General features: G+C 58.8%; 114 protein-coding genes and 3 tRNA genes (2 of these 117 cut by a window edge). 49 read left to right on the forward strand and 68 right to left on the reverse strand.

Features of this window, described 5'->3' with window-relative positions; all coding sequences use genetic code 11:
* From WFP06_RS10300 to WFP06_RS10330, 7 genes are all read right to left on the reverse strand, one after another.
* On the reverse strand, positions 1–270 hold the 5' end (the start) of the coding sequence (locus WFP06_RS10300; protein WP_336987080.1) for an RpiB/LacA/LacB family sugar-phosphate isomerase. It extends 363 nt beyond the left edge of the window; the window shows 270 of its 633 coding nt (coding positions 1–270); the start codon lies at positions 268–270; its stop codon lies beyond the left edge, outside the window.
* A 129-nt stretch (positions 271–399) separates the two neighbouring features.
* Complete coding sequence (locus tag WFP06_RS10305) at positions 400–1,422, reverse strand: LacI family DNA-binding transcriptional regulator (protein ID WP_336987081.1); 1,023 nt, start codon at positions 1,420–1,422, stop codon at positions 400–402.
* A 59-nt stretch (positions 1,423–1,481) separates the two neighbouring features.
* Positions 1,482–2,759, reverse strand: a complete 1,278-nt coding sequence (locus tag WFP06_RS10310; protein WP_336987082.1) for a TRAP transporter large permease — start codon at positions 2,757–2,759, stop codon at positions 1,482–1,484.
* The gene (locus WFP06_RS10315) at positions 2,759–3,232 is read right to left on the reverse strand and encodes a TRAP transporter small permease (protein ID WP_336987083.1); all 474 of its coding nucleotides are present in this window, start codon (positions 3,230–3,232) and stop codon (positions 2,759–2,761) included. Before WFP06_RS10315 ends, WFP06_RS10310 begins: the two co-directional genes overlap by 1 nt.
* Positions 3,232–4,257 (reverse strand): TRAP transporter substrate-binding protein, encoded by a 1,026-nt coding sequence (locus WFP06_RS10320; protein WP_336987084.1) that lies wholly within the window; start codon positions 4,255–4,257, stop codon positions 3,232–3,234. The genes WFP06_RS10315 and WFP06_RS10320 overlap by 1 nt, the downstream gene beginning before the upstream one ends.
* Positions 4,257–5,021 (reverse strand): 2-keto-4-pentenoate hydratase, encoded by a 765-nt coding sequence (locus WFP06_RS10325; protein WP_336987085.1) that lies wholly within the window; start codon positions 5,019–5,021, stop codon positions 4,257–4,259. Before WFP06_RS10325 ends, WFP06_RS10320 begins: the two co-directional genes overlap by 1 nt.
* A gap of 40 nt (positions 5,022–5,061) precedes the next feature.
* Entirely contained in the window at positions 5,062–8,115 is a 3,054-nt protein-coding gene (locus WFP06_RS10330) for a TonB-dependent receptor (protein ID WP_336987086.1), read from the reverse strand.
* Positions 8,116–8,293: 178 nt separating this feature from the next.
* Here WFP06_RS10330 and WFP06_RS10335 point away from each other — a divergent pair, with 178 nt between their 5' ends.
* The 3 genes from WFP06_RS10335 to WFP06_RS10345 all read left to right on the forward strand — a co-directional run bounded on the left by WFP06_RS10335 (position 8,294) and on the right by WFP06_RS10345 (position 11,757).
* Complete coding sequence (locus tag WFP06_RS10335; protein ID WP_336987087.1) at positions 8,294–9,943, forward strand: right-handed parallel beta-helix repeat-containing protein; 1,650 nt, start codon at positions 8,294–8,296, stop codon at positions 9,941–9,943.
* A 130-nt stretch (positions 9,944–10,073) separates the two neighbouring features.
* Complete coding sequence (locus WFP06_RS10340; protein ID WP_336987088.1) at positions 10,074–11,237, forward strand: serpin family protein; 1,164 nt, start codon at positions 10,074–10,076, stop codon at positions 11,235–11,237.
* A gap of 52 nt (positions 11,238–11,289) precedes the next feature.
* Positions 11,290–11,757: a potassium channel family protein gene (locus WFP06_RS10345; RefSeq protein WP_336987089.1), complete on the forward strand. Its 468-nt coding sequence runs from the start codon at positions 11,290–11,292 to the stop codon at positions 11,755–11,757.
* A gap of 21 nt (positions 11,758–11,778) precedes the next feature.
* On the opposite strand, the gene WFP06_RS10350 is transcribed toward WFP06_RS10345, so the two are convergent.
* From WFP06_RS10350 to WFP06_RS10375, 6 genes are all read right to left on the reverse strand, one after another.
* On the reverse strand, positions 11,779–13,593 hold the full coding sequence (locus tag WFP06_RS10350; RefSeq protein WP_336987090.1) for a hypothetical protein: 1,815 nt from the start codon (positions 13,591–13,593) through the stop codon (positions 11,779–11,781).
* Positions 13,593–15,764: an NAD(P)-binding protein gene (locus WFP06_RS10355; RefSeq protein ID WP_336987091.1), complete on the reverse strand. Its 2,172-nt coding sequence runs from the start codon at positions 15,762–15,764 to the stop codon at positions 13,593–13,595. Before WFP06_RS10355 ends, WFP06_RS10350 begins: the two co-directional genes overlap by 1 nt.
* Positions 15,765–15,789: 25 nt before the next feature.
* Positions 15,790–17,445 carry a TIR domain-containing protein gene (locus WFP06_RS10360; protein ID WP_336987092.1) on the reverse strand — a complete coding sequence of 552 codons (1,656 nt, stop codon included), beginning with the start codon at positions 17,443–17,445 and terminating at the stop codon, positions 15,790–15,792.
* Between the two features lie 369 nt (positions 17,446–17,814).
* Complete coding sequence (locus WFP06_RS10365) at positions 17,815–18,792, reverse strand: winged helix-turn-helix transcriptional regulator (RefSeq protein WP_336987093.1); 978 nt, start codon at positions 18,790–18,792, stop codon at positions 17,815–17,817.
* Between the two features lie 22 nt (positions 18,793–18,814).
* A complete protein-coding gene (locus WFP06_RS10370; protein WP_336987094.1) occupies positions 18,815–20,185 on the reverse strand; it encodes a serine hydrolase domain-containing protein in 1,371 nt (456 codons plus the stop codon).
* Between the two features lie 3 nt (positions 20,186–20,188).
* Complete coding sequence (locus tag WFP06_RS10375) at positions 20,189–22,516, reverse strand: TonB-dependent receptor (RefSeq protein WP_336987095.1); 2,328 nt, start codon at positions 22,514–22,516, stop codon at positions 20,189–20,191.
* A 139-nt stretch (positions 22,517–22,655) separates the two neighbouring features.
* On the opposite strand from WFP06_RS10375, the gene WFP06_RS10380 reads away from it, so the two are divergent.
* The 4 genes from WFP06_RS10380 to WFP06_RS10395 are packed head-to-tail and all read left to right on the forward strand — an operon-like array spanning position 22,656 to position 28,034.
* Positions 22,656–23,621 carry an NAD(P)H-dependent flavin oxidoreductase gene (locus WFP06_RS10380; RefSeq protein ID WP_336987096.1) on the forward strand — a complete coding sequence of 322 codons (966 nt, stop codon included), beginning with the start codon at positions 22,656–22,658 and terminating at the stop codon, positions 23,619–23,621.
* Entirely contained in the window at positions 23,611–25,107 is a 1,497-nt protein-coding gene (locus WFP06_RS10385; protein WP_336987097.1) for a carotenoid oxygenase family protein, read from the forward strand. The genes WFP06_RS10380 and WFP06_RS10385 overlap by 11 nt, the downstream gene beginning before the upstream one ends.
* A gap of 1 nt (position 25,108) precedes the next feature.
* A complete protein-coding gene (locus WFP06_RS10390; protein WP_336987098.1) occupies positions 25,109–26,803 on the forward strand; it encodes a class I adenylate-forming enzyme family protein in 1,695 nt (564 codons plus the stop codon).
* 1 nt (position 26,804) lies between these two features.
* Positions 26,805–28,034, forward strand: a complete 1,230-nt coding sequence (locus WFP06_RS10395; RefSeq protein ID WP_336987099.1) for an acetyl-CoA acetyltransferase — start codon at positions 26,805–26,807, stop codon at positions 28,032–28,034.
* Positions 28,035–28,109: 75 nt separating this feature from the next.
* On the opposite strand, the gene WFP06_RS10400 is transcribed toward WFP06_RS10395, so the two are convergent.
* Positions 28,110–28,199 (reverse strand) — tRNA-Ser (locus tag WFP06_RS10400).
* A gap of 159 nt (positions 28,200–28,358) precedes the next feature.
* Between WFP06_RS10400 and hspQ the strand changes: the two genes are divergently transcribed.
* Complete coding sequence (gene hspQ, locus WFP06_RS10405) at positions 28,359–28,739, forward strand: heat shock protein HspQ (protein WP_336987679.1); 381 nt, start codon at positions 28,359–28,361, stop codon at positions 28,737–28,739.
* Between the two features lie 33 nt (positions 28,740–28,772).
* Here hspQ and WFP06_RS10410 read toward each other — a convergent pair whose 3' ends face one another.
* On the reverse strand, positions 28,773–29,663 hold the full coding sequence (locus WFP06_RS10410) for an ABC transporter permease (protein ID WP_336987100.1): 891 nt from the start codon (positions 29,661–29,663) through the stop codon (positions 28,773–28,775).
* Positions 29,664–29,775: 112 nt separating this feature from the next.
* Here WFP06_RS10410 and WFP06_RS10415 point away from each other — a divergent pair, with 112 nt between their 5' ends.
* The gene (locus WFP06_RS10415; protein WP_336987101.1) at positions 29,776–30,474 is read left to right on the forward strand and encodes a GcrA family cell cycle regulator; all 699 of its coding nucleotides are present in this window, start codon (positions 29,776–29,778) and stop codon (positions 30,472–30,474) included.
* Between the two features lie 104 nt (positions 30,475–30,578).
* Positions 30,579–31,103, forward strand: coding sequence for a DUF1993 domain-containing protein (locus WFP06_RS10420; RefSeq protein ID WP_336987102.1), 525 nt, complete (start codon positions 30,579–30,581; stop codon positions 31,101–31,103).
* Here the strand turns inward: WFP06_RS10420 and WFP06_RS10425 are convergent.
* The 6 genes from WFP06_RS10425 to WFP06_RS10450 all read right to left on the reverse strand — a co-directional run bounded on the left by WFP06_RS10425 (position 31,100) and on the right by WFP06_RS10450 (position 38,287).
* Positions 31,100–31,780 carry a spermidine synthase family protein gene (locus tag WFP06_RS10425; RefSeq protein WP_336987103.1) on the reverse strand — a complete coding sequence of 227 codons (681 nt, stop codon included), beginning with the start codon at positions 31,778–31,780 and terminating at the stop codon, positions 31,100–31,102. The two genes, WFP06_RS10420 and WFP06_RS10425, sit on opposite strands and share 4 nt — an antisense overlap.
* A gap of 7 nt (positions 31,781–31,787) precedes the next feature.
* Positions 31,788–32,837, reverse strand: a complete 1,050-nt coding sequence (locus WFP06_RS10430; RefSeq protein WP_336987104.1) for a succinylglutamate desuccinylase/aspartoacylase family protein — start codon at positions 32,835–32,837, stop codon at positions 31,788–31,790.
* A gap of 151 nt (positions 32,838–32,988) precedes the next feature.
* Positions 32,989–35,328 (reverse strand): polyribonucleotide nucleotidyltransferase, encoded by a 2,340-nt coding sequence (gene pnp / locus WFP06_RS10435; protein ID WP_336987105.1) that lies wholly within the window; start codon positions 35,326–35,328, stop codon positions 32,989–32,991.
* 185 nt (positions 35,329–35,513) lie between these two features.
* Positions 35,514–35,783: a 30S ribosomal protein S15 gene (rpsO, locus tag WFP06_RS10440; protein ID WP_114521810.1), complete on the reverse strand. Its 270-nt coding sequence runs from the start codon at positions 35,781–35,783 to the stop codon at positions 35,514–35,516.
* Positions 35,784–35,788: 5 nt separating this feature from the next.
* On the reverse strand, positions 35,789–36,790 hold the full coding sequence (truB, locus tag WFP06_RS10445; protein WP_336987106.1) for a tRNA pseudouridine(55) synthase TruB: 1,002 nt from the start codon (positions 36,788–36,790) through the stop codon (positions 35,789–35,791).
* A gap of 42 nt (positions 36,791–36,832) precedes the next feature.
* Positions 36,833–38,287, reverse strand: coding sequence for an SLC5 family protein (locus tag WFP06_RS10450; RefSeq protein WP_336987107.1), 1,455 nt, complete (start codon positions 38,285–38,287; stop codon positions 36,833–36,835).
* Positions 38,288–38,460: 173 nt separating this feature from the next.
* Between WFP06_RS10450 and WFP06_RS10455 the strand changes: the two genes are divergently transcribed.
* The 4 genes from WFP06_RS10455 to galK are packed head-to-tail and all read left to right on the forward strand — an operon-like array spanning position 38,461 to position 44,254.
* On the forward strand, positions 38,461–40,626 hold the full coding sequence (locus WFP06_RS10455) for an alpha-galactosidase (protein WP_336987108.1): 2,166 nt from the start codon (positions 38,461–38,463) through the stop codon (positions 40,624–40,626).
* Entirely contained in the window at positions 40,619–42,130 is a 1,512-nt protein-coding gene (gene glpD, locus WFP06_RS10460) for a glycerol-3-phosphate dehydrogenase (protein WP_336987109.1), read from the forward strand. Before WFP06_RS10455 ends, glpD begins: the two co-directional genes overlap by 8 nt.
* The gene (locus WFP06_RS10465) at positions 42,130–43,209 is read left to right on the forward strand and encodes a galactose-1-phosphate uridylyltransferase (RefSeq protein WP_336987110.1); all 1,080 of its coding nucleotides are present in this window, start codon (positions 42,130–42,132) and stop codon (positions 43,207–43,209) included. The genes glpD and WFP06_RS10465 overlap by 1 nt, the downstream gene beginning before the upstream one ends.
* 1 nt (position 43,210) lies before the next feature.
* Entirely contained in the window at positions 43,211–44,254 is a 1,044-nt protein-coding gene (gene galK / locus WFP06_RS10470) for a galactokinase (protein ID WP_336987111.1), read from the forward strand.
* Here the strand turns inward: galK and WFP06_RS10475 are convergent.
* Genes WFP06_RS10475 through WFP06_RS10485 form a run of 3 tightly spaced genes read right to left on the reverse strand, consistent with a single transcriptional unit; the run spans position 44,251 to position 46,089 of the window.
* Positions 44,251–44,940: a site-2 protease family protein gene (locus tag WFP06_RS10475; protein WP_336987112.1), complete on the reverse strand. Its 690-nt coding sequence runs from the start codon at positions 44,938–44,940 to the stop codon at positions 44,251–44,253. The genes galK and WFP06_RS10475 overlap by 4 nt on opposite strands.
* A 29-nt stretch (positions 44,941–44,969) precedes the next feature.
* Positions 44,970–45,518, reverse strand: coding sequence for a GNAT family N-acetyltransferase (locus WFP06_RS10480; RefSeq protein WP_336987113.1), 549 nt, complete (start codon positions 45,516–45,518; stop codon positions 44,970–44,972).
* Entirely contained in the window at positions 45,511–46,089 is a 579-nt protein-coding gene (locus tag WFP06_RS10485) for a thymidine kinase (protein WP_336987114.1), read from the reverse strand. The genes WFP06_RS10480 and WFP06_RS10485 overlap by 8 nt, the downstream gene beginning before the upstream one ends.
* Before the next feature lie 108 nt (positions 46,090–46,197).
* Here WFP06_RS10485 and WFP06_RS10490 point away from each other — a divergent pair, with 108 nt between their 5' ends.
* Positions 46,198–46,764: a YceI family protein gene (locus tag WFP06_RS10490; RefSeq protein ID WP_336987115.1), complete on the forward strand. Its 567-nt coding sequence runs from the start codon at positions 46,198–46,200 to the stop codon at positions 46,762–46,764.
* 5 nt (positions 46,765–46,769) lie between these two features.
* Here the strand turns inward: WFP06_RS10490 and rbfA are convergent, their stop codons facing one another.
* From rbfA to pspF, 7 genes are all read right to left on the reverse strand, one after another.
* Positions 46,770–47,168: a 30S ribosome-binding factor RbfA gene (gene rbfA, locus WFP06_RS10495; RefSeq protein ID WP_336987116.1), complete on the reverse strand. Its 399-nt coding sequence runs from the start codon at positions 47,166–47,168 to the stop codon at positions 46,770–46,772.
* Positions 47,168–47,728 carry a DUF1697 domain-containing protein gene (locus WFP06_RS10500; RefSeq protein ID WP_336987117.1) on the reverse strand — a complete coding sequence of 187 codons (561 nt, stop codon included), beginning with the start codon at positions 47,726–47,728 and terminating at the stop codon, positions 47,168–47,170. Before WFP06_RS10500 ends, rbfA begins: the two co-directional genes overlap by 1 nt.
* Positions 47,729–47,822: 94 nt before the next feature.
* Entirely contained in the window at positions 47,823–50,360 is a 2,538-nt protein-coding gene (infB, locus tag WFP06_RS10505) for a translation initiation factor IF-2 (RefSeq protein ID WP_336987118.1), read from the reverse strand.
* Positions 50,361–50,383: 23 nt separating this feature from the next.
* A complete protein-coding gene (locus WFP06_RS10510; protein ID WP_336987119.1) occupies positions 50,384–51,121 on the reverse strand; it encodes a DUF448 domain-containing protein in 738 nt (245 codons plus the stop codon).
* A complete protein-coding gene (gene nusA / locus WFP06_RS10515) occupies positions 51,102–52,760 on the reverse strand; it encodes a transcription termination factor NusA (protein ID WP_336987120.1) in 1,659 nt (552 codons plus the stop codon). Before nusA ends, WFP06_RS10510 begins: the two co-directional genes overlap by 20 nt.
* A gap of 4 nt (positions 52,761–52,764) precedes the next feature.
* The gene (gene rimP / locus WFP06_RS10520) at positions 52,765–53,334 is read right to left on the reverse strand and encodes a ribosome maturation protein RimP (protein WP_336987121.1); all 570 of its coding nucleotides are present in this window, start codon (positions 53,332–53,334) and stop codon (positions 52,765–52,767) included.
* 139 nt (positions 53,335–53,473) lie between these two features.
* Entirely contained in the window at positions 53,474–54,520 is a 1,047-nt protein-coding gene (gene pspF / locus WFP06_RS10525; RefSeq protein ID WP_336987122.1) for a phage shock protein operon transcriptional activator, read from the reverse strand.
* A 153-nt stretch (positions 54,521–54,673) separates the two neighbouring features.
* Between pspF and WFP06_RS10530 the strand changes: the two genes are divergently transcribed.
* From WFP06_RS10530 to WFP06_RS10575, 10 genes are all read left to right on the forward strand, one after another.
* The gene (locus tag WFP06_RS10530) at positions 54,674–54,844 is read left to right on the forward strand and encodes a hypothetical protein (protein WP_336987123.1); all 171 of its coding nucleotides are present in this window, start codon (positions 54,674–54,676) and stop codon (positions 54,842–54,844) included.
* A gap of 140 nt (positions 54,845–54,984) precedes the next feature.
* The gene (gene pspA / locus WFP06_RS10535; RefSeq protein WP_336987680.1) at positions 54,985–55,773 is read left to right on the forward strand and encodes a phage shock protein PspA; all 789 of its coding nucleotides are present in this window, start codon (positions 54,985–54,987) and stop codon (positions 55,771–55,773) included.
* Positions 55,774–55,777: 4 nt separating this feature from the next.
* Complete coding sequence (gene pspB, locus WFP06_RS10540; protein ID WP_336987124.1) at positions 55,778–56,077, forward strand: envelope stress response membrane protein PspB; 300 nt, start codon at positions 55,778–55,780, stop codon at positions 56,075–56,077.
* A complete protein-coding gene (gene pspC, locus WFP06_RS10545) occupies positions 56,074–56,457 on the forward strand; it encodes an envelope stress response membrane protein PspC (RefSeq protein ID WP_336987125.1) in 384 nt (127 codons plus the stop codon). The genes pspB and pspC overlap by 4 nt, the downstream gene beginning before the upstream one ends.
* A gap of 23 nt (positions 56,458–56,480) precedes the next feature.
* The gene (locus WFP06_RS10550; protein WP_419716224.1) at positions 56,481–56,804 is read left to right on the forward strand and encodes a hypothetical protein; all 324 of its coding nucleotides are present in this window, start codon (positions 56,481–56,483) and stop codon (positions 56,802–56,804) included.
* Entirely contained in the window at positions 56,804–57,109 is a 306-nt protein-coding gene (locus WFP06_RS10555; protein WP_336987126.1) for a hypothetical protein, read from the forward strand. Before WFP06_RS10550 ends, WFP06_RS10555 begins: the two co-directional genes overlap by 1 nt.
* A complete protein-coding gene (locus tag WFP06_RS10560) occupies positions 57,106–57,354 on the forward strand; it encodes a hypothetical protein (RefSeq protein ID WP_336987127.1) in 249 nt (82 codons plus the stop codon). Before WFP06_RS10555 ends, WFP06_RS10560 begins: the two co-directional genes overlap by 4 nt.
* Before the next feature lie 33 nt (positions 57,355–57,387).
* Positions 57,388–57,636 (forward strand): hypothetical protein, encoded by a 249-nt coding sequence (locus WFP06_RS10565; protein ID WP_336987128.1) that lies wholly within the window; start codon positions 57,388–57,390, stop codon positions 57,634–57,636.
* A gap of 25 nt (positions 57,637–57,661) precedes the next feature.
* Positions 57,662–58,069: a SufE family protein gene (locus WFP06_RS10570; RefSeq protein WP_336987129.1), complete on the forward strand. Its 408-nt coding sequence runs from the start codon at positions 57,662–57,664 to the stop codon at positions 58,067–58,069.
* Positions 58,070–58,171: 102 nt separating this feature from the next.
* On the forward strand, positions 58,172–58,573 hold the full coding sequence (locus WFP06_RS10575) for a hypothetical protein (protein ID WP_336987130.1): 402 nt from the start codon (positions 58,172–58,174) through the stop codon (positions 58,571–58,573).
* A 19-nt stretch (positions 58,574–58,592) separates the two neighbouring features.
* Here WFP06_RS10575 and WFP06_RS10580 read toward each other — a convergent pair whose 3' ends face one another.
* Genes WFP06_RS10580 through WFP06_RS10590 form a run of 3 tightly spaced genes read right to left on the reverse strand, consistent with a single transcriptional unit; the run spans position 58,593 to position 60,318 of the window.
* Complete coding sequence (locus WFP06_RS10580; protein ID WP_336987131.1) at positions 58,593–59,096, reverse strand: sterol desaturase family protein; 504 nt, start codon at positions 59,094–59,096, stop codon at positions 58,593–58,595.
* Positions 59,093–59,866 carry a fatty acid desaturase gene (locus WFP06_RS10585; protein ID WP_336987132.1) on the reverse strand — a complete coding sequence of 258 codons (774 nt, stop codon included), beginning with the start codon at positions 59,864–59,866 and terminating at the stop codon, positions 59,093–59,095. Before WFP06_RS10585 ends, WFP06_RS10580 begins: the two co-directional genes overlap by 4 nt.
* Before the next feature lie 50 nt (positions 59,867–59,916).
* Positions 59,917–60,318 (reverse strand): acyl-CoA thioesterase, encoded by a 402-nt coding sequence (locus WFP06_RS10590; RefSeq protein ID WP_336987133.1) that lies wholly within the window; start codon positions 60,316–60,318, stop codon positions 59,917–59,919.
* A 100-nt stretch (positions 60,319–60,418) separates the two neighbouring features.
* On the opposite strand from WFP06_RS10590, the gene leuC reads away from it, so the two are divergent.
* From leuC to WFP06_RS10630, 8 genes are all read left to right on the forward strand, one after another.
* Positions 60,419–61,858 carry a 3-isopropylmalate dehydratase large subunit gene (leuC, locus tag WFP06_RS10595; protein ID WP_336987134.1) on the forward strand — a complete coding sequence of 480 codons (1,440 nt, stop codon included), beginning with the start codon at positions 60,419–60,421 and terminating at the stop codon, positions 61,856–61,858.
* Positions 61,859–61,907: 49 nt separating this feature from the next.
* Positions 61,908–62,072, forward strand: coding sequence for an isopropylmalate isomerase (locus WFP06_RS10600; RefSeq protein ID WP_336987135.1), 165 nt, complete (start codon positions 61,908–61,910; stop codon positions 62,070–62,072).
* Complete coding sequence (gene leuD, locus WFP06_RS10605; RefSeq protein WP_336987136.1) at positions 62,072–62,686, forward strand: 3-isopropylmalate dehydratase small subunit; 615 nt, start codon at positions 62,072–62,074, stop codon at positions 62,684–62,686. Before WFP06_RS10600 ends, leuD begins: the two co-directional genes overlap by 1 nt.
* A complete protein-coding gene (locus WFP06_RS10610) occupies positions 62,683–63,684 on the forward strand; it encodes an NADPH:quinone oxidoreductase family protein (protein ID WP_336987137.1) in 1,002 nt (333 codons plus the stop codon). The genes leuD and WFP06_RS10610 overlap by 4 nt, the downstream gene beginning before the upstream one ends.
* A gap of 55 nt (positions 63,685–63,739) precedes the next feature.
* A complete protein-coding gene (locus WFP06_RS10615) occupies positions 63,740–64,063 on the forward strand; it encodes a DUF1476 domain-containing protein (protein ID WP_336987138.1) in 324 nt (107 codons plus the stop codon).
* A gap of 4 nt (positions 64,064–64,067) precedes the next feature.
* Positions 64,068–64,310: a BolA family transcriptional regulator gene (locus WFP06_RS10620; protein WP_336987139.1), complete on the forward strand. Its 243-nt coding sequence runs from the start codon at positions 64,068–64,070 to the stop codon at positions 64,308–64,310.
* 24 nt (positions 64,311–64,334) lie between these two features.
* Positions 64,335–64,664, forward strand: a complete 330-nt coding sequence (grxD, locus tag WFP06_RS10625; protein ID WP_336987140.1) for a Grx4 family monothiol glutaredoxin — start codon at positions 64,335–64,337, stop codon at positions 64,662–64,664.
* Between the two features lie 304 nt (positions 64,665–64,968).
* The gene (locus tag WFP06_RS10630; RefSeq protein ID WP_336987141.1) at positions 64,969–65,754 is read left to right on the forward strand and encodes an NUDIX hydrolase; all 786 of its coding nucleotides are present in this window, start codon (positions 64,969–64,971) and stop codon (positions 65,752–65,754) included.
* A 1-nt stretch (position 65,755) separates the two neighbouring features.
* Here the strand turns inward: WFP06_RS10630 and WFP06_RS10635 are convergent.
* Positions 65,756–65,832, reverse strand: a tRNA-Arg gene (locus WFP06_RS10635).
* Between the two features lie 59 nt (positions 65,833–65,891).
* Here WFP06_RS10635 and WFP06_RS10640 point away from each other — a divergent pair.
* Entirely contained in the window at positions 65,892–66,632 is a 741-nt protein-coding gene (locus WFP06_RS10640) for a queuosine precursor transporter (protein ID WP_336987142.1), read from the forward strand.
* Here the strand turns inward: WFP06_RS10640 and WFP06_RS10645 are convergent.
* The 5 genes from WFP06_RS10645 to WFP06_RS10665 all read right to left on the reverse strand — a co-directional run bounded on the left by WFP06_RS10645 (position 66,629) and on the right by WFP06_RS10665 (position 73,156).
* Positions 66,629–67,519, reverse strand: coding sequence for an HpcH/HpaI aldolase/citrate lyase family protein (locus tag WFP06_RS10645; RefSeq protein ID WP_336987143.1), 891 nt, complete (start codon positions 67,517–67,519; stop codon positions 66,629–66,631). The two genes, WFP06_RS10640 and WFP06_RS10645, sit on opposite strands and share 4 nt — an antisense overlap.
* Complete coding sequence (locus WFP06_RS10650) at positions 67,516–67,971, reverse strand: MaoC family dehydratase (RefSeq protein WP_336987144.1); 456 nt, start codon at positions 67,969–67,971, stop codon at positions 67,516–67,518. Before WFP06_RS10650 ends, WFP06_RS10645 begins: the two co-directional genes overlap by 4 nt.
* Before the next feature lie 89 nt (positions 67,972–68,060).
* Positions 68,061–69,383: an alkaline phosphatase PhoX gene (locus WFP06_RS10655; RefSeq protein WP_336987145.1), complete on the reverse strand. Its 1,323-nt coding sequence runs from the start codon at positions 69,381–69,383 to the stop codon at positions 68,061–68,063.
* Positions 69,384–69,471: 88 nt separating this feature from the next.
* Entirely contained in the window at positions 69,472–70,971 is a 1,500-nt protein-coding gene (locus tag WFP06_RS10660; protein WP_336987146.1) for a Ppx/GppA phosphatase family protein, read from the reverse strand.
* The gene (locus tag WFP06_RS10665; protein WP_336987147.1) at positions 70,961–73,156 is read right to left on the reverse strand and encodes an RNA degradosome polyphosphate kinase; all 2,196 of its coding nucleotides are present in this window, start codon (positions 73,154–73,156) and stop codon (positions 70,961–70,963) included. The genes WFP06_RS10660 and WFP06_RS10665 overlap by 11 nt, the downstream gene beginning before the upstream one ends.
* Positions 73,157–73,298: 142 nt before the next feature.
* Here WFP06_RS10665 and WFP06_RS10670 point away from each other — a divergent pair, with 142 nt between their 5' ends.
* A complete protein-coding gene (locus WFP06_RS10670) occupies positions 73,299–74,330 on the forward strand; it encodes a LacI family DNA-binding transcriptional regulator (RefSeq protein WP_336987148.1) in 1,032 nt (343 codons plus the stop codon).
* Positions 74,331–74,451: 121 nt separating this feature from the next.
* Here the strand turns inward: WFP06_RS10670 and WFP06_RS10675 are convergent.
* A tRNA-Ser gene (locus WFP06_RS10675) sits at positions 74,452–74,539 on the reverse strand.
* 83 nt (positions 74,540–74,622) lie between these two features.
* Between WFP06_RS10675 and WFP06_RS10680 the strand changes: the two genes are divergently transcribed.
* On the forward strand, positions 74,623–75,585 hold the full coding sequence (locus tag WFP06_RS10680) for a peptidylprolyl isomerase (RefSeq protein WP_336987149.1): 963 nt from the start codon (positions 74,623–74,625) through the stop codon (positions 75,583–75,585).
* A gap of 133 nt (positions 75,586–75,718) precedes the next feature.
* Here WFP06_RS10680 and WFP06_RS10685 read toward each other — a convergent pair whose 3' ends face one another.
* From WFP06_RS10685 to hemF, 4 genes are all read right to left on the reverse strand, one after another.
* On the reverse strand, positions 75,719–76,084 hold the full coding sequence (locus WFP06_RS10685; protein WP_336987150.1) for a VOC family protein: 366 nt from the start codon (positions 76,082–76,084) through the stop codon (positions 75,719–75,721).
* Positions 76,084–78,174, reverse strand: coding sequence for a RelA/SpoT family protein (locus WFP06_RS10690; RefSeq protein WP_336987151.1), 2,091 nt, complete (start codon positions 78,172–78,174; stop codon positions 76,084–76,086). The genes WFP06_RS10685 and WFP06_RS10690 overlap by 1 nt, the downstream gene beginning before the upstream one ends.
* A gap of 67 nt (positions 78,175–78,241) precedes the next feature.
* Positions 78,242–80,134 carry a M1 family metallopeptidase gene (locus WFP06_RS10695; RefSeq protein WP_336987152.1) on the reverse strand — a complete coding sequence of 631 codons (1,893 nt, stop codon included), beginning with the start codon at positions 80,132–80,134 and terminating at the stop codon, positions 78,242–78,244.
* Positions 80,135–80,196: 62 nt separating this feature from the next.
* On the reverse strand, positions 80,197–81,054 hold the full coding sequence (gene hemF, locus WFP06_RS10700; RefSeq protein ID WP_336987153.1) for an oxygen-dependent coproporphyrinogen oxidase: 858 nt from the start codon (positions 81,052–81,054) through the stop codon (positions 80,197–80,199).
* Between the two features lie 46 nt (positions 81,055–81,100).
* Here hemF and pdeM point away from each other — a divergent pair, with 46 nt between their 5' ends.
* Together pdeM and infC are read left to right on the forward strand one after the other, a co-directional pair.
* Positions 81,101–81,802 carry a ligase-associated DNA damage response endonuclease PdeM gene (gene pdeM, locus WFP06_RS10705; RefSeq protein ID WP_336987154.1) on the forward strand — a complete coding sequence of 234 codons (702 nt, stop codon included), beginning with the start codon at positions 81,101–81,103 and terminating at the stop codon, positions 81,800–81,802.
* A gap of 107 nt (positions 81,803–81,909) precedes the next feature.
* The gene (gene infC / locus WFP06_RS10710; protein ID WP_336987155.1) at positions 81,910–82,428 is read left to right on the forward strand and encodes a translation initiation factor IF-3; all 519 of its coding nucleotides are present in this window, start codon (positions 81,910–81,912) and stop codon (positions 82,426–82,428) included.
* Positions 82,429–82,498: 70 nt separating this feature from the next.
* Here the strand turns inward: infC and WFP06_RS10715 are convergent, their stop codons facing one another.
* Positions 82,499–83,149: a hypothetical protein gene (locus WFP06_RS10715; RefSeq protein WP_336987156.1), complete on the reverse strand. Its 651-nt coding sequence runs from the start codon at positions 83,147–83,149 to the stop codon at positions 82,499–82,501.
* Between the two features lie 125 nt (positions 83,150–83,274).
* Between WFP06_RS10715 and WFP06_RS10720 the strand changes: the two genes are divergently transcribed.
* Positions 83,275–84,723 (forward strand): SLC13 family permease, encoded by a 1,449-nt coding sequence (locus WFP06_RS10720; protein ID WP_336987157.1) that lies wholly within the window; start codon positions 83,275–83,277, stop codon positions 84,721–84,723.
* A 160-nt stretch (positions 84,724–84,883) separates the two neighbouring features.
* Complete coding sequence (locus WFP06_RS10725) at positions 84,884–86,194, forward strand: cystathionine gamma-synthase family protein (RefSeq protein ID WP_336987158.1); 1,311 nt, start codon at positions 84,884–84,886, stop codon at positions 86,192–86,194.
* A gap of 55 nt (positions 86,195–86,249) precedes the next feature.
* Here the strand turns inward: WFP06_RS10725 and WFP06_RS10730 are convergent, their stop codons facing one another.
* A complete protein-coding gene (locus WFP06_RS10730; RefSeq protein WP_336987159.1) occupies positions 86,250–86,783 on the reverse strand; it encodes a J domain-containing protein in 534 nt (177 codons plus the stop codon).
* A 156-nt stretch (positions 86,784–86,939) separates the two neighbouring features.
* Here WFP06_RS10730 and WFP06_RS10735 point away from each other — a divergent pair, with 156 nt between their 5' ends.
* Positions 86,940–87,095, forward strand: coding sequence for a hypothetical protein (locus WFP06_RS10735; protein ID WP_336987160.1), 156 nt, complete (start codon positions 86,940–86,942; stop codon positions 87,093–87,095).
* Position 87,096: 1 nt separating this feature from the next.
* On the opposite strand, the gene pal is transcribed toward WFP06_RS10735, so the two are convergent.
* The 14 genes from pal to hisB form a co-directional block, all read right to left on the reverse strand.
* A complete protein-coding gene (gene pal, locus WFP06_RS10740; RefSeq protein ID WP_336987161.1) occupies positions 87,097–87,615 on the reverse strand; it encodes a peptidoglycan-associated lipoprotein Pal in 519 nt (172 codons plus the stop codon).
* A 55-nt stretch (positions 87,616–87,670) separates the two neighbouring features.
* Positions 87,671–89,041: a Tol-Pal system beta propeller repeat protein TolB gene (tolB, locus tag WFP06_RS10745; RefSeq protein ID WP_419716247.1), complete on the reverse strand. Its 1,371-nt coding sequence runs from the start codon at positions 89,039–89,041 to the stop codon at positions 87,671–87,673.
* Positions 89,042–89,053: 12 nt separating this feature from the next.
* Positions 89,054–89,920 (reverse strand): energy transducer TonB, encoded by an 867-nt coding sequence (locus tag WFP06_RS10750; protein ID WP_336987163.1) that lies wholly within the window; start codon positions 89,918–89,920, stop codon positions 89,054–89,056.
* A 12-nt stretch (positions 89,921–89,932) separates the two neighbouring features.
* The gene (locus WFP06_RS10755) at positions 89,933–90,379 is read right to left on the reverse strand and encodes an ExbD/TolR family protein (protein ID WP_336987164.1); all 447 of its coding nucleotides are present in this window, start codon (positions 90,377–90,379) and stop codon (positions 89,933–89,935) included.
* Complete coding sequence (tolQ, locus tag WFP06_RS10760; RefSeq protein WP_336987165.1) at positions 90,379–91,083, reverse strand: protein TolQ; 705 nt, start codon at positions 91,081–91,083, stop codon at positions 90,379–90,381. The genes WFP06_RS10755 and tolQ overlap by 1 nt, the downstream gene beginning before the upstream one ends.
* A complete protein-coding gene (locus WFP06_RS10765; protein ID WP_336987166.1) occupies positions 91,083–91,538 on the reverse strand; it encodes a YbgC/FadM family acyl-CoA thioesterase in 456 nt (151 codons plus the stop codon). The genes tolQ and WFP06_RS10765 overlap by 1 nt, the downstream gene beginning before the upstream one ends.
* Positions 91,539–91,622: 84 nt before the next feature.
* Positions 91,623–92,000, reverse strand: a complete 378-nt coding sequence (locus WFP06_RS10770; RefSeq protein ID WP_336987167.1) for an HIT domain-containing protein — start codon at positions 91,998–92,000, stop codon at positions 91,623–91,625.
* On the reverse strand, positions 92,000–92,326 hold the full coding sequence (locus WFP06_RS10775; RefSeq protein WP_419716225.1) for a phosphoribosyl-ATP diphosphatase: 327 nt from the start codon (positions 92,324–92,326) through the stop codon (positions 92,000–92,002). Before WFP06_RS10775 ends, WFP06_RS10770 begins: the two co-directional genes overlap by 1 nt.
* Before the next feature lie 29 nt (positions 92,327–92,355).
* On the reverse strand, positions 92,356–92,523 hold the full coding sequence (locus tag WFP06_RS10780) for a PEP-CTERM sorting domain-containing protein (protein WP_336987168.1): 168 nt from the start codon (positions 92,521–92,523) through the stop codon (positions 92,356–92,358).
* A gap of 75 nt (positions 92,524–92,598) precedes the next feature.
* Entirely contained in the window at positions 92,599–93,357 is a 759-nt protein-coding gene (hisF, locus tag WFP06_RS10785) for an imidazole glycerol phosphate synthase subunit HisF (RefSeq protein ID WP_336987169.1), read from the reverse strand.
* Positions 93,354–93,641 (reverse strand): hypothetical protein, encoded by a 288-nt coding sequence (locus WFP06_RS10790; RefSeq protein ID WP_336987170.1) that lies wholly within the window; start codon positions 93,639–93,641, stop codon positions 93,354–93,356. The genes hisF and WFP06_RS10790 overlap by 4 nt, the downstream gene beginning before the upstream one ends.
* Positions 93,638–94,381: a 1-(5-phosphoribosyl)-5-[(5-phosphoribosylamino)methylideneamino]imidazole-4-carboxamide isomerase gene (hisA, locus tag WFP06_RS10795; protein ID WP_336987171.1), complete on the reverse strand. Its 744-nt coding sequence runs from the start codon at positions 94,379–94,381 to the stop codon at positions 93,638–93,640. Before hisA ends, WFP06_RS10790 begins: the two co-directional genes overlap by 4 nt.
* A 13-nt stretch (positions 94,382–94,394) precedes the next feature.
* On the reverse strand, positions 94,395–95,021 hold the full coding sequence (gene hisH / locus WFP06_RS10800) for an imidazole glycerol phosphate synthase subunit HisH (protein WP_336987172.1): 627 nt from the start codon (positions 95,019–95,021) through the stop codon (positions 94,395–94,397).
* On the reverse strand, positions 95,014–95,607 hold the full coding sequence (gene hisB / locus WFP06_RS10805; RefSeq protein WP_336987683.1) for an imidazoleglycerol-phosphate dehydratase HisB: 594 nt from the start codon (positions 95,605–95,607) through the stop codon (positions 95,014–95,016). Before hisB ends, hisH begins: the two co-directional genes overlap by 8 nt.
* A 115-nt stretch (positions 95,608–95,722) precedes the next feature.
* Here hisB and WFP06_RS10810 point away from each other — a divergent pair, with 115 nt between their 5' ends.
* The 3 genes from WFP06_RS10810 to gmk all read left to right on the forward strand — a co-directional run bounded on the left by WFP06_RS10810 (position 95,723) and on the right by gmk (position 97,395).
* Positions 95,723–96,226, forward strand: a complete 504-nt coding sequence (locus tag WFP06_RS10810) for an SspB family protein (protein WP_336987173.1) — start codon at positions 95,723–95,725, stop codon at positions 96,224–96,226.
* Positions 96,227–96,281: 55 nt separating this feature from the next.
* The gene (locus WFP06_RS10815; RefSeq protein WP_336987174.1) at positions 96,282–96,692 is read left to right on the forward strand and encodes a hypothetical protein; all 411 of its coding nucleotides are present in this window, start codon (positions 96,282–96,284) and stop codon (positions 96,690–96,692) included.
* A 67-nt stretch (positions 96,693–96,759) separates the two neighbouring features.
* A complete protein-coding gene (gene gmk, locus WFP06_RS10820) occupies positions 96,760–97,395 on the forward strand; it encodes a guanylate kinase (RefSeq protein WP_336987175.1) in 636 nt (211 codons plus the stop codon).
* Positions 97,396–97,517: 122 nt separating this feature from the next.
* Here gmk and WFP06_RS10825 read toward each other — a convergent pair whose 3' ends face one another.
* From WFP06_RS10825 to WFP06_RS10850, 6 genes are all read right to left on the reverse strand, one after another.
* Positions 97,518–97,889: a response regulator gene (locus WFP06_RS10825; RefSeq protein ID WP_336987176.1), complete on the reverse strand. Its 372-nt coding sequence runs from the start codon at positions 97,887–97,889 to the stop codon at positions 97,518–97,520.
* Between the two features lie 5 nt (positions 97,890–97,894).
* Positions 97,895–98,974, reverse strand: coding sequence for a sensor histidine kinase (locus WFP06_RS10830; RefSeq protein WP_336987177.1), 1,080 nt, complete (start codon positions 98,972–98,974; stop codon positions 97,895–97,897).
* Between the two features lie 380 nt (positions 98,975–99,354).
* Positions 99,355–100,236 (reverse strand): alpha/beta hydrolase, encoded by an 882-nt coding sequence (locus WFP06_RS10835; protein WP_336987178.1) that lies wholly within the window; start codon positions 100,234–100,236, stop codon positions 99,355–99,357.
* Positions 100,237–100,243: 7 nt separating this feature from the next.
* Positions 100,244–101,047 (reverse strand): SDR family NAD(P)-dependent oxidoreductase, encoded by an 804-nt coding sequence (locus WFP06_RS10840; protein ID WP_336987684.1) that lies wholly within the window; start codon positions 101,045–101,047, stop codon positions 100,244–100,246.
* Between the two features lie 14 nt (positions 101,048–101,061).
* Positions 101,062–102,201, reverse strand: coding sequence for an acyl-CoA dehydrogenase family protein (locus WFP06_RS10845; RefSeq protein WP_336987179.1), 1,140 nt, complete (start codon positions 102,199–102,201; stop codon positions 101,062–101,064).
* 3 nt (positions 102,202–102,204) lie between these two features.
* Positions 102,205–103,368 (reverse strand): acyl-CoA dehydrogenase family protein, encoded by a 1,164-nt coding sequence (locus tag WFP06_RS10850; protein WP_336987180.1) that lies wholly within the window; start codon positions 103,366–103,368, stop codon positions 102,205–102,207.
* A 271-nt stretch (positions 103,369–103,639) separates the two neighbouring features.
* On the opposite strand from WFP06_RS10850, the gene WFP06_RS10855 reads away from it, so the two are divergent.
* The 4 genes from WFP06_RS10855 (at position 103,640) to WFP06_RS10870 (ending at position 108,643) form a co-directional block, all read left to right on the forward strand.
* Positions 103,640–105,091, forward strand: coding sequence for an MFS transporter (locus WFP06_RS10855; RefSeq protein ID WP_336987181.1), 1,452 nt, complete (start codon positions 103,640–103,642; stop codon positions 105,089–105,091).
* Between the two features lie 119 nt (positions 105,092–105,210).
* Positions 105,211–106,467 carry an acyl-CoA dehydrogenase family protein gene (locus WFP06_RS10860; RefSeq protein WP_336987182.1) on the forward strand — a complete coding sequence of 419 codons (1,257 nt, stop codon included), beginning with the start codon at positions 105,211–105,213 and terminating at the stop codon, positions 106,465–106,467.
* A 12-nt stretch (positions 106,468–106,479) separates the two neighbouring features.
* The gene (locus tag WFP06_RS10865; RefSeq protein ID WP_336987183.1) at positions 106,480–107,565 is read left to right on the forward strand and encodes a Zn-dependent alcohol dehydrogenase; all 1,086 of its coding nucleotides are present in this window, start codon (positions 106,480–106,482) and stop codon (positions 107,563–107,565) included.
* 10 nt (positions 107,566–107,575) lie between these two features.
* On the forward strand, positions 107,576–108,643 hold the full coding sequence (locus tag WFP06_RS10870) for a phosphotransferase family protein (RefSeq protein ID WP_336987184.1): 1,068 nt from the start codon (positions 107,576–107,578) through the stop codon (positions 108,641–108,643).
* On the opposite strand, the gene WFP06_RS10875 is transcribed toward WFP06_RS10870, so the two are convergent.
* Positions 108,640–110,982 carry a S8 family peptidase gene (locus tag WFP06_RS10875; protein WP_336987185.1) on the reverse strand — a complete coding sequence of 781 codons (2,343 nt, stop codon included), beginning with the start codon at positions 110,980–110,982 and terminating at the stop codon, positions 108,640–108,642. The genes WFP06_RS10870 and WFP06_RS10875 overlap by 4 nt on opposite strands.
* A gap of 204 nt (positions 110,983–111,186) precedes the next feature.
* Here WFP06_RS10875 and dapD point away from each other — a divergent pair, with 204 nt between their 5' ends.
* Positions 111,187–112,005, forward strand: the 5' portion of a protein-coding gene (dapD, locus tag WFP06_RS10880; RefSeq protein WP_336987186.1) for a 2,3,4,5-tetrahydropyridine-2,6-dicarboxylate N-succinyltransferase. The gene runs 21 nt beyond the window's last position; only the first 819 of its 840 coding nucleotides appear in the window; it begins with the start codon at positions 111,187–111,189; its stop codon lies off the right edge, out of view.

The raw sequence follows: 112,005 nt of genomic DNA on the forward strand, positions 1-112,005 counted from the left end.
ACAAAACACGCCTGGCATGGCATTGCAGGCGAGCATCGAGCCCATGCCCGTGCCGCATCCACTGACCACAAAGTCCGCTGCTCCGGAATTGATCAGGATGCCGCTCAGCAAACCGACCATATTGTAGGTCAGTTGCGCTTCATCTTCTGCGCTGAACATGCCGTAATTGAAAATCTGGTATCCAAGCGGCTCGGCTACTGACTTGAGTGCGTCGTGAATGATGCCATTCTTGGAGGCCTGGCTGTTCTCGTTAATTAGTGCAATTTTCATAGCTACCCACTCTCTGCCTCGATGTCGCAGCAGCCAGAGCGGCGCAGCGTCCCAAATTGACTTCGGCATTTAGGTAACCGGTGTCATTTAGCGATGCAAGTGCTGTTTTGGTCTGCTCCCCGCCTATGATCAATCGTCTGCCGGAGGTCCGACAGAATCGCGCTTGATCAGCTCTGACGGGAACAATGATTCCTGCATGGGAGGATCATCCGGTTGCATCATCAGCTTTAGCGCAGCGATCCGTCCCATCTCGGCGATTGGCCATCTGACTGTCGTCAACGCGGGCCAGACATGGCTCGACATCGGGGTGTCGTCAAAGCCTACGATCGAAAGTCCACTCGGCACATCGATGCCTTTGCTGCGGGCCGCTATGAGTACGCCGATCGCCATCTCGTCATTGGAGGCGAAAATTGCTGTCGGGGGAGAGGGTTTTTCAAGCAATTTCAGCGCGGCTTCCACACCGGACTCGTAGGAGTAGCGGCCTTGCTCGATCAGATCCGGGACGACTTCCAGACCCGCCTCTTCAAGCGCATCCTCGTAACCTTTGCGCCGCTCGAGCGCAGAGCGCGAATTCCTGCGCCCCTCGATCAGGGCAATCCGCTTGTGACCACGCTCGGTGATGTATTTGACCGCCTGCCGCACCGCCTCACGGTCATTGGACATTACCAATTGCTCGGGTTTGTCGATCTCGGCTGACGCCATCCGGACATAACGCGCGCCGAATTCGCGGCAGACATTCGCCAATCCATCATCTTCTGAAATCGGAGGCAACAAAACGACACCATAAGGGCGTTGACGCTCGAGAAAGTCGCGCAGATCCTGCTGTATCGAAGGCGAATTACGATTAACCGGCTGAACCATCAGCCCAAAGCTCGTGCCTTCGAGCGCTTCGAGTATTCCTTGCTGAACATTCACCAGAAACTGCGCGTTGGGATTGTCGTGCACGGCCGCAATGATGAAATTGCGCCGCAACGCCAGAGCGCGTGCCTGAGGGTTGGGGACAAAGCCGATTTCCTCGATCACCGCTTCCACATGTTTGCGAGTCTTGTAACTGAGCAGTGACGATTTGTTTATGACCCGGCTGACGGTTTTCTTGGAAACATCGGCAAGGCGCGCGACATCATTGATCGTTGGTTTGCCGTTCTGCACCATTATTCAGTCCCCGATTGTATGTGCCACCCCCTTAAGCGAAACTACTTGCGAAACGAAAGTCAGAATGCCGCCGGAAGTGCAAGCGAGAGCGATGGTACAAAGGTGATTAGCACCAATGCCGCCAACAATGTGAGGTAAAAGGGCCAGATCGTGCGGATCATCGCGGGTATGCCTATCTTGCCGACTGCAGAGCCTACGAACAGCACAGACCCTACTGGCGGCGTCACAAGCCCAATCCCCAGGTTCAGCATCAGGACTATCCCGAAATGCACCGGATCCACTCCGCTAGTCATCGCGACTGGCAAGAAGATGGGCGTAGTGATGACGATCAGTGGCGCCATATCCATAAAGGTGCCCAGCGCGAGCAGCATGATATTGATGATTATCAATGTCATGACCGGGTTGTCTGTCATGACGCCGATCAGACTGGCCAGTTCGGCGGGCACTTCGAGCAAGGCCAGCGCAAAGCCGAAAGCCGTCGCCGCTGCGATTACGAACAGCACCATCGATGCGGTCCGAACCGATATCTGCGCGGCCTGGATGAAGCCTGTCCAACCAAGGCTGCGGTACACAAAGGTGCCGACAAGCGCGGTGTAGATCACGGCGACGGCGGAGCTTTCGGTCGGCGTGAAAAATCCGCTTAAGATACCGCCCATGATGATGACCCCGGTCAATAGGCCGGGAATGGCGAGAACGAAGGCCATGAACAGCGCGCGCCAGCCAGGAAAATGCCCCTTGGGCAAACCTCTGCGGCGGGCAACCAGCCAAGCGGTCAGCATGAGCATCATGCCGGTCAGAAGACCCGGAATTACTCCTGCCAGAAACAGATCGCCGATCGAAACCCCGATACCCGAAGCGGCAGAATAGATGATCATATTGTGCGAAGGGGGGATAAGCAGTCCGACGATGGCTGCAGTTACAGTCACGTTAACCGCGTAATCCTTGGGATAGCCCTTTTCCTCCATGAGCGGCACCATGGTCGAACCGATCGCCGAAGCGCTGGCGATGGCAGAGCCTGACACGGCTCCAAACATCATCGATGCGCCCACATTGACCAGACCCAGTCCGCCGCGCACCCTGCCCAACGCAGCGTCGGCCACGCGGACAAGCCGCTCCGCAATTCCCGATCGGTACATCAAGTCGCCGGCAAAGATGAAGAACGGGATCGCCATCAGAGTGAATACGCTAATTCCGGCCGCCATACGCTGCACCGCGACCACCAACGGAATGTCGATCACAACGAATGCGGCAAGCGCCGCGCCGAACAATGCAAATGCAACCGGAACACCGAGCAGAAGCAGCAACGTCAAAACGCCGAACAGGACGAGAATTTCCATTATACGTCCTGATTTTCATCAGGGCCGGCTATGGCGCCTTGCCGCAGATGATTGAGCGCGAACAATGCGATTAACAACCCGCATAACGGAATGGGAATGTAGGCAAGCCCGCGGCTGATACCCAGCACCGGAATAGTATGGTCGCGCACCAACCAGGAGAGCTGCGCCCCGTAAACAAGCAAAATGATACCACCGCCCGCAACCAGCAGTTGGATCACGTTTCGGACCAGATGCGCGTTTGCATCAGAAAGCTGGCTTTCGAACAACGAGATGCGGATATGAAAGCCTTCGTAAACGCCGGCAGCGGCAGCAAAGAACACATACCAGATCATCAGGATAAGCGCGGTTTGTTCGGACCAGGATGGGCTCGCATCAAGGACAAACCGGCCAAACACTTGCCAACCGATAATGGCCGTCATCAATATAAGACCCGCAGCGCCTAGCTTGATAAGAAGATCTGAGATCTGCCGCATTACTTGCCCCGTTTGCGCATAGACAGAATCTGGTCGACCAGCTCCTGCTCGCGCGGCGTGTCGATAAAGTCGGCCCACATGACCATCATCGCTTCGGTAAAAGGAGCAGGATCAACTTCGTTTACTTCAACCCCTGATGCGAGCACGATCTTCATGCTTTTGGCAACCTGGGCATCCCATAATTGCCGCATATACGGGACTGACAACTTGGCTGCCTCGCGTATGAGTTGCTGGTCTGCTGCGGTCTGTTTGTCCCAGCTTATCTTGGACATCACAAACATTTCTGGCGAGAGCAGGTGGCGCGTCAGACTGTAATAGCGCGCGACTTCAAAATGCTTTCCGCTTTCAAACGACGGCCAGTTGTTCTCCGCCCCGTCGATTACCCCTTGGGCAAGCGCCTGATACACCTCGTCGAGCGGCATCGGGGTCGCGTCGGCTCCAAGCGATTTGATCATCGCGACATGCAGATCAGAGCCCGGGACACGCAGCTTAAGCCCCGCCATATCGGCGGGTGTGTTAATCGGGCCGCGCGTATTATAAAATGATCGCGCACCAGAATCGTAAAAACACAATCCGATCAATCCATGCGGTTCAAGCGAAGCAAGTATTTCGTCGCCGATCGGACCATCCATGCTGGCCCGCATATGCCCGGTCGATTCAAACAGGAACGGCAGTGCCGGAACACGCGTAAGCGGTTCGATGGAATTGAGCGGTGCAAGGTTTACGCGGTTAAAATCGAGCCCGCCAAAGGTCGCAATTTCCAGCGTGTCGCGCTCGTTGCCAAGCTGACCGCCTGCATACATCTTGAGGCCCAAGCGGCCGCCCGTCCGCTCGCTCAGGATTTCGCCAAAGCGAATGACAGCCTGCACTGTTGGATAGCCAAGCACATGGGTGTCGGTCGCGGTCAGCAGGCTGGAGAAACGCCCTTGGCATGCCGCCAGCATTGCCAGCGAACCGCTCAGTACCATGCGCCGCGACAGGGTGAGCCCACCGCCTTTGCTGATCGCGCCTGCTGCGCTGTCCATCAGCTTGCTGTTGCCGTGTGGAGCGTGACCGAAAAGGACCCGTATCTGCCAAAAGAAATGCTGGAACTCGCGCCCGGTCCGGCCTCATGAATTCCCGTAATCGCGCCGGTCGAAATATAGGTGCCGGCTGTCACCTCGATACCTTTTTCCTTCCCGTGGGACAGTAGAAATTCGACCGTTTTTTCAGCAGCCCGAGCAAAATTGCCAAGCTCGCGCGAACCGACCGTTTCATCGTTGATAAGGCATTCGACCACGATCGGCGCCACGGCTTGATCGCGCCAATCGAGAATTTCCGGCCCGACAATCATGCCGTTATTATTGCCAAAATCGCAGATAACCGCAATCGGCCCGATTTCATTGATGGCAGGCAAAGGGCTGCTTGCGATCTCTGCACCGATGAACAACCTGTCCTGCGCGCGTTTCTCGCCTAATTGCAGAATCAATTCCGGTTCAATCGCAGCAAATCCGCCCGAAAATACGGGTATGGCGACGCAGGCACCGTTGGTTACATATTTCACCGATCGGGCAAAAATAGGACCGACCAGATGGGTCTCGCCGAAAATGTCGATGAAATCGGACGGGACCCCGCCAACCTTCCAGCCGGCAACTTCGTCAGGCCAACTCTCGCGGGAGAGTTGCTGGATTGCATAGGCATCGGCGAAGTTTTCCGGAAGCGTCCCGGGAAAGCAGGGTAGCGCTGTGGCCGCTCGCCTCGCCCCGACAAGAATGCGAGAAATTTCGCGCAATCTGTCACGAGCAGCCATTGTCGGTGCCTCCATACTTACCTCGCCGATCCCAGTCTCATCAGAACCTGACGGTCGCTCCAAGAGTGATCCGGCGATCCGGCAGCCCCTGGAAGCAGAATTGCGCTCCGTCATTCACACAGAATTGCTGAATGTCGTTCTTCAGCAGGTTCACGCCTTCGATGCCTACATTGATGTTATCTGTGACGTCATAGGTAACGCTGGCGTTCAGCTGGCCGCGCGGTGAAGTGACCGTGGAGAAGCCAAGGGTACTACCAATCGATGCGCCACCTGCTGTATCCAGCGTGCGGAATGCATCACGCCAGGTGTAGCGCGCGCGCGCCGACAAACCGTACTTTTCATAGAACAACGTCACGTTATACGCGTTCTTCGAGAAGTCGAGCAGGCCCTGTGGTGCGAAGAAAGGTCCGGTCAGACCGCTGCTCGATTCAAGGATATCCGTACCGCGAGCGGAAGATGTCTGGAGACCTTCGCCGCCGCTGAACTCCTGATACGTGTAGTTCGCAATCAAGCCAAAGCCGGATGCGAAGCCCAGCGTATCCTCGAAGCTCGAGAGATCATACTGGAACGCGACTTCGATACCCTTTTGCTTGGTGGTTGCGCTATCATTGGTTTGCGTAAGGAGATCGACACAGATACCCTGCTCGGACACCCCCGTAACAAAAACGCCCTGATCGGCGATCGGGTTGAAAATACCACCACCTTCGCATGGCGGTGTGATGTCTTTCAAACCACTTGAGCCACCGGGAGTGACCTCTGCCTCATTAAGCGTTGTGACGAAAATATTCGTCCGTTCCTTGTAGAAAGCACCGACGCTCAACACCGCTGCCGGGGCGAAATACCAAGACAGCGAAGCATCAAACGACGTTACCGTTTCCGGCGCGAGGTTCGGATTGCCTACTCTTACCGGCGCAGTCGAGCTGGTGCCGAAAGATACCGACGAAGACAGCGCATTGAAGTCAGGCCGGTTGAGATCTTCGCTCCAGCTACCGCGTAAGACCAGATCATCGCTCAGATCGACGGCCACATTGAAACGCGGGAGAAATTCCTGATAAATACCGCGACTCACTACGGAATCGATCGTTCCGTCAGGGAATACGGTATTACCTACCGACTGGATTTCCGTGCTTACCCACCGCGCGCCAAGATTACCGCGTACGGGACCGAATTCAAAGTTGGCTTGGCCATAAACAGCGTGCGTCGTCTCGCCAATATCGAAGAACGCATCTGCCGCATTTGATGGCTCGCCTATTACAACCCCGTTGGGTGTTTGTGCGAAGGCCGCCTGAATAGCGGCAAAAGTGCCTTCGGGATCGTTGAACGCCCGATCGGGATCAATCAGCAAGAAGTTACGGAACGCCAAGCCTCTTCCATCAGCGTCAGCAAAATTGCTCGGCCCCGCAACAAGGAGGTCAGAGAATTGCGAGCCGTTCGGACTATCAAACAGCAGGCTGAACCCGCGGTTCGTGCCGATATCGTTGAATGTGCTGGAACGCTTCGCATAACGATAACCTGCATCAAACGAAGTGATGAAACCGGCAATGTCTTCCACATCAAGTGAGAAATCCACCCGTCCGGCATTTTCGGAGTTCTCGACCGTGTTCCGCCCGATCGTCACCGCATCCAGAACCACATTATTGGGATCTAGCAGTTGCGCCTCAGTTGGCGCAAATGGCGAATCGAAGTTGATGCCGAATGTCAGCGAACCGCCTGTAAGGTCGTACCGGAAAGGCACGGCATTATCGTTGCTTGTGTTTCTCGTCGGATTGCCATTGGCATCCAGCCGGTCAAGCGGTGCATTGGGGTTGATGAAGTTGAGCGTAGTGCTCAGGTTGGGGTTCACTGTGTTGGCGACCGTTCGCGAAAGTTCGACCCGCGTGGACAAACGTCCTGTCTCGAACTCGGTGCCAAGGATATACACTTCGCTCTTCGTGAGACGCGCACCTGTATCGCTTGAAAAACGCAAATTCGGATCGTCATCATCTGTAGCAAGATTTGGTTCGATAACACCGGTCAGCGCGGCTTGGATGCTGCCAAGCTCTACGCCGCCGAGCGAGCCGTAATCGATGGTCTCGAATGTGTCGGGAACATTGTTGAAAAGAACAGAGCTGACGCCCGACGCCTGGATGCGATAGCTGTCTTGCGCACGCGTCTGATCATTGTAGATCGTATCGAAATAGATCCGCACATTTTCAGACGGTGCCCACTCAAGTGTACCGGCGAAGTTGATCGTTTCGTACTCGAAATTCTCCTGCTCCTGATTGAGAAACTGAATTCCGATATAGTCGAAGGCCGGGCCGGGGTTGCCTGCGGAATCGACCCCGGCACCCTGCCTGACAAGCGTATCGCGATCGACGCGCGGACGGAATGACGTTGCTTCCTGCTCGGTATAACTACCGGACAACACGACGCCCAACTCACCTCCGCCGAGCGGCCAGACATTGCCTAGACTGAGCGCGACACGCGGCGAATAGGAGCCGGACAGTTCGCTGTATTCACCTTGGACACGCGCGACGATCAGCGGATCGGTCAGATTAAGCGGACGGATTGTCCGCAGGTTGATAGTACCGCCTACAGACCCTTCGATGGTTTTGGCGGTTGGCGATTTGGTCACTTCCAGCGATGAGATGATGGCAGCATTGACATCTTCAAAATTGATCCCGCCGCGGCCCGTGCCCGAACCCACGGTCCCGACGCCGTTGATTTCGGTACGGTTATCGTTGGTGCCGCGAATTTGAACTCCGGACCCGACACCGGCACGCCGGGTGATTTGAACGCCTGGGATGTTCTCCAGAACTTCGGCCAGGTTTTGATCGGGCAGCTTACCGATGTCTTCCGCCTGAATGATTTCGACGAGGCTGTCGGCACTGCGCTTTTCATTCAAAGAACTGGCGAGCGAACCACGAATACCGGTAACGACGATGACATCGCCATCGCTTTGCGTCTCTACCGAAGCACCGCGATCCTGCACTGTATCCTGCGCGAGCGCGACACCGGGCAGGCCGAGCGAAATTGTCGATGCCAGCAATGCGTAGCGCATTTTTGCAAAGCGCATGTCAGATTTTGATGCCGAACGATCAGCAAATGAAGTCATGGTTCTCTCCCTAGATTCCGCACATTTTTACTATACGGCCGGCTTATTGACACCGGTTACCTTAATAATTGACACCGGTGCCATTGAAGGTCAATACCCACTGTGAAAAAGTTGAAAAGAATGTGCGAGGGTGAGCAGAATGGCATTTTTGCGTATTGATTTTATGGCCTTGGGCTGCATGACAGCTGTGCTTTTGGGGACACACACCGCAGTTGTTGCGCAAGAAATGCCGCGCATTGTTGCCGATGAAGCCGTTGCGAACCAACATCCTCTCCCCGACTTTTCCTATGCCGGCTACGGGTTTGGCACGGAGCCCATTCCGCACGTCGATCATGTCCTTGAAGTCGCCGATTACGGTGCGATACCCGATGATGGCAAAGATGATAGCGCGGCGCTGATTGCAGCGCTTGCTGCAGCGCATGAACTGGATGGGCCCGTTCGCGTCCAGCTGCGGCAAGGCCGCTACATCTTGACCGAGATATTGTGGATCGAGAAAAGCGGGATCGTCCTGTCGGGTATAGGATCGGGCGATAACGGCACACAGATTTTCATGCCTCGTCCGCTCAACCAGATTGACGATGACGGTGCACTCACCGAGATACGTGAATATCTGAAGGAAAACGACAAGTACGAGCGTCAGCCGGACGCCAATCTCGACGTTCTGTTTTCTGAATATAGCTGGAGTGCAGGCTTTATCTGGGTGCGTTATCCAGGGGGCCGCCACGCGACATACAAAGAAAGTTATGACCGGCCAATCGAGACTGTCAGCCAGATCACTGCCGGCAGCCAGTTCGAACAAAGACTGATCGTTTCGCAACCCGACAAGTTGAAAGTCGGCGATGTGATGCAGATCAATTGGCACAACCGGCAAGGTCCGGGGGGCGCGCTGATTAAATCATTATACGGCGAGACTGATCTGCAAGTCGGTAGCCGCCACTGGGAAAAACCGGACCGCCCGCTGGTGCGTCAGGCAACCCGCATCGAAGCAATCGACGGTAATACCGTCACCATTGCCGATCCACTGCTGCATGATATCAATGCAGAGCTACCTGCATATCTTGCCCGCTGGGATCACCTGACCGATGTCGGTATTCAGGATCTTGCTCTCACATTCCCGGAAAACCCGTATTTCGGGCATCATAACGAAGCCGGCTTCAACGGCGTGTACTTCACTGGCGTTCACAACGGCTGGATCCGGAATGTCAGGATCAGCGAATCCGATGCTGGTATCCTGACCGACGATGCCGCCAACGTGACAATTGCCAACGTTGTGACCGATGGCAAGCACAAGGCGCATTACGCCGTCCATGTTGGCAATGTGCACAATTTGCTGGTCGATGGGCTGACCGTTTTCAACCCGACCGAGCATACTTTCAGTTTCAACACGCAGGCAACCAAATCAGTCTACAAGGACTCGGTCGCATGGCACCAGCCAACTCTTGATCAACATGCCGGTGCCAACCATCAGAACCTTTATGACGGCCTGACAGTCCATGTCGTCGCAGACCAGTCCAGCGCCGATGGCAAGCCCATGTATGATCTCTTCAAGGCTGGCGGCGCGGGCTATTGGAACCCGGGCCATGGCCGATACAACACAACCTGGAACCTCAAGGTGATAGCTGAAGGCAATGTTGCGCCCGATAGCCCGCTTGTTTTGCTCGCCGGATCAGAAGGCCCGGACGCACGGGTTGTAGGCCTGCATGGTAACCGCAAGATCCAACTCGATTTCCGTCCCGAGCCTTATGCCGAAATGTTAGGCAAGGAACTTACGAACATTCCCTCGCTTTATAATTACCAGCTAGGCAAACGTATCAAGCAAGGGCGCTGAGCCATCGATGGCAACCAGTACGCGCCTGATGCGTAGTATGGTTATGAGATATTCGATCATTGGATTGTTTGGACTTGCGACAGCTGCCTGTTCTCAGAACGCAAGTGAAATTCCGGCAGAGCCGGCGCCCGTGGCATCATCCCTATATGCATATGACGCCGGCGATCCCCTGGGTTTATGGCCGCAGCTTGCGGATGGCGCGGCGACTGACGAAAATATCGTGTACTCCCCCATCAGCACCGCGCAAGCGCTCGGACTGGTTCATCTGGGGGCGCAAGGGCAAACCGCCCGCCAGATTGAAGCATTTCTTGACACTGGTCCCGGCGATGCAGCCGACCGTAGTCTGGCGGCCCAGCGCGAGCAGCTGATGCCCATGGCGGGATCGCGCGTGCGCGTAAAAATCAGCAATGCCCTTTTCCTCTCCGACGATTTCAACTTCCGTGCTGCCTATACACAAGGCGCACTATCGCTTTACGCGGCAGAAACCATGACGGTCGATTTTGACGATCGCCCCGCAGACGCTGCCGCCGCCATGAACCGCTGGGCAGATCGCGCCACCGAAGGCCTGATCGCGCAAGTAACCGAACCTGCCGCAATCAAACGGGATGCTGCTGCATATCTGATTAACGCAACCTTCTTCGAAGGCGCCTGGTCTGACCGCTTCACCAAGATCGAGGCCAGCAAATTCCTGTTTGGCGACGGGGAAGTACGGCCGTTCAAAATGATGAGCCGGGAAGGGTACTACGCCACTGCCCGAAGTGGGGGATGGAAGGGTGTGCGTCTGCCGTATGGTGAACAACGATACGCGCTTGATCTGATGTTGCCCGAACAGCGACTTTCAACCCTGCCAGTAATATCGCCCGCGCAGATAAGTGCGTTGGGGGAAGCCCTCGGCGCTGCCGGGAAAAAACCCGTCAGGCCGATCATCCCTCGCTTCCAAGCATCAATGCGGCGCGATCTGATACCGCCATTGTCTGCCGTAGGCCTGTCACTTCCTTTTGATCGAGACCGCGCCGATCTGACAGCGATGATCGAACCGGGCGGGCCACGGCTATTTATCGACGACGCGTTCCAGATGGCCAAGCTGGAAGTATTCGAAACCGGCACACGCGCCGCAGCGGTAACGGTTATGGTCCCAAGGCCGATTAGTGTGCCGCCGCCGTTCGAAGGCGAGGATTTTCGCGTGGACCGACCATTCCTTTTCGCATTGCGCGATCTTGAAACCGGCGCGGTGCTGTTCTTCGGGCGGATCATGAGTCCGGAAGCCTATACCGGATCAGCCGACTTGTCCTGATAGCGGGCATCAAACTTTTCTCGCCAGTATTTCACTATTCGGTTATCGGTCGGTGGCTGAAATTTTGGAGATCGAGCAAGTGATCACGATTATCGCTGCGTTGGTATTGGTGGCATTGACTATTGCGGTTCATTACGAGGTGCTTCGCTTTACTTCGCAGCGGGTCGCACACATCAAGATTCCTCCGCGCTGGCGGATCATCGTAATTCTGGTTGCAGCCATGATTTCGCACCTGGTTCATGTATCGATCTACGCATTTGCGTTTCTCTGGCTGGAAAACCTGGCCGGCGTGGGATCGATCGACGGACCCGCAGGTCACGATTTCAGCGACGCCTTCTATTTTTCGATCACCAGCTATACGACGCTGGGCATCGGCGATCTGTTCCCCACCGGCGATCTGCGATTGCTGAGCGGTATCGAGGCGCTCAACGGGCTGGTGATGGTGGGATGGACCGCGTCGATGACGTATCTCTACATGGAAAAATTCTGGCATCTGCGAGACACCCGGCCGGGCCGTTGAGGCACACAAATGTTTGCCGGTTCAGCCTGGCAGGCTGAGGGGCCTCGTTTGATAACTCGATTTCCATTGCTGAACGTCGGATAGCATTATTTCTCCCAAACGATGCAATCTCTGCGATAGCCTTGTATAGCCGAGCGGCTCGCGCTCGATGGCAATTTTCAACTGGCCCAACCGCCTGTCAAACGCATCGGACCGATCCGCTGTGACGGCGAAATCGCCTTGCATGCGAATACCATAGAGCGAAGCGGCAAGCGCCGGAAGTAATGCGGTCGCGAATGTGACCATTTCGGTAATCCCGACCCCTGCGATACTTCCAGGATTTCCGCTGACCGCTTTCAGGCCCAGCCAGACAAGGCAGGCAATAATCGTCAAGGCGAATAGCCCGTCGCCGATCAGGTGTAACCGATGATCCGCCGCCTTCATGGCGCGGTGCGTGCGCCTATGGTACTGGATTTGCTCGTCGAGCAATTCTATCGCGGCCTCCCGGACACGCTCCATGTATTTCCGGTCGCAGGTTCCCTCGGCCAACCCCATTTCGCGTGCGCTGGCCCTGCTATACCAGCTAATCCAGCCCGGCATTCGCGTCCCGTCCTCGGCATCGCGCAGCGACAGTTTGCCAAGCATGGCAGGCAGCACAAGCAGGCGAAGCCTTTCGGCAAGGTGCCGGTGATCCAGCCATGCCTGATGCCACCCTCGCTGGTTGGCCTGATGGGTGTTTACGATGATGGTGAAAATCACTGCGAGCTCCGCAGCGATCAGAAACGTTTTCCCTGCAGGCCAAAGCAGGCCGAACAGCGCAAGGAACACCGCGAGCGCAGCCAGCACGAAATTCCGGATGAAGCTGCTGCGGAAACGAAGCGCAAACCTGTCTGCATCGGCATCCGCGATTGCAAACCGTCGCAGGAACGGGCCGGACATGAATGCCCCGAACTTGCCGCGCCCCTTGGTCGCGGCGAGCAGGGGTTCCATATTCGCTGAACATTCTTCGGTCGTCGGGCCGCGGAAGCGCGTGTTGGCAAGTCGTTTTACCCCGGCAGCAACGAGCAGCAGTGGCCAGGAAAAACCGCGGCTTCGTACAGATCGGTGTTCGTTGAGGAATGCCGCCAGTCCCTTGGCTTCTAAGCCGGCCTGTGGCGGCGAAACCAGCGCTTCGATCAGCGAAGACAACGCGTTCATGGCATCAGTCCGTCCAGTTCCGCCCAGCGATGGGCGGTCAGGGACAACATCCTCCACTCCGCTCCAGATGAGTTGAGGCGGCTGTGCTCCCGACGGGCGAATATGGATGACCGGCATATGCTCGGCTACAGCCTCCGCAATGACTGCGGGCGTGCCGCCGCGGCCACGCGCTTCATCACCGTCCCATATGGCAATCAGGATATCGGACTGGGCGATGACCAACTGCCCGACGATTTCGAACGCCTCGTCCTGCGAAATACCGGGGGCATCAAGCCGCAGGTTGGATTGGGCGCCCTGCAGAAGACATTGCGCAGCCGTCCATTCGCCTTTCGTAAAACCGGTTTTATACTCGTCCTCATTCATGGGCAGGACGACAGCGAGCGGGATGCCATTGGCAACCGCTGCCTCCGATCCGATGGTATCCGCGCCTGCCGCCAGCGGAGTGACGAGCTCGATCAGCGGTTCCTCTGCGGAAAAAACCGCCGTGTTCTGGCTGTGAATTTCGTGCACCTGCTCCTTCGCAGCTGCGAAGATCCGGCTGCACTCGGTCCGGATCGCCTCGTAATGCGCGGTGTCCAGCCGGGGCGGCCTGTGTCCCGTTATTCCGAAACGGAGAATTAGCCTCGGGCGCAGGTCTGTCGGGCCCGGTCCATTCACCATCACCCCGCCCCTGGTGTTGCTGACGATGGCTGCGCGCCCTGATTTGCGGCTTGCGAGGGTTGCGCAGGATGCAGGGGATGCGGCGAGGGCCGCCCGTTGAGCGGGTAGCCCCAGATCTCGTCCAGCGCGGGTTTCTGCGAAATGGCGTGCGAGGCAAGCCTCCCGCTCATCACGGCACATTCAACACTACCGACATTGAGCCCGGTGTAGGTCCAATCGCCTGCGATAGTCAGATTTGTAAAGCCCGTCTGCCAGGGGGCCAGGCGATATTTGGTGCTGCCCGCCGGGGTTGGAACATAGCGTTCGGTCGGATCGATATTTGCGCGCCAGAACTGGCTGGCAAAACGCTGCTCGCCCACGCCGGGTACTTCGCGTGTATCCACGAGCAGGCTGTAGTCGAGAGCTTCCGGGGCACCCTCGCCGTGGGTTGCCTTGTTGATTGCCAGGGGCATCAGCGGGCCGATGGCTCGGTTCAGATAATCGATGGCCGATTGCGCCACCTTCGCTTTCATCCGCGCCGGATATTCGTGATCGCTGAACGGCGGCACCGGTGTTTCCAGCTCGGGCATCTCGTCACAGAAATACCACAATGATTTCGGCGTGTTGTCGGCTGGCCAGTCTTCCCATTTCATGATGTGCCGCAATTCGCAATGGCCGTCGAAGGGCTTGAGATAGGTGTCCGCCAGCGAAGTGTTTTCGCCCTCAAGCGGGACCGACCACCCAAGGTCGAACATGCTTTTTGACAGCCACATCTGGAATGCCTGTGTCTGGACCGGTTTTATGGCGTTTATCATGTCCGTCCAGTCACCGGATTTTGCGACGATTTGCTCGCATACGTAAGGAACTGCTCCGATTGAAAGCGCAAATACCAGCTGGTCGTAATCTTCGCCCGCCACCAGCGTTCGCGTGCCGACCCGCTCCCACGGGGTCCACCACGATTCCAGATCGACTTGAGCCGCCTTCATCTGCGCGCCCTGCGCGAGCTGGCCGTAATTTGGCTCCGGTGGCCATGACGGCAGGTTTTGCGGCGCCGGGTCCATCAGGGGGGAATATTCGGTCACACCATTGGCGAGCGTAGCTTGCAGATCGATATCGACCGACGCGATCTGGGTACCGTCACCGTTGAGATTGAGCGACGTGACTTTGGAGAAGAATTCGAATTTGACGCCGCGATTGCGCAAAACTTCGTAAAACGGTGCGATCACTGTCTCACCGGTGCCGGCCGCGAAAGCGTAAATCGCGTGGCCGCAAAACGCCAATCCGCGCAGCGACCAATGCACATAAGCACCTGCGGCCATGTTTGCCGACTTTGAAGTGTCGCCACCGGGATATTGATAGGCGAGATTGATCGTGTTGAGCGCCATGGGCGAATCGACGGTAACCTGCTTTGCGCCATGCCGAAGAAGCCAGTCCGACCATAGTTCGTCGTCGAGAAAATCGAAGCCCTTGGCGGGTATGTCATCGGACAGCACTCCGGTCAGCAAAGCGAATGCCCAATCCACGATGGTGAATATCTCCATCGCCTCGTCATCGCTTTCGATCAGCGGAAAAACCAGGGAACGCAGCTTTCGATAGCCCTTCTCCAAAACCGGCAGCAAGGCTTTGCCCAGCGCCTGTTCTTCGCTCAGCGCCGCCCGCTCCATTGCAAGCGCAGCAGCTTCGAAATGATCGCGCAGCCAGTTGGTGTGATGATGCGGCGGCGCGGCGGCATGGGCGCGGTCGAAGAAGGCAAGCACCCGTGCAACCAGTTGTTCGATCGATATGATAGCTACGGGGTCGGCCGGATTGGGAAATTTCCTGTCGGGCGGGAAATGTGCCGCGAACACCGATGGCACACCATCGGGATAACTGTACATCTGCAGCGCATCCAGCCCTACCAACGCCTCCTCGAATGTGGCGATCGGCGTGCCCGGCTCGCGCGCGAGTTCCGCAAAGACCTTACCGAGCATGGGGCAAGCGTTGTAGTAGCTTCCCAGAAAGCCGTGAATCCCGTGTTCCTCGATCCGGTCGTTGGGTCCGCGCGACGACGCACATTTACCGCCCAGACGCCAGCCGAGCGTGTGGATGGTGACTTCATATTGTGGCTGCGACGATAATTCGAAGGCGGTGGCAAGCGCGCCCATGCCTCCGCCTAGAATTGCAACCTTGATCGGTTGGTCTGAATTCGCCATTCGCCTTCTCCCTGTTCTTCGAATTTCAGCCGGTCCAGCCAGCTTCGCGCAGCGCCCCTACAAAATCCTCAAGATCATCTCTCTCGCTATACGGATGACCCCATTCCAGTGCCGCCAGCGAGTATTTGTCATTCAACTCGACGCCTCTGGCGCAAGCTGCGCGCGCGGAGGCATTATCCCCGGCCCGCTGGCTGCATGCCGCCAATTGCAGGTGGAGGAAAAAGAAATCGGGCCGCCGCGTCAGAGCGTCCCGCGCATGCCTGAGCGCTTCCTCGGGACGCCCTGCGCGCAAGGCCGCGACCGACATGGAGCGCAGCCATAACCAGTCGTGCGGGTCATTGGGGCTCAGGCTGAGTGCCTCGGCGTTAACTTCCAGCGCTTCGTCCGGGTCGCCGCGGAAAGCAAGCAGGCGGCCAAGCTCGCCCAGCGCCTGTGCATTGCCCTGATTGAGGTCCAGCGAGCGCCGTTGTTCGGCCATTCCCTGGTCGAACCGTCCCATGAGAGACAGCACGATACCCAGCGCATAATGCGTCGTTGCATCTCGCGGATCGGCGGCAACAGCGCGGGTGGCGTAATCGTTCGCCCGCTTGACAGTCTCCACGAAATTTTTGGTTCGACCACCCCAGATGTCGCCCAGCTGCGAAAGGGCGAGCAGCACCAGTGTCGGCGCATCATGCGGGTCAAGCTTGAGTGCCTTGAGCAGAATCTCTTCGGCCTTGCGGAAATGTTCGAAAGTGGCGCGCCAGTAATGATAGCGCCCTCTGATAAAAAGGTCCCAGTGGCGCAAATCCTGCGATCCGCGCGCGGCCCGGTTCTGCTCCAGATCGAGCAGCGCCGGTTCAATCGTGCCAACGATACCGTTGGTAATCGAATCCTGTAATTCGAAGATTTCGTCGATCGGCCTGTCTTGGTGGCCGGACCACACAACCTCGTCCGTATCTCCGTCGATAAGGTCGGCGCGAACCCGTGCCTTGCTGCCCATCCGGCGTATCTGGCCCCTCACGAGATAACGCACCGATAGATCGGCGCAGGCCTGCGCGGTGGAGACGGTTTCCGCATCGTATGAAAGTGACGACTGACGCGATGTGACGCGTAGCAGGCGCGAGCGCGACAGGCCGGCGATAATATCTTCAGCCATGCCTTCTGCGAAATAAGCCTGATCGGCGTCATTCGGAGGATGCCGGAATGGCAGCACCGCGATCGATGGTCTGTCGGAATGGTCGGAAAACATGAACGGTTTATGCGGCACGGGGTCTGGCTCAGCGCTTCGGACTGTTTTCGCGCGCGGTTCGAACCTGGCTCGCAAGGCCCGCAGCAAGGCTTTGAACTGGTTCTCGTCCTCACCGCCTTGCCAATCGATGAGGGGAAGGACTTGCACCTGGCGGAAACCGAGCGGTGGATCGGTCCCGTCGATCGATACAGGCAGATAGGTTCCGCGCGCCTTCGCGTGTGCCGCCTCGTCCTGGACAAATTCGCCAAGCTGCCCGGCGGATTCCTTGCTCCAGACGACGATGACGACAGCGGCCATTTCCAGTTTGTCGAGAATTTCCTGCCGCCAGCGCGAGCCGCCCTCGATCTCGGCATCCCACCAGACGTTCAGTCCGTGGTTCTTCAAGCCGCAAACCAGATGCTCCACCACCGGCCGGTTCTCACGCTTGTAAGAAACGAAAATCTCGCTCATCAGCCGCCAGTCCCTCCTGTCAATGCGAAAAGGTACTAACGGACACCAAGCAAGGACGCCCAATCCCTTAACTAGGAAGTATCTTAAGGCAACGAGTTTACACTACTGCTACACCGAGTGCAAACTAACACAACACTATAACATCGCGATATGTCTCGCGCAGCACCCTTGGTCATTCGCTTTCTAAATGCCGGACCTCGATCCGAATGCTGAAATAAAAACGTTTTTGGTTAAGTCTATTCTGAAAATCAAACAGCCGTACTCCGGGCGCATCCCAGCGCTGGCTCGGGCGACTCCTAGAAACACATCAACCAATGGGATTGCCAATCAGACCTGCGGTCCGGTCATCCTGTTCCGGGTGATGCTGCTTCAGGCTTTCCGCTTTGCGGTGTTTGTTCCGGCCGCATTGGCTTCGATGTCGGCTCCGGTAATCGCTTCGATGCTGAAATCGAGTTCCCCCGCTCGCAGTTCTTCCGCGCAAACGCTGCAGGCCATCACCATCGTAAGCGGCTTGTCGCAGATTCTATGCTGGAGAAGCAGCGGCGGACCCTGTTCGGCAGCATAATATTTGTCCCCCCACTGCAACATCCCCAGAATGACGGGGTAGAGATCGCGCCCTTTTCCGGTCAGCCGGTACTCGTGGCGCGGAGGATGGTCATTATAAAGCGTGGCGCACAGGATTCCGCTTTCGATCAGTTCGTCAATTCTTCCGGACAGGATATTACTGGCCATCAATGTGTCCTGCTGGATCTGATCGAACCTGTGAATGCCGGTAAACATGGCGCGCACGATCAGCGTTGACCAGCGATCGCCAAAGATGCCGATCAATGTATCAACCAGTGCACCACCTTCGCGTCTCGCGGTAATGCTCTTGGAAGGACGCCGCCGCCTGCTGTAGTCGGGGGCAACCTGCGCCAGTCCCGGGCCTGGTTTCCAGTCAACCTCATGCGCCTTGATTTCCTCGGCACAATGATCGCAGGCCGGCCTGGGCTCGATCGATCGGCCGCAGCGGGAATGATGGATTCGCACTATGAACTTGCGCTTGCCCGTTTCCCAGCGGTGCTGCCAGAACAGCATCGCCAGTGCGATCGGAAACAGGTCCCTGCCCTTTTCGGTCAGCTGGTATTTGGCGCGCCTGCTGGCCCTTGCAACATTTTTCCCCAGGCAATCTTCGGCCACCAGCTTCTTTAGCCGGTCACTGACCACAGAGCGAGGCAGGCCGGTTTTTTCGACAATGGCCTCGAAACTGCTTGTTCCCAGGAAACTCTGCTCCAGAACCAGCAAAACCGGTACATCGCCGATAACTTCGAGGGCCCGCCAGATCGAACAAGCTCTGATTGTTTCCATCTTCACGCGCTGGCACCAATCCTCATTCAGTATGCTGGTCGTGCTGCAATCTGTGGGCGATTGCGCGGTAAGCGGGAAGGCTGACCGGGTCGATATTGGCGTTGGCAGCCATGGGATGCGAAGCCAGGCGCACAATCACCATTTCGGATGCAGAATCAATATAGATCGTTTGGCCATGCACACCGCGGGCAGCAAATACACCGCTGCCATGATCCACCCACCATTGGTCACGGTAGCTCCATCCGGGCAAGGTCGTGTAGCCGGCCCCGGCGAAATCCGATGTGCTTCCCCCGCGAGAGATTCTGTCCACCACAGCTTCCGGAACGATCTGCTGCCGGTTGAACCGGCCGCCCATGCGCATCATTTCGCCGAACCGGGCGTGATCACGTGCGGTGGCGTTCATACCCCCTGCCGCCCAGCCGGTTCCATGACCATCGACCAGAATGTAAGCATCCTCTTCGGCGCCTAATTTGCCCCAGATCCGCTGTTGCAGAACTTCGACCGGGTTCCTTCCCGTCACTCTCCCGATCAACCAGCCCAGCACTTCGGTATTAACCGATTTGTAGGCGAACCGGGTGCCGTGCCGGCCCAGCTTGTTCAGGGTTGGCAGATAGGCATAGAAGCCGTCGGGCCCCTGATATCCCTGCGGGCGCGGAAATATCTCGCCTGCCAGGGCAAAAGCGAAAACGTCAGCGGCGGGATCGGTATAGTCTTCCGAATATTGGATCGAAGTTGTCATGTCGAGCACCTGGCGCACCGTGGCATCGCCAAAACCGCTGTCCGCCAATTCGGGAATATAGTGCCCGATCACCTGATCCTCATCGAGCGCACCCTCGGCCACAAGCATCGCAGCCAGCGTGCCGTAATAGGATTTGGTCATCGAGAACGACATGTGCGGTGTGTGCCGCGCGGTAACCCCGGAATAGCGCTCATAGACGATTGCGCCGCGATGCAGCACAACAACCGCATCGGCATAGCTGGCCTGCAAGGCCTCATCCCACCGCATCGTATTATTGACAGCGCCATTATTGTTGGCGGCATTGTCGCTGCCAAGAGGCAGGAAGGTCACGGCTGCAAGATCGTCGCGCAGCTTGACGGGCAACACGCTCGCCGGTGCTTCGCCGCGCCACAGATTGATGGTCGGAAACAGCGACCGCATGTTGGAAAATGCCCACCGCGTGCGCGGAAAGGTATAGTAGCTCCCGTCACCGTGCCGAACCAATTTGTCTTTCGGCGGCGGCGAACCATCCATCCAGTCCAGCATCGCCGGATCGGTTTCATCCGCGCTGGTCGCACCCTGCTGCGCCTGCGCCGGGACGCAGGCCAACAGCACGCCCGAGGTTATCAGGCCCGAGGTCATCAGGCCCGCCAGGCCCAGCAGGTGAGCCTTCACCGGTTAGAACCTGAAGTCTAATTGGAGGGCAATGTTGCGCGGCCGATCGTAGATCGCGTTATACGCTATGCCCGTTCCGCGAGTGAAAGTCGTTGCCAGCGGCAATGCACCCGCGGTCTGCATGATCCGTTCATTGGTCAGATTGCGTCCGACCAGCGCAATGGTCCAATTGTCATCGACATGGCCAAGCGAAACCCTTGCACCCATTTTGACATAGCCACTTTGCCTTGTACGGGGATCAAGATTTGCGGCTGCGATGTAACTGCTTGAGAAGTCCGCGTTGAGGTTTGCCCCGAACTTGATGTTTCCGCCAATTTCGTGGCTGAAATCACCATTGAGATTGCCCGACCATTCGGGGGTGAGCGTGTTTCGCTTGCCGGTATAGCTGCAGAAACCGCCGTTATCGGGCACCTGCTGGAAAAAGCATTGCCCAAGCGGGAAATCGGTGAATTCGAAATCGAGATAGGCGATGGCCCCGCTCAGGGTAAAATGGTCGTCCAGCGCCCAGCGCAAATCTGCCTCGACACCTTGCGTCTTTGCTCCCGATGCGTTGCGGACGTTGAAGCTGAGTACGCCGTCGAATACATTGGTCTGCAGATCGCTGTACTTGGTGCGGTATGCCGAAATGTTGATGGCAAGCGTCCGGGCCTTGTACTTCAGGCCCGCTTCGAAACTGTCGGCCCTCTCATCCTCGAAAGTGAATGCACCCGGCGTAGCGACCGTGGTCGAACTGGGGAGCGAGTTGCCGCGAATGTCAAACCCGCCGGCCTTCGACCCCCTTGCGAAGGATGCATAGAACATCAGATCGCCGGTAATATCATATTGGATGTTCGCCATGGGATTGAACGAATCTTCGCTCAGCTTGTCCGCGATCGAATGCGCTTCGATATTCAAGGCCCGGAACGTGCCGATAACCACCGGATCAAGGATCGCGGGAACTGCCGCGAGGCTGAGTGGCCCCCGATTGACCGCCAATGCACGACTGCCTTGTTTGCTTTCGTGGTTCAAACGTGCGCCCACCGTGACGCGCAAGGCATCGGTAATGGAAAATTCCCCCTGAGCGAACACTGAAATCAGGTCCGAACTTTGCGAATAGGTGCGATCGTTTGCGGTGTCCCCCAGCGCGCGGAAGGGCGAGCCGAAAAAGAACGGGTTGAACTGTACATGATCGGTCACCGCCAGCTTGGTGTTCTGGTAATAGACACCCGCGATGTAGTTGAAGGGCTGGTCCCCTGGCGATGCAATCCGCAACTCTTGCGAGAACTGGCGATAATCCTCCGATTGAGTTGTTCCGTCGAGCAAAGGCAGATTTGTGAAATCGACGTCGATCGTCTCATCGACGCTGTAGTCGAGATATCCGGTTACCGAAGTGAGGGTGTGTTCACCCAATTCGAGATTGGCGTTGAGCACGCTGTTGAAAATCTTGTTCCGGCTCAGATAGCCGCCATCGGCACGCACATAATCTTCATCGGTTTCGACGAACAGCGGCCCTGCAAAAACGGCACTGTAGCTGCCGACCGGGCCAAACGCTTCACGCGGCTGCCCCTTCGTCTTGAAATCGGCGTACTCGATCTTGAGGTCGGCCGAGAGCGCGCTTTCGCCCTCGAATTCCAGGATACCGCGAACAAAGGTTTCGCGCAGATCCGGTTCATTGCGGTTCTGCCGTGTGTTGAAGAAATAGCCATCCATGTCGCGGTAATAGCCGACTATACGGGCGCCGATATTGTCGGTGACCGGCCCTGAAAGCACCCCGGTGACGCGCGCTTCATTATGCTCGAACTCATAGCTTGCGCTGACTGATCCCTCCAGATCGCTCGTCGGGCGGCGACTGACGACATTGACGGCACCGGCAATGGCGTTCTTGCCAAACAGCGTTGGCTGCGGACCGCGCAGCACCTCGATACGTTCAATATCGACCAGCGGCATGCGGCTGAGCTGGTCGCGTCCATAATAGACACCATCGACAAACATCGCGACGGATTGTTCGAAGCCCTTGTTATCGCCCGATGCAATCCCGCGGATCGCGATCCGGTTGGCAATCGCGGTCTGCGTAATTTTCAAGTTGGGGATCGAGGAGGAAACCGACTCTAGATTGGTCTGTCCGTAGGATTCCAGCGTTTCACCACTGACGGCAGTGATCGAGATTGGAACATCCGACAGGCCTTCTGCCCGCTTCTGTGCAGTGACCACGATTTCAACCAGCCCGCCGGTTTCCCCGGCTTCCGGTTGGGCTGAATTCCCTGATGATTCCGGATTTTGGGATTGCGCATTCGCATAGCCCGGGGTTGCCAGTGCGGTCCCCGCCAAAAGTAGTGTGATAGCAGTTTTCATCGATCGTCTCCCCTACCCCCGCAGGTGCCCGCCAGCAGACCGAGCCGCATCGCTATTGCACCTGCGCCATGAGTATGCTTATACAAGTCAGTATGAATGCACAACCATCTTTTTCGCGCAGGTCGATCAGGATATCGCCGTGAGCAAGCTGACGTCCTCGCTCGCGCGGAACCTTCGGATCCCGGCGATTGCAGCGCCGATGTTTCTTGTCTCGGGGCCGGAAATGGTGATTGCCGCATCGCGGGCGGGCATGATCGGTTCGTTCCCTACGCCCAATGCGCGCACACCGGAAATTCTGGACCAATGGCTCGAACAGATCACCGCGGCTCTGGAAAATGATCCCGGTGCTGCGGCATGGGCCGCCAATCTGGTCGTGCATCCGTCGAACGATCGCCTCGCGGAAGACCTGCGTCTGGTAGTGCGGCACCGCGCCCCGCTGGTCATTACGGCGCTTGGCAGCCCGACGCGCGTCCTCGATCAGGTTCATGATTATGGCGGGCTGGTATTTGCCGATGTCAATTCAGTGGGCTTTGCGCGCAAGGCGGCGGGCGCGGGTGTCGATGGCCTGGTGCTTGTTGCTTCGGGAGCCGGGGGGCACACCGGCACCACGAGCGGCTTTGCGTTTGTCGAGGAAGTTCGGCAATTCTGGGACGGGCCGATCGTGCTGGGCGGCGCCATTTCCACCGGTCATGCCATTCGCGCTGCCGAAGTGCTGGGGGCGGATCTCGCCTATCTTGGAACTTCGCTCATTGCCTGCGAGGAAAGCATGGCCGACGCGGGGTACAAACGGATGGTCGTAAATGCCGGGGCCGAAGATATCGTCCCGTCCAAAGGCATCACCGGGATCACCGCGAACTGGCTGAAGCACAGCCTGATTGCGGCCGGGCATGACCCGTCCAATATGCCCGAAGACAAGCAGCCCGATTTTGAAAATGCGCAAGACGATGCGAAAGCATGGAAAAATGTCTGGTCGGCGGGTCAGGGAGTCGGTGCAGTTACCGCTGTCGAACCCATCGGTGCAATCGTCCAGCGCCTGTGCAATGAATACCGAAATGCGGCTGCGAAGCCGCCATTTCGGGTGGAGGAGCAAGTCAATGCCTGTTGAACTGATCGAAACAATCCGGTCAACCATCCAGCCCAATGATCACCCCTATATGAAGGGCGCGTGGCGTCCGACGCACAATGAATGGAATGCGTCCTACAAGGATGGCGATGTCGAGGTGATCGGCCAGATCCCCAAGGATATCGACGGGGTCTATGTCCGCACCGGGGAAAACCAGATCCACGAGCCGATCGGACGCTATCACCCTTTTGATGGCGACGGCTTCATCCATTCGATCAGCTTCAAAAACGGCAGGGCGAGCTATCGCAGCCGGTTCGTGCGGACCAAGGGTTTCGAAGCGGAGAAAGAGGCCGGACGTTCGCTATGGGCCGGGCTGATGGAACCGCCGCAAAAATCGACCCGCCCGGGCTGGGGTGCACAGGAATGGCTGAAGGACAGCTCCTCGACCGACGTCGTCGTCCATGCAGGCAAGATCCTTTCGACCTTTTACCAAAGCGGTGAGGGATACCGGCTCGATCCCTATACGATGGAACAATTCGGCACCGAAGGCTGGGTCCCGCTCGATGGTATATCGGCGCATGCCAAAACCGACCAGGCCACCGGCGAGCTGCTGTTTTTCAATTATTCCAAACACGCGCCCTATATGCATTATGGCGTTGTCGGACCGGACAACAGGCTCAAGCATTATGTCCCGATCCCGCTGCCCGGGCCGCGCCTGCCGCATGATATGTGCTTCACCAGCAATTATTCGATCCTCAACGACATGCCCTTGTTCTGGAACGAAGAACTCTTGAAACGCAACGTCCACGCGGTCGAATTCCACCCTGATATGAAAACCCGCTTTGCGATCATTCCGCGTTATGGCCAGCCCGGCGATATCCGCTGGTTCGAAGCCGAGCCCACTTACACGCTGCATTGGACCAATGCCTATGAAGAAGGCGATGAAATCGTGCTCGACGGCTATTTCCAGGAAGAGCCGCAGCCAAAGTCCTATCCCGATGCACCCGAAGGGCTGGAGCGGATGATGGCCTATCTTTCGCAAGGGCTGATGAAGCCCAAGCTGCACCGCTGGCGATTCAACATGCGGACCGGAGAAACCACCGAACAGCGGCTCGACAACCGGATTCTCGAATTCGGCATGATCAACCAGAAATTTGCCGGGCGGAAATACCGCTATGTCTATAGCGCCATTCCCGAACCCTACTGGTTCCTGTTCAAAGGCGTGGTGAAGCACGATCTCGAGACGGGCGAGAGCTGGTCATACGAACTGCCCGAAGGACGCTATGCCAGCGAAAGCCCGTTCGTCCCGCGAATTGGCGCGACACAGGAGGATGACGGCTACATCATTTCCTATATTTCCGATGTGAACAGCGACTGTTCGGAATGCATCATCCTTGATGCACGCGACATCGGGGCCGGCCCTGTCTGCCGCATTATCCTGCCCGAGAGAATCTGCGCCGGCACACATTCAACCTGGGCCAATGGCGATGATATCGGGATGCCGCAGAACAACATTCTGGCAGCCTGAGATGCATTGCGCGCCCGAGGATAAAAGGACGCTTTATCGGGAACAAGGCTGGTGGGGAGACAAGACCCTAGCCGACCTTTTTTTCGCGAATGCCGACGCACATGGGGACCGCGTGGCTTTGGTCGATGCGCCGAACCGGTCCGATTTTTCCTTCGGCGGGCAGCAGCGCCTGACCTATACGCAGTTGCGCAGCGAAGTGGAACGGCTGGCCGGGGCATTGATCGATGGCGGAATCGGTCATGGCGATGTTATCATGATCCAGCTCCCCAATATCAGCGAGTTTGTCAGCCTTTATTTTGCAGCTGCCACGATCGGTGCGGCCGTCAGCCCGGTGGCGGTGCAATATCGCAGCCACGAACTCGCCGGGATGATGCGGCTGGTCAAGCCCGCGGCTTTCATTTGCGGCACCCGTTTCAGGGGCAGCGATCATGTCGCAACTGCCAGCGGATTGTTGAACAGCAATTGCCGTTTGATGACCTTTGGTCCCGATCCGGTTGACAATGCGCTGGACCTGACCACAGCGGCCGGCAATCCGCAGGCGCTTGCCGACCATCGCGTGCTCCATCCTGCCGGTGCGGACGATATCTTTACGATTTGCTGGACGTCGGGGACCACGGGTGCACCCAAGGGCGTACCGCGCAGTCACAATCACTGGGTCGGGATTGCCCCTGCGACATATCAAGTCGGCCAGCTTGAAGCGGGCGACGTTTTGTTAAACCCGTTCCCGCTGATCAACATGGCAAGCATCGGCGGTATCACGATGAGCTGGCTGCGGCTGGCGGGCACCATGGTGTTACATCATCCGTTCGACCCGCAAGTCTATCTGCGCCAGATTGCCGAGGAACGGCCGCATTTTACAATCGCGCCGCCGGCAATCCTCAACATGCTGCTCCAGAACGAAGCGCTGTTGGCCCAGACCGACCTTTCCAGCCTGAGGTCTATCGCCTCGGGATCCGCACCTCTGTCGCCGGCAATGGTCAAGGGTTTTCAGGACCGGTTCGGCATCAATGTGGTGAACGTGTTCGGATCGAATGAAGGCATGTCGCTGGCCACCGGTCCCGATATTGTGCCCGATCCGGTGGAGCGCGCCAGTTATTTCCCGCGCGAGATGCCGCTCGTCCCCTATTTTGGCGGCGAACCGCGTGCCATTCTGCAGACCCGTCTGGTGCCCGCCGGCGGGGATAGTGAAATCTGCACCGAAGGTGTTGCGGGCGAACTGCAGATCAAGGGCCCGACCGTGTTCGAGGGGTATTTCGAAGCACCGGACCGAACCGCCGAAGCCTTTACACGAGACGGATATTTCAGGACCGGGGATCTGTTCGAGATTGGCGGAGAAGGGCGTTTCTACCGCTTTGTCGGGCGGTGCAAGGATCTCATCATTCGAGGCGGCATGAATATTGCGCCCGAGGAAATCGATCAGCTGCTGGGCGGGCATCCCGATCTGACGGAAGCCTGTGCATTCTCCCTGCCCGATCCGGTAATGGGTGAACGGATCGGGTTGGCTTATGTCCCGCGCGAAGATCGCGAGGTCGGATTGCCGGAGATCTCGGAATTCCTGCAACAACAGGGTCTGGCCAAGTTTAAATATCCCGAACGCCTGTTCCGGTTTGCGGAATTGCCTCGAAATGTGACCAACAAGGTCATGCGCGACCAGGTGCGCGAGCGGGCGATGGCCTTGCAGGAAGGACAAGCCTGAAATGACTGGAGAAATATTCGTTCTGGGCGGCGCTCAAAGTGATTTCGCTCGCAATATGGAACGCGAAGGCAATGGCATGTTCGACCTCTTCCGCGAGGTTGCCGAAGCCGCCTTTGCAGCAACCGGCATCGAACCGCGCGAGGTTGAAACTGCTCATGTCGGAAATTTTGTTGGCGAACTGTTCACCGGCCAGGGACAGATGGGCGGGTTCTTTGGCCACGTCCATCCCGATCTTGCCGGGATCCCGGCCTCGCGCCACGAGGCAGCTTGTGCATCGGGCTCGATTGCAATCCTTGCGGCATCTGCCGAGATCGAAGCGGGCCGCTACGGATTGGCAATGGTGCTGGGCATCGAACTCATGCGTAATGTACCCGGCCAAACCGCCGCCGAACATCTCGGCGCTGCGGCATGGGTCGGGCAGGAAGCGGTCGATGCGCGCTACCTGTGGCCATGGATGTTTGCAAAGGTCGAAGAGGAGTACGAACAGCGTCACGGGCTGGACCGCGCCTATCTCAAGGCGATTTCTCAAAGCAACTTTGCCAATGGCAAACGCAATCCCAATTCGCAGACGCGCGGCTGGAAGATTGGCCCCGATCAACTGGGTGAGAACGACGAATTCAATCCCCGTATCGAGGGCCGCCTGCGCAAGTCGGACTGCGGACAGGTCACAGACGGCGCGGCAGCTGTGTTCCTGGCCTCGCGCCCGGTTGCCGAGGCCTGGGCCAAGCGGCGCGGCATCGCGCTCGATTGCGTCCCCCGGATCAAGGGTTGGGGCCACACCACCGCGCCGCTGATGTACCAGCGCAAGATCAATGACAGCCAGGGCCAGCCCTATGTCTTTCCCTTCGTCCGCAAGGCGATGATGGATGCCCTGGGCCGCGCGGGGATGCCCGATATCTATGGCTGCGACGGGATCGAGGTGCACGATTGCTTTTCGATCACCGAATATATGGCGATCGACCATTTCGGGGTCACTCCTGCCGGGCAGAGCTGGCGCGCGATTGAGGACGGCACGATTGCGCTGGGCGGCAAATTGCCCGTCAATGCTTCGGGCGGATTGATCGGAACCGGCCATCCCGTGGGCGCTACCGGAGTGCGCATGATGCTTGACAGCTGGCGGCAGGTGACCGGCAATGCCGGTGACTATCAGATAGAAGGTGCGCGGAACGTCGCGACTTTCAATGTCGGCGGCAGCGCCACGACCGCGTGCAGCTTTGTCGTCGGTAATTGAACGGGTGGACGGCGCCTTTCTCCACGATGCGCTTCGTACACCCAGAGGCAAGGCGAAAGCAGATGGCGGGCTGCGTGGCGGAGAGACAGGGATTCGAACCCTGGGTACGGTTGCCCGCACAGTAGTTTTCGAGACTACCCCGTTCGACCACTCCGGCATCTCTCCGCGAAGCACAATTGCCGCAGAAGCGGCTATCGTTGGTCTTGAACGCGCGCCGCCTAGCCCAAGCCCCTCGCCTTGCCAAGCCTTAACGGGTGCGAAATCGGGGGAAGCGTCGCACGAACGCCTTGTTTCGCACCTGCACAATCTTATATCGTGACCATTATGGACCGTGCCAGCTTCTTTTCGCCCAACGCAGGGCGCCGGATCGACGCACCGCTGAACGCCAATGCGCGTTTTGCGATCGGCGATGTCGTGCGCCATAAAATGTTCGATTTCCGCGGCGTCGTGTTCGATGTCGATCCGGTGTTCGCCAATAGCGAGGAATGGTGGGAATCCATCCCGCAAGACATCCGGCCCGACCGTGAACAGCCCTATTATCACTTGCTGGCGGAAAATGACGAATCGTCCTACGTCGCTTACGTCAGCCAGCAGAACCTTTTGTCCGACAGTGATGGCGGCCCTGTGGACCATCCGCAGGTCGAGGAATTGTTTACCGAATTTTCCGAAGGCCGCTACCGGATGCGCCAGCGCCTTACGCATTAAATGCCGGGTTGAATATTGGCCGCCTGCTGGAGGCTAGCTTTTCAGTTTCCAGCCGGATTTCAGCAATCGGTACGTTCCCAGCCCTAGCACGAGATTGAACAGCGCCAGCCCCAGCGCGGCGAACGCGACTGCTGCATTGGTGCTGCCGATATCGCTTTGCCCCAGAAAACCGAAGCGGAAGCCGGAAATTACATAGAAAAACGGATTCAGGCGGCTGATCATCTGGAATGCGGGGGCAAGATTGTCGATGATATAAAAAGTCCCCGACAACAGCGACAGTGGCGCGATCACGAAATTGCTGATCGCCGCATTGTGATCGAATTTTTCAGCCCACAGCGATGTCAGCAGCCCGAGCAGCGCGAGCATGATCGCACCATTGAGGCCAAACCAGACTATCGCCCAGGGATGTTCTGCCGACAGCGACACGCCCGGCCACAGCGACATCGCCAGCGCCACGGCCACACCCACTGCCAATGCGCGCGTAACGGCTGCGGCCACGATACCGACCATCAGTTCGCCTTCGGACAATGGCGGCATCAGATAATCGATAATCGTACCCTGTATTTTACCGACCAGCAGGCTGAAGCTGGAATTGGCAAAGGCGTTCTGCATCATCCCCATCACGATCAGGCCCGGCGCCACGAACGTCGCGAACGGCACGCCCAGCACTTCGCGCCCTTCGCGCCCCATCGCGACGGTAAAAATCACCAGAAACAGCAGGGTCGTGACGGCCGGCGCCCAGATTGTCTGCGTCTGGACCTTGAGAAACCGGCGACACTCCTTAATATAAAGGGTCCAAACCCCGAGGCGGTTTATACCGCGCAGCACGGGTTTCCCGCGTGGTGAGAAGCCCGACGTGTCATGGGCAGCGTTTTCGGCAATGGGAGCGTCTGCCTGTACCGTGTTCTGAGCTTGATCGACCATGCGACCGCGAGTAGGGCCATCAGCTTGTCCTGACAAGCAAGACGGACCGATTCTACCCCGCGATCGAGGGAATCTGGTGCGGGGCTGAGAAGTTGATAATTCTGGAGCGCAAATGAGCTGGACTGACGATCGCATCGCGACGCTGAAGAAAATGTGGGAAGGCGGCAGCACTGCCAGCCAGATCGCAGAAGAACTGGGCGGTGTTAGCCGTAACGCAGTCATCGGCAAGGCGCACCGTCTTGACCTGAAATCGCGCCCATCGCCCGTGAAGGCGAGCGAAAAGAAAAAGAAAGATGCGGCCAGGACGCCGCCGCCGAAGTCTGCCGCCAAGAAGGCTGCTCCCAAGGTGCATTCGCGGCCGGTCATCAAACCCAAGTCGAACCCGACCGCGGCAGAACGTGCAGCAGCGGCCAAACCGCCGCCGCCGCCGCCGGGCACGCCGATCCAGCCGGTTCCGAACCCGACCCAGAATTCACCCAAGATCGTGTCCGTTGGCCCTGGCGGCTTTTTGCGGCAGGGCCCGGGCGACCAGCAACCGCCGATCCCGCCCGCGCCGCCGCGGCGTCTGGTACCGGCCAAGCCCAGCCCCGATATTGCCGAAAAAACCAGCCTGCTGGAACTTAACGACCGCGTCTGCCGCTGGCCGATGGGGCATCCCGGCGAACCCGACTTCCATTTCTGCGGCGTGACCGTGAACCCCGGCTTCCCCTATTGCGTGGAACATTGCGGCCGGGCCTATCAGGCGCAATTGCCGCGCGGTCAGCGGCGGCCGCCGCCCCCGCTGCCCTTTGGCGGCCCGCGCGTGCGCTGAACCCGCCGATTTCCGATTATCAAGGAGCGCCGCACCCGAATGGGTCTGGCGCTCTTTTTTCTGGCGGCTAAGGTCCCGCCAAACCGAATCCGAAGGACAAACAGATGGCGCTGACACTTCACCAAGCCGTGATCCCGAGCTGGCTGCAGATTATCGATAGCGTGGATCGACTGATCGACCAGGCTTCGGCGTTCGCCGGTGACAACGGGCTGGACGAGAGCGAGATGGTGCAGGCCAGATTGATCGGCAACATGCTGCCCTTCGCCTATCAGGTAAAAAGCGTGTGGGGCCATTCCGGCTTTGCAATCGAGGCGGTTCGCGCCGGCGAATATCGCCCGGAGATGGAACCGCCCCCCGGTACATTTGCAGAGCTCAAGGCATTGCTGGATAAAGCGCGCGGGGTGCTGGGCAGCACATCGGTGGACGAGCTGGAGGATATCGCGGGCAATGACATGGTGTTCGCCTTCGGCGATACGTTCCGTCAGGAATACACGGTGCAGGATTTCCTGCTAAGTTTCAGCAATCCGAATTTCTTCTTCCACGCTGCAACCGCGTATGACATTCTGCGGATGAGGGGCGTCACACTGGGCAAACGCGACTTCCTTGGCGCGACGCGGGTCAAATCCTAACGCCGGCGCCGGGCGAACCAGATCCAGTGGCGCGGCCCCTTGTTATTGGGCCGTGCGCGGACTTCCACTTCCTCGACTTCGAAGCCGGCATTGCCAAGCCGCCGCACGAATTGAGGATCGGGCCCGGCTGACCAGATCGCCAGAATGCCGTCCGGATGCAGCGCATCGCGCGCCTTGCCCAGCCCGGTCTTGGAATAAATCCGGTTGTTATCACCGTGCACCAGTCCGTCGGGGCCATTGTCCACGTCGAGCAATATCGCCTCATATTGCGTGCCCAAGTCGGCGGCATCGCCGATCACTTCGGCCACATCGTCAAGTTCCAGCAGCACGCGCGGGTCGTCCAGACATCCGGCAGTAATTGCGGACATCGGCCCGCGCGCCCAGGTGATAATTTCGGGCACCAGTTCTGCCACTGTAACGCGCGCCTTGTCGCCCAGCCGTGCCAGGGCGGCGCGCAGGGTGAACCCCATTCCGTAGCCGCCGATCAGCACATTGGCATTGTCTGTCGTCAGCCGGTCCAGCGTCATCACCGCCAGTTGTTCTTCCGAATATTGCATCCGGGTGCTCATCAGCTCGTTACGGTCCAGCACGATGATGAAATCGCGCCCATGCGTGACCAGTTGCAGCTCCGCTCCGCCGGGCACCTGTACAGTATCGATAATCTCGCGTGTCAGCATCAGCCTCTCACATTATCTCGTCTTCGTCGAACAAGGGATCGTCAAATGCCGCCTCTTCGATCGCCGACAATCGCGCATCGGCCGTGCCGGGCACCGCAACCCGCGCAATATGCATCAGGGCGTCCCCCTGATTGACCACCGGCATCACGCTGCGTCCGATGATCAATCCGGTAAGCGGAGCCAGCACCGGCGTATCCTGATCGCCAAACGGATCGCTGACATAACCGATCTGTTCGTGTTCGGTTACCATATCGCCCGTCTTGCGGATCGCGCGAAAAATCCCGCCCTCTTCTGCGCGAACCCAGCGGCTGCCATCACTGCGGACAGGCAGGGCTGCCAGCGCGGTCTGTTTGCGGACACCCATTTCCAGGTGCGCCATCACCCGCAGAATGCCGCGCACCCCGATACGGATGGCAAATTCATCGAACCGCAGCGCTTCCCCCGATTCCATCAGCAGCATGGTGCAGCCATTTTCATCCGCCGTCTGGCGCAGTGACCCGGCGCGCAGTGGTGACTGGATGATCGCTGGCGCGCCAAACACATCGGCCAGCGCGGCTGCAGCTGCATTGCCCGGACTGAAGCGGATCTGCGGCAGGTTTTCACGGTTCAGCCCGGCAGAATGCAAATCGATCCCGTAATGGCAGCGCTTGATGATTTCTTCGGTAAATACATGCGCCAGCTGCGCGGCGAGCGAGCCTTTCGGCGAACCGGGGAACACGCGGTTCAGATCGCGCCCGTCGGGCAGATAACGGCTGTGCGAAGTAAAGCCATACGCATTGACCACCGGCACGCAAACCAGCGTCCCGCGCAGCCGTTTGACCGAAATGTTTTTCAGCAGGCGCCGGATCATTTCGACTCCGACAATCTCGTTGCCGTGCACAGCGGCGCTGACGAACAATGTCGGCCCGGGCTTTGGTCCGTGCAGGATCCGCACAGGCATGGTGATTTCGGTACGCGTCGACAGGCGGCTGATCGGCAGGTCGACCGTTTCGCTGGTGCCGGGCGCAATCCGGTGTCCGGCGATCTGGAAATGGGGAACTGGCGGAGCTTTGGTCACCGTTTTTACCTTGTACGTTATGGCCTGAAGGACTGCGCCCTGCGTCTGCACGTCCGCCTGTTAAAAGAAAAGGGGCCAAGCCGGACGCCCTGAAAGAAAAGGGGCCGCATCGCTGCGGCCCCTTCCCTGAATTCAGCTTGTCCTCAAAGACCTAGTCGTCTTTCAGGAAGGCCGGCATATGGTCGGGGTTTCCGCCTTCTTTGCCGCCCCGGTCGCCGCGATCCGCATTGGCATCACGGTTTCCGCCGCCACGCGGGGCCCGGCCACCATCACGGCCACCATCACGGCCGCCATCTCGGCCACCATCTCGGCCGCCACCGCGGCGCGGTCCGCGATCACCGCCGCCGCCGCCGCCGCCGCTACGAGGCTTGCTTTCGCGCGGAGGACGGGTGTCCTCCAGCTCTGCGCCGGTGTCCTGGTCAACCACCCGCATCGACAGGCGAACCTTGCCGCGCTGGTCGATCTCGAGAACCTTGACCTTCACTTCCTGACCTTCCGAAACAACGTCGGTCGGCTTTTCCACGCGCTCGTTCTTCATTTCGGACACGTGGACGAGACCGTCCTTGCCGCCCATGAAGTTCACGAAGGCACCGAAATCGACGATGTTGACGACCTTGCCGTCGTAGATCTTGCCGACTTCGGCTTCTTCCACGATGCCGGCAATCCATGCCCGCGCCGCTTCGATCTGGGCGGTGTCGGACGAACTGATCTTGATCAGACCTTCGTCGTCAATATCCACCTTGGCGCCGGTTTCAGCCACGATTTCGCGGATGACCTTGCCGCCGGTACCGATGATGTCACGGATTTTCGCCTTGTCGATCTGCATCGTTTCGATACGCGGTGCGTGGGCCGAAAGTTCGGTCCGTGCGCCGGTCAGCGCCTTGGCCATTTCGCCCAGGATGTGGGCACGTCCGGCCTTGGCCTGCGCCAATGCCTGGGTCATGATTTCCTGCGTGATGCCGGCAACCTTGATATCCATCTGCATGGTGGTGATACCCTGTTCGGTACCCGCCACCTTGAAGTCCATGTCGCCCAGATGATCTTCGTCACCCAGAATGTCGGACAATACTGTGAACTCGTCCCCTTCCAGAATCAGACCCATCGCGATACCCGAAACCGGGCGAACAACCGGAACACCGGCGTCCATCATCGACAGACAGCCGCCGCAAATCGTCGCCATGGATGACGAGCCGTTGCTTTCGGTAATGTCTGACAGGACGCGAATGGTGTAAGGGAAATCTTCCTTGGTCGGCAGCACCGCACGCAATGCGCGCCATGCCAGCTTGCCGTGGCCGATATCACGGCGGCTTGGTGCGCCGAAACGGCCCACTTCGCCCACCGAATAGGGCGGGAAGTTATAGTGCAGCATGAAGTTGGTGTATGTCAGGCCTTCCAGCCCGTCGATCATCTGCTCGCTATCCTTGGTGCCCAGCGTGGTGGTGCAGATCGCCTGCGTTTCGCCGCGGGTGAACAGCGAGGAGCCATGCGCGCGCGGCAGGAAGCCGACGATGGCTTCGATCTGGCGAACTTCGTCGGTCTTGCGTCCGTCGATCCGCGTGCCGTCCTTGAGGATGGCGCCGCGCACGATTTCGGCTTCGAGCTTCTTCACGGCCTTGCCCGCTGCCATCTGCGTCTGGCCGTCTTCACCGGCAAACGCTTCCTTGGCCTTGGCACGAACCGCGTTGAGCGCGTCGGAACGCTGCGATTTGTCGGTCAGCTTGTAAGCTGCAGCGATATCGCCGCCGACCACACCGGCCAGCTTGTCCTTGATTGCCGAATTGTCGGAAACCGCAACATCCCAGGGTTCCTTGGCAGCCTGTTCGGCCAGATCGATAATCGCATTCACGACTTTCTTGATCTCGTCATGCGCGAACATGACGCCGCCGAGCATGATTTCTTCGGACAGCTCTTTCGCTTCCGATTCCACCATCATCACGGCATTGCCTGTCGCGGCAACGATCAGATCGAGCGCGCCATCGGCAGCAACCGACTGCGCGGGGTTGAGCGTATATTCGCCGTCCTCGTAACCCACGCGGCAAGCGCCGATCGGGCCCATGAAAGGAACACCCGAAATGGTCAGCGCGGCGGATGCTGCGATCATCGCGAGAATATCGGGTTCGGTTTCACCGTCATAGGACAGGACCTGCGCGATAACGTTGATTTCGTTGTAGAAACCTTCTGGAAACAGCGGGCGCACCGGACGGTCGATCAGGCGGCTTGTCAGCGTTTCCTTTTCGGTCGCACCGCGCTCACGCTTGAAGAAGCCGCCGGGGATCCGGCCTGCTGCGGAGAATTTTTCCTGGTAGTGGACGGTCAGCGGGAAGAAATCCTGGCCTTCCTTCACACCCTTGGCGGCGGTCACGGCGCACAGCACCACGGTTTCGCCATAAGTGGCCAGCACGGCGCCGTCTGCTTGACGGGCGATGCGGCCGGTTTCGAGGGTGAGGGTCTTGCCGCCCCACTCAATCGATACGGTTTTTGTGTCGAACATGTATTTTCCTTATGAACCCGCGCGGCCTTATTGCGGCGCGGGGCCTACTTGTTTCCGGGAATGCCGGCCCGGACCGGTACGGGGCTATTTGCGCCCCTTGGGCAGCTTCGCCGAATGCGAAGGCAGCCCGTAATGCGAAAAGGCGGCCCGCCCGTTTTTCGGGAGAGCCGCCTTTTGCAAAATTCTTACTTGCGAAGACCCAGCTTCTTGATCAGATTGTTGTAGCGCTCGACATCCACCTTCTTGAGGTAAGCGAGCAAGCTGCGACGCTTGTTGACCATCATCAGCAGACCGCGGCGCGAATGGTTATCCTTGTGGTTCGCTTTGAAGTGGTCGGTCAGATTGCGGATACGTTCGGTAAGGATCGCGACCTGGACTTCCGGGGACCCGGTATCGCCTTCGGTCTGTGCGTTATCCTTGATAACTTCCTGTTTTTTTTCAGCGGTAATCGTCATTCATTTTACTCCGCGACATCGGGAAGGTTGAAGCCCCTGACAATCTTTGTCGAACCTTCGGAAAGTTCCACCAGAGCGACCGGCACAGTGCCGGCCCTCGCCCAGTAGAGCCCGTCAGCTTGGGGCTGCCCGGATAATACGCGGCCCTGTCGGATCGCCCCTGCCTCGTCCGGACTGAGATCGAGGGCCGGGATGTCGTCCAGCCCCGCCTCCATCGGCAGGATTATGTCTTCAAGTCGCGCGCCCTTACCCACCGTGTTCAATTTGTCCAGCGAAATCGCGCTGGTTTCAGTGAACGGACCTGCCTTTATCCGCCGCAAATAAGTCACATGGCCCAGCGTGCCGAGGCTGCGGGCAATATCACGCGCCAGAGACCTGATATAGGTACCCTTGCTGACATGTGCCACCAGCGTTACCGCATCGGCCAGTTCGAGCGGGGCAGCCGGATCATAGGGGTCGGGCCGTCCGCCAACTGTGTCGAATGTCGATTCGACATCGTCCATTCGTCCGGCGCCCGACGGAAATTCAAGCGAATGGATCTTAACGCTGCGCGGTTTCATCTCCACCTGCTCGCCCGCCCTCGCCCGGTCGTAGGCACGTTTTCCGTCAACCTTTAGTGCGGAATAGGCTGGCGGGATTTGTTCTATGTTGCCCGTAAAATGCTCCAGCACAGCCGCAACGGCCACAATCGGCGGCCTGCGGCCGGTTTGCGCGACTACTTCGCCTTCGCTGTCCAGCGTGGTGGTTTCGGCGCCGAACTGGATAGTGAATTCGTAGATTTTGCTGGCATCAAGCATTCGCCCGGCCAGTTTGGTCGCTTCACCCAGCGCGATCGGCAGGACCCCTTCGGCCAGCGGGTCCAGCGTACCACCGTGGCCCACCTTGACCTTCGGATAGCCGGCTTCGCGCAAGTTGCGTTTCACCGCGCCGACCGCCTGGGTCGAGCCCATCCCCACCGGCTTGTCGAGGATCAGCCAGCCGTGAGGCGCAAGTGGTTTTGCCGTCATGCTAGCGAACTAGGGACGGCTCACGTGTTTTGTAAGAGCAGATCAGGCTGACGCGGGCTGCGCGTTGCCCTTGCCAAAGGCAAGCTGGGCATTCTGGCCGAACACCAGCCGGTTCATCACCAGCGCGGTCAGAACCGAGACAATCAGCGTAAAGAACATCCCGTGGATGTAATGGGCCGGCTGCCACCACATGCTCCAGAAAGCATAAAAACCAACGCCGGTAATGACCCCGATCATTGCCGCGCCAGCTTTCACATTGCGGAACACGAGGCACACGATAAACGCCGAAAGTATCGGCATGGAAAGCAAGCCGTACAATTCTTGCACCGTGTTTATCAGGCTTTCCTGACTGGCAAAAAACGGCACTAGTCCAATCGCCAGCACCGACATGCCGATCGAGACAATCGCGCTCAGTTTTGCGACCGATTTGGGGCGATCGACATAGGCTTCGTGAATGTCGCAAACATACAGTGCGGCGGACGCGTTGAGGATCGAATTGAAGGTTGTCAGCACTGCCGCGGCAATTGCGGCTGCAAAGGCGCCCGAAAGCCACACAGGCAGGACATCGCCGACAATCCGGCCGTACGTCGCATCGCCGATATCACCGTAGAGCTTATACGCGACAATGCCCGGTATCACCACAATCGCGGGGACGATTATCAGACGTATGGCAGCAGCAGCCAGCACACCTTTCTGCGCTTCCCTGATGTTTGGTGCAGCCATGGCCCGCTGGGTAATCGTCTGGTTGGTTGACCAGTAAAATGTCTGGATGAAAAGCATACCGGTCAGCAGTGTATGCCACGGGATCGGGCTGTCGTTGTCACCGATCAGCGTCAGCCGTTCTGCCGGAATACCGGACAGATCAAAATCGATCGCCGTTAGCGCCAGATAAACCACCAGCAATGCCAGCCCCAGGATCAGCACACCGCTATAGGTATCCGATACTGCCACCGCCCGCAGCCCGCCGAAGATTGCGTAGGCTGCGCCGACTATGGCCAGCACGATGGCCGCGCCCATCAGATTGGTGATCCCGGTATCCATTCCCGTCATCGTGAGCAGAAACAGCGAACCTCCGTAAAGAATTGCGGGCAGGAATATGAAAAGATTACCAAACAGGAACAGCACCGAAATCAGCGCGCGAATGTGCTTGTCGCCGTATTTCTTCTGCAAGAGCTCGGTCGTGGTGGTGCATTCGTTACGATAATAAACCGGAAGAAACACGAAACACAGGATCATCAAACCTGCGACCGCAGCAAATTCCCACCATGCGAGCAGCGCCATCTGGTTGCCGTTCATGCCGATCAGCTGATCGGTCGACAGATTGGTCAGCGTGATCGACCCGGCCACGAAATACCAGCTCAGCCCGCCATTTGCGAGGAAGTAATCCTTTTCGTCCGCCGCCGCACCTTTGCTTTTGCCCCGGCAGTGCAAATAGGTTGCAAAGGCGATAAGCGCGGAAAGCCCGAAGAAAACCGCGATCTGGACGGGATTGTTCATTACTGGATGTCTCTCACCTGATTTGCAGCGCATAGTGCCGGATGACACCGGCTTGTCCAGCCGCGCTTGTGCATATCGTCAGATGTGCGATGCCGATATGCTATCTCTATCGTGCAAAATCAGCTTAAGTCGTTCTGCTTCTAAGGCACTTACAGGAACGCAGCGAGACAGCGATGACAGCCATTTCCGCATCGAACACTCCGGCGCAGACAGTCACGCTGTCGGCGGGCGGTACGATGCTGGTATTGGAAGCTGCCAAAGGCGAACGGCCACATCTGCTCTATGCCGGGCCCGACCTTGGCGAGTGCGGCGCAGGCACGCTTGCCGCGCTCCAGACGAGACAATCCGCTCCGGGTAGCTCGACAACATATCAGCGCGGATCAATTTCGAACGAATTGGGTGCGGGCATTTCTGGTCCGGCCGGACTTATTGTTCAGCGCGAGGGGCGCGACTGGGATACTGATATGCGTTGTGTATCGGTGGTGCAGCATTCGGCCTCCAGCGCAGATGTGCACTGCGAAGACAGCAGGACGGGTACAGCAACAACATACAGCTTCGTAATCGAACCGGCCTCCGGTGTGGTCACCGCAAGCACTACAATCCGCAATACGGGAGACACTGTGCTGACCGCCGACTGGGTAGCAGCGATGATTTTCCCGCTGGACGACAGGCTGCAGAATATTCGCGCGTTTGCCGGGCGCTGGGCGGGCGAGTTCCAGATCGAGGATATTCCGCCATTTCGCGGCAGTTATCTGCGCGAGAACAAAACCGGACGGACAGGCCATGACGCATTCCCCGGACTTTATCTCGGTACGGCGCAAACCAGCGAGCACAGCGGACTCGCCGCAGCTTTTCATCTGGCATGGAGCGGTAACAGCCGAACCCGGATAGACCGCCATTCCGACGGCCGCTGCATGGTTCAGCTGGGCGAATATCTGCTCCCCGGCGAAATAAGGTTGCAACCGGGCGAAACCTATCAGACGCCGCAACTCGTCGCGGGCTGGTCGGACCAGGGCTATTCGGGGGTCACCCGATCACTCCACAAATACGTCAACCATGCGGTGCTGGACGACCGGATCGAAAAACGTGCGCGCCCTGTCCATTTCAACACCTGGGAAGCAGTCTATTTCAAACTTTCGCAAGCCGAGCTGATCGGACTTGCAGAGCTTGCAGCAGAGGTCGGCGCCGAACGGTTTGTGCTCGACGATGGCTGGTTTGGTGGCCGCCGAAGCGATGCGGCCGGACTGGGCGACTGGTGGGTTTCGGCAGATGTTTTCCCCGCCGGTATGGCGCGGCTTGCCAGCAAGGTTCGCGAACTGGGGATGCAGTTCGGGATCTGGTTCGAACCCGAAATGGTCAACCCCGACAGTGACCTTTTTCGCGCCCACCCCGATTGGGTGCTGGGCAACAAGGGCGCACAGGACACCCCGTTCCGCAACCAGCTGACGCTCGATCTGACAAGCCCTGCAGTATCGGGCTATCTGTTCGATAAAATCTCCGCGGTCGTGTCAGAGTACCCGGTCGATTACATCAAATGGGATATGAACCGCGATACGGACAAACCGGCAAGCGGCGGCCGGGCGGTGATGTCGGCGCAGACCGGCGCGGTTTACAGCCTGATGGACCGGCTGCGCACTGCCCATCCCGCGCTTGAAATTGAAAGCTGCGCTTCTGGCGGCGGACGGGCCGACTACGGCATCTTGCAGCGAGCCGAACGGATCTGGACTTCGGACAATAACGACGCGCGGCAGCGGCTTGATATCCAGCGCGGCGCCGGCCATTTCTTCCCGCTGAAAATCACCGGGAGCCATGTCGGCCCCCGAAAATGCCATATCACCGGCCGCGTCTTCAGCATGGAATTCCGCGCAGCCACTGCTTTTTTCGGTCACATGGGCATCGAGGCTGACCTGCGCGATGAAACACGGCAGGACCGCGCGGTGCTCGCCAGTGCGATTGCACTGCACAAGCAGCACCGCGAACTGATCCACGGCGGAGAGCTTTTCAGGATCGACGGCCCGGCATATCTCAACCAGTTTGCAGTGGTCTCGCAAGACAAAACCAGCGCGCTTGTTTCGGTTTCACTTGTCGATATCGTGCCCGCTTCGCTGCCCCCGCGCGTCCATTTCGCCGGACTTGATCCTGACCGCACATATCGCACAAGCCTGATCTGGCCGCAGATCAATCCATCGCTGACCAGTCCGTCGGTCATCGACGCAGCGCGATTGATGGATGGCGGGATCGCATGTAGGGGCGCTGTACTGATGGAACATGGATTGCAATTGCCGCTGATGCACCCGGATACGGGCCTGATCTTCTATTGCGAGGCTGTGGGTGGCTGACATTCCCGCTTTTGACCTGCTGATTATCGGCGGCGGTATCAACGGCGCGGGCATTGCGCGCGATGCGGCAGGCCGCGGCGCAACCGTGCTATTGTGCGAGAAGGACGATCTGGCGGCGCACACATCGTCATCCAGTACCAAGTTGGTTCACGGGGGTTTGCGCTATCTCGAACATTACGAATTCCGCCTGGTGCGCGAAAGTCTGATCGAGCGTGAACGGCTGCTGGGAATGGCGCCGCACATCATCTGGCCGCTGCGCTTCGTATTGCCGCATGACAAGGGACTGCGACCGGCGTGGCTGCTTCGGCTGGGGCTGTTGATGTATGATCATCTGGGCGGCCGGAAGCTGCTGCCCGCGACCAAAACACTCGACCTGCGAAAGCAGCCGCATGCTTCGATACTTAAGGAGCGGCTGGTCAAGGGCTTCGAATATTCCGACTGCTGGGTGGAAGATGCGCGGCTGGTTGTGCTTAATGCAATGGATGCCGCCGCCAAAGGGGCGGAGGTCGCAGTGCGGACCGAATGCACTGCGCTAGAACGGCAGCGCGAAAGCTGGCTTGCGACCTTGCGCAGCGGCGATGGCACTGTCCGGCAAATCTCCGCGCGCGCGGTCGTCAATGCAGCGGGGCCGTGGGTGGACGGGGTGCTCGGGCGCGCCATTCCCGGAGACGCCCACCAGAACCTGCGCCTCGTCAAAGGCAGTCATCTGGTGTTCCCCAGGCTTTATGACGGGGACCATTGCTACATCTTCCAGAACCGCGACGACCGGATAGTTTTTGCAATCCCTTACGAACGTGAGTTTACTTTGGTCGGGACAACCGATGTCGCCTTCACCGGCGATGCGTCGAATATCGATATTTCGGCGGAGGAATCGGAGTATATCTGCGATGCGATCAACGAATATCTGAAAGTCGAAGTCGATCCCGCGGGCGCTGTCTGGAGCTATGCCGGGGTACGCCCGCTGTACGATGATCAATCACGCAGCAATTCCACCGTAACGCGCGATTATGTTTTCGAACTCGACAATGCGGACGGTGCGCCGCCGATCCTGTCGATTTTCGGCGGGAAGATTACGACCTACCGCAAGCTGGCCGAACACGCGCTGCACAAGCTCGCCAAGCTGGGGATGGTAAGCGGCGAGGCGTGGACAGCAGGCGCGGATTTGCCGGGCGGCGAAATGGACCCCGCAGATTACGCTGGCTTCGTCACCAAGATGGTCGCACAATATCCGTGGTTTCCCGCTGACGGTATACACCGCCTGTGCCGTGCCTATGGCACCCGTGTGAAAGATATTCTCGGCGAAGCCGGCACCCCGGCTGAGCTTGGCCTGCATTTCGGCGTCGATTTGTACGAAAGCGAAGTGCGGTATCTGTGCGAAACCGAATTCGCGTCAACGGCTGACGACATTTTGTGGCGCAGGAGCAAATTGGGTCTGCATTTGCCTGCCGATGCGAAAACCAGGCTGGCCCGGTGGTTCGCCGATGCGGAGGCTGTCACAGTCTGATGCGCGATATCATCACGCTTCCAAATCCGGCGGGCGGCGCGCCGGTTTACCGCCGCGACCACCGCAAGGCTGATGGCCGGATGCTCCATTTATACGGCCATAAAATTCCTGACGGAACCGCTTTGGCTGACGAAGCCGGTGATGTGGCGCTTGGCGGCGAACTGCGCCACCACCCCCTGCGCGGCGAATGGAACATTTACGCGGCGCACCGGCAAAACCGCACTTTCAAACCCTCTGCCGCGGCCGACCCGCTGGCACCTTCGCGCCAAGGCCGTGCTGCGACCGAAATCCCGTTCGAAGACTTCGAAATTGCGGTGTTTGACAACAAGTTTGCCGGCCTGCACCCATCGGCGCAGCAGCCCGAAATAATCGGCGGTGTTGATACGGCAAGTGCAACGGGCGCTTGCGAGGTGGTGGTCTATACGCCGGAAGGCAGCGGCAACCTTCACAGCATCGGTCAGGCTAGGCGCGAATTGCTCGTCGCAACATGGATAGACCGTTATGCCGCGCTGTTCGAAACGGGCTGCGAATATGTCCTGCCGTTCGAAAACCGGGGCGAGGAAGTGGGCGTAACCCTGCATCATCCGCATGGCCAGATCTACGCATTCGGCAAAGTGCCGCAGGTGCAGGCGCGCGCCGCAGAAGCATTTGGCGCCGGCTATGATCTGGCGGCGGAAGTCACGCGCTGCATGCCTGATTACGGTGTGGCCGAAAGTGGCGGTATGGCGGCGTTTTGTCCGCGCTTCGCCCGGTTTCCTTACGAGACATGGCTTGCCCCGTTTACCCGCCGCGAGGGGCCGTGGGATTGCACGACGGGAGAAATCCAGGGTTTTGCGCATTTGCTGGGCGATCTGACCCGGCGGTATGATGCATTTTTCGGGCGCGATACTGCCTATATGCTCGGACTCCATGCTGCCCCGCGCGGGGGTTCGGAAAATTTTCACTTCACCGCGCAATTCTATCCCCTGTTGCGCGGGCCGGACCGGGTGAAATATCTCGCTTCGGTGGAACAGCATACCGGTGTTTTCACAGTCGACGTCATGCCAGAACTTGCCGCCGCCGCATTGCGCGCTGTCTGACATGATATTTCGCGCCGCATCGCCGGGACGAGTCAATCTGATCGGCGAACATACCGACTATAATGGCGGCTGGGTGCTGCCCGCAGCGCTTTCGGTCCAACTCGTGGCGGAACTATCCCCGCGCTCCGATAATGCCGTCACTGTGGTCGCTGACGGTTTTGGCGCACAGGCACGGCGCGATCTGCATGACAGTGCCCGGGATCACTGGTCTGACCCGGCTGTCGGCGCTATCCGCGAAGCCAATGCGCTGGGCTTGTTAGCGGGCGGCGCTGATATTTCTGTCCGTTCGACAATTCCGGCCGGCGCAGGTCTATCCTCCAGCGCGGCGTTGATCGTCACGCTGCTCAAGGCAGCCAGAGAAGCTGCACAATCCGGGCTGAGCGATGTCGAGATTGCGCTGGCAGCCCGGCGGGTGGAGAACGACTATATCGGCGTGCCTTGCGGAATCATGGACCAGATGGCGGTCGCCCTCGCCCCGCCCGGTTCGGCCATGGCGCTGGATACGGCGACGCTTGATTACCGGCTGGTACCCTTGCCCGCGACCCATTCGCTGGTGGTCATACATTCGGGCATTACGCGTAAATTGGCCGATGGCAGATATGCCGTGCGGAAAGAGGAATGCGATCAGGCCAAGGCGATTTTCGGCACCGCTGACCTGTGTCTGCTCGAACCGGAGGTAATTGAACGGATGGCGGAAGTTCCGCCCACGATCCGCAAGCGGGCCATGCACTGCGCCGCCGAACACCGACGTGTGCTTGCCGCCGCGCGTGCGCTTGGCGAACGGGACGTGGCTATATTGGGCAGATTGATGGACGAAAGCCATGTTTCAATGCGCGACGATTTCGAAACGTCGCTGCCGCCAATCGACGCGCTTGTGCGGGATGCGCGCCAATTGGGCGCCGTCGGCGCGCGGCTGACAGGTGGCGGTTTTGGCGGTTGTATCGTTGCCTGTGTTGCGAGTGATGCACGCGAGGCATGGCTTGGCAAATTGCTGCAGCGTCATCCCCAAGCGCGCTTTATCGATGCGGTTGGCGGGTACGCCTAGAACATCTGCGCAACCCATGTCGCCAGGCTGTAATAATGGCCGAGCGCCCATTCCACCGGTGGCAGAACGACATTTTCGATTATATTGGCCTCCGGCAATAGATAGGGAATGCCGATCAACAATATGAACAGCAGCGGAAAGCCTAAAGGCCGGATTTTGTCATAAACCGCTGCGGCCCTGTCGGGCAGCAGACCTTCAATGATATGCGAGCCGTCAAATGGCGGGATCGGTAGCAAATTGAACAATGCCAGGAACAGGTTGATCGCAAGAAAATACTGCAATCCCTCAACCACAATGGCCATTCCGCCTTCGGGCTGCTGCGTCACATTACCCATCAGCACACCCAGCACAACAGCGCCGATTGCGGCCAGAATGAAGTTCGTCAGCGGACCAGCAAATGCGACCGCCATCATGCCGAAGCGCGGATTATGCAGGCGTTCCTTGATCACCGGAACCGGCTTGGCCCAGCCGAACACCGGCGCGCCGACCAACGCCAGAAAGCCCGGCAGCACGACCGTGCCGATGGGATCGACGTGACGGATGGGGTTCAGGCTGAGCCGGTTGCGTTCTTTTGCTGTGGGATCGCCCAGCGCCAGCGCGGTCCAGCCATGCGCGACCTCGTGAAAGACAATCGCGATAACCAGCACCGGGATCAAAATCGCGGCGAGCATAAGTGTTTCTGTCATAGTGCGGCAGATAGGGTGCGCTGCGACAATCAGCCAGCCCATTCATCCTCAAGCAGACCGAATTGCGCTGTATCGCGCACATAACCATTCCAGGTCTTGCGGTTCCGGCGCAATGTCCCTTCCAGCGTCGCGCCCAATTTTGCGACTGCTGCCATCGATCGCTTGTTGCGCGTATCGATATTGAACTGGATGCGCGTGAACCCGTTTGCAAAAGCGTGCTCGATCATCAGCTTTTTCATGATCCTGTTGAAGCCTGACGCGCGGACCGATGGGACAATAAATGTGCCCCCGATTTCCACCGCGCCGCCGCCATCCGGCCATGCGACAGGGTCGATATAATTCGTCATCCCCACCAGCCGGTCTTGCGCCAGGTCAATCACGGCAAACCGCACCCAGCTGGTGAGCTGGTGGAACCGACCCATCGAAAGGTCGAAACCATCATCCAGCATATTCACCGGATAAATTTCCCAGATATCCCGATCTTCGGCGCAGGCTGCGCGCAGCGGCTCCGTATGATGATCGGCCAGTGGTTCGAGCCGCACCGGATAGGCTTCCAATAATGCGCCCAGATCACTCATCCAGAGCCTCCGAAAAATGGCGGCGGCATAGCGCGACATAGCGGTCGTTGCCGCCAATTTCGGTTTGTGCACCGGCCTTCACCGCTGCGCCGCTTTCATCGACGCGCAAATTCATGCTCGCCTTTCGGCCGCAGTGGCAGACCGCTTTAAGCTCGACCAATGTGTCGGCAATGCCGAGCAGTGTTGCCGATCCCGGAAAAAGTTCACCCTGAAAATCGGTTCGCAACCCATAGCAAAGCACCGGAACTCCGCCCTCATCGGCCAGCCGCGCCAATTGCCAGACCTGCTGCGGGCTGAGGAATTGCGCCTCGTCGATCATGACGCAGGCAAGCGGTTCAGCCGCGTGCGCCGCATTGATGCGGTCCCATAAATCGGTGTCGCTTCTGAAGCGGTGCGCTTCAGCCCCCAGGCCAATCCGGCTTTCGATTGCCTTGTCATTGCTGCGGTCGTCGATATCGGCTGTCCAGAGCATCGTCGTCATCCCGCGTTCGCGGTAATTGAAATCAGCCTGCAAAAGCGTGGTCGATTTGCCGGCATTCATGCTGGCGTAGTAAAAATAGAGTTTGGCCATCGGCGCGGTGAATAAATGCGATCATGCCGCGGCGAAAGGTCAACACGGTTTCAATCCACCAATATGCCAATCAATGACGCGTCGATATAACTGTGCTAAGGTCGATGGATGAAAAGACTGCTCGCCCTGTTGCTTGCCCTGCCTCTGCTGGGCGCCGCGCCGGATACGCTCGATTATGCGGTCGATAGGGCGCAAAGTTCGGTTGCGGCGAAGGTCGCATTTCTCGGATTGGCAAGCAAAACGGCCAGTTTCCCCAGCATGTCGGGCACGGTGCGGATCGCGCCCGAACGCCCGCAGGATATGGCAATCAACATCACTATCGATGCGACCCGGTTGACCGCCCCCGACGCAGTAACGCTCGGCCGGTTGAGGGGTGAAAAATTCTTCTGGGTCGAAAAATATCCCGCGATAAAATTTGCGGGTAGATCGATGACAATCCTTGGCCCGAAACGCGGCAAAGTGGATGGATCGTTGACTGCGAGAGGCGTCACGCGCCCGGTGGCGCTGGACGTGGTGTTTGACCGGCCTGTTTCCGCATTAACCGATGGCCGCCCTGTTACAATCACGGCAAACACCCGGATCGACCGGCGGGATTTCGGGATGACTTCCTATTCGCTGATTGTCGGCAGGAAGGTGGACATTGCGATCAAAGCCAGAATGAACCCGGGTAAATAACCGGCCTATTCTTCCTCACCCAGATCGCGGGTGACTTTCGGATCATTGAGCAATTTCTCGATCCGTGCAGCTTCGTCAAAACTCTCGTCACTGCGAAATCGCAACTTCGGCGCGAATTTCAGGCCCAGCCGTTTGGCCACTTCGCGCTGGAGAAAGGCTGTGTTGGTGCGCAGCGCCTTCAGCACCGGCTCCTCTTCCTCACCCAGCAGCGGCTTTACATAGGCGGCGGCATTGCGCAGGTCCGGGCTCATGCGAACCTCGGTCACCGAAACCGAATGCGCGGACAATGTATCGTCGTGCACTTCCTGCCGCGTGAGCAATTCGGACAGGATATGGCGCACCCGCTCGCCCACTTTCAGGACCCGGACCGACTGTTCGGCGGATGTGTGCTCTCTCTTGGCCATCAGTCTGTTGTCTCGTCCATTTTTGATATGATCCGCTTGAGCGAACGCATATTGCGTGCCGTACCCTTGCAGCCCAGTCGCCGCTCCAGAAACGGGCCGGTCAGGCTGGATACGCCAACGCCGTGCACATAGTCGAGGAACAACATCCGCTCGCCCAGCGCAAGCCGCTCGCCGCCTCTGGATTTATGTTCCTCCAGCAACGTATCGAAGTTTTCCTGGCGTGGCTGGCCGTCGAGGAAGATCGTGTGAACGAACTTGTCCTCACCATGCCCGGCGCCGGTGCCATGAAACGGGTTCTGTTCGATCGCGGCCACCAACTCGTCACGCGATTTTACCACCGAAAGACTGTCGATCTCGAAGCGGTCCTGCACCACCCAGGCGATCTTGTCGGCGATCCCCTGCGGCGGCCGTTCCTCATGGTCGAACAGCACATTGCCACTGGAAACAACGGTTTCGACATTCTCGAAATCTTCACGTTCGAGCGCCTCGCGCAGGTCAGCCATCAGCAGACGGTTTCCGCCCACGTTGATGGATCCCAAAAAGGCGACGTAGCGAGCCATAACAGCCTCCTTCGGACACTCCGCGGCAGGATTTGGACCCGCCCGATATACAGTTGTTGCCGCATATCCGGCCGAGCGGGTCAGGAGCCGCTAGTTAAAGCGTCCGTTCACGCTCCTCGACTTCGAATACCTCAAGCTGATCGCCTGCCTTGACGTCGTTCGTATCTTCCAGAACCACCCCGCATTCGAGGCCGGTGCGGACTTCATCCACATCATCCTTGAACCGGCGCAAGCTGGCAATGCTGGTCGCCGAAACGATGACATCGTCGCGCGTGAGACGGGCAAACAGGCCCTTGCGGATGACGCCTTCCTCGACCAGCAGACCCGCTGCCTTGTCCTTTTTGCCAGACTTGAAGACTTCCTTGACCAGCGCGCGTCCCACGACGTTCTCGATCTTCTCAGGGCCGAGTTCACCGGCCATTTCGGCGCGTACATCGTCCGTCAGGTCATAGATCACATCGAAGTATTTGGTGCGAACCGTATGGCGCGCGATCAGTTCGCGGGCCTTGGGATTGGGACGCACGTTGAACCCGATGATGGGCGCATTGGACGCCGATGCCAAAGTGACATCGCTTTCGGTAATTGCGCCAACACCCGACATCAGCACGCGGACCTTGATATCATCGTTCGAAATTGCATTAAGCGCGGTCACAATTGCTTCGGTCGAGCCCTGGACATCGGATTTGATAACCACCGGATATTCGATGACGTGCTGTTTGTCGGATAGCGCGCTGAACATCGTGTCGAGGCTTGCCGGTGCGGTGGTCGTCCGCAATTCGTCAGCTTTTTCCTGACGATATTCGGATACTTCGCGGGCGCGCTGTTCGTCTTCTACCACGGTCAACAGATCGCCGGCACCCGGTACGCCGCCAATGCCCAGCACTTCGACAGCGGTGGACGGGCCAGCTTCTTTAACTTGCTTGCCCTTGTCATCGGTAATCGCGCGAACCTTGCCGCTTTCGGTGCCCACAACGAACACATCACCGCGTTTGAGCGTGCCGCGCGTGATAAGCACAGTTGCAAGCGGGCCCTTACCCTTGTCGAGCTTGGCTTCGATCACGGTGCCTTCGGCAGGGCGGTCGGGACGGGCTTTCAGTTCGAGCAGTTCCGCCTGGATCGCGATCTTTTCGAGCAATTCGTCAAGACCGGTCTTCTGTTTGGCGGAAATTTCGACATCCTGCACATCACCCGACATCGCTTCCACGATGACTTCATGTTCGAGCAGACGCTCGCGGATTTTTTGCGCATTGGCCTCGGGCTTGTCCATTTTGTTGATCGCCACGATCATCGGAACGTCAGCAGCCTTGGAATGTTTGATGGCTTCGATTGTCTGCGGCATCAGCCCGTCATCTGCAGCCACGACCAGCACCACGATATCGGTAACATTGGCGCCGCGCTGGCGCATCTGGCTGAAGGCCGCATGCCCCGGCGTATCGAGGAAGGTGATCTTGTCACCCGCCTTGGTCTTGATCTGGTAAGCGCCGATGTGCTGCGTGATACCGCCGGCTTCGCCGCGAACCACATCTGTGCCGCGCAGTGCATCCAGCAGGCTGGTCTTGCCGTGATCGACATGACCCATGATCGTGACGACCGGCGGACGCGTTTTTTTGGTTTCTTCAGGATCGTTATCCTCGACCTTGATATCGACATCGCTTTCGGAAACGCGCTGAATGTTATGGCCAAATTCCTCGACCAGCAATTCGGCGGTATCATGGTCGATCGACTGGTTGACGGTGACCATCATGTCCATGTTGAACAATGTCTTGACGAGATCGGCACCCTTCTCGCCCATCCGTTTGGCCAGTTCGCCCACGGTAATGACATCGGGCACGATCACATCGCGCGTCTGCTTTTCGCGTTGCTGTTTCTTGCCCGAATACTGGGCACGCTTTTCCTTCTCGCGCGCACGTTTAAGCGCCGCAAGGCTGCGGGCACGGGCACCCTCGTCTTCGTTAAGGGCGCGGTTGACGGTCAGTTTGCCGCCTTTGCGTCCGCCGCGGTCATCCAGCCGCGGTTTGCCCTCGTCCTTTTTCTTGGGACGTTTGATCTCTGGCCGGGCAACCGGCGTAAACTTGCGTGCAGACGGGGTTGGCGATGCCGCGGTTTCGGCGGCGACGACCGGTGCGGGCTCGGGCGCAGCAACCTCGGCAGCAGGTTCTGCCTCTGCTTCGGCTTCTTTGGCGGCGGGCTTGCCGGGCTTCGTCGCTTCCCTGGCCGCTTCTTCTTCGGCCTTGCGATTGGCAGCAGCGCGCTCTTTTTCTTCGGCCTGCGCTTTGGCGCGGGTTGCTTCGTCGCGGCGACCGGCTTCTTCCAGCGATTCGAGGCGGGCTTCCTCGGCTTCACGCTGAAGGCGCGCTACGCGTTCTTGCGGGGTTTCGTCGGATTTCGCAGGCCGTCTGACCGGTGCAGGCTTTTTGGCGGCTGGCGCGGGTGCGGGGGCCGGAGCAGGTGCAGGCGCAGCGGCCGGCGCAGGTTCGCTGCCCGGTTTTACGATTTTCCGGCGCTTCACCTCGACCACGACCTTGTTGGTCCGGCCATGGCTGAAGGTCTGTTTGACTTCGCCAGATTCGACGGCGCGCTTAAGCCCCAAAGGCTTGCGTGTCCGTGCTGGTTTGTCTTCGTTATCGCTCATAAAGCCCGTATTACCCTTTTGTATCAATCAGTCGTCGAAGCTTCCGCGAGGTGCGATTGCACTGTGCGGTCTTCATGTTCATCCGTAGCCTCAAGGCCGCCGGTAAAATGTTGCAGGCGCTGGAGCGGGTCCAGAACCCGCTGGGCCGCGGCGGCATCGGCAATCGCCAGATGGACGACATTATCGCGGCCCAATGCCACAGACAGAGCCGCCCGGTCCAGTGGTAAGCGTTGTCCACGCTTGCCGGAGCCTTCTTCTTCCAAACCAACCCGCCATGCCTGGTCGAGCTTGCTTGCACCATCGCGTTTCGCATCGGCAGCGTGGGCCAGCCACGCAACCTGCCCGCTGCGCGCAGCCTGCGCGATACGGTCACTTCCGACCAGCAGATGGCCTGACCGCATCGCCAGTCCGATCCGGTCGGTAAAGCTGCGCAGCAAGGCGTCTTCGATCATTTGGGGAAGGTCAGCCGGTATTTCCAGCTTTGCCCCCTTGAATGCCCGCGCCAATGCGCCGCGTAACTGCCCCTTGGCGATTGCCGTTTCAAGCTCCGCGCGGGTTACACCGACCCACGCACCGCGCCCGGGGGCTCTGGCGTGGATATCGGGCAGAACGTCACCGTCTGGCGAAATTGCCAGACGCACCAGTCCATCGCGCGGCGCGGTTTCACCCGCCAGCACGCAGCGGCGTTCGGGCGCGGGTTTGCGCGCCTTCCTGCCGTCAGAGATGCCGGAACCTAGCGGCTCATGTGGAGGATTCCGCATCGGCGGCCTCCTCTGATGATGCCGATGTGTCAGCCGCCGGTTCTTCGTCTTCGAACCAATGCGCACGCGCAGCCATGATAATTTCGTTGCCTTGTTCTTCGGTCAGGCCATAGGCGCCCAGAACGCCGCCCTTGTCTTCCGCGCGCTGCGGAGGACGCTTCATCGGCGGGCCGGCTTCGGGATTGTTGCGGCGACGCGGGGCTTCGCGCTTCTTGGCGATAAGCTCGTCGGTTGCAAGGTCGGCCAGATCGTCGAGCGTTTTGATGCCTGCCTGGCCCAATACCACCAACATCTGCTCGGTCAGATGCGGCATGGTTGCCAGATCGTCTTCAACGCCCAGCCCCTGCCGCTCGGTGCGCGCGGCCGCTTCGTGACGCTCGAGCGCTTCCTTGGCACGGTTTTGCAGCTCTTCGGCCAGATCTTCATCGAAACCTTCGATTTCGGCCAGTTCGCTCAGTGCGACATAGGCAACTTCTTCCAGTTCGGCGAAGCCTTCGGCCACCAGCAACTGCGACAGCGTTTCGTCCACGTCGAGCTCTTCCTCGAAAGTCTTGGAGCGTTCGGCAAATTCCTTCTGCCGCTTCACGCTCGCCTCTTCCTCGGTCATGATATCGATCTGGCTATCGGTCAGCTGACTGGCGAGACGCACATTCTGGCCGCGGCGACCGATTGCCAGCGACAGCTGGTCTTCGGGCACGACCACTTCGATGCGGTTCTCGTCTTCGTCGAGCACAACGCGGCTTACCGTTGCGGGCTGCAGGGCATTGACGGTGAACGTCGCCGCATCCTCGCTCCACGGGATGATGTCGATCTTCTCGCCCTGCAATTCCTGCACCACGGCTTGCACGCGGCTCCCCTTCATACCCACACAGGCGCCGACCGGATCGATGCTGCTGTCGTGGCTGATCACGCCGATCTTGGCGCGGCTGCCGGGGTCGCGGGCCGCGGCCTTGATTTCGATGATGCCATCGTAGATTTCGGGGACTTCCTGCGCAAACAGTTTGCGCATGAAATCGGGATGTGCGCGGCTGAGGAAAATCTGCGGGCCACGATTGTTGCGCTCGACCTTGGTGATCAGCGCGCGGATGCGTTCACCCACACGGGCTGCCTCCCGCGGGATTTGCTGGTCGCGGCGAATAACGCCCTCGGCGCGGCCAAGGTTCACGATCACATGGCCGAATTCCACAGACTTGATTACTCCGGTGATAACTTCGTCGGCGCGATCCTTGAATTCTTCGTACTGACGCTCACGCTCCGCATCGCGGACCTTCTGGAAAATAACCTGCTTGGCACTTTGCGCGTCGATGCGGCCCAATTCGACCGCGGGCAGCGGATCGACGATAAAATCGCCGACCGCCGCGCCCGGCTGCAGCTTTTCAGCCTGCGCCAGATCGACCTGCTTGAAGTAATCTTCGACTTCTTCGACCACTTCGACAACGCGCCAAAGGCGCAGATCGCCCGTTTGCGGATCGAGTTTTGCGCGAATGTCATTCTCGGCGCCGTAACGCGAGCGTGCACTTTTCTGGATCGCTTCTTCCATCGCTTCAATGACGATGGACTTGTCGATCATCTTTTCGGTCGCGACTGCGGTTGCGATTGCAAGCAGTTCAGCCTTGTTGGCGGAAATCGCACTGGCCATGGGTCTAGTCTTCCTGTTCTTCGATAATGTCGTCTGCACCGCTGGTATCCAGCGGCCGGGTGGCAGCGATAAGCTTGTCCGTCAGGACAAGTTTCGCCGAATGGATGCTGGCAAAGGGAAATACAACCGTCTTCGCCTTGAAATCTTCGACCGTCACCATCTCGTCCTGGATGCCGGTCAATACGCCCTTGATAGTCTTGCGAACCTTGCCGTCACCGCTGTCCAGACCGTCGGTCAGCGAAACCCGCACTTCATGACCGGCCCAGTCGGTGAAATCTTTCACCCGCGTCAGCGGGCGGTCAATGCCCGGGCTACTAACCTCAAGGCGGTAAGCGCCTTCGACCAGAGTGTCGCCGGCTTCTTCCAGCGCGTCGATCTTCTCCGAAATGGCGCGCGACAGTTCGGCGCATTGTTCGATCAACAACTGTCCGGTTGCCGGGTTTTCCGCCATGATCTGGAGCCCGCGTTCGCCGTCACCTGCATCCGAACCGATCATCTTTACGCGCACAAGATCGAAACCCAGCGCGTTGGCTTCGGGTTCGATCACTTGAGTAAGGCGCGCAATATCAACCATTCGTTCTCCATAAAGCCGACTTCGATGCCAATGCGGTTTCGCGCCGGCCCCGTCTGGCGCCAGCCCCACTTTGAATAACAATGTCGGGATGACTGGTCAGATAGGGCGCCGGCTCTAAAAACGCAATGGGCAATCTCGTCTAATCCTCGGCGAGCCCGTGCTTTTTGATCGTATGCCGCATCTGGTCATAGCTGAGGCTGAGCGCTTTGGCGGTCTGGCGCTGGTTCCAGCGATGCTTGCCCAATGCGTGTTCGACGATTTCCCGCTCCCGCTCCTCTACCGCCGCGCGCAGATCATCGATATTGTCGAGCGATGTCTGCGCAGGTGCCGATACGGCCGGGCCAGCTCCGGGCGACAGCGCGGCTTCCTGACCTGACGCTGCATTCGGCGCAGTGTCCGTAGCTTTCGGCATCCACGGCGAATCGAATGGATCAAACTGGACATGGCCGATCGGCTCATTCCAGTTATCCCACCGGTACACACCGCGCTCGACCACATTCCTCAGCTCGCGGACGTTGCCCGGCCAGCTATATTCATCCATTTCCCGGGCCACCTGCCTCGCAAAGCCCGGCCACGCCTCCCAGCCCAGTTCAGCAGCCATCCGGCGACCGAAATAATCGGCGAGAACTTCTATATCCCCCTCGCGCACACGCAGCGGCGGAAGAGTGACGACTTCGAAGCTCAACCGGTCAAGCAAATCGGCACGGAAACGGCCTTCTTTGGCAAGTTGCGGCAGATTTTCATTCGTTGCTGCCACGATCCGAACATCTGTGCGCACCGGCCGGTTCGAACCGATCTTGGTGACCTCGCCATATTCTACGGCGCGCAGCAAACGCTCCTGCGCCCCCATCGACAAAGTTGCCAGTTCGTCGAGAAACAGCGTGCCTTTGTCGGCTTCTTCGAACTTTCCGATGCGTTGTTTGGTAGCGCCCGTAAACGCACCGGCCTCATGACCGAACAGCTCCGCTTCGATCAGGGTTTCGGGCAGAGCGGCACAGTTCATGATGACCAGCGGTTCGCCCCAGCGACTGGACAGGCGGTGGAGGCGCTCGGCGATAAGCTCCTTGCCCGTCCCGCGTTCGCCGATCACCAGCACGGGGCGCGACATCGGGGCCGCTCTGCTCGCGCGCTCTACAGCATCCAGGAATGCCCCGGATTGCCCGATAAACTGACCTTCACGTTCCATAGGCCCTATATATAGTGAATTTTCCCAACATTTGGCAAATAGTTCGTTACTAATTTTTGGGGTAAAGTTTTAAACTACTGAAACCGCTGTGGATTTTGGAACTGGCACACCCCTTGCTATAACATGAACATAATCGAAAGAGGGAATTGAACCATGTACAACCGCCGCTTCTTCAAAAGCCAGCTTGGCAAAGCTGCGTTTGTCTCGATTGCTGCAATGGTGATGCTGAATGCCGCATCGGTAGTGGTCGGCGGTCAGCCCTTGCTCGGGGACAGCGGTGGTTTCGATCTCGCAGTTCCATCCATGATAGTGACGCTTGCATGAGCAAGCCGACCGAACATGACCCCCTTAGCCCTATCGGGTCGAAGCAGCAGTCCCGCCGCGGGAAGGATGCCGAAAACGGCGCACCCCGCAATTCTCCAGATGCTTCGGCCCGTAACCGCTTCGATGATGAAGTCGAGCGCATGCGCCGTAGCCCCACCCCTACACAGACGGTAAAAAATGCCGCAGATGAAATCAGAGAAGCATTTTCAACCGGAGTTCCCTTGATGGGTATTTTTTCCCGCACACGAGATATTATCGCCGCCAACTTCAACGATATGCTGGATAATGCCGATGACCCGGCAAAGATGATCCGCATGATCATCATGGAGATGGAAGAAACACTGGTGGAAGTTCGCGCCAGCGCAGCCCGCACTATTGCCGACCAGAAGGAAATGCATCGCCATGTGGTGAAACTGGACCGGCTGGAAGCCGACTGGAGCGACAAGGCCCAGCTTGCCCTGTCCAAGGATCGTGAAGATCTGGCCCGCGCGGCACTGGTTGAAAAGAAAAAGGCCACCGATATGGGCGGCCAGCTGAAGGCCGAGATTACCGTGCTCGACGATGCCCTGCGCGCCTACGAACAGGACATTGATAAATTGCAGGTCCGCCTGCGCGAAGCGCGCAGCCGCCAGACTGCTATCGCAGCCCGCCTCGAAAGCGCCGAAAACCGGGTAAAACTGCGCACGCTGATGTCGAACGAGCGCGTTGACGAGGCTTTGTCACGGTTCGACCAGCTGGAACGCCACGTCGATTATGCCGAAGGCCGGGCCGAAGCGCTGAGCATCGCCGATGGTAAGAACACCCCGTCACTGTCTGACGAGATTGCCGCGCTGGAAGGCGCCGACAAGATCGACGACGAGCTCGAACAGATGAAGAAGGCGCTCGGCAAAAATGACGCCGCAAGCGCGTCAGATCAAAAGAAGGATTGAACCGATGTTCCCCAGCGAAATCATCATTGTCCCGATACTGGTTATCGGCCTGCCCTGGCTCATCATGCACTATATCACCAAATGGAAAACGGCGGGATCGATTACCGGTGATGACGAGCAGCTGCTCGACGAGCTTTACCACCTCGCCAAGCGCCTCGACGACCGGATGGATACTGTCGAACGGCTCGTATCCAGTGATAATTCCGACTTCAAGACCACGCGTCTGATGCATGACCGCGAAATCGATAGCCAACCACTGCGCGAGCTGGACCGCCTGATCGCCGAAAAGGGAGATAAAAAATGACGAGCGAAAGAACCACTCTCTATCGCGACAAGATGAATGGCAAGATCATGGGCGTTTGCGCCGGTATTGCCGACTATACGGGCGTCAATGCCGCCTGGGTCCGGTTGGGTTTTATTGCTGCCCTGCTGACGGGTATTCTGGGGCCGATCATCATTCCCGGTTATTTCCTGACCGGCTTTCTGCTGAACAAAAAGCCGCCGCATCTTTATGTCGATAAGCAAGAACAGAAATACTGGCAGCGCGTCCGCCAGAGCCCGACCCGCACGGCTCGCGAAATCCGCAGCCAGTTCCGCGATATCGATCGCCGGCTGGCCGATGTCGAGACATATTATGTCACTAGCAACCCGCGCCTGTCCGCCGAAATCGAACGCCTGCGCTGAACACAAATTGAAGGGGACACGATATGGGAGAAATTATTGGAGATCTTACGGGATTGCTTGCAGTCACCGCTCCGTTCTTGATGGTGCTGGGCATCGTCTGGATCACAAGCCAGAAAAAGCTGGAAGAAAAACGTATTTCGGCGACCGCAGAAAACAGCGCGGAAAAAGCAGCGCAATACGCGTCGCAGACCAAGGAACTGGAACAGCGTGTCCAGGTTCTCGAACGGATTGTGACCGACCGCGGTTATGACATCGCGACGCAGATCGAAGCGCTGCGCGACACGCGCAGCGTCGAACAGGCCGACAGCGGAACTCCGCTCGACATCCGCAAGCAGGAGCGGGTCTGATGGACAGCAATCTCATGCTCATCTTCGCATTTGTCCTTGTAATCGTGACACTGGTGTTCGCGATCGGTTCAGGCATGCACAAACGCCAGCTCGCCTATCGCGAACGCAAGGAGGCTTTTGAACGCCAGACCGGTTTGGCTGATCCGGCGGCGACATCCATCAAGGTCGAGCAGCTTGAACAGCGTGTCCGGGTGCTGGAACGCCTTGCCACCGATCGCGGTCAGGACCTGGCCCTGCAGATCGAAGAACTGCGCGAAAGTTCCGGCATTGAACTGGAAATCGCCGGTAAGGAGCTAGCGCGATGAATTGGGCAACCGCGCTTGTCATCATCGTAGCCATCTGGGGCGTCGTCCAGGCATACCGGGCCCGCAGCGGGATAGTGTCCGACAAGGAAGGCAACCAGTCCGCCCTGCCCCGCGGCAATGAAGAAGAACTGGAGCGCGAGGTCGTCGAACTGCGCGAACGGATAAAAGTTCTCGAGCGGATCGCAACCTCGGACCGCGAAAGTAGGCAAATAGCATCTGAAATCGAAAACCTGCGGGATAAGTAGGTTAACAGAACACGTAAAAAGGGAGCGAGACCGATGAGCGAATATTTGCTGATTGCCGCTGCATCACTGGTTGGCCTGTTGGTGGTTGCCGCCTCCATGCTCAAGGGATGGGAAGGCTGGCTGGCGCTGAAGCGCAGCGAGATCGAACGTGCCACACGGCCAGCGCCGGATGTGGCCGAGATCGAAGGCGGCGTTGGCGAAGGTATGGCCCGGATCGAGATTGCCGACCTGAAAGAACGCATCCGCAAGCTGGAAGCTATCGCAAGCGGGGTGGAACTTTGAGCCAGCGCTGCTAGTTGCGCTGCCTATGAGACCACTTTGCGACATTGCCGAAGAGTACGACTTCCTCGAAGGGGACGAGCGGTATCGCCTGCTGATCGAGCTCGGCCGCGATCTTGAACCGATGCCCGATGCCCTCAAAACAGATGCCACCCTGGTGCGCGGCTGTTCGGCCAATGTCTGGGTCTATCCCACGCAGGATGGTGACAAGCTGCATTTCCTGGCTGACAGCAACGCCGCCATCACCAAAGGAATTGTCGCGCTGGTGCTGGCCGCGGTACAGGACAGGCCCGCCAGTGAAGTCGCCGAACTGGATGTCGCCGCCCGGCTTGCCCCGTTCGATCTGAAAAACCAGCTCAGCAGCAACCGAACACAGGGCGTGCCCAACATGATTGCACTGGTAAAACAACACGCGGCGCGCATCGCCGCCGGATAATCCCGATTGGCGGATAACCATTTTATCAGGTTTGAGGTGCTACACGGTCAGGTGCGCGATATAACGGCCCCGGCGCAGCGCCCAACCGTACCGAGAACGACCTTGTCCGATACCAATCTCCAGTCCGAATGCGACAGGCTGTCCAGCCTGGTTGATGCGGTCCAGTTCGAACGGCTGCGCTGGAACAGGACCGAAGGTCCGATGCTCGAAAAACTTGTGAAGTTGACCCATGCTGCCATCGAGCAGCGGCCCGATTTCGAACTGACAGAAGAAGCATCCACGCCCGATATGAAACGCTATGTGATCAAGATTCATAGCAAGAGGGTTTTCGGGATTGCGCTGGCGATTGCAGATGGGCAGGCAGTGATGACCAGCCAGCCGGCCGACCGAAGCCCTTACAAGCTATTACCGGGCGAGCCGCTTGCCGCGCCGATGTTGGAATTTGATGAAGCGTGGGTTGAAACCACTTTGCAAACCCTGATGCGCAGGGTTCAAAACGCCTGACCGGCAGAATTCGAAATATCTAATCGGCACCCGCGCTGCTGCGCACAACTGCCTCACCGCTTTCGCGCTGGCGTTTCAGTTCCGCTTTCAACTTTGCCGGATCGCCGGCGAAGACGAACCCGAAGCTGACGCCGCCTTCCTTGCCGATTGTCGCATGGTGCAATTTGTGCGCCTGCACCAACCGCTTGGCATAACCGCTTTTAGGCACCCATTTGAAATAGCGCTGATGCACCAGCCCGTCATGAACCAGAGTGTAGATGACGCCGTAGAGTGTGATCCCGAAAGCAGTCCACCACAGCGCAGCGGACACATAGAACCCGATCAGGAACATGAAAAACACGATGGTGCCAAATACCACGGCGAACAGATCGTTCTTTTCAAGCGCCTTGTCATGCGGTTCGTGATGGTCGCGGTGCCAGCCCCAGCCCCAGCCGTGCATGATGAATTTATGCGCGTACCAGGCAAACAGCTCCATCCCGATAACCGAGGCTGCGACTATGGCGATGATCTGCCATACACTCATCCGGGGCCCCCGCGAATGGCAGACAAGGTGTTGCGGCGCGCATTGGGCAATGCCCACCACGGCAAATTTGGGCTCAGGTGGTGTTCGTGATGATAGCCGAAATGGAAACAGCTCGCCAAGCTGGCAAGAACGCCGAAATCCTCGCTTCGGGCATTATGCGTATCGGCAAAGTGGCTGTCTGAATGCCGGTGCGGCCTGAAAGTGCCAAAATAGAAGAGCTGGACCGAAGAAGCAATCGCGGGGGCACCGTATAGCAGCACGATATTCTGCACGGGAACGCCAAGGATGAACCAGTAAACGCTCACCACGCTGAATACGAACACGATCGATTGCCAGCCGAAATAGCGTTTCAGAAATGTCATGTACCAGCGGCCGAAATGGCGCGGATTATCGGGATCGAAATCAGGATCGCTCGCGCTGCCGGGCTTCTTGTGATGTTCGAAATGTGCGCTGCGCATTTTATCCCACGCGAAGCCGGCATAGAGAAACAGCAGGCTCGCGCCGACAACGCTGTTGATGCGCGGCCGGCCAGGTGCCAGCGAGCCGTGCATCGCATCATGGCTGATAATGAACAGCCCGACCGACAGCCAACATTGCAGGGCCCCCAGCAGCAGCGCAAACGGCAGAGTCAGCCAGGTCAGATCGAACAGAAACATCGCGTAAAAATGGACCGCCAGCCAAGCGGCTACATTGGCCGCCGCTAGACCCAGCCCGATCACGGTCTGGCGGGTGCGCGATGCGGTCGCTGCTGCGTAAGAGCGGTCGGTCATGATATGCATATAGGCAATTTACGGCGCAGGTAAAAGCTCTGCAGCGCAGGTTATTCCTTGGGCGGAAAGAAGAACGCGGAAACTTCCTCGCCGATCCGGGCAGGACGCAAAGTCGTGGCATCGATGCAGCACCAGCTCGACTGGATTTCCGCGACCACTTCCTCACCGCGTTCGATCACCGTGGTGTAAAACGCCCGCGCGCCGCGGATTTTTTCCAGCACCGTTCGGGCGATGATATCGTCTTCCAGGAATGCCGGCTTGCGGTAGGTAATTTCGTGCTTCAACGCGACCCATGCCTTGCTGGCGACTTCCTCAGCCGGAGCGAGATTTTGCCAATGCGACAGCACTGCATCCTGCACCCAGCCAAGATAACGGGCGTTGTTCACATGTCCCATGAAATCAATGTCGGAAGGGACAATTTTGATCGGGAATCGATAAGGTGTTGCTGACATGGCTGTAAGTTACACCACAAAGTCTTTCGCTTCCATGACAAGAATTTCTATTTGGCGAGTTTTCTTGCTTCGGTGCCCTGTCCGCCGCTAACCTTGGCTAATGGCAAGCAAACCGCGCACTCTGTACGAGAAGATCTGGGACGCCCATGTGGTGGAACGCAGGGATGACGGCACAAGCCTGATCTACATCGACCGGCATCTGGTCCATGAAGTTACCAGCCCGCAGGCGTTCGAAGCCTTGCGTGTCAGCGGCAGGAAGGTGCGGCGGCCGGACCTTACGCTGGCCGTGCCAGATCACAATTTACCGACCACCCCGCGGCTTGATCCGCAAGGGCTCAAAGTGCCGATCGCCGACGCGCAAAGCGCTGCCCAGTTGGAAGCATTGGAAGCCAACGCGCCGGCATTCGGTATCCGCTATATCGATGCAGCCGCTGCAGAGCAGGGGATCGTCCATGTCATCGGTCCTGAACAAGGATTTTCGCTGCCCGGGTCAACCATCGTTTGCGGCGATAGCCATACTGCCTCGCATGGCGGGCTGGGTGCGCTGGCCTTCGGTATCGGCACCAGCGAAGTCGAGCATGTCCTTGCCACACAGACCTTGCTGCTGACCCGGTCGAAAAACATGGAAGTCCGGGTCGAAGGCCTGCTTGGCCCCGGCATTACACCCAAGGATCTGGTGCTGCATATCATCGGCGTTATCGGAACTGCCGGCGGCACGGGCCATGTAATCGAATACCGCGGTGAGGTGTTCGAAAGGATGAGCCTTGAAGGCCGGCTGACGGTTTGCAACATGTCGATCGAAGCGGGCGCACGCGCCGGGCTGATCGCCCCAGACGACACGGTTTTCACCTATCTCAAGGGACGCCCGATGGCTCCCGCGGGCAGCGATTGGGACAAGGCGATTGCATGGTGGAAGACCTTGCACACCGACGCAGGCGCTATTTTCGACAAAAGCGTTATCATTGATGCAGCCACCGTCGAACCGACTGTGACGTGGGGTACCAGCCCCGAAGACGTTGCCCCCATCGGCGGGCAAGTCCCGGCTCCCGAAGACTTCAGCGATCCATCCAAACAGGATGCGGTGCGCGCCAGTCTGGAATATATGGGGCTGACACCGCGGCAACACCTGTTGGGTATTGCGGTCGAGAACGTTTTTATCGGCAGTTGCACGAATAGCCGGATCGAAGATTTACGAGCTGCGGCGGCAGTGCTTAGGGGGCGCCACAAGTCGAGCACCGTGAAATGGGCGATCGTCGTGCCCGGATCGGGTCTGGTGAAGCGGCAGGCCGAGGCGGAGGGGCTCGACAAGATCTTTACCGATGCGGGGCTCGAATGGCGCGAACCGGGTTGTTCCGCCTGTCTGGGGATGAACCCCGACAAGGTTCCGGCGGGCGAACGTTGTGCTTCGACCAGCAACCGCAACTTCGTCGGTCGCCAAGGGCCCGGCTCGCGGACCCATCTGGTCAGCCCCGCAATGGCAGCAGCCGCAGCGGTTATGGGCCATCTGACGGACGTTCGAACACTGAACCTTGCCGAATAAATCGGCTAAACCACTTGTCAGTCCGCCTATCGCGTAGCATCTAAACATTATGACAAAACGCACTCCAGGTAGCATGGGCGGCAAAGCCACTATCGCAGGCGCCATCGGTTCCGCGGCAATCGCAGCAGCTGTTCTTTACGCCAGCCGGCGCAAGGAAAAGAAAGAGCCGCCAAAAACCTCGACCGCGCCAAAACAGAAGCCGGAAACGGACTAGTGGAAAGTCTGGTCGAGGTCGAAGGACGGGCGATCCCGCTGGGGCGCAAAAATATCGACACCGATCTGATCATTCCCGCCCGCTGGCTGAAAACCGTCACGCGCAGCGGTTTGGGCGAAGGCGCGTTCGAAACATTGCGCGCCGATCCCGACAACATCTTCGATCGTGCTGAATTCGCCGGCGCGCCGATATTGATCGCCGGGGATAATTTCGGCTGCGGATCAAGCCGTGAACATGCCGCATGGGCGCTGCTGGATATGGGAATTCGCGCCGTGATCGCACCCTCGTTCTCGGATATTTTTGCAGGCAATGCTTTCAAGAACGGCATTCTGACCGTCGCGCTGCCACAGGACCAGGTCAACCGGCTGCTGGAAGTTGCTGTAAACGACCCGATTGCGATCGATCTGGAGCGCCAGATTGTGACGACTGGATTTCAGGACCGTTTCAGTTTTGAAATCGACCCGTTTCGCAAGACTTGCCTGCTGCAAGGCCTCGACGAAGTCGGCCTGACAATGGCACGCGAGGATGCAATCGCCAAATACGAAGCCCGGGGGGCCGCGCAAATGCCGTGGCTGGCCAAAGGTAATACGAATTTACACGGAGAGATCGCATGAAAGCCCTCAGAAGCCACGAAACTGGCGGACCGGAAACTCTGAAGCTTGACGAGATCGACGCCCCCGCGCCGGGCAAAGGCGAAGTTCTTGTGGCGGTCAAAGCGTGCGCGATCAACTTCCCCGACACGTTGATTATCCGCGATATGTACCAGATGAAGCCGCCCCGCCCCTTCGCACCCGGCGGCGAAATTTCCGGCGTCATCGAAGCGCTGGGTGAAGAAGTCACAGGCTGGAATGTCGGCGACAGGGTGCTTGCCGGCATCGGATCGGGCGGATTGTCCGAAAAGGTCGTAGTGAACGCGAGGGTGCTTTTCAGGGTACCGGAGGGCGTGTCCTTCGAAACGGCGGCCAGCATCATGCTGACATATGGCACCAACATACACGGGCTGAAGGATCGCGGCCGTATCAAGGAAGGCGATACGCTGCTGGTCCTTGGCGCGGCTGGCGGTATCGGTCTGTCGGCTATCGAGCTCGGGAAGGCATATGGCGCACGCGTTGTCGCCGCAGTGTCCAGCGAGGAAAAGGCCGAGGTATGCCGCCAGGTCGGCGCTGACGAAATTGTCATCTACCCGCGCGCTCCGTTTGATAAAGACACATCAAAGGCCGTTGCAAACCAGTTCAAGGCAGCTTGCGGCGCAGAAGGCGCGAATATCATCTATGACGTGGTCGGCGGCGATTATTCGGAACCTGCCTTGCGTTCGATAGCTTGGGAAGGGCGCTTCCTTGTGGTCGGCTTCCCCGCCGGAATTGCCAGAATGCCGCTGAACCTCACTTTGCTGAAAAGCTGCGATATCGCGGGTGTATTCTGGGGTGCATTTGCTGCGCGCGAGCCAGCAAAGAACGCCGCCAACATCGCCGAACTGTTCGATTTGCTGAAAGCCGGAAAGATCAATCCGATGATTTCGGAGACTTTTCCGCTGGAACGCGGCGGCGAGGCGATAGCAAAACTCGCAAATCGTGAAGCTATCGGCAAACTTGTGGTAACAATGGACGCATGATCTGTGCATAGGCCCGTCCGAGCCGTGCCTCGAACCAGTATATCAGGAGCCAGAAATGACCGATTTCAGTGATCGCCAGAAAGGCGAAGAAGCCAAATACGCCCGCGACGAAGAAATGGAATTCCGCGTCGCCGCCCGCCGCAACAAATTGTTAGGCCACTGGGCGTCCGAAAAAATGGGCCTGACCGAGGAAGAAACCGACGCCTATGCCAAGGCCGTCGTCCAGGCTGATTTTGAAGAGGCCGGCGACGAAGACGTCATTCGCAAATTGCTGGGCGATCTCACCGCTGCAGGTGTCGATGTGGACGAGGCAGGCGTGCGCGCCGCTCTGGAAGAAAAAAACGTCGAAGCGCGCCGCCAGCTGATGGGCGGGGTCTGATTTCATGCCGATGTCAGGCACCGAAATAGAAGAAATGATAAAAACGGCCATTCCCGATGCAAATGTCGAAATGACCGATCTGGCCGGTGACGGTGATCACTGGGCCGCGCGCGTCACATCGGCAGCTTTCGCCGGCAAGACCCGCGTTCAGCAACATAAAATGGTTTATCAGGCGCTGGACGGGCGGATGGGGGGCGTGCTGCACGCCTTGCAACTGACCACCGCCGTCCCCACTTCCGCTGCATAAGAAATCGCTTCCAAGGCCAATACCATGTCCGATATAAATGACCGAATTTCCAAAATCGTTTCCGGCGCCGACGTCGTGCTGTTTATGAAAGGCACACCGCTGTTTCCGCAATGTGGTTTTTCAAACAAGGCGACAGCAATTCTTGATCATTGCGGGGTTGCTTTTGAAAGCGTCGATGTTTTGCAGGATCAGGAAATCCGGCAGGGTATCAAAACATTCTCCGATTGGCCGACGATCCCGCAACTCTACGTAAAGGGCGAGTTCGTGGGCGGCAGCGACATCATGATGGAAATGCACGAAGCAGGCGAGCTTCAGCAATTGCTCGACGAGAAAAATGTCGCGAAAGCAGAGTAGGTTCAGCCGCGATCCCGTTGCGGCAGAAAAAACACCAGACATAAAAAAGGCCCACCGGGACAAGGTGGGCCTTTTCTTTTCGGGGAGATGGGGCCTGGGGACACCAGGGGTATTTGGATAGGCCCACCTCATTCGAAGACCAGATACGTGTAACTATGCACAGTGCGTGCCAGTTTTAACAAACGGCTGAAATCTGTCCCTCTACTGGTCAGGTCGCGGCCGGAACTTTAAGTAAGTGTAAAATTTTCCGACATTTCGGATCGACCCTTGGCAAGTGCCGGTTCTGTCCGCAAACAGGGCGCATATGGACAAATCTGAAAAACCCGACCGCGCGCTTGCGATACCCGCTGCGACAGTCGTGATATTCCGCCACGCGGGTGCGGGCGGACCGCCAGAATTGTTGATGGTGATACGTTCGCGCAAAATGGCTTTCGCAGCCGGTGCTGCGGTATTTCCCGGCGGGCGGGTCGATGCCGAGGACTATGAGCTTGCAGCCGCAATGGAAAGCGCCGTGCCGATCGATGAATTGGCTCACCGGATCGCTGCCATCCGCGAGACGCTGGAAGAAACCGGTCTCGTCATCGGCGTGAAAGGGGATGTGAACGCTGCAATCGCGGTCGATGCGCGCAAGATGCTTCTGGAGGCGGGATCGCTTGCGCCGGTGCTAGCGCAGTTCGATTGGCAAATCGACGAGGCAGCCATTGTACCGTTTGCCCGGTGGTATCCCAAGAACGAGAAGCTGTCGCGGGTCTTCGACACCCGGTTTTACCTCGCCGATCTGGGCACCGGTGCGGTCGATATTGCGGTCGATGAAACCGAAAACTCAAAATTGTTCTGGGCCAGTGCACAGCAGGCACTCGAAATGAGCGCAAAGGGTGACATCGGGATCATCTTCCCGACCCGCAGGAACCTGGAACGGCTTGCTTTATTCGATGATTTTGCGGCGGCAGAGGCGCAGTGCCGCGCCATCCCGGTAGAGACGGTGATCCCCTTCATCACCGGCGAGGGAGATGACCGCCAGCTGCAGATACCCGAAGGCCTGGGTTATCCGATCACCAGCGAACCGCTGGAAAGCGTTCTGCGGGGATAATTGGTGCGCCCGGCAGGACTCGAACCTGCTACCTCAAGATTAGAAGTCTCGCGCTCTATCCAGATGAGCTACGGGCGCACGCCAAGCGCCCCATAGCGCGGTTTGCGCAGCGCGCAAATCATCGGTAGTGGCGATTGATGGATAACACCCCCGATCAAGCCGAAGCGGCCGCAGCAGAACGGCGCAATTTTCGCTACTTCGATTTCGTCATGGCAGCATTTGTCACTATCCTGCTGCTTTCCAACGTGATCGGTGCCGGCAAGGCTGCTGCCATCGATATCCCGTATTTCGGCCACGTGGCATTCGGTGCCGGCCTGCTGTTTTTCCCGATAAGCTATATTATCGGGGACATACTCACCGAAGTGTACGGCTATCCCTATGCTCGCCGCTGCATCTGGGCGGGTTTTTCAGCGCTGGTGTTCATGGCGTTCATGGCCTGGGCGGTGGTTGCCATGCCGCCAGCAGACAATTGGGGAAATCAGGCGGCCTACGAGGCAGTGTTCGGCCAAGTGCCGCGGATAGTCGGCGCATCGATTATCGCGTTCTGGGCTGGCGAGTTCGTCAATTCCTATGTGCTGGCGCGCATGAAAGTCTGGACCCGCGGCAAGGCATTGTGGAGCAGGACGATCGGCTCCACCATTGTCGGACAGGGCGTTGACAGTGCCCTGTTCTATCCGCTCGCATTCCTGGGAGCGGAGGGATGGACGACACAGCTGGTCGTGACACTGGCGCTGACGCAGTGGGCACTGAAAACCTCATGGGAAGTGCTGCTGACGCCGCTGACTTACGCCGTGGTAGGCTGGCTCAAGCGCCGCGAAGGCGTGGAGATTTTCGACACGGACACGAACTTTTCGCCATTTGCCAAATCGGCGCGTTAGGCCTGCGATGCCTCGTGCAGCACGATTGTCGTCCGCGCGCTTTTGAGATGCGGAATGTCATACATCTTGCCGTCGATGCCGATGGCTCCGGTGCCGGGCTGCGCTTCGAAAGCAGCGACAATTTTGCGCGCCATCGCCACCTCGTCCTTTGAAGGAGAGAAGCTTTCATTGACCGGCACGACCTGCGCGGGATGAATAACCAATCTTCCGGAGAACCCTTCCGCGCGGCCAAGCCTGCTTTCCGCTCGCAAGCCTTCCTCGTCGCGGAAATCGGCAAAAAGAGTGTCGATTGCCGGCACGCCTGCGGCATGCGCGGCAAGCAAGACCTGAGCCCGGACCATCTGATAGGTGTACATCCATGAACCATCCGGCATCCGGTTGCCCTGCCCGCCAACCGCGGCAGCCAGATCTTCCGCCCCCCAAGTCAGACCGGCCAGCCGTTCCAGCCCGGCATAGGCAAATTCCCCCAGACTGAACGGGGCGATCGCCGTTTCTGTGGCGACAGGAATGATCTTTATTTTCCCACGATCAATTCCGGACTGCACTTCCAGAGCATCGATATAATGCGACAATTGCTCGACATCGGCGGGTCCGTCGGTTTTGGGCTGCATGATACCGTCAGGTTCATGGCCGATCACCGCGACCAGATCATCAAGCGTCAGTCCGGTGCCGAGCGGATTTACGCGCACCCAGATCTGCATCTTGCGCCCGGCTTTTGGCCGGTCTTGCAGAAACTTTCCAACCAGCATGCGCGCGGCGGGTTTGTTGTCTTCCGCAACCGCATCCTCGAGATCGAGAATAACCGCATCGGCGCCGCACGTATCGGCTTTGGCCAGTTTTTTCACGCTATCGCCGGGAATGAACATCAGCGAGCGAAGCGGGGTCATGCTGCAGGCCTCCTGAGTTGCAGCCCGCTGCGTTTGCAACTGCCGACCAGAATATCGTTCTGGTTAAACGCACGGTGGGCATAAGTCACGATGCCGGCATTGGGCCGCGATTTGCTTGCTCGCAAATCCAGAACCTCGGTTTCGATCCGCAAGGTATCACCGATAAATACCGGGGCCGGAAAGCGCACCTCGTCCCACCCCAAATTCGCAACGGCAGTGCCCAGCGTCGTGTCGCCCACCGACACGCCGACCATCAGCCCCAACGTAAAGGTCGAATTCACGATAATCTGGCCGAAATCGGTGCCTTTCATATATTCGGCATCGAGATGCAGCTGCGCGGGATTGTGCGTAAGCGCCGAAAACATGACATTGTCGGTTTCGGTGACTGTGCGCCTGATGGCGTGGTGGAATACCCGGCCAACTTCCAGTTCATCAAACCACACACCTGCCATAACGACTTCCCGAAGATTGTAACGTGCAAGCCCTAACCGGGCGGATGGATGCCAGCAAGATTACCCGGCAAACCGCAAATCACGGCCAGTCAGCCGATCCATGGCCCCTTGATCGCGACGGTCATCGTCGGGCTGTAAATATTGACGAACATCGTCTTGCCATCAGGCGAGAAGCAGGCACCGGCAAGTTCGGTCTGTTTGTGCAGCTTCGCCAGAGGATAGACTTCGCCCTGCGGCGTCAATCCGCGAAGATGGTTATCGACCACGTCGGTGTACTGGTCCTCACATATAACCAGATGGCCATTGGGCGCCACACATAGATTATCGCCATAATTGAACTGTTCGGGATCGGTGCTTTCGAAAAACAGATGGATGCGGTCAGCGCCGCCGTTATGCCCCGGGACCAGCCGGAATATCTGGCCCAGACCTGCTGCGCCGCCCGATGTGCAGCAGAAATACAGTTCGCCGTCACCATAATGCAGGCCTTCGCCGCGCGCGAATAATGTCGCGCCCAGTGCGGCCCCGCGCTTTCGCAAATCATCGTTCGGGCTTTCGACATTATCCAGTGTGATCCACCGAACATTGTGTTTGCTATCGCGCGCGAAAGTCACGTTTTCCTTGTTGCGGCTGTCGGTGATGCCCCCTTCGACCGCGAGGGCTTGCAACACGCCGCCTTTGTCCAGCTCGCCCGGTACGGAGGGAATGAAGCGGTAAAACAGACTGTCGCCCTGATCTTCCGTCAAATATACAATTCCGGTTGCCGGATCCACGGCTGCCGCCTCGTGATTGAACCGGCCCATCGCCGTTAGCGGCCTGGGCTGCGACATGGTTTTGGCGGCGGCAGGAATTTCAAATACGTAACCATGAGCGGGCAAGGCTTCCAGACCGCGCGAACCCGGCTCTTCGCAAGTCAGCCAGGTGCCCCACGGGGTTACCCCGCCAGAACAATTCCTCATTGTCCCGGCCATCGATCTGAATTGCTTCTCGACAGCCAGCGTGCGTGCATCAAGAACAAGCGTTGTCGTCCCGCCTGGCAGGAATGTTCCGTCAGGCAGCTTGCCATATCCGCGCGTCAATTCGGTCCCCGCGCTATCGCCGGGTACAAGCTCATGATTGCGGACCAGGGCCAGCTTTCCGCCGGGTAGCCTGAAGCAGCCCATACCGTCGGCCTTGTCGGGAACTGTGCCGCCATCGGTCATCGCATCACCCAGGCGTGAGACGACACGGTAGGAAAAACCCTTTGGCAGATCGAGAACGCCGGCAGGGTCCGGCACGAGATCGCCGTAAGACCGGGCAGCCGCGGCCGGATTGCCCATATTGCCGCGCGCCATACATCCGCTCGCCAGCAAGGCTGCAAAGGCCGATCCTGTGGCTTTCATGAAAATCCGGCGATCTGTTTTGAATTCAGGCATTTCATGGTTCCGTTTCAAAAAGGTTTGCGGCGTTCTGATCCTGCAGGATATGGACTAATCAAATCCCGGTCCAGACGGTGCGCGTGAATTACTGTCGGCGGCGGATTTCCTCCACCACTTGAATGCGTGTTTCCAGACCCAGAAAATCCGCCAGTGCAGCAAGATCCTTTTGTGTATTTTCGCCAACGAGCGCGGCGCGGCCCTGTTCTATCTGCAATGTAAGAGTTTTGCCTTCGCGGGAAAGATGGCTGCTCATCAGCGACATGCGCGACCCGGCGCCCAGCCGGCGGCATAGCCGGTTGGCCAGACCCCATGCGGCCGCCCCGCCCAACTCATCGCGGCTTGCAAGACGCTCCAGTTCCTTTGGCCACACGGCCGTGCCGCAGCTGCCGAGCAATGCGCTCGCCAGCAGCGCCCGCCCTCGCGGATCAAGCCCGATCCAGCGTTTATCGAGCCCCCATTCCATCGCCGTGCGATGCCGCAGGTTCGGCTCGACACGCGATAGTGCAACCGACAGCATTGTCGCCGCCAACCGTTCACGGCCGCCGGCAGTGCTTCCCGGCTCCACCGCACCGATGCACCAACCGGCCATCATGGCAGAACGGGAAGGATCGACATCGTAATTCTGGCAGAATTCGGTGACACCAGCGGACAGCGGATCATGCGACCGGGCTGTATCGTCAAGCCGCTGGAGCAGCAGCCCCTCGCGCAGTCCCCATGCGGAAACTATCAGTTCGCTGGGCTGCAGCACCTTCAGCATAACCCGCATCAGCTGCGCTGCATTGGGCAATGCTTCGGCGCGGATTGCCGAAAGCCCGGGCACACCGGCAAATTCTTCGGCATCGATGGTGGTCAGCTGTTTGGCCAGCTTGACTGCATCGTCATAGGCTACGGCGACACCATGCGGATCGCTAAGCGGCAGGTTGTTATGATGCAGCACATAAGTCGCCAAGGCGCGCCACGTGCCGCCAACGAGATACAGCGGCTCGCTGCGCGGCACCCCCCAGCCCGAGTTTTCCAACGCCGTCCTGATGGCGGCCTTGAATTCTGCCTTGCCTTTATCGGCGAGCGCGGGAAGCCGAAGCGTACCAAGCGGCAAACTGGTGCAATTGCTGACGCTGCCATTTTCAATCCAGGCGAGTTCGAGACTTCCGCCGCCGATATCGGCCACCATGCCCCTCGCGCCCGGAAATGCGCCAATAACGCCCATGGCGGATGCGCGTGCTTCATCGTCACCGCTCAGCAATCGGGGTTCGAAACCCAACTTTCGGACTTCCGCGAGAAATTCGGACCCATTGCTTGCCTCGCGCGCAGCGGCGGTCGCGGCAACCTGCACGTCTTCGACGCCCAGATCGGCCAGCAACAATGCGTATCGGCCAAGGCCTGCAAGCGCTGCCTTCGAAGCGGTGTCGGGAATCCGTCCCGTATCCGCAAGTTCGCGGCCCAGCTGCGCGGTGATTTTTTCATTCAGGAATATCGATGGCGTTCTTTGCGCCCCGTCATAAATTACCAGCCTGACGGTGTTGGACCCGATATCGACTATACCGCTTAACGCGCGTCCTGGCTGCCGGCGCTGACTACGCGGCATCCGGTCCGCCGCTCACCTTGATTTTTTCGCGCGCGGGGATGCCCCGCCGCAGCGTCAGTTCGGGAACCCCGCCAGATGTAAGCGCCGCGCCGCGGCCCGATAATGACGGATTTTGCATGAAATACTCGTGCAGATTAAATGGTACAATGTCATCTTCCGGAACGGCCCGATGATAGTCTCCGTTTCCGTCGAGCAGCCAGCTTTGCTCCGTATCGAGCAGGTTGGCCAGCAGCACTTGCTGCAAAACCTGATCATGCACCGTTTTGTTACGGATCGGCACAAGTGTCTCGACCCGCCGGTCCAGATTACGCGACATGGCATCCGCGCTGGAGATATAGACCTTGGCCTGTTCGCTCGGCAAAGCTTTCCCGCCCGCAAATGCCCAGATCCGGCCATGTTCCAGAAACCGGCCAATGACCGATTTTACGGTGATATTCTCGGACAGTCCGGCAACGCCCGGCTTCAGGCAACAAATACCGCGTATCACGAGGGTGATTTCCACTCCGGCGCCGCTTGCCTCGTACAGGCGTTCGATCATGTGTTCGTCGGTAATGGCGTTCATCTTTGCCCAGATTGCCGCGGGCTTGCCGGCCGCGGCGTTTTCGATTTCGCGATCGATATGCTCATACAATTTTTCGCGCAGGCCGATGGGGCTGATGGTCAGGACTTCGGTGCTGCGCGGTTCGACATAACCGGTTACGAAGTTGAACAGTTTTGCCGCGTCGCGGCCCAGTTTTGCGTTGGCGGTAAAATAGCTCAGGTCAGTGTAGATTTTTGCCGTGTCGGGATGATAATTGCCCGTGCCGAAATGGCAGTAGGTCCGGTAGCCGCCGTCTTCCTGACGAACCACCATCGAAACTTTGGCGTGTGTTTTCCAATCGACGAAACCGTAAATAACCTGGACTCCGGCGCGTTCCAGTTCGCTGGCCCAGTGCAGGTTCTGTTCTTCATCGAAGCGGGCTTTCAGCTCGACCACGGCGGTAACCGATTTTCCCTCCTCGGCGGCGACGATCAACGCGGCCACGACCGGCGACTGGTTGCCCGCACGGTACAGCGTCTGCTTGATCGAAATAACGGCGGGATCCACCGCCGCTTGCCGGATAAAATCGACCACCACTTCGAAACTTTCATAAGGGTGATGGACGATCAGATCCTTTTCGCGGATCGCGGCAAAGCAATCGCCGTCATGTTCGAGAATACGCTCGGGATACCGCGGGGAATAGGGTGCGAATTTCAGATCCGGGCGATCTTCGTGGGTCAGCCCCTCCAACCCGCCGATACCCAGCATCCCGCGGCTTTTGGCGACCATCGCATTGTCTAGACCCAGATTGTCGCGCAGCAATTGCTCCGCATCGGCATCGAAATCCTTTTCCAGTTCGAGCAATATCACACGCCCGCGTCTGCGCCGCTGGATGGCCGTGCGGAAATATCTGACCAGATCTTCCGCTTCTTCCTCAACCTCGATATCACTGTCGCGTAGCACGCGAAACAGGCCGTCGCCGTCAACCCTGAAGCCGGGAAACAGCTTTTTCGCGAACCGCCGGATGATGGATTCTATCGAAACATAGATGGCCGCATCGCCGGGTATCCGCACAAATCGCGGGATCGCGTTGGGTATCAAAACCATTTCGACCAACTGGCTGCCATCACCCTTGCGCGCGATATTGAACAACAGTCCCAATCCTTCGTTCGCGACAAAAGGAAACGGATGCGCCGGATCGATCGCCTGCGGTGTGAGCACCGGCATGATGTGATCCTTGAAATATATCTTCAACCATTGATGCGCCTCGGCATCGATATATTCCTCGTTCGCCAGATGGATTTGCGCGTCAGCCAGCATCTGCTTCAGTTCGACAAGAATTTGTTGCTGCCGTTCTTCCAACTGGATCACCCGTTCACGCACATCCGCCAGTTGCTGAGTCGGCGTGCGTCCATCAATCGACATGTTCGTGATGCCGCGCCGGACCTGCCCGGCCAGCCCGGCAACGCGGATCATTAGAAACTCGTCAAGATTGCTACCCGAAATGGACAGGAAACGCAGGCGTTCCAGCAGGGGGTAATTGGGATTGCTGGCTTCTTCCAGCACGCGGTCGTTGAACGACAGCCAGCTGAGTTCGCGGTTAAAGTAACGGCCGCCCGGTGCAATTGTATCACCCGGATCGTTGGCTTGATCAATTGTGGTCATATCGTCCATGTGAGAAACTGGCTTGGCGGATAGTGGGCGCGTCATGTGACACTTGTGTTACGCCTGCTATCCATGGCTAACAAGGCCGGGAATCGGGCGCGCAACCGGCGGTCCGCGCGCCATTGGCAGGGGGATCGGCTTAATGCCTTACGATACAACTATCAGCCCGAAACGGCGCCCGACTGCAATTGATGTGGCGGAATTGGCGGGTGTAAGCCAGTCAACCGTCTCGCGCACCTTCAGCAATCCCGGCCAGATCAGCGAACCGACCAGGGCCAGGGTTATCGCAGCCGCCGAAAAGCTGGAATACCAGGTCGATATTTTGGGCTCACGGCTTCGCAGCAGCAAAGTGGGCGTAATCGCCGTGGTCGTGATCGGCCGCGCTGGCGTGCCGGAAAAGGAAGTGAACCCGTTTCATTATTCGCTGCTCGGCAGCATTTGTTCAGCCGCTTCGGAAGCGGGATACGATACGCTTGTCTCCTTCCAGAAAGAAGCTTTTCACGGCCATTATTTCGAACGCCGGCAAGCTGACGGGGTGATAGTTATCGGAACGACCGACAACCGCGAAGGCTGGCAGCATTTTCGCAAACTGGGCGAATCCAACGAACGGATTGCCTGCTGGGGATCACCGTTCGACGATATGCAATGGGTTCGCTCGGACAATGCCGATGGCGCGAGGCAGGCCGTCCGGCATCTGATCGCATCAGGCTATCGCAACATCGTGTGCCTCGGCGCCACCGATTCCCCCCAGCGCCAGTTTCTCGAGCGATATGACGGCTATTGTGCTGCGATGACGGAGGCCGGGCTGAACCCCGTGCTTCATCCGATCAGCGCCGCTCTCGACAGGGAAGAACAGGGCCGGCGCGGGGTGCAGACCTTGCTCGCGGGGGATCAGCCGGTGGACGCCATTTTTGCAGCCTGCGATGCGATAGCCCTGGGCGTATTGGAAGCTTTGGATACCGCAGGAAAAAAGGTGCCAGACGAAATCGGGGTCATCGGGTTTGATGGCATTTACGCAGCGCGTTTCAGCCACCCGCCGCTGACGACACTGGCGCCGGATCTTACGCAGGCAGGCATTGCGCTGGTGGCCCGGATCAGGGCCCTGGTAGAAGGCGAGCAGCCGCCTTCGCCGCGCATCCCGGTCAAACTTCTGGTCCGTCAAAGCACCCGCTGAACAATGCGCCGGCCGCCGCAAATTTCTGCCCGACCGCCGAATCTACCCGAATTGAGAGGGACGTGCTGGCGTACCGGCCTAGCCGCGGCGGCGCGCTGATCAATCCGCCACGCTGGTTGAATGGCGGAGACGGAGGGATTCGAACCCTCGATAGGTTGCCCTATACACGCTTTCCAAGCGAGCGCGATCGACCACTCTGCCACGTCTCCGCATCGCCGTTTCGGGCGAAGCAGCGCCTCTAGCGGCGCGCTATGGCTTTCGCAAGGCGGAATACCGTGGCAGTGTCCCGCTTATGAAAACACACATGATGATCGCCGCGTCGCTCGGCCTGGCTTTAGCCGTTCCTGCTGCCGCGCAGGAGGCTGACGAGCGGCCGACGCCGAACTCTGTAATCGAGGCTGCCACGCCGGATCAATGGGCGACAATTCCCGCCAGCGATCTGCTGGTAATGCGGCTTGCGGATGATGCCGAGGGTAACCGGCGCGAGGTGGTTATCCAGTTGATGCCTGCGCCGTTCTCGCAAGGCTGGGTGGACAACATCCGCCTGCTGGCAAATACGCATTTCTGGGACGGCACCAGCGTTTACCGCGTGGTGGACAACTGGGTGACGCAATGGGGCGACGGCGAAGATGACGAAGCTCTTGCCAAACCGCTGCCTGAGGGCATCAAAGTGGTGCCCGAGAGCGAGTACGTCCACCAGTTGGGCGCGGTCGCCGCGCTGCCCGACCCTTGCCAGAATCCGTCCTCCGGGCGGCCTTATACCTGCGATAATTATGCCCGGTACGCGGGTTTTCTGAACGGATGGCCGATTGCGGGTGACGGCTCGCACCAATGGCCGGTCCATTGTTACGCCTCTGTGGGGGTCGCGCGCGATTTGACACCGAACACCGGAACCGGGGCTGAACTTTATGCGGTAATCGGTCAGGCACCGCGCCAGCTTGATCGCAATATTGCAGTCGTCGGCCGCGTGATCGAAGGGATCGAGCATCTTTCCGCCCTGCCCCGCGGCAAGGGCGGCGCGGGTGTTTATGCCGATGACAACAAACGAACACCTATCCAGTGGGCAAGGCTGGCTTCCGGTTTGGCCGCAGAAGCCCAGCCGCAATTCGAATATCTGAAAACCGATACATCGCGCTGGCGCGACTACGTCAATGTCAGGCAGAATCGCAGCGACGGCTTTTACCAGATGGCTGCAGGCGGGTCCGACCTTTGCAACATCCAGGTGCCCGTCCGGCGCGTGAAAGACAGCGGATAAGAATCAGCGGGTGACCCGCGAAAGATCGCGTTTTAACGGTGAGATAGACAGGCGCGGCGACCGCGAACCGGGCTTTCATGATGGCAGTATCGGATATTGCCGAGGGTGATAGGTTCACCCTGAAGCTGGAGCCTTAAAGTCGCTGCATCAGTTCGATGCGGTTACCGAAGGGATCGGCAATATCGCCCCGGTCGTAGCCTTCCAGCGGCCGACCTTGTGTAAAGGTGATTTCAGCATCTTGCAGCCGCGCAACCATTGCTTCCAGATCATCCACCAGCAGCGCCGGATGCGCTTTACAGGCCGGTTGGAATGCGTCTTCAACGCCCAGATGGATATGCGCCGATCCGCCAGCGAACCAGCAGCCACCCCGCGCGGCGAGTGATTGCGGTTTGGGAATTTCCCGTAGTCCCAACACGCCTTCGTAGAACTCACGGGCGCGGCTCTCGCCCCCAATGGGCATTGCCAACTGGACGTGATCAATCCCCGTAATCTGCGCCATCACATCCGCTCGGCGTCGGCCACCGAATCGCTCGCGCGCAATGCGCTTAGCACACGGGTAAGATGGGCAAGATCATGCACCTCGACATCGACGACATAGGTACCGAACGGATCCTCGCGCTGGGTCATCTCGATCCGGATGATATTGACCTTGTTTTCGGCAAAGATGCCCGTCATGTCGGCCAGCGTGCCGGGACGGTTGTACAGCTCGATACTAAGCCGTCCGACAGCGCCGGTCGTACGTTCGCCCCAGCTTAGATCCAGCCAATCCTTGTCCACTCCGTTGACCAGCTCGAGACAATCGATCGCGTGCACTTCCACCCGTTTCCCCCTCTCGCGCAGGCCAACGATCCGGTCGCCGGGGACGGGGTGGCAGCATTCGGCCAGTTCGAAAGCCATTCCCGGGGTCAGCCCCTTGATCGAAATCGCACGTTCCTGGTTGGACCAGAAATCCTCATCGCTCAAATCGGCCGAACTGCCGGGCACCAATGCTTCCATAACCTCGCGGTCGCCCAGCCGCGCCGCACCAATGGCCTCCATCAGGTCCGTTTCCTCGTCCATTTCCAACCGCTTCAAGGCTTCGCGCATCGCTTTCCGGCCGATCTTTACCGGCAGCCGGGTCGCGATTTCATCAAACAGCTTGCGCCCGATGGCTGCGGTTTCTTCGCGTTCCTTCTGGCGTACCGAACGGCGGATGGCGGCGCGCGCCTTGCCGGTCACGACAAAGCTGAGCCAGGAAAGCTGCGGCTCCGCCGTTTTGCCCTTTATTATTTCAACGACATCACCATTACCCAGCTGCGTGCGCAGCGGCATATGCCGGCCATTGATCTTTGCCCCCACGGTCTGCGCGCCCAGATCGGTATGGACTGCAAAGGCAAAATCGACCGGGCTGGATCCTTTCGGGAGCTGAAACAGCGAACCCTTCGGGGTGAAGGCGAAAATACGGTCCTGATAAATCGCCAGTTTGGTATGTTCGAGCAATTCTTCGGCATCATGGCTGGCATCCACGATCTCGATCAGATCACGCAGCCAGCCGACCGCGCCGTCGGGCTGGTCCTTTTGCTTGTAGGACCAGTGCGCAGCCAGGCCGAATTCATTCAGCCGGTGCATATCGCGGGTGCGGATTTGCACCTCCATCCGCATCGAATTTTCGAAGATCAGCGTCGTGTGCAGGCTGCGATAGCCATTGTTTTTGGGCGTGGAGATATAATCCTTGAACCTGCCGGGGATCATCTGCCACGTCGTATGGAGCACGCCCATGGCACGGTAACAATCAGCATCATTATCGGTGATGACGCGAAACGCCATGATGTCGGTGATCTGCTCGAAACTGACATGGCGTTCCGCCATTTTGTTCCAGATTGAAAACGGATGTTTCTCGCGCCCGGAAACTTCCACTTTCAGCCCTGCTTCGGCCAGCGCCTGCTTGATAGCGAGCGCAATCGCATCGACCTGGCCGCCATCGCTTTCGCGGATTTGCTCCAGCCGGTTTGTGATCGTGTTATACGCTTCGGGCTCCAGTTGCTCGAAGGCGAGCAACTGCATCTCGCGCATATATTCATACATCCCGACCCGTTCGGCAAGCGGGGCATATATATCCATTGTTTCGCGCGCAATCCGGCGGCGCTTGTCAGGGTCTTTTATGAAATGGAGCGTGCGCATATTGTGCAGCCGGTCAGCCAGCTTGACCAGCAGCACGCGCAAATCCTCGCTCATGGCCAGCAGGAATTTGCGCAAATTCTCCGCCGCCCGCTCGTTATCGGGCATTGCCTCGATTTTGGAAAGTTTGGTCACGCCGTCGACCAGCCGCGCCACATCAGGACCGAAATTTTCCTCGATATCCTCGATCGTGGCCAGCGTGTCTTCGACCGTGTCGTGGAGCAAGGCTGTGCAAATGGTTTCCTGATCCAGCCTCAGATCGGTCATCAGCCCGGCAACCTCTACCGGATGGCTGAAATAGGGATCGCCGCTGGCCCGTTTCTGCGAGCCATGTTTCTGCACTGTGTAAACATAGGCACGGTTGAGCAATGCCGCGTCGGCATCGGGGTCATAGGCCAGGACCCGTTCAACTAGTTCATATTGGCGCAGCATGCGCGGATGATGCGGGGATTCGCACCCTTAATGCAATGCAAATCAACGCAGCGCGGTTTAATTCGGCCTATTTCATCACAGCATCAACCCCGCGCTGGGTGACCGAATGATAGGTCGGGCGGGTTTTGGTATAAATGCGCCGGGCAATTTCGCGCCCCCAGGCGCCCTGTTTCACAAGTGTGCCGAACAGCGGCCTGACGAACTTCGCGCGCCCTACCGTAGCGAGAAATTCCTCTGCCGATTCAACCGCAGGCTCATACCGGTTTGCCAGCGCGAGATTCAGCCAGAGGAACAGTTCCTCGTTATTGCTTGATGCCGACAGGCCCAGTCTTTTATCCAGCTCTGCCAGTTCGCCTGCATTCAGCGTATCGGGCAGGCTTTGCAGAAATCGCTGACGCTCGGCAGATGTCCAGCCTGCGAAGGCTGCCGCGTCCAGCTTGCGCGAACCGGAATATGCCTGCGATGCCAGATCCACCGCCGCAAATGCCGCTGGATCGGGTTTGGCGATGTTGGCCGGGAGTCCGGGCGCATAAATCCACTCGCGCAGCTTCAACCGCTCCGCTTCGGCTGCGTCGGCGGCCAGATTGGCTTGTAGGTCCTGCAGCACCATTGCCGACGTGGCAGGCTGGAAAGCATGCTTGTCGAACCATTGCCGCAGCCATGCATCCAGCCGATCGCGGCCAACCTCGTTTTCCAGTGTTCGCAGGAATGCGGCACCCTTGTTATACACGATTGCGCTACCCGCGCTTTCGGTCCCGTCTGGATGATGCAGCGCAGTGCCGGGGGCATCGGCGCCGACTTCCGCCAGCGTTTCGGTTATGGCTGTATAGTCGAGCGCCACCTCTTGTCTGGCGCGCTGGCTGCCGTAAACTTCCTCGACAATCCGGTTTTCGAAATAGGATGTCACACCTTCGTTCAGCCAACCGTCTCCCCACACGGCATTGGTTACAAGATTGCCCGACCAGCTATGCGCCAGTTCGTGCGCCACCAGCCCGGTCAAACTGCGGTCGCCAGCGATGAACGTGGGCGTCAGAAAGGTCATCACGGGATTTTCCATCCCGCCGTAAGGAAATGCCGGCGGCAATACGATCATGTCATAGCGGCCCCAGCGATAGGGCCCGTAAAGTTCTTCGGCAACTTCGACCATTCTTTCGGTATCAGCGACTTCATAGGCTGCGCGGTCCAGCACCGCCGGTTCCGCCCACACGCCGGTGCGCGGGCCAAGCGCCTTGAAATCGATATCGCCCGCTGCAATCGCGATCAGATAAGGCGCGACCGGTTTATCCATTACAAACCGGAAACTGCGGCGGCCATCGCCCAAATCCTGTGGATCGCCCTGCTGGATGCCAGACATCACGACATCGAGCGGTTTTGGCGCGGTAATGCGTGCTTCCCAGGTTTGACGGATACCGGGGCTGTCCTGTGTCGGGATCCAGCTGCGGTTGAGGATCGCCTGGCCTTGGCTGAACAGAAACGGATGGACGCCGCCTGCGGTTTGTTCAGGACTTAGCCACTGCAACGCTTCCGCGCCCGCGGGGGCCATATACTGGATACGGATTTTGCGGCTGTCGCCCATCTCGATGACCAGAGGCGCACCTTTTTCCCCGTCGTCGCTGGCTGCGCCCAGTTTGAACGGAAGATCAGCGCCCTGCGCATCGGTAACCCGCGCGATTTCCAGACCGTTGCTGTCCAGGATGATTTGCGCCGCGCCAGCCGCGGCTATGATATCAAGTTCAGCGGTGCCGCCAACGCGCCTGGCGGAAAAATCGAGCGCCAGATCAAGCGCCACATGTGTCACACGTGCGATCTGCGGCCGGGCGTAGGTTGAACTATCCAGCGCATCGGCGCTGGTCAGAATGGGCGCGATCATCGCCGCGCGCGGAGCTGCCACTTCCTGGTTGATTGCCGAACAGGCGGTGGTGGCGAGCAAAATAGCGGCGGCGGCGACAAAGCGTTGCATGGGATTCTCCAGGATTCAGGCTATTTGAGTTGAACGCCCCAGCGGTCCACCGGTGCCAAAAATCAGGTCCAGACCGCTTCGGGAGGCAGGCTCATCAAGATCGCGTCGATATTTCCGCCCGTTTTCAGTCCGAACAACGTGCCGCGGTCATAGACCAGATTGAACTCGGCATAGCGGCCGCGCCATTCCAGCTGCTGCAGTTTGTCCTGCGGCGTGAATTCTGCGCCCATCCGCCGTCTCACCAGCTGCGGATAAATATCCAGGAATGTTTCACCCACATCGCGTGTGAAGGCCAGATTACGCTCGAACGCAGGTGTATCTTCGCTTTCCAGATGATCGTAAAATATCCCGCCCACTCCCCGGTGGCACTGGCGGTGGGGGATATAGAAATATTCGTCGGCCCATTTTCTGAACCGTTCATAATAGGTCGGATTATGACCTGCACAGGCGGCGCGAAATGCGGCATGAAAATCCGCCGTATCCTGTTCGTAGGGGATCGGCGGATTGAGATCTGCCCCGCCGCCGAACCACGCCTTTCCAGTGGTCAGAAACCGCGTATTCATGTGCACGGCGGGCACGTGCGGATTGGCCATATGCGCCACCAGACTGATACCCGTTGCCGTGAACGATGGCTGCTGCGCGCTGGCGCCATTTACCGATGCGGCAAATTCAGGCGCGAAGTTTCCACGCACCGTCGAAACATTCACCCCGACTTTTTCAAAAACCTTGCCCTTCATCAATCCCTGAACACCGCCGCCGGGATCGGAATTTCCCGCTTCTTCGCGCTCCCACGGCGTGAAATCGAACGCCGCATCGCTGCCGGCTTCGCGCTCGATCGCCTCGAAGGCATCGCAAATGCGTGTCCTCAGGCTTTCGAACCATTCTCTGGCGGCGGCGGTATGGTTTGCTTGTTCGTTCATCGACGCCACTCTTGCCAAACTCGAAACGCTCCGGCAAGTGAAGCCGATGGTTCCCCTTTCGTTCGCACATCAGGAATTGGTCCTCACCACCGGGCGCGCAGTGTACTGGCCGCGCGAGCAGGCGTTGCTGGTCGCCGATCTGCATCTTGAAAAAGCCAGCTGGTATGCAAAGTCGGGGCAAATGTTGCCGCCATACGACAGCCGCGAAACGTTGGAGCGGGTTGCCGCAGCGATCCGCGAAACGGGCGCCAAGCGGGTCATAACGCTGGGCGACAACTTCCACGACAGTGCGGGCACGCAGAGGCTGGAACCCCATGCCGCCGGTATGCTCGACGCGCTTACGCGGGCGGTGGACTGGGTATGGATCACGGGCAATCACGATTCGCGGATGGAAGCGCAATCGGGCGGCACGGTGGTGGATGAATTGCCCATCGGCGGGATGATTCTGCGTCACAGAGCGCAGCCCGGCGAAACCTTGCCGGAACTTTCAGGCCATTATCATCCGCGCTATGTGGTGGCATTGCGCGGCCGGCATATCCGCAGGCCGTGTGCTGTAATCAGCACGAACGAGGCTGGCCCCGAAACGTCTAGCCGTATGATATTACCCGCATTTGGCGCGCTGACCGGCGGCATGGATGCGGCCGATCCGGCGATTTTGAAGGCCTTGCAGCCTGCCAGCCGGATTGATGCGGTGATGCCCGCTGGCGGCCAGCTTGTGCAAATCCCGCTGTGGCGCAAGGCGGCCTAGAGAATTTCCTTCGCAAGACCTTTGCGTGAACGGGCATTAGTCACTAAGTAAGCTGCGAAGTCATTAAACAGGAGACATTTACTATAGCTCGTCCACCTCGGCGCAGTATGGCGCCCCCCGTTAAAAGCGGGCCACGATTCAACGAAATGATCAACGTCGACAAGGTCCGTGTAATCGACCATGAAGGCGAAAATATCGGTGTGATGTTCACGCGCGAAGCGATCGAACAGGCGGCCGAACACGGCCTCGACCTGGTCGAAGTGTCGCCCGGCGCGGATCCGCCGGTTTGCAAGTTCCTCGACGTCGGCAAATATCGCTTCGAAGCGCAGAAAAAAGCGAATGCCGCGCGCAAGACGCAGAAAACGCAGGACATCAAGGAAGTCAAAATGCGCCCCAACATCGATGTCCATGACTACGATGTGAAAATGCGCAATGTCTTCAAATTCATCGATAACGGCGACAAGGTAAAAATTACGCTTCGTTTCCGCGGGCGCGAAATGGCGCATCAGGAACTTGGCATGAACCTGCTGAAACGGGTTCAGGACGATACCGCCGAAGTTGCCAAGATCGAAGCATTCCCGCGCCTGGAAGGCCGCCAGATGCTGATGGTGCTATCGCCTAAATAGGCTGGCAATAGCCAGACAATAGCCGGGAGGGCGCACTGCAAGGTGCGCCCTTTTTCGTAACTGCCGCGGATCAGTAAATTTCAAAATCCAATACCGTAAACCGGGCCCCGCCGGTGGCATAAACGCCGTGGCCCCGGGCAGACGATGACCCGAACACAAAACCCACATTGTCGGCATCTCTCAATGCAGCAGCAAATTGGCCGGGTAGCTCGCGATTATTACCGCCCGTCATAGCAATCCACGGCTCGTCAAACGAGATATTCAACCTGTGCACGCCCGGTGTGAGCGGCATCAACCTGTTATGGGGAGAGTACCACCGGTGATGCGGCGTTTTGACTGTCCAGCGATCACCGCCACGCTGGAAATATAGCGATAGCGTTGCCTGCTCCTGTGGTTGCTCCTGCGGAATGAACCGGACGCCCCGATCGGCTTCGACCCGGTATCGCAGCGTCATCCCGCGCGCGCCATTCAAAGAACGCACCGGCGTAGTGACATAGTGTACGTGGCCGTTCTGGACACGCGGCCCCGGAAATACAAACGTCGGATTGTCATCGCGCTCTTGCATTGTCTGGGGCATGCCGAGTGAATAGTTGCGGCCGCGAATTATCGGACCAATTGACCATTCAGACGCTGACGGGCCGTTCGCATCGCGAGGCACGGCAGCAATCGGCGCGGCAAAAAGCAAAGCCGAACAGGCAGCAATCGAAAGAAATTTTTTCATGGTCATTTCCTGCATAAATCAGCCTGTCCTTCCTCTGAACAAATGGCGGGCGGAATATTCATGCCGGCCGGTTGCTTGCTGGCCTTAATCACGCCATGACCGGCATGATAACCGCCGGGAGCATTATGACAGCGCAACGTATCGGCCTCATCATCGGCGCCTTTGCGCTGATGGCGACCATTTTCTTGTCCGCTCCTGCGGGTATGGCGCGCGAGGCGTGGATTGTCGCAGGGCTGGTGGTGCTGATGGCGTCGTGGTGGATGACCGAAGCTATCCCGCTCACGGCGACTGCGCTGATGCCGTTTCTGGTGTTGCCCTTTGCCGGGGTACTTGATGCCAAAGCGACCGCCAGCGCCTATTATGAACCCATCCTGTTTCTTATCCTGGGCGGTGCGTTTATCGCACTGGCTATCGAACGGACCGGACTGCACCGGCGGCTATCGCTGGCAATCCTCAAATCGGTCGGAAGCGGCGGCGGGCCGTCGCGGCTGCTTCTCGCCTTCATGATTGCGGCGGCGCTGCTTTCGATGCTGATTTCCAACACCTCCACAGCGCTCATCATGATGCCGATGGCGCTGGCGGTGCTGGCTGGCGGTGGGCTTGGCGATCCGTCCTCAACTGGCAAAGCGGCTGGGCAAACGGGGCTGTCGAAGGACGGGCTCGCAGGGGCATTGCCGATGGGCATCGCGTTTGCCGCATCGATTGGCGGCCTGGGTACAATCGTGGGTTCCCCCACCAATGGTATCGCCGTGGCACTGCTGGACAGCATGATCGGCCTCAGGATCAGTTTTGCACAATGGACGGCATTCGGCCTGCCGATTGTCATAGTCGGCGTTCCGGTTGCCGCCTTTATCATCGCCCGTGTGCAAAAAGTTGCCGCGCATCCCTTCGATGTGGAGGCAGCCAGAGCAGCGATTGATACGCACACCGCCTTGACCGCGCCCGAACGCCGGCTGATCCCGCTGATCGCGATCACTTTCCTGCTGTGGATGACTGCGCCGTTGCTGAAAGCATATCTGCCCGCAGGCTCGCTCACCGATGGCACCATTGCCATTGCGGCGGGTATCGCGCTGTTCCTGCTGCCCGACGGAACGGGGCGGCCGATGCTGACATGGAACGAAGCCGACCGCGCACCGTGGGGCGTGATCATGATGTTTGGCGGCGGACTGGCGCTGGCGGCCGGAATGGGCGCCTCGGGGCTTGCCGAATGGCTGGGTAACGCTTTGCTTCCACTATCCGCAGTGCCGCTGATTATCGTCGCCCTGGCGCTGGTGGCGATGGTTGTCCTTATCACCGAGTTCGCCAGCAATGTCGCCACAGCCAGCGCGATCATACCCGTGGTCGCCAGCCTGACGGTGGCAATGGGGGTCGATCCGGTTCTGCTCGCCATGCCCGCCGCACTTGCCGCCAGCTGGGGCTTCATGTTGCCCGCGGGCACGGGTCCCAACGCCATTGCGTGGTCAACCGGCCGGATCGCTCTGCCGCGGATGGTCGGGGCCGGCCTGATCCTCGATATTGCGGGGATATTCCTGATCGTGGCGATGGTCTGGGGTGTTGCGGCTATCGCTGGATAAATCGGTGACCGCTTGTTGAATTGTTGCAGACGTAACGATAATCAGCGCTGACTATCAAGGCGTCCGGCAGAGACGCGTTCCTGCGGAGGTTAGGAACCCTGGCTGCCATGCCCCGAAAGCTCCTGCCTTCCTGGGAGCATTTGATTAGGAAGCCATTCCCATGCCCGATGAAGTTGACACGCCAACGCCCCGCCGCAAGCCCAAACAGGCTGTCACCACCATCGGTGGCCGCGAGCTGAAACCGTCAACCCTGATGATGGGCTATGGTTATGACCCGGTTCTGTCCGAGGGATCGCTCAAGGCTCCGATTTTTCTGACCAGCACATTTGCGTTTGAAAACGCGCAGGCGGGAAAACACCATTTCGAAGGGTTGACCGGAAAACGCAAAGGCGATGTCGAAGGTCTTGTCTATTCGCGCTTCAACGGTCCCAATCAGGAGATTCTGGAAGACCGTCTCGCGATCTGGGACGGGGCGGAGGATGCGCTCGTCTTCTCCAGCGGGATGACCGCAATCACGATCATGATGCTCGCCTATTGCAGTGCGGGCGACGTGATCGTCCATTCCGGCCCGCTGTATGCGGCGACAGAGGGTTTCGTATCCAGGATCATGTCGAAATACGGCGTGACCTATGTCGATTTCCACGCTGGCGCGACTCGCGAAGAACTGGACGCGGTACTTGAAAAAGCCAAAGCGCAGGCGGCCGAAAACGGCGGCAAGGTCGCGCTGGTCTATCTCGAAAGCCCGGCCAACCCGACCAATGCGCTGGTCGATATCGAAGCCGTGAAGGAGGCCCGCGATGCAGTGCTGGGCGCGGACGGCGCGCCCATCGCTATCGACAACACATTTCTGGGTCCGCTGTGGCAGCGACCGCTGGATCACGGGGCAGATGTGGTGGTTTATTCGCTCACCAAATATGTCGGCGGTCATTCCGATCTGGTCGCGGGCAGCATTGCCGGCCCCAAAAGCCTGATGGATCCCGTCCGCGCATTACGCAACACCATGGGCGGAATCTGCGATCCCAATACGGCATGGATGCTGCTGCGCTCGCTTGAAACAGTCGAACTGCGGATGACCCGCGCGGGCGAAAATGCAGCCAAGGTGTGCGCGTTCCTGAAAGCGCATCCCAAGGTCGAAGGGCTGGGTTATCTCGGCATGATCGGCGATGCGCGCCAGCAGGATATCTATGACCGTCACTGCAAGGGCGCGGGCAGCACTTTTTCGGTCTTCATCAAAGGCGGCGAGAAGGAAAGCTTCCGTTTTCTGGATGCGCTGCGGATTGCCAAACTGGCTGTCAGCCTTGGCGGTACAGAAACGCTTGCCAGCCATCCTGCCGCTATGACGCATATTTCCGTGCCTGACGAACGCAAGGCAGCGCTGGGCATTACGGACAATCTTGTGCGGATATCGATCGGGATCGAGGATGCAGACGATCTGATCGCCGATTTCCGGCAAGCGCTGGACAAGGTCTGACGCCAATCGGCGCTGCGGTTCTTTAAGGTGCCCGCCCGGTGAGGCAGACCGGGCGCTAACCCTTCCAGACGCGCCGCTCTTCCGACTGTTTCAATATTTCATAGGCGAGCTGGATTTTCTGGAATTCGAGCGCAGCATCGACATCGCCGGGTTTGACATCGGGATGAACGGCCTTGGCTCTGGTGCGGAATGATTTCTTCACCGCGTCGAACTCGGCATCGGAATCCAGCCCCAGCAATTCCAGCGCGCGCATTTCATCATCGCTGCGGCTGCCATCGCCCGATCCCATCCAGCCGTAATGCGCCGCCTCGCTGTAACCCGCATTTTCGGATTGTTCGGTTTTCTGGCGCGCGGCGGCTTCTTCCTTGTCCAGCCCTTCGAAGTAATCCCAGCCCTTGTTATATTCGGCCGCGTGCTTCTGGCAAAAATGCCAGCGTTCCGGGCTGCTGGGAGATTTCGGCGCGGGACAATCGCCTTTTTCTTCGCAATTATGGCGGTCGCACAGGCGCACGGTCGCAGCCTCTCGGCCAGCATCATAGCTGCGCCAACGCGGGAAGCCCCAATTATCCGAACGCCGTGCGCCAACCATTACCGTGATATTCCTTGTGTTGCGCACCCTTTAGAACAGTGCGCGTTGGGTTTCCAGCGGAGGAAAGGTTTTTCTTCGCAACGGGAACTTAACCTTTGATGCTGCATTGCACAAAACGAAGGGTTTGTAACCTGATGATCTGCGATGGAGCGTGTAATGAGCAAACAACTGACTGTTTCAGCTGTTATTTCAACATTTCTGATGGCCGCTGCACTCGTTCTTGCGCCGGCTTCATCGCCCGCTGATCAAAATTTGCGGGCGGATGGGGCGCCGGCCATGGCCAGCGCCCCCCATTTCATTACGCTGGACTAAGTCACTCGATCACAATTGTCGCGGCACGTCGGTTTTGCGCCCATGCGGCGGGATCGGATCCCGTCGCCACCGGGCTTTCCTTGCCGTAGCTGACTGTCCGCAGCCGCGCTGCCGGAACACCCAGACCCACCAGATAATTCTTGGCTGAATTTGCCCGGCGTTCACCCAGCGCGAGGTTGTAATCGCGTGTGCCGCGCTCGTCAGTATGGCCTTCGATCGTTGCATTTACATTGGCATATTGCAGCAGATATTGCGCCTGTGTCTGCAGCGCCGCCGCGTCAACGCTGTCCACATTATACTGGTCAGTGTCGAAATAGATCACGTTCTGACCGTTGACTGCCTGCCTGAAATGGGCCTGCGTTCCCGGCACCGGGCCGAGCGGATTTGTCGAAGTGGTCTGCGCGGCGTCCGCGGTATTATCAACCGGCGGCGGCGGCAGTTCGGCCGGCGCTTTCTTGGAACACGCACCCAGCGCCAGCGAAGCTGCAGACAGTGCCGAAATAACAACGATACGTTTCATAATCGTCTCCTGAAAATCCCGGCCCCCTTGGCCGAATTCATTTTACAAAATGCCCCTACGGCAGAACCGGCCCCCATGCAGGATCAGATGCATCAACCGGAGTTGGCAGGCGGCGCTCGTTGTCGCCCGTCAGATCAACCTGCCACAAGGATGTCCGTCCTGTATTTCGTTCTGTCCGGAAGAATTGCACGATTCGTCCGTTTGGCGACCATGTCGGGGCTTCATCCTGCCAGCTATCGGTCAGATACCGCCGGCCGCTGCCTTCGGGGCTCATCACTGCAACGCGGAAATCGCCGGTGATATGCGTAAAGGCGATCTGGTCGCCGCGCGGGCTCCATTCGGGAGTCGCCGCGCGTCCGCCAAAGAATGTCAGGCGCTTCTGGCCCGAACCGTCGGCGTTCATGACATAGACTTGCTGACTGCCGGAACGATCGCTTTCAAACACGATTTTGCGGCCATCGGGCGAAAAGGATCCGCCGATATCGATGCCCGGCGTATTGGTCAGCCGCGTGCTGGCGCCGCCTTGCGCCGATACGCGGTAAATGTCGGTATTGCCGCCCACTGCCATCGAATAAAGGATCGATTTTCCGTCAGGCGACCAGCGCGGGGCGAAGGTCGGATTGGTGCCCTGGGTGATAACCCGCTGCTGTCCGCTGCCGATATCATAGACGTAGATCCGCGGATTGCCGTCAACATAGCTGAGATAGAGAAGCTGGCGGTAATCGGGCGAATAACGCGGGGTAAGCGCGGTAGAACGGCCGGTGGTGATAAATCGGTGGTTGGCCCCGTCACTGTCCATAATGGCAAGCCGTTTGGTCCGCTTGTCCTTGGGCCCGGTTTCGGCAATATAGGCAATACGGCTGTCGAAGAACGGGCTTTCGCCGGTAAGCCGCGAATAGACCAAATCAGCGCATTTGTGTGCGGCACGGCGCCAGTCGGATGGCGGTACAACCCATCCGGCGCGCGCCAGTTCATCCTGCAGCGCCACGTCATAAAGATAACAGCCCACAGTCAGCCGCCCATCCCCGCCGACCTTGACATAGCCGTGCACCAGCATTTCGGCGCTGCGGCCCGACCACACCGGAAAGGCCGGTGCGGTGATTTGCGAAAAGCCCGGCTGCGGCAAGGCGTCAGGTCCGGTGGGACGGAACAACCCGTTGTTTTGCAGATCGGCCGTGATGACGCGGGCCAGTTCCTTGCCCAGCGCCAGCGAACCGCCGCTGCTGGCCGCAGTCGGCTGGTTGCGGTCAGTGGCAAACCCCGGGATCGCGATGGACAGGTCCTGCCAGTCGCTTTCATCGGTGACGCTACCCGAAAGACCGCCCTCCTCCTCGATAGTTTCAACCTCGCCGCCGACGGGCGGCGGCGCACCGAGATCCTGCGCGGAGAGCGGCGCGGCCAATAGGCAGGCAACCAGGGCAATCACATATTTCACGGCTCAAGACCTCCTGTCGAAACGCCAGTTACGGATACGTTTCCATTCATCATAATATTGGTCGGGCAGATTGAACGGCGCGGCCAGCTGCACCGCTTTGATGGCATTTTCGGCATGGACAGCCGCCTGCGCCTTGTTCGAAGCGTTGATACCCGATTGCGAAGCAACCCGCGGGCGCCCGTTCAAGCTGCCATCGGGATTGAGGTCCCAGCTCAGCAAAGTCACCAGTTGATCGACATCGACACCCTGCGGGGAACGCCAATGAGGCCGCAGCTGCCGGGCAAGCGCCTGACGCAGCGCGGCCTGCTCGGTCACGCCGAATTTCGCCGCGGGCGCGCGTGTTTCGGTGCTTGTGCTGCTGCTTCCCGCACCGGGAAGAAAATCGGCCCCGATGCGGCTGCCGCCGGCCTGTTTTGGCGCAGCTGCCTGACGCGGCGATGGCGCAGTTGTCCGGCGCGGAGCTGCGGCTTCACGCCTGGGTGCCGCAGTCTGGCGCGGTGCCGGTCTTGGCACCGGCCGATCCACAGCAACCGATCGCTGCGGCGGGGCCGTCACTTGTTTCGGCGGCGCCACTTGTTTCGGGGGCGTTACTTGCTTCGGAGCTGGAGCTTGCTGCGGTTCGGGTTCGGTAACAGGCGCCGGATCATCCGCCAGCACAGGCGCGACCGCGGCACGGCTTTGCGCCACCGGAACAGGTGCGGTCGCTTCCAGACCGACTTCGGTAGCAAGGCTGACGGTCATCCGTTCGGGTACCTCGGCAGCATCGCGCTTGGCAGGCTGCACCAGCATGACCGCGATCAGCGCACCATGCAGCACGACCGCAATGCCAAGGCCGATGCGCTCGTCGCGCTGGAGGGTGACACTTGCCATGATCAACCCGAGCTATGGGACATTGACTGAACCGTTGGTGACCAGCGAAATCGAATTGAAACCCGACCGGTTCAGCTCTCCCATCACCGCCATAACCCGCCCGTAATCGAGCGCGCGGTCGGCCCTGAGTGTGATGACAGGCTGCTGTCCGCTACCGGTCTGGAGCGATTCAAGCCGCTGGGGCAGTCCGCCGACAGGGACGGCATCATCGCCGATATAGATATACCCCTCGCGGTCGATGGCGATCGTGATCTGGTCCAGCGTCTGGTCCAGCGCATTGGCGCGGCTGTCCGGCAATTCGACCGGTACACCCGCGGCCAGCAGCGGCGCGGTAACCATGAAAATGATCAGCAGCACCAGCATGACATCGACAAACGGTGTCACGTTGATTTCCGCCATCGGAGCGCGGCGTGAACGGCGCGCCGCGCGTCTGCCCGAACCGGCCAGCCCCATCGCCATCAATCGGCCTCCAGCTCGCGGCTAAGGCTGGCATGGAACCGGTCGGCAAAACGTTGCATCCGCGATTCCAGCGCGTTTACCGAATGGCTGAACCGATTGTAGGCAATCACGGCGGGTATCGCGGCAAACAGGCCGATTGCGGTGGCAAACAGCGCTTCCGAAATCCCCGGTGCGACCACCGCGAGCGAACTGTTTTGCTGCACCCCGATCTGGAAGAAACTGTTCATGATGCCCCACACCGTGCCGAAAAGCCCGATAAACGGGGCAACCGAGCCAACCGTGGCCAGAAAGTTCAGCCGTTCCGCCAGATCGTCCGCTTCGGTTGCAACCTGACTTTCCATCGCGGATGCCAGCCGCTGGCGCGTTCCGTCGCGGTCGATTGTTGTGACCTTGGTCGATCGGCGCCATTCGGCAATCCCCGCAGCGGCAACGCGGCCCGAGGCGGTATCTTTTGCGCCCGCGTCTTTCATGAGAACGTCGAGATTGTCGGATTTCCAGAATGTGCCTTCGAACTTGCCATTTGCGCGCTTCACGCCGCCAATCCGCAGGCTGAAGGATACGATAATCATCCACACCCAGACGCTGGCCAGCAACAGTCCGGCCATCACCGCCTGCACCACAATGTCGGCATCGAGAAACAGCTGAAGCGGATTGAGCCGGGTCGGGGCATCCGCTGCCGCTGCCATCATTAGTAAATTGGTCATCACGAGCTTTCTTGCGAGAGAACTGTTTCAAAGGCGTCGCGCCAGGCGGCTGGCTGGCGGCGCGGGCGCCCGTCAGGGGCCACGAAGCCGACGCGCAGATGGGCATCGGACAATAATTCGCCATCGCGCAATGCGCGCTGGTACATTTTGCAGCTTGCCGCACCCAGTGCGGTGCAGCGCGTTTCGATCAGCACAGCATCATCCAGCTTGGCCGGACGTAAATAGCGGATTTGCAGATCGGCCACCGCATAGGCACCTGCGCCCTGTTCCACCGCGCGACGCTGGTCGATATCCAGCAAGCGCAGAAGATCGGACCGCGCGCGTTCGAACCAGCGCAGATAATTTGCATGATAGACCACGCCCGACAGATCGGTATCCTCGTAATAGGCGCGCACAGCAAAGGTGTGCAGCGGCCCGGCCAGCCGGCCCGAATGCGGTTGAAGCGGTGTATCCATCGAGCGCGAGTGGTTAGTTGTGCGCGAGTCGCAGGGCAAGCGGCCATTTGCCGGTGCGCGCGGCGAACCGCCCTTATTCTGCGATTACCGCGCGATCATCGGTCCAAGATGCTGCCCGCCGAACAGGTGGACATGCAGATGCGGCACTTCCTGCCCGCCATGTGCGCCGATATTGGCCAGCAATCGGTAACCCGGTTCAACCAGATCATGTTGCCGCGCAACAGTGCCCACCGCGCGGATGAACCCGGCGATTTCTTCGGCAGAGGCGGTAGCTGAAAAATCGTCCCAGCTGACATATCTGCCTTTCGGGATCACCAGCACATGCAGTTTTGCCTGCGGGTTGATGTCCGGAAAGGCATAGGCCCAGTCATCCTCGTAAATCCTGGTGGAGGGTATTTCCCCGCGCAGAATTTTCGCAAACAGGTTCTGGTCATCATAAGGCTTCGCCGGATCGATTGGCATCAGTTACTCCTCGATTGCTTTTCGGTGATCCCCGACGTCCCCTCGCGGCGTTCCAGCTCGTGCATCACATCGGCCAGGCCAATCCCCCTGTTATCGAGCAGGACGAGCAGATGAAACAGCACATCGGCAGCCTCGCCGGTCAGTTCCGCGTCTGATCCGGACAAAGCCGCAACAACGGCTTCGGTTGCTTCTTCGCCCAACTTGCGCGCGATAAGGGGTAGGCCGCCCGCATTGAGCCGCGCGACATAGCTGTCGTCCGCCCCGGCCTCGCGGCGGGATCGGATCGTGGTTTCCAGTTTGGTGAAAATATCCATACCCATCGTCATGGTATGGCGCTGATGCGGGGTCAATCCCGCTATTTCAACTTGTCAGCTTCGCCCGGTTTCCTGGCAAGTTTGCGGCCGGCCAGCACCCCGGCAACGCCAATCGCGAACAGCGCAAGATTGCTTGGCTCGGGAATCTGCACAGCGGCAAATTCCGGAACGCGGGTCAGAACCGCCGATAATGTTGCCCCGATTGTCATCGCGAAAACCGCTGCACCCGAATGCTGCAGTGCGATATCGCGTTAACCCGGGCTGTCCCGTTTTGATACTGCCGGTCAACCGCGCGCAGGCAGCCCGGCAGCGCGCAATGCCTCATGCGCCTGCGCGATGGAATAGGTCCCGAAATGGAAGATGGAGGCGGCCAGCACGGCGCTGGCATGGCCCTGTTTTACACCCGCCACCAAATGGTCGAGCGTTCCCACCCCCCCGCTTGCGACGACAGGTATCGAAACCCGGTCAGCAATGGTGCGGGTCAATTGCAGGTCGTAACCCGCCTGCGTGCCGTCCCCGTCCATCGACGTGACAAGCAATTCGCCCGCCCCCAACCGGGCAACTTTTTCGGCATATTCGGCAGCATCGATGCCGGTGGGCTTGCGGCCGCCATGGGTAAAGATTTCCCAGTGATCGCCGACCTTGCGCGCATCGATTGAGGCGACAACGCACTGGCTGCCGAACCTCGCCGCGATTTCGGCCACCAGTTCGGGGCGTGCGACTGCGGCGGAATTCACCGCGACCTTGTCTGCCCCCGCGAGCAGCAGCGCGCGCGCATCGTCCGCCGAACGCACACCGCCGCCCACTGTCAACGGCATGAAACAGACCGCCGCTGTCCGGCTGACGATATCAAGCAACGTCCCGCGCCCTTCATGCGTGGCGGAAATGTCGAGAAAACACAGCTCGTCGGCGCCGGCTGCATCATAGGCACGCGCCTGTTCCACCGGATCGCCCGCATCGACCAGATCGACGAAATTGACGCCCTTCACCACGCGGCCATCGGCAACGTCGAGACACGGGATGACGCGGATGCGAACGGTCATTGTGCGCCCGGCGGTACACTGACCGTAATGGTCGTGCATTCCTCGCGTTCGCAATCCGGCTTGCTGACCGAGCTTTGGACCAGCGCGAACAGCAGCGGGCCGATGAAGCCTGAAAATGCTGCAATGTATTGTTTCGCCGGCAAGGCGAAGCGATGGGCAAACAGATAGGCTGCGCTGGCAAAAATAAACGACAAGAGGCCGATAGACAGCCCTTGGGCGAAACCGACATGGCGCCAGCCGACCGCCGCCCACAAGCAAGGCACAATCAGGAAAAACGCCCTCACGTTCGCGTATCCACCGCCCGCGCGGCCATTGCCAACGCCGCCGCTAAATCCAGCCGTCCGTCGTACAGCGCCCGCCCAGTAATCACGCCCTCGATCCCTTCCACCGCATGAACGGACAGCAGGTGGATATCATCCAGACCTTTCACTCCGCCGCTGGCGATCACCGGCAGGCTGGTCTGCCGCGCCAGTTCAACCGTCGCATCGATATTGCAGCCCTTTAGCATACCGTCGCGGCCGATATCGGTGAACAGCAGGCTGGCAACCCCCGCATCTTCGAACCGGCGCGCCATATCCTCGATCCGCACGTCGGACACTTCGGCCCAGCCGTCGGTTGCAACCATCCCGTCGCGCGCATCGACCGCGACGACAATCCCGCCTTCGAACTCGCGCGCGACATCCTTGACGAACCGGGGGTCCTTCAATGCCGCGGTGCCGATCACGATGCGCGATACGCCAGCATCGAACCACCCTTCGACATCGGCGCGGGTGCGGATGCCGCCGCCCAGCTGGACATGGCCCGGAAATGCCGCGACGATGGCTTCGACAGCCTCGCGGTTTTGCGCGCTACCGGCAAATGATCCGTCCAGATCGACCACATGCAGATGTTCCGCGCCCGCTTCGGCAAACAGCAGCGCCTGCGCCGCAGGATCATCGCCGTACACCGTCGCGCGGTTCATATCGCCTTCGGCCAGCCTGACGACTTGCCCGGCTTTCAAATCGATTGCGGGAAATACGATCAAGCCGAAACTCCTATCAAGGTCGCCACTCCAGAAAATTCGCGAGCAGGGCCAGCCCGTACGCCTGGCTCTTCTCGGGGTGAAACTGCACACCGACGACATTACCGTGTTCGACTGCCGCAACCAGGCCGCCGCCGTGATCGGTCATCGCTGCAACATTTTCGCCGCTTGCGGGCGCAAAGTGGTAGGAATGCAGGAAATAGGCCTCGCCAGCCTGGATCAGACTGGTATCCGACCGGGCAGACGGCGCCACATCGTTCCAGCCCATATGCGGCACCTTGATGGCCGGATCGGTGATTTCGATAGGGCGCACCTCGCCGCTGATCCAGTCCAGCCCGGCGGTGATACCGTGTTCCACGCCGCGCGTGGCGAGCAATTGCATTCCCACGCATATTCCCAGAAACGGCGCCCCGCCGACCTGGACCCGCTCGGCCATTGCCTCGATCATGCCATCGACCGCGCGCAGCCCTTCGGCGCAGGCCTTGAACGAGCCGACGCCGGGCAATACGATACGGTCGGCCGACCGCACAACCGACGGGTTGGCAGTGACTTCGACATGGCGCGCACCCGCCGCCTTCAGAGCGTTGTGAACCGAATGAAGGTTGCCCGCGCCGTAATCGACAAGCGCGACGGTTTCAGCCACCCAGCGTTCCCTTGGTGGACGGGACTGCCCCGCCCTTGCGCGGATCGACTTCGACCGCAGTGCGCATGGCGCGCGCGAAACCCTTGTAAATCGCTTCGCAAATGTGGTGGTTGTTCTGCCCGTAAAGCAGTTCGATATGCAGTGTTATTCCGCAAGTTTGCGCGACCGAGTGGAACCAGTGCCCGATCAGTTCGGTATCCATCTCGCCCAGCCGCATTTGCGAAAATCCTGCCTTCCAGACCAGATATGGCCGGCCCGAAATATCCAGCGCAACACGCGCCAGCGTTTCATCCATCGGCGAATATGCGGTGCCATAGCGCCCGATACCCGCACGGTCGCCCAACGCCTGTGATAATGCTTCGCCCAGCGCCAATGCGCTATCTTCAACCGTGTGATGCTGGTCGATGTGCAAATCGCCATCGACGTGCAGTTTGAGATCGATCAGCGAATGGCGCGAAAACTGTTCGATCATGTGATCCAGAAAGCCGATGCCGGTTTTGACGTCGTATTTTCCGGTACCGTCCAGATTCAGTTCGACCGCGATCTTCGTCTCGGTCGTGTCCCGGTTGATAATGGCTGTGCGCATGGCCGCCGATATATAGAGGGGGCCGCTGCGCGCAACCGTTTGATTGCGGAAATTGGCTGGCTGAACGCGCATTCCTGCTTGACCATACAGCGCCTGCGCGTCAGGTGTCGAGGCGATGAGCGAGAATACACCAGACAGCATGATCCCCTATGACGAGATCGTGCAGGAAGCCCTCCGCGCGGTTGTCGGCCGCGTGCTGAGCGAGGTCGTGCGCGGCGGGAGCGAACTTCCCGGCGATCACCACTTCTATATCACTTTCAAGACGGGCGCCGCTGGCGTGGATATCCCGAAGCATCTGACGGAACGTTTCCCCGACGAAATGACGATCGTGCTGCAAAACAAATTCTGGGATCTGAACGTCGATGATCACGGCTTTCAGGTGGGCCTCAGCTTCAACCAGATGCCTTCGCTGCTTTCGATCCCCTATTCCGCAATCACCGCTTTCGTGGATCCTGCGGTCGATTTCGGGCTGCAATTCCAGGCGACCGTTGCCGATATGGCGCCCGAACCGCATGATGATGCCGAAAATGACAGCCCCGCACCGCAGCGCAGCGATGAAACTGGCGAGACTGACGACGGATCGAACGTTGTCACAGTCGATTTCGGGCGCAAGGGTTAGCCGGGTTTGGCGCTCTGGCGCCCCGGAGCGATCAACCGGTTAAAAAGGATGCCAGATGGCAAAACACATAACTGAAAAAGGTGCGGCCAAGGTGAACCAGGTCGCAGAATCGCTGCCCGGCAACGCGGCGCCGATCCCTGGCCCCAGCCCCAACGCTGCCACAAATCTGATTCTGAGCGATATCGCCATGCGAAGCGGTGGGCGTCTGGTGCGCATGGCGGTGGAAAAAGGGATTTTGCGGACCCGGTTCAATCCGCAACTGGCCAAGGATATCGTCCAGAACCGCGGTCTGGTTTCGACCCTGGCATCCTATGGCGTTTCCAAAATCGCCACCCGTTCGGTGCCCGGTGCTGTGCTGGTTGGCGGCGGTCTGCTGGTGAAAACGCTGTTTGACCGCAGCCAGTCCAAACGCAAGGCGCGGCGCAGCGGCGACAAGACGTTGCGCAAGATGGCGGAAAAGAAATAGCGCAGTCCGCGCACACTGCCCGTGATTGGCCCTTGATTGATAAGCGATCATTGTTCCATGAGCGGATATGACTGACCAAAGCACGCTTTCCCGCCGCGGGATTATGTTCATCCTGTCATCCCCGTCGGGCGCGGGAAAAACCACCATGTCGCAAAAATTGCTGATGGCCGATAAAGAAATCCAGCTGTCAGTATCTGCGACCACGCGCCCGCCGCGCAAAGGCGAAGTAAACGGCGTGGACTATCATTTCGTGTCCGACGCGCGGTTCGATGAAATGGTCGAAAAAGACGAATTTTACGAATGGGCGCATGTCTTCGATAATCGCTATGGCACGCCCAAGGGATATATTCGCCAGGGCCTGAAACAGGGGCAGGATTTCCTGTTCGATATCGATTGGCAGGGTACCCAGCAATTGTATCAGAAAGACCAACAGGATGCGGTCAGCGTCTTCCTGTTGCCGCCGAATCTGGCCGCCCTGCGCAGCCGCCTGGAAACACGCGGGCTGGATAGCGCCGATGTGATCGACAGCCGTATGCAGCGTGCGCGCGGCGAAATCAGCCACTGGGCCGAATATGACTATGTCGTGATCAATGACGATGTCGACGAATGCTTCGTAAAAGTGCGCGAAATCCTGCACGCCGAACGGATGAAACGGACGCGGCAGACCGGACTGATCCCGTTTGTACGCGAGTTGATGGAGTAGCGCGAAGATGCCGATGGCGGCGCGGCTGATGACTTGACCGTGCAGCGGGATGACCGAGCTTCCCATGCGCTTGTTTTTCAGGTCGAAAGCCGGGTGCGTCCGCGAACCGGCCTGACCGCCATTTACAATTCGATATCGGGCAGCCGGTCGCGCAATGTCTGCAGCACTTCGCGGCTGGTAATCGGCTTTTTCAGAACTTCGTCACCCGGCAGTGCGAAGGTGACTTCCTTGCGATCATAGGCGGTCACGAAAATGAACGGCACGTCTCTGGCGCGCAAGATTTCTGCAACCGGTTGCGACGTATCCCCATGCCCCAGATTGACGTCCAGAAAAGCGGCGGTGATATCGGCTTCCTTCGCCAGCACCAGGGCATCCTTGAGATGCAGCGCGGGTCCGATAATCTCGTAACCCAGATCTTCAAGATCGTCGGCCAGCTGAAAGGCGAGGAAAAATTCGTCTTCGACGATCAAAATGCTTTTTTTATTGTCAGGCATATTGTTCAACTCATCTTGGAAGGTAGTGGCATTTTCAGGGTCCATTCCAGACCCGTGCGTTTGTAAAGCGCCGTCACGGTCCCATTGGTCTGCGCCGCCACAGCACGCTGCGTGATAAACGTTCCGAACCCTTCTGCGGTCGTATCTGCCACATCCGGTCCGCCGGTTTCGCGCCAGCGCATGGTTACTTCCTCGGGCGACTTTTCGCGGTCGATATCCCAGCCTAGCAGGATTTTTCCGCCCTCGACAGACAGGGCTCCGTATTTCGACGCGTTGGTTACCAGCTCATAGAAAGCCATCGATAAAGAAATACCCGTCTGTGAAGAAATTTTCACCTCCGGCCCGGCCAGCTCCAGGTGCTCGCCGGCGATCGGTTGAAGAACGTCCTGGGCGACTTGCCGCAGGCTGGCGAAGCCCCACTTTGTGCCAACCAGTTGGCTATGGACCATGGCATATGCCTGAAGGCGTGCCGCGATGGCCGCCATGACATCCGCCGAAACATTGGTTCCCCCCAATGAACGGCGCACGATCGCCATGGTTACGCTGAAGGCATTTTTTACCCGGTGGTTCAATTCTCCAATCAGGATTTCCTGCGACTGGCGCAGCATAATTTCTTCATCGACATCAATCAGGGCAACTGTCGCGCCAAGCAATTTATTGTCGGCACCGCGCACCGATTTGCCGATTATGCGCATCCAGAACATTGTCTTGTCACCGCGCTGGTAATGCACTTCCAACTGCGCGTGGTCTTCGCCGCCCTTGATAATCCTGGCGAGGGGGTATTCTTCCGAAGCAACCTTGGTTCCGTCCGCATGGTACGAAATCCATTCGCCATACGAATCTGCGTCATTAGAAAAGAGCACCGGATGGCGCACCATTTCCTCGACACATTTATTGCCGTGAATAATCTTGCCCGACGCGTCCGTGATGACAATGCCGACAGGGACAGCTTCGGTCATGGCCTCCAGCATGGCAGTGCGCCCCATTGCATCCAGATCGCCATCATGGCGCAGCGACAAACCGTCCGCCAATGTTAGCGGTGAATCAGTGGACTGATCACCAGATAGTCGTTCGCTGGCCGTCATCGGTAAAGGATCCTGAAGGAGAAATGCCTTGATCTCCGGGTGATTGAAACGTGCAAAGCCGCAAAAGGGTCCAGCTTTCCGGCCGGTATCATCGGTTCGCGGGCGTACGGACAACTGGCCGCGGCGCAGCGGCGCATGTTTTTGCAGCGTTTCCTACAGACCATCGCCGCGCTAGTCTTGCTGCGGCTCTTTCACATCATCAATCACGCAAATCCGCTTTATCGCGTCACCCCGGAATCTGTCACCCAGCCACATCAATAGCTAACCGAATGATTAGATTGGATAAAAACCCGTCGGACACAGGGTGACAGGGTGTAACTAGTGTAACCCTTCCCGCCTTTGCCTGAGTGCCGCGCTGCCGGCCGCGGGAACAGATACCTTCAGCGGCGGCTGATTTCGATCTGCTGGGTGCTTTTTGCGGCGCCGAGCCGGATCTTGGCGGCGGCATCATCCAGCACGGTCGCTTTCAAGAAATCCACCACAACCGGCCACGTTTCGCTGAAGCCCGGTTCATCGCCGCCTACGAAGCGGTGGGTTGCGCCCCCCACTACGATCATCATCCGTCCCCCCGCCGGTGCACGCTCGAAATAGGCCTGATGCATTTTGCCATCGGGTACGAAATCGGGCACGACATCTTCCGTGCCGGTAACCAGCAGCGTCGGCCTGCCAATCGTGGTAAAGGCCGCGTCGCCGTCCATCATGCCCGGAATGACACCGGGTGTGGAGAAAGTGACGGCAGATTTCAGCGCAGGAACCGTGCCCTGTGCCATATCACGCAGCATCCCCACGCCGATCAGCGATGTCAGCGATCCGTAACTATAGCCAATCGCGCCATAGGGCAGATCGGGGAAACTCTGCGCGGCATAGGCCGACACAGCTTGCAAATCGGCAATGCGGGTAGGGAATGCCGCAAACAGATCGGTGCGGACATCATCGGGCGCCTCGAGAGAATCCGTGTGCATGGGCGCAAGGACAACAAATCCTTCCGCCGTCAACCGATCGGTCAGCGAACGCATCCGTGCCGGCGAACTGTTGCCGCCGTGGGACATGAACAGCACGCCAAGCGGCTTGGCAACGGGCCGGTAAACGCTGACGTCGACCGTGCGATTGCCAGCCGGAAGCTGGACAAGCTGCACCGCTGCAGGTGCAGCAACGGGCGCGCTCGCAACTTCCGCCACTGGCGTGACCGCACAGCCCGCCAGCATGGCGGCGGCAGCCAATGAAATGAACGTATTTGTCCAGATTTTTCGCGTTGTCCGCATGGTGTCCCTATCCCGCCGGATCGACGAAATTGCCCGCGCCGATGTTGGCGTTTACCACGCCGCCATCGATCGGGATCGTGGTGCCGACCACATAGTCGCCCGCACGGCTGAGCAGGTAGATCGCGCCTGCCGCCATATCTTCGGTCACTCCGACACGGCGCGAGGGGATGCCCTTCTCGACCAGTTCCTTATTATCACGCGCAGCGCGGTTCATTGCGCTGGGGAAGGCGCCCGGACCGATGCCGTTCACCACGATATTGTCGGCGATCAGTTCGGCAGCCATCCGCCGCGTCAGATGGATCAAGCCGGCCTTGGACGCCTGATAGGGATAGGTCGGCCACGGGTTCGTCTTCATCCCGTCGATCGACGCGATCATCAAAACTTTGGCCGGTCGTTCTTTCGTCCCTGCCGCCTTGAGCAAGCCGTGCAGTTTCTGGGTCAGGAAAAACGGTGTCTTGACGTTGAGATCCATGGTCCGGTCCCAGCCGGCCTCGGTAAATTCATCAAACGGAGCACCCCATGCCGCACCGGCATTGTTAACCAGCAGGTCCAGCTTTTCCTCGCGGCTCGCCAAGTCGTCTGCCAGCTGCTGGATGCCGTCCATCTGCGACAGATCGCCGACCAAGCCGATGACCTTGTCGCCCAATTCGGCAGCGGTTTCATCGACCTGTTCTTTCTTGCGCGCCACAATATAAACCCGCGCGCAGCCGGCTTCGAGCAGGCCTTCGACGATCATCTTGCCGATGCCGCGCGATCCGCCAGTTACCAGCGCGATTTTGCCTTCGAGGCCGAAAAGTTCATTCAGTTTCATCATCTGTCTAAACCTCAATACCCGCTAAGCCGGGCAACGCGTTCGGTGTGATAATTCGCATCACCCAGGAATTCGGACAATGCGCGGTCCCGCTTCATATACAGGCCGATGTCATATTCGTCGGTCATACCGATCCCGCCATGCATCTGCACACCTTCACGGACCGAAAGATTGGACGTGGTGCCGGCCTTGGCCTTGGCAACCGAAACCATCAGTTCGGCGCTGGGCGCGCCCGCATCGAGCAATTGCTGCGCCTTGATTGTCGCGGCGCGCGCGATTTCAACCTCGGAATACAGATGCGCAGCGCGGTGCTGCAGCGCCTGAAATTCGCCGATCAGCTTGCCGAACTGCTTGCGCTGTTTGAGATAATCGACCGTCATATCCATCGAACCGGCCGAAACACCGACGCTTTCGGCAGCCGCGCCGACACGGCCTGCGCTGAGCATCGCGTTGAGCACTTCGCGCCCGCCATCGACTTCGCCGATCACCGCGTCACCATCAAGCTCGACATTGTCGAATTTGGCGTGGGTCGCGATCGAGCTATCGACCAGGCGAACAGCATCCTGTGAAAGCCCCGCGGCATCCTTGGGTACTGCAAACAGTGTGATGCCGTCTTGATCATCATCACTGCCCGATGTGCGCGCGGCGACAATCATCATATCCGCGCTGGCACCGTGGATCACGAAATCCTTCTGGCCGCTGAGTTTGAACCCGTTGCCCGATTTCTCGGCCCTTGTTTTGATCCGTTCGGGGCGGTGTTTTGCGCCCTCGTCGATCGCCACTGCAAACACGTGCTCGCCCGAAATCAGGCCCGGCAAATAGCGTCCGCGAAGATCGTTGCTACCCTGCCCTAGCGCCGTTGCAGCCAGAACCGAACTGGTCAGAAACGGCGACGGGGTGAGATTGCGGCCGATCTGTTCGAGCACGATGCCAGCCTCGACATTGCCCATACCCAGCCCGCCATCCTCTTCCGAAACAAGCATACCGGTAAAGCCCATTTCGCCGAACTGCTTCCACAATTCGTGGCCGAACCCATCCTTGCAATCGCGGTCGCGCCAATGGCGCAGCTGTTTTTTGATGGAGCCTTCTTCGGCCATGAACTGCGATGCGGTGTCAGCCAGCATCGACTGGTCGTCGTCATAATAAAGCGCCATGGATCAGGCCCCCGGAAGATCAAGAATGCGTTTGGCAACCACGTTCAGCATGACTTCGCTGGTGCCGCCTTCGATGGAATTGGCTTTCGTCCGCAGCCAGTTGCGCGATGCCTTGCCGCCGCCGGTTTCTTCGCTGTCCCATTCAAGACTGCGCGAACCGCCCGCCGCCATCATCAATTCATGGCGGCGCTTGTTAAGTTCGGTACCGACATATTTCATCATGTTGGGCTGCGCTGGATGGCCTTTTCCGGCCTTCATCTCGTCAAGGAATTTCTCGCCCATCGCGCCATAAGCCAACGCTTCGACATCGAATTTGGCAAGGTCGGCACGAAGCATCGGGTCCAGATCACCGGCATGACGCAGCATCGCCGCGCCGATGGCACTGGTCCGGTCGCCGCCGCCTGCGCCCGAGATCATTTCGCGTTCGTGGCCGAGCAGATATTTTGCAACGTCCCAGCCGCGGTTGATTTCGCCGACGTGCTGATCTTTGGGTACTTCTACATCGTCAAAGAAGGTTTCACAAAACGGGCTGTTGCCACTGATCAGCAGGATCGGCTTGGTTGAAACGCCCTTCGATTCCATGTCGAACAGCATGAAGGTGATGCCTTGATATTTGTTCGTCTTGTCAGTGCGAACGAGGCAGAAAATCCAGTCCGCTTCGTCGGCGTAGGAAGTCCATATCTTCTGGCCGTTGACGACCCAGTGATCGCCCTTGTCTTCGCCGAATGTCTGCATCGACACCAGATCCGATCCCGAACCCGGTTCGGAGTATCCCTGACACCAGCGGATCTCTCCGCGCGCGATTTCTCCGAGATAATGGACTTTCTGTTCTTCTGTGCCGAACTTTAACAGTGCCGGGCCAAGCATCCAGATGCCGAAGCTGGATAGCGGCGGACGCGCGCCGATGCGGGCCATTTCTTCGCGCAGGATTTTGGATTGCGGCCCATCCAGACCTGCGCCGCCATATTCTTTCGGCCAGGCCGGAACGGTGTAGCCCTTTTCGACACACGCTTCGAACCATGCCTTTTGCGCATCGTTCTTGAACTTCGCATTGCGGCCTCCCCAATAAACATCGCCCTCGTCGCGGACGAGTTGGCGCATTTCGGGCGGGCAATTGGATTCCAGCCAATCGCGGGTTTCAAGACGGAATTGCTCGGTGTCGGACATGGGTATCTCTCCAGCATGAATCGCAAATTTAATGGAGCGGTTAAACACCGATTCCGCCCGTATCACAAGCGCCGTTCGACACGGCGCGGCCAAGCTCCCCTTGCCGTAGCGTCACCCACTGACGCGTTGACGAAAGACGAGTGCGCCCTAAGCTGGCAGCATCTGGAACAGCGAAAGCAAAGCCTATGCGATTCTCGAGAATGACTGCCGAAGCTCGCACGGCGGCCGGAAATTGTATCGGGCCAGGTGCCAGCTTGAACCGGCCCAACTGATGGCTGGCGTGGCAACGCCCGTGCTGACCGGACCGCTGCCTATGCGGCTCAAAATTATTCACGGGTTCGGTGCGGTCGCGTTCGGCGTCAAGGACACCGGCTTTTCATTTTTTCTGCTCATCTTCTATAATCAGGTGCTGGGGATGGACGCGGCACTGGTCAGCCTTGCCCTGCTGCTCGCGCTGTTGGCCGACGCTGTCATAGATCCTATTCTGGGCAACCTGTCCGACCGGACCTACACCCGCTGGGGACGCCGTCTCCCGTGGCTTTATGTCGCTCCTGTCCCGCTTGCCCTGGCATGGGTCATTTTATGGTCACCGCCCGGCGGCGAACCACCCAGTTTCTTGGGCTTGCTGGGTATCGCGATCGTCGTGCGTATGCTGCTGTCCGCCTGCGAAGTGCCTTCCGTGTCGCTGGTCCCCGAATTGACTGCGGACTATGACGAACGGACCACCTTGTTCCGCTACCGTTATCTGTTTGGCTGGATGGGCGGCCTGTCGATGATGGTGCTCGCCTATACGGTATTTATGCCCGGCTCGGAAGGTTTGCTGCAGAGCGACGGATATGCCGCGTTCGGCATTTTTGGTGCGGTTATGATCGTAATATCGGTCATAGGTTCGGCAGCGGGGCAGCACAGGCTTTTTGCACATCTGCCGGCGAAAAAACCGCCACCCTTCAGCATTGCAAACGCGTTTTCCGAAATCCGGGAAGCTTTCTCCGAAAAGGCCTTTCTGATTTTCGCCGCCGGCGGACTGGCGGCATATATCAGCCAGGGGATGACCTTTTCGATTTCCAATTATCTCAATCTGTTTGTCTGGCAATTCAGCAGCGCTGCACTGATGGCATATCCTGTCGTTCTGTTCGTTAGTGTGGTGATGATGTTCTTCATCGTCGGGCCGATGCACAAACGGCTTGGCAAACCCATGAGTGCAGCCGTTGCAGCGATTGCGGCGCTGGTCATCACTTTCATACCCTATGGTCTGCTGTTGTCAGGGTTCTGGCCGCAGCCGGGATCGCTGGAGTCCACAATCAGCCTCTACGCCTTTTTGATTTTCGGAAACATGTTTGGCGTCGTCGTGATGATCTCGGCATCATCCATGATTGCAGAGATTGTCGAAGCCTTCGAAGAGCGCACCGGACGCAGAAGCGAAGGGGCGTTTTATTCGGGTAACTGGTTGGTGCAAAAATGTGCAACCGGGCTCGGAATATTCCTGACAGGACAGGTTATATCCATTTCGCAGCTTTCAACCGATGCCAGTCCCGGCACTGTCCCGGACAATGTCATCAGCACGCTGGTGCTGCTTTATGGCGGCGCTTCTCTGGTGCTGGCGATCATCGCTGCATTCTGGCTCGGAAGGTTCCCGATCGACCGGGCGGAACACGAAGCAAGGATCGCAGCAATGAACAGTGCTGTGCGTGCCAGCCCCGACGGACCGGGCAGCGCACCTTGAGTCGCAAAGTTTAAGCGGGCGATTAAAACTTCCCTTGGCGAGCGTGCGAAGCTCTGGCACGGTTGGCCACAAGGGAATCGCAGATTCCAGTCCAATTCCGAACAAAGGATACCAGACCTATGGATTTCGATCTTACTGAACGGCAAACCCATTGGCGCGACCGCGTGCGCGATTTCATTGAAGCGAATGTGCGTCCCAATATGGGCGTTTACAAACAGCAGGATGCCGAAGGGGACCGATGGAAAGTCATCCAGATCGTCGAACACATGAAGGCCAAGGCGAAGGCGCAGGGTATCTGGAACCTGTTCATGCCGCCGCAGTTTGGTCGCACGCACGTTGATGACACGTTTGAATTTAAAGGTCCGCACCTTTCCAATCTTGAATATGCGCTTTGTGCGGAAGAAATGGGCCGGATCGGCTGGGCGAGTGAAGTCTTCAACTGCTCCGCGCCCGATACCGGTAATATGGAAGTGTTTCACCGTTACGGCACGCGCGAGCAAAAGGATCAATATCTTGCGCCGCTGATGAATGGCGAAATCCGCTCTGCTTTCCTGATGACCGAGCCGGATGTCGCATCCTCCGATGCGACCAACATTGAAACAGCCATTGTTCGGGACGGTGAAGAATATGTTATCAACGGCCGCAAATGGTGGTCGTCAGGCGCCGGTGATCCGCGCTGCAAAATCTCGATCCTGATGGGCAAGACCGACTTTGAAGCCAACCGCCACCAGCAGCAAAGCATGATCCTGATGCCGCTGGATGCCGAAGGTGTCACTATCGAACGCCATCTGCCCGTGTTCGGGTATGACGATGCACCGCACGGCCATATGGAAATCTCGCTCAAGGATGTGCGCGTTCCTGCCAATGCCATGCTGCTCGGTGAAGGACGCGGTTTCGAGATCGCGCAGGGCCGTCTTGGCCCTGGCCGCATCCATCACTGCATGCGCACCATCGGTGTAGCCGAAGAAGCGATTGCCAAAATGGGCCGCCGGCTTCAGTCGCGTGTCGCCTTCGGAAAACCGATTTACAAGCATTCGATCTGGGAACAGCGGATCGCAGAAGCGCGCACAAACATCGAGATGACCCGTCTGCTGTGCCTCAAGGCGGCAGACATGATGGACAAGGTCGGCAACAAGGCTGCGGCCCTCGAAATTGCGATGATCAAGGTGCAAGCGCCGAATATGGCGCTGAAAATTATCGATGATGCAATCCAGGCCCATGGCGGGGGCGGTGTGTCGGAAGATTACGGTCTGGCGCAGGCATATGCCCACCAGCGCACGTTGCGCCTGGCTGACGGTCCGGACGAAGTGCACAACCGCGCCATCGCCCGTATCGAATTTGCCCGTCATGCGCCCGACGGCGGCGCAGCACATTAAGGAACTGCATATATGAAGGGCGCCATACTCGAACAGGCGGGCCGGGGTCTGGTGATCGGCGATCTGTCGGTTGCCAAACCCGGCCCGCATGAAGTGCTGATCCGGACATCCGCCTGCGGCTTGTGTCATTCGGACCTGCATTTCATCGACGGGGCCTATCCGCACGCCATGCCCGCAGTTCCCGGGCATGAAGCAGCAGGGATCGTGGAGCAGGTGGGCAGCGAGGTCCGCACGGTCAAACCGGGCGACCATGTCGTCACTTGTCTATCGGCGTTCTGCGGTCACTGCGAATTCTGCGTCACCGGCCGCATGGCGCTGTGCATGGGCGGCGATACGAGGCGTCAGAAGGGTGACGGTTCCCGGCTGATGCGCGGCGCCGAGCCGGTAAACCAGATGCTCAACCTGTCCGCCTTTGCCGAACAGATGCTGGTGCATGAACATGCCTGCGTTTCAATTGACAAGGACATGCCGCTCGACCGCGCAGCAATTCTGGGCTGCGCCGTCACAACCGGCGCTGGAGCCATCTTCAACGCTTGCAAGGTGGTCCCCGGTGAAACGGTAGCCGTGATCGGCTGCGGAGGTGTGGGACTGGCTGTCGTCAACGCGGCAAAAATTGCCGGAGCGGGCCGGGTGATCGCTGTCGATCCGATGGCGGAAAAGCGCGCGCTTGCCGAAGTATTGGGCGCAACCGATGTGGTTGATGCCATGGCCGAAGATGCCGCAGCACAGATAATCGAATTGACCGGCGGCGGCGTGCATCACGCTATCGAAGCTGTCGGCAGGCAGGCATCTGCCGATATGGCGGTCAAGGTCTTGCGGCGCGGCGGCACTGCGACCGTTCTGGGCATGATGCCGCTCGATTGCAAAGTAGGTCTGGGCGCGATGGATTTGCTTGGCGGCAAGAAATTGCAGGGCGCGATCATGGGGATGAACCACTTCCCCGTCGATCTGCCGCGGCTGGTGGATTTTTACCTGCGCGGGCTGCTTGATCTGGACACGATCATTGCCGAGCGGATTTCGCTCGACCAGATTAATGCGGGTTTCGAAAAAATGCGCGGCGGACACAGCGCCCGCTCGGTTATTGTCTTCGACCAGTAAGGACTGCGCGATGGATTATGAGAAGGAAATGGTCGGCACTGTCGAAGTGCCCGAAAATGACCGTCTGGACGAAGCGAGGCTGACGCAGTGGATGGTTGCCAATGTCGAAGGCTTTGCCGGCCCCGTCACGATGACCAAATTCAAAGGCGGCCAGTCCAACCCCACTTACCGGCTCGACACGCCCGGTCAGTCATACGTCCTGCGCCGTCAACCGTTTGGCAAATTGCTGCCATCCGCCCATGCAGTGGACCGCGAGTACAAGGCGATGGCTGCACTTTATCCGACAGGCTTTCCGGTGCCGCGCGCCTATGGCCTGTGCGAAGACCCGGAAGTGCTCGGCTCGATGTTTTTCGTGATGGGTCTCGCTGACGGGCGGAGCCTGTGGGACGGCGCATTACCGGCATCAAATCCTGATGAACGCCGCGCAATCTACAATGCCATGATCGACACGATGGCCGACCTGCACATGACTGATCCCGCAACGATCGGGATGGGCGATTTTGGCAGACCGGATGACTATTGCGCGCGGCAGATTGCGCGCTGGACAAAACAGTACAGGCTCTCGGAAACAGAGACCATTCCGGAAATGGACCGGCTGATCAAATGGCTCCCGACCACAATACCGCCGCAGCACGCATCGGCGATCGCGCATGGCGATTACCGGTTGGATAATCTTATCTTTCACAAAACCGAACCCGAAATCATCGCGGTGCTGGATTGGGAACTATCGACACTGGGCGATCCGATTGCCGATTTTTCCTATCTGATGCTGAATTGGGTGAACGAGCCTGATGGCCGCGCAGGGATCGGCGGGCTGGATCACGCTGCACTGGGCATTCCGACTATGGCCGACGCTGTCGAGCGGTATGTCAAACGCACCGGTTTCCCCGTGCCACCGATGGACTGGTACTTCGCTTATAATCTCTTCCGTCTCGCGGGGATTATCCAAGGCATTAAAAAGCGCGTGATCGACGGAACCGCATCCAGCGCGCACGCCAAGACAATGTCCGAGCGTGTGGTTCCGCTTGTCCAGACTGCCTATAGCTTCGCGCTCAAAGCAGGTTTGAAAGAAGCCTAAAAGCCGCTCGACCAGCGAAGAGCCACACCCTTGTCATCGGGTGCGCCGGCAAAATGACCGGGCTCTTTGCGGTAGAAAAGACTGGCTGCACCGAAACCGCCCAGGACTTTGCCGCGCCAGGCTATTTCGCCCATAAGCTCGCGTCCTTCAGGGGCCAGCGAAAGTCGGCTTATGCCGTAAGCCGCTTTTTCGGTTGCGTAATCATACCCGACCGGTAGCTCGAGATTGAGACCGCCACCCACGACCCGAAGCGGCTGGGAGAGGCGGAAACCTAGCGAATCCGTCCGGCCGAACACGCCGCGTCGTTCAAGATCAAATGACCAACTGCGGCTGACGAATTCGGAGCCGCTAGTAATTACCCCGCCAGTTCTGGCACGCGAATAGCCTTGCCTCAGTGCTGCCCCCAAGCGCAAGCCATGGCCGATATCAAAACCCGCATTTGCGTCAAGAAACGCTGTTTGCGCTCCGCCCGCGCCCAAGGCATCATGGAAGCTGGCCCCGAGCACGGTCCGGGCTTCGGACAGAACATTCACGCCCACACTTGCATCGAACGCACCCCAGTCGCGGTCAATGCTCGCGCCGAAACTGCTGGCATCGTTACTGACCTGGTCCTGTCCGGCCAAGCCGGCCTGCCGCATCACATTTGCCGAATAAGTTTGGCCATTTTCGACATTGACGGTCAGGCCATATTTGCCGATCTGGCGGCGAACGGCCAGCGTCATGTCGGTGCCTCGCAGGAACCCCTCGTCACCCGTGGCCGATGCCGCAATCATAAAGGCGGGCCGATCCTGACCCTGGAGCTGTGCTACCAATCCGTCAGCGCCCTGCCTGAACGCAAAGCCTAGCTGCAAATCCGGTGCAATTTTAAAGGCAGCGCGCGCGGCCAGAATGCGGGCCTTTTCGGCATCGTCCTGCGATAATCTAAGCGAAGGCTCCCAATCCAGTCCGCCTGCCCGGCTGCCTTGGCTAAAGTTAAATGCCAGCGAGGCTGTCTCGTTGACGGAAGCATCACGGCGCCCCTGTATGCCAAGCGCCGGCGCCAGCGGCTGGCGGGCAGTTGCCGTGCGCAGATTCCGGCCGAAGTCATATTCAAACGCCCGTCCGTATTTATCCTGTACCAAGGTACCTATCAAAACGTTGGCGACCGCATCACCCATCGGGCCCGAAGTCGCACCTGTATTGTCGGCAAGCGCAAGCGCCATTGTTCCGCCTGCAAGTGCGGTCGTCCCCGAGGGTCTGAACGCGGCAGAAATGTCGAGAATTCCCCGGCCATAGAGGGCGTCCGCTCCTGCAGCGCCGGCATCGCGTGCGCTATTGAGCAAAATTTCGACGATCTGTGCGCCTGTCAGGTTCGGGAAAGCCTGCGCAAGCAAGGCAACAGCGCCCGATATCTGCGGCGCCGCAAAGCTCGTCCCTGAAAACACGTAAACAAATCGCGATCCGTCGGGGTTGGTTTCAATCAGAAGCTCGCCGTCTTTGTAAGTGCAGCATATCCCCTCGCCCAAAGCCGACAGGTATGATGCGCTCAGATCACCGGCCCGATTGCTGAAAGCCGATAAATTACCGTTATTGTCAACCGAGCCTGCAATGATGACATTCGTACCGCCCGCTTCCAGTAATCCGGCGCCGAACGGGTCGGGCTGGTTCGGATTGATTCCATCTTCGGTAGAATCGCCGTCATTTCCGGCGGCAACCACGATGACAACACCCGCCGCTGCAGCATTCCTGACTGCCCGGCGCACATTGGCATTAGGCATGGAGCCGCCTAGCGACAAGTTGATAACTGTTGCACCTGCGCTGACGGCGCGATCAATTCCCGCCGCGATTGCCGTGTCGGTAAAGGAACAGCCGTCCAGGGGGTCGGTGCTATCCACACCGCTGGCGCAGCTCCCCGGCTCGTCACCGCGCAAGGCCAGAATGGTGGCACCAAATGCAATCCCGACCACGCCTGTGTTATTCAGACCCGCCGCTGCAACCAGCGCGACATTTGTGCCGTGATCGTCTTCCGCATTAACCGTGATATTTGCGCCCACTACATTCGCTGACGCCGACGATAACCGGCCAGCAAATTCAGGACTATCGAGATCGATGCCGGTGTCGAAAATCGCAATCGTTTCGCCCTGCCCCGTCGCGCCGTTGTTCCATGCGGTTACCGCCCCGTGAAACGCCGGACCGTCAGATCGCCGATATTCCTGCGTATTGGTATTGACCGTGGTAATCACAGGCGTCGGTGCGGGGCTGGGTGCCGGAGTGGGTGCCGGAGTGGGTGCCGGAGCCGGAGCGGAAATAACCCCGCCGCCGCCGCCGCCGCCTCCGCAGGCCGATACAAGGGCCAACATAGCCACGCCCGCGCTCAATTTAACGCATGATACAACGCGGCGTTGACCAGACGAGGTCCGTTTATCCATGTGCAGTCCCTAACTTGTCGCGGGCTATAGCATCGACTTATTAACCCGCAGGTGAACGGCAATAACTTGTGGCAGGGCCGACTTGCGGTTAGCAGCGGTGCTCACGACCGACCATAGACCGGAGCCTTGCCCCACATGAACGATCAACTCTCTGCTGCCATCGAAACCGCCTGGGAAGATCGCGCGAATGTAAACCCTGGCTCTGAAGATGTGGCCGAAGTGGTTAATGAAGCGCTCGCAATGCTGGATAACGGCAGCGCCCGCGTTGCCCAGCCTGACGGCAACGGCGGCTGGCAGGTCAACCAATGGCTGAAAAAGGCAGTGCTCATGTCCTTTCGCCTGAATGACAACTCGGTGATGGAATACGGATCTGCCGGTACGCCAGCCTATGACAAGGTGCCGTCAAAGTTTGATGGTTGGGGCGAAAACCGCTTCCGCGAGGCCGGCTTCCGCGTTGTGCCGGGTGCCGTTGCCAGACACGGCAGTCATATTGCCAAGGGCGTTGTCCTGATGCCCAGCTTCATAAATATCGGTGCCTATGTCGATGAAGGCACCATGATCGACACTTGGGCCACTGTCGGCAGTTGCGCGCAAATCGGGAAGAATGTCCATATTTCGGGCGGTGCCGGAATTGGCGGCGTGCTGGAACCTCTGCAGGCGGGTCCGGTGGTAATCGAAGACGGCGCATTCATCGGTGCCCGCTCGGAAGTTGCCGAAGGGGTAATCGTGGGTAAAGGTGCAGTTCTTTCGATGGGCGTCTATCTTGGTGCTTCGACCAAGATTGTCGATCGTGCCACCGGTGAAATCCATGTCGGCAGAGTTCCCGACTATGCAGTGGTCGTGCCTGGCGCCTTGCCGGGCAAGCCGCTGCCGGATGGCACAGCGGGCCCGTCACTCTACTGCGCGGTGATCGTGAAGACCGTGGACGCGCAAACGCGGTCCAAAACCGCCATC

The organism is Altererythrobacter aquiaggeris (genome assembly GCF_037154015.1).
Classification (GTDB): domain Bacteria; phylum Pseudomonadota; class Alphaproteobacteria; order Sphingomonadales; family Sphingomonadaceae; genus Aestuarierythrobacter; species Aestuarierythrobacter aquiaggeris.

What these genes read in the sequence shown, in the direction of transcription:
- WFP06_RS10305 (WP_336987081.1), bottom strand. Translation starts at nt 1,422, where the DNA reads ATGGTGCAGAACGGCAAACCAACGATCAATGATGTCGCGCGCCTTGCC.
- WFP06_RS10310 (WP_336987082.1), bottom strand. Translation starts at nt 2,759, where the DNA reads ATGGAAATTCTCGTCCTGTTCGGCGTTTTGACGTTGCTGCTTCTGCTC.
- WFP06_RS10315 (WP_336987083.1), bottom strand. Translation starts at nt 3,232, where the DNA reads ATGCGGCAGATCTCAGATCTTCTTATCAAGCTAGGCGCTGCGGGTCTT.
- WFP06_RS10320 (WP_336987084.1), bottom strand. Translation starts at nt 4,257, where the DNA reads ATGGACAGCGCAGCAGGCGCGATCAGCAAAGGCGGTGGGCTCACCCTG.
- WFP06_RS10325 (WP_336987085.1), bottom strand. Translation starts at nt 5,021, where the DNA reads ATGGCTGCTCGTGACAGATTGCGCGAAATTTCTCGCATTCTTGTCGGG.
- WFP06_RS10330 (WP_336987086.1), bottom strand. Translation starts at nt 8,115, where the DNA reads ATGACTTCATTTGCTGATCGTTCGGCATCAAAATCTGACATGCGCTTT.
- WFP06_RS10335 (WP_336987087.1), top strand. Translation starts at nt 8,294, where the DNA reads ATGACAGCTGTGCTTTTGGGGACACACACCGCAGTTGTTGCGCAAGAA.
- WFP06_RS10350 (WP_336987090.1), bottom strand. Translation starts at nt 13,593, where the DNA reads ATGGTGAATGGACCGGGCCCGACAGACCTGCGCCCGAGGCTAATTCTC.
- WFP06_RS10355 (WP_336987091.1), bottom strand. Translation starts at nt 15,764, where the DNA reads ATGGCGAATTCAGACCAACCGATCAAGGTTGCAATTCTAGGCGGAGGC.
- WFP06_RS10360 (WP_336987092.1), bottom strand. Translation starts at nt 17,445, where the DNA reads ATGAGCGAGATTTTCGTTTCTTACAAGCGTGAGAACCGGCCGGTGGTG.
- WFP06_RS10365 (WP_336987093.1), bottom strand. Translation starts at nt 18,792, where the DNA reads ATGGAAACAATCAGAGCTTGTTCGATCTGGCGGGCCCTCGAAGTTATC.
- WFP06_RS10375 (WP_336987095.1), bottom strand. Translation starts at nt 22,516, where the DNA reads ATGAAAACTGCTATCACACTACTTTTGGCGGGGACCGCACTGGCAACC.
- WFP06_RS10385 (WP_336987097.1), top strand. Translation starts at nt 23,611, where the DNA reads ATGCCTGTTGAACTGATCGAAACAATCCGGTCAACCATCCAGCCCAAT.
- WFP06_RS10390 (WP_336987098.1), top strand. Translation starts at nt 25,109, where the DNA reads ATGCATTGCGCGCCCGAGGATAAAAGGACGCTTTATCGGGAACAAGGC.
- WFP06_RS10395 (WP_336987099.1), top strand. Translation starts at nt 26,805, where the DNA reads ATGACTGGAGAAATATTCGTTCTGGGCGGCGCTCAAAGTGATTTCGCT.
- hspQ (WP_336987679.1), top strand. Translation starts at nt 28,359, where the DNA reads ATGGACCGTGCCAGCTTCTTTTCGCCCAACGCAGGGCGCCGGATCGAC.
- WFP06_RS10410 (WP_336987100.1), bottom strand. Translation starts at nt 29,663, where the DNA reads ATGGTCGATCAAGCTCAGAACACGGTACAGGCAGACGCTCCCATTGCC.
- WFP06_RS10415 (WP_336987101.1), top strand. Translation starts at nt 29,776, where the DNA reads ATGAGCTGGACTGACGATCGCATCGCGACGCTGAAGAAAATGTGGGAA.
- WFP06_RS10420 (WP_336987102.1), top strand. Translation starts at nt 30,579, where the DNA reads ATGGCGCTGACACTTCACCAAGCCGTGATCCCGAGCTGGCTGCAGATT.
- WFP06_RS10425 (WP_336987103.1), bottom strand. Translation starts at nt 31,780, where the DNA reads ATGCTGACACGCGAGATTATCGATACTGTACAGGTGCCCGGCGGAGCG.
- pnp (WP_336987105.1), bottom strand. Translation starts at nt 35,328, where the DNA reads ATGTTCGACACAAAAACCGTATCGATTGAGTGGGGCGGCAAGACCCTC.
- rpsO (WP_114521810.1), bottom strand. Translation starts at nt 35,783, where the DNA reads ATGACGATTACCGCTGAAAAAAAACAGGAAGTTATCAAGGATAACGCA.
- truB (WP_336987106.1), bottom strand. Translation starts at nt 36,790, where the DNA reads ATGACGGCAAAACCACTTGCGCCTCACGGCTGGCTGATCCTCGACAAG.
- WFP06_RS10450 (WP_336987107.1), bottom strand. Translation starts at nt 38,287, where the DNA reads ATGAACAATCCCGTCCAGATCGCGGTTTTCTTCGGGCTTTCCGCGCTT.
- WFP06_RS10455 (WP_336987108.1), top strand. Translation starts at nt 38,461, where the DNA reads ATGACAGCCATTTCCGCATCGAACACTCCGGCGCAGACAGTCACGCTG.
- WFP06_RS10465 (WP_336987110.1), top strand. Translation starts at nt 42,130, where the DNA reads ATGCGCGATATCATCACGCTTCCAAATCCGGCGGGCGGCGCGCCGGTT.
- galK (WP_336987111.1), top strand. Translation starts at nt 43,211, where the DNA reads ATGATATTTCGCGCCGCATCGCCGGGACGAGTCAATCTGATCGGCGAA.
- WFP06_RS10475 (WP_336987112.1), bottom strand. Translation starts at nt 44,940, where the DNA reads ATGACAGAAACACTTATGCTCGCCGCGATTTTGATCCCGGTGCTGGTT.
- WFP06_RS10480 (WP_336987113.1), bottom strand. Translation starts at nt 45,518, where the DNA reads ATGAGTGATCTGGGCGCATTATTGGAAGCCTATCCGGTGCGGCTCGAA.
- WFP06_RS10485 (WP_336987114.1), bottom strand. Translation starts at nt 46,089, where the DNA reads ATGGCCAAACTCTATTTTTACTACGCCAGCATGAATGCCGGCAAATCG.
- WFP06_RS10490 (WP_336987115.1), top strand. Translation starts at nt 46,198, where the DNA reads ATGAAAAGACTGCTCGCCCTGTTGCTTGCCCTGCCTCTGCTGGGCGCC.
- rbfA (WP_336987116.1), bottom strand. Translation starts at nt 47,168, where the DNA reads ATGGCCAAGAGAGAGCACACATCCGCCGAACAGTCGGTCCGGGTCCTG.
- WFP06_RS10500 (WP_336987117.1), bottom strand. Translation starts at nt 47,728, where the DNA reads ATGGCTCGCTACGTCGCCTTTTTGGGATCCATCAACGTGGGCGGAAAC.
- infB (WP_336987118.1), bottom strand. Translation starts at nt 50,360, where the DNA reads ATGAGCGATAACGAAGACAAACCAGCACGGACACGCAAGCCTTTGGGG.
- WFP06_RS10510 (WP_336987119.1), bottom strand. Translation starts at nt 51,121, where the DNA reads ATGCGGAATCCTCCACATGAGCCGCTAGGTTCCGGCATCTCTGACGGC.
- nusA (WP_336987120.1), bottom strand. Translation starts at nt 52,760, where the DNA reads ATGGCCAGTGCGATTTCCGCCAACAAGGCTGAACTGCTTGCAATCGCA.
- rimP (WP_336987121.1), bottom strand. Translation starts at nt 53,334, where the DNA reads ATGGTTGATATTGCGCGCCTTACTCAAGTGATCGAACCCGAAGCCAAC.
- pspF (WP_336987122.1), bottom strand. Translation starts at nt 54,520, where the DNA reads ATGGAACGTGAAGGTCAGTTTATCGGGCAATCCGGGGCATTCCTGGAT.
- WFP06_RS10530 (WP_336987123.1), top strand. Translation starts at nt 54,674, where the DNA reads ATGTACAACCGCCGCTTCTTCAAAAGCCAGCTTGGCAAAGCTGCGTTT.
- pspA (WP_336987680.1), top strand. Translation starts at nt 54,985, where the DNA reads ATGCGCCGTAGCCCCACCCCTACACAGACGGTAAAAAATGCCGCAGAT.
- pspB (WP_336987124.1), top strand. Translation starts at nt 55,778, where the DNA reads ATGTTCCCCAGCGAAATCATCATTGTCCCGATACTGGTTATCGGCCTG.
- pspC (WP_336987125.1), top strand. Translation starts at nt 56,074, where the DNA reads ATGACGAGCGAAAGAACCACTCTCTATCGCGACAAGATGAATGGCAAG.
- WFP06_RS10550 (WP_419716224.1), top strand. Translation starts at nt 56,481, where the DNA reads ATGGGAGAAATTATTGGAGATCTTACGGGATTGCTTGCAGTCACCGCT.
- WFP06_RS10555 (WP_336987126.1), top strand. Translation starts at nt 56,804, where the DNA reads ATGGACAGCAATCTCATGCTCATCTTCGCATTTGTCCTTGTAATCGTG.
- WFP06_RS10560 (WP_336987127.1), top strand. Translation starts at nt 57,106, where the DNA reads ATGAATTGGGCAACCGCGCTTGTCATCATCGTAGCCATCTGGGGCGTC.
- WFP06_RS10565 (WP_336987128.1), top strand. Translation starts at nt 57,388, where the DNA reads ATGAGCGAATATTTGCTGATTGCCGCTGCATCACTGGTTGGCCTGTTG.
- WFP06_RS10570 (WP_336987129.1), top strand. Translation starts at nt 57,662, where the DNA reads ATGAGACCACTTTGCGACATTGCCGAAGAGTACGACTTCCTCGAAGGG.
- WFP06_RS10580 (WP_336987131.1), bottom strand. Translation starts at nt 59,096, where the DNA reads ATGAGTGTATGGCAGATCATCGCCATAGTCGCAGCCTCGGTTATCGGG.
- WFP06_RS10585 (WP_336987132.1), bottom strand. Translation starts at nt 59,866, where the DNA reads ATGACCGACCGCTCTTACGCAGCAGCGACCGCATCGCGCACCCGCCAG.
- WFP06_RS10590 (WP_336987133.1), bottom strand. Translation starts at nt 60,318, where the DNA reads ATGTCAGCAACACCTTATCGATTCCCGATCAAAATTGTCCCTTCCGAC.
- leuC (WP_336987134.1), top strand. Translation starts at nt 60,419, where the DNA reads ATGGCAAGCAAACCGCGCACTCTGTACGAGAAGATCTGGGACGCCCAT.
- WFP06_RS10600 (WP_336987135.1), top strand. Translation starts at nt 61,908, where the DNA reads ATGACAAAACGCACTCCAGGTAGCATGGGCGGCAAAGCCACTATCGCA.
- WFP06_RS10610 (WP_336987137.1), top strand. Translation starts at nt 62,683, where the DNA reads ATGAAAGCCCTCAGAAGCCACGAAACTGGCGGACCGGAAACTCTGAAG.
- WFP06_RS10615 (WP_336987138.1), top strand. Translation starts at nt 63,740, where the DNA reads ATGACCGATTTCAGTGATCGCCAGAAAGGCGAAGAAGCCAAATACGCC.
- WFP06_RS10620 (WP_336987139.1), top strand. Translation starts at nt 64,068, where the DNA reads ATGCCGATGTCAGGCACCGAAATAGAAGAAATGATAAAAACGGCCATT.
- grxD (WP_336987140.1), top strand. Translation starts at nt 64,335, where the DNA reads ATGTCCGATATAAATGACCGAATTTCCAAAATCGTTTCCGGCGCCGAC.
- WFP06_RS10630 (WP_336987141.1), top strand. Translation starts at nt 64,969, where the DNA reads ATGGACAAATCTGAAAAACCCGACCGCGCGCTTGCGATACCCGCTGCG.
- WFP06_RS10640 (WP_336987142.1), top strand. Translation starts at nt 65,892, where the DNA reads ATGGATAACACCCCCGATCAAGCCGAAGCGGCCGCAGCAGAACGGCGC.
- WFP06_RS10645 (WP_336987143.1), bottom strand. Translation starts at nt 67,519, where the DNA reads ATGACCCCGCTTCGCTCGCTGATGTTCATTCCCGGCGATAGCGTGAAA.
- WFP06_RS10650 (WP_336987144.1), bottom strand. Translation starts at nt 67,971, where the DNA reads ATGGCAGGTGTGTGGTTTGATGAACTGGAAGTTGGCCGGGTATTCCAC.
- WFP06_RS10655 (WP_336987145.1), bottom strand. Translation starts at nt 69,383, where the DNA reads ATGCCTGAATTCAAAACAGATCGCCGGATTTTCATGAAAGCCACAGGA.
- WFP06_RS10660 (WP_336987146.1), bottom strand. Translation starts at nt 70,971, where the DNA reads ATGCCGCGTAGTCAGCGCCGGCAGCCAGGACGCGCGTTAAGCGGTATA.
- WFP06_RS10665 (WP_336987147.1), bottom strand. Translation starts at nt 73,156, where the DNA reads ATGACCACAATTGATCAAGCCAACGATCCGGGTGATACAATTGCACCG.
- WFP06_RS10670 (WP_336987148.1), top strand. Translation starts at nt 73,299, where the DNA reads ATGCCTTACGATACAACTATCAGCCCGAAACGGCGCCCGACTGCAATT.
- WFP06_RS10680 (WP_336987149.1), top strand. Translation starts at nt 74,623, where the DNA reads ATGAAAACACACATGATGATCGCCGCGTCGCTCGGCCTGGCTTTAGCC.
- WFP06_RS10685 (WP_336987150.1), bottom strand. Translation starts at nt 76,084, where the DNA reads ATGGCGCAGATTACGGGGATTGATCACGTCCAGTTGGCAATGCCCATT.
- WFP06_RS10690 (WP_336987151.1), bottom strand. Translation starts at nt 78,174, where the DNA reads ATGCTGCGCCAATATGAACTAGTTGAACGGGTCCTGGCCTATGACCCC.
- WFP06_RS10695 (WP_336987152.1), bottom strand. Translation starts at nt 80,134, where the DNA reads ATGCAACGCTTTGTCGCCGCCGCCGCTATTTTGCTCGCCACCACCGCC.
- hemF (WP_336987153.1), bottom strand. Translation starts at nt 81,054, where the DNA reads ATGAACGAACAAGCAAACCATACCGCCGCCGCCAGAGAATGGTTCGAA.
- pdeM (WP_336987154.1), top strand. Translation starts at nt 81,101, where the DNA reads ATGGTTCCCCTTTCGTTCGCACATCAGGAATTGGTCCTCACCACCGGG.
- infC (WP_336987155.1), top strand. Translation starts at nt 81,910, where the DNA reads ATGGCGCCCCCCGTTAAAAGCGGGCCACGATTCAACGAAATGATCAAC.
- WFP06_RS10715 (WP_336987156.1), bottom strand. Translation starts at nt 83,149, where the DNA reads ATGAAAAAATTTCTTTCGATTGCTGCCTGTTCGGCTTTGCTTTTTGCC.
- WFP06_RS10720 (WP_336987157.1), top strand. Translation starts at nt 83,275, where the DNA reads ATGACAGCGCAACGTATCGGCCTCATCATCGGCGCCTTTGCGCTGATG.
- WFP06_RS10725 (WP_336987158.1), top strand. Translation starts at nt 84,884, where the DNA reads ATGCCCGATGAAGTTGACACGCCAACGCCCCGCCGCAAGCCCAAACAG.
- WFP06_RS10730 (WP_336987159.1), bottom strand. Translation starts at nt 86,783, where the DNA reads ATGGTTGGCGCACGGCGTTCGGATAATTGGGGCTTCCCGCGTTGGCGC.
- WFP06_RS10735 (WP_336987160.1), top strand. Translation starts at nt 86,940, where the DNA reads ATGAGCAAACAACTGACTGTTTCAGCTGTTATTTCAACATTTCTGATG.
- pal (WP_336987161.1), bottom strand. Translation starts at nt 87,615, where the DNA reads ATGAAACGTATCGTTGTTATTTCGGCACTGTCTGCAGCTTCGCTGGCG.
- WFP06_RS10750 (WP_336987163.1), bottom strand. Translation starts at nt 89,920, where the DNA reads ATGGCAAGTGTCACCCTCCAGCGCGACGAGCGCATCGGCCTTGGCATT.
- WFP06_RS10755 (WP_336987164.1), bottom strand. Translation starts at nt 90,379, where the DNA reads ATGGCGATGGGGCTGGCCGGTTCGGGCAGACGCGCGGCGCGCCGTTCA.
- tolQ (WP_336987165.1), bottom strand. Translation starts at nt 91,083, where the DNA reads ATGACCAATTTACTAATGATGGCAGCGGCAGCGGATGCCCCGACCCGG.
- WFP06_RS10765 (WP_336987166.1), bottom strand. Translation starts at nt 91,538, where the DNA reads ATGGATACACCGCTTCAACCGCATTCGGGCCGGCTGGCCGGGCCGCTG.
- WFP06_RS10770 (WP_336987167.1), bottom strand. Translation starts at nt 92,000, where the DNA reads ATGCCAATCGATCCGGCGAAGCCTTATGATGACCAGAACCTGTTTGCG.
- WFP06_RS10775 (WP_419716225.1), bottom strand. Translation starts at nt 92,326, where the DNA reads ATGACGATGGGTATGGATATTTTCACCAAACTGGAAACCACGATCCGA.
- WFP06_RS10780 (WP_336987168.1), bottom strand. Translation starts at nt 92,523, where the DNA reads ATGACAATCGGGGCAACATTATCGGCGGTTCTGACCCGCGTTCCGGAA.
- hisF (WP_336987169.1), bottom strand. Translation starts at nt 93,357, where the DNA reads ATGACCGTTCGCATCCGCGTCATCCCGTGTCTCGACGTTGCCGATGGC.
- hisB (WP_336987683.1), bottom strand. Translation starts at nt 95,607, where the DNA reads ATGCGCACAGCCATTATCAACCGGGACACGACCGAGACGAAGATCGCG.
- WFP06_RS10810 (WP_336987173.1), top strand. Translation starts at nt 95,723, where the DNA reads ATGAGCGAGAATACACCAGACAGCATGATCCCCTATGACGAGATCGTG.
- WFP06_RS10815 (WP_336987174.1), top strand. Translation starts at nt 96,282, where the DNA reads ATGGCAAAACACATAACTGAAAAAGGTGCGGCCAAGGTGAACCAGGTC.
- gmk (WP_336987175.1), top strand. Translation starts at nt 96,760, where the DNA reads ATGACTGACCAAAGCACGCTTTCCCGCCGCGGGATTATGTTCATCCTG.
- WFP06_RS10825 (WP_336987176.1), bottom strand. Translation starts at nt 97,889, where the DNA reads ATGCCTGACAATAAAAAAAGCATTTTGATCGTCGAAGACGAATTTTTC.
- WFP06_RS10830 (WP_336987177.1), bottom strand. Translation starts at nt 98,974, where the DNA reads ATGACGGCCAGCGAACGACTATCTGGTGATCAGTCCACTGATTCACCG.
- WFP06_RS10835 (WP_336987178.1), bottom strand. Translation starts at nt 100,236, where the DNA reads ATGCGGACAACGCGAAAAATCTGGACAAATACGTTCATTTCATTGGCT.
- WFP06_RS10840 (WP_336987684.1), bottom strand. Translation starts at nt 101,047, where the DNA reads ATGAAACTGAATGAACTTTTCGGCCTCGAAGGCAAAATCGCGCTGGTA.
- WFP06_RS10845 (WP_336987179.1), bottom strand. Translation starts at nt 102,201, where the DNA reads ATGGCGCTTTATTATGACGACGACCAGTCGATGCTGGCTGACACCGCA.
- WFP06_RS10850 (WP_336987180.1), bottom strand. Translation starts at nt 103,368, where the DNA reads ATGTCCGACACCGAGCAATTCCGTCTTGAAACCCGCGATTGGCTGGAA.
- WFP06_RS10855 (WP_336987181.1), top strand. Translation starts at nt 103,640, where the DNA reads ATGGCTGGCGTGGCAACGCCCGTGCTGACCGGACCGCTGCCTATGCGG.
- WFP06_RS10860 (WP_336987182.1), top strand. Translation starts at nt 105,211, where the DNA reads ATGGATTTCGATCTTACTGAACGGCAAACCCATTGGCGCGACCGCGTG.
- WFP06_RS10865 (WP_336987183.1), top strand. Translation starts at nt 106,480, where the DNA reads ATGAAGGGCGCCATACTCGAACAGGCGGGCCGGGGTCTGGTGATCGGC.
- WFP06_RS10870 (WP_336987184.1), top strand. Translation starts at nt 107,576, where the DNA reads ATGGATTATGAGAAGGAAATGGTCGGCACTGTCGAAGTGCCCGAAAAT.
- WFP06_RS10875 (WP_336987185.1), bottom strand. Translation starts at nt 110,982, where the DNA reads ATGTTGGCCCTTGTATCGGCCTGCGGAGGCGGCGGCGGCGGCGGCGGG.